This is a genomic window from Streptomyces globisporus C-1027, assembly GCF_000261345.2.
GTDB classification, from domain to species: Bacteria; Actinomycetota; Actinomycetes; order Streptomycetales; family Streptomycetaceae; genus Streptomyces; species Streptomyces pakalii.
Map to the genome: position 1 here is coordinate 575,514 of NZ_CP013738.1, position 113,568 is coordinate 689,081.

Genomic DNA, 113,568 nt, shown 5'->3' on the forward strand with positions numbered 1-113,568 from the left:
AACCACCGCCCGTACAGCCGCTCCAGGGGCGAGCCGTAGGTCAGCAGGGCGACCCGCGGGCGGGTGGCGTCGGGCAGTTGCCAGACGGCGGAGGCCGCGAGCACGCTGCCCTGGGAGTGGCCCGAGATGACGAGCCGGCCCCGGGGCGTGGTCGACGTCCAGGCGGACATCCGCGAGGCGAGGTCGGGGACGGCGCGCTCGGCGTAGCACGGGGGCGCGAAGGGGTGGGCGGCGCGGGGCCAGAAGGTGCCCACGTCCCAGAGGATGCCGATGGTCCGGCGGGCCGAGGCGTCCTTGTAGGCGCGGCGGCCGCCGGCGACGAAGAGTATGAAGCCGAAGCCGATCAGCCAGGAGCCGGTGGACTGGGCGGCGTCGGCGAACGATTCGAGGAGCGGACCACTTCCGTCGGCTGCCCGGCCCGGCACCTGGTCGCTGTACCAGGATCCGGCGACCGCGCCCGCCCCGAGCAGCAGGGTGGCGGTGGAGACCACGCCGACGATCCACGGCGCGGAGTCGGTGAGGGCGGCTGCGGCGCGGATCCGGGCGATCCGGCGGGTGCGGCCCTCGTCGGACGGTTCGGGGGCGTACTCGGCCTCGATGACCGGGCCCAGCCGGCGGGCGGTGCGCGCGGTCCGGACGACCAGGACCAGGACGGGGGCGAGCAGGAGAATCAGGAGCACCGGGATGACGGAGGCCTGCCAGCTCAGGAGGACCGGCGGTCCGGCGATGTCGGAGCTGCGGCCCATGCCCGGGGTGCCGGGGCCGTCCAGCCAGTCGGCGACGCGCTGGGCCACCCCGCCGGTCATCACACCGCCGAGGGCGCAGGCGAGCATCGCGACCGCGGGGCCGCCGAGTCCGTACAGGACGGTGCGGGGTTCGGGGATGCGCCGGTAGAGGCGCAGGGCGACCACGGCGAGGGCGACGACAAGGACACCCTGGCCGAGGGTGAGGAACCGGAAGGCGGTCTCGACGGGCAGGGCGCCCGAGGACTGCCAGTCGGGGCGCGACCAGGACGCGTACAGCACGGCGAGGCCGAGCAGGACCAGAGCGGAGCCGGGCAGATAGCTGATCAGCGCGCCGTCCAGGCGGGTGTCGCGGGTCCGTTCGCTGCGACCCCGGCGGCAGACGACCCACACGACGACGAGCGCGCACAGAACGATGCCGCCTTCGACCGCCGCGCCGATGAACCGGGGCACCGGTCCTTCGGTGCCCCGGTCGTAGCGTGCGGCGGCGCCGGCGACAGCCGCGGCGACGGTCAGGAACCCGGCCGCCGTGTGGGCGGCGCGGAGCCGGGCGACGAGCCGCCGGCCGTACCAGAAGCCGGGCCTGCCGAGCGCGGGGCGGACCGGAACGGGCGGGCGCGGGTCGTCGTCGGCGTCCGGGCCGTGGTCCACCGCCGCCCCGAAGGACTCGTCCTCTGCGAAGTCCTCGCCGTCCAGCGGGCGTTGGGACTCGTACGCGCTCCAGGTCCGGTTGGACAGGTACCACAGGAGTCCCACCAGGGCCGCGGGCACGACGGCGGCGAGGGCGAGGCGGCGGCCGGGCTGGGACCACCAGCCGCCCTGACGCTCCGACAGGAAGCCGAGCCAGGAGCGGCGTTCGGCGCAGGCATCGGCGCCGGCGCACTGCCAGGCCAGCAGGTCGAGGGCGACTTCGCAGGCGGCCGCCGTGAGCAGCACGGTGAGGCTGAGCGCGACGAGCCGCACCAGGACCCCGTACAGCCGGACCGCGCGGGTGCGGCCGGTGGCGGTGGGACGCATCCAGTGGGCGAGGTTGACCACCATGAACGGCAGGAGCAGCAGCCACAGCGCACGGGAGCCGTTGCCGGAGGTGAGGCCGGACCAGCAGTACGCCTCGGCGACGGGCTCGTCCCGGTAGCGCTCGGGGTGCTTCTCGCCGTGGGCGTCCTCGGTGCGCCGGTACACGGCGGCGGTCGTGTCCCCGGTGACCCGGACGGTACGCGGGTCGTCCAGCATCTCCTGCGGGGTGGCGCCGCCGACGCCGTGGACGAGCAGTTCCAGCGCTGTCCCGGTGTGCTGCGGGGGCTCGGTGGCGGGCGGGGAAGGGGGCGGGGGCGGGGTGGCAGGAGCCAAGGGGGGACTCTTTCTCGGGCGAGCGGCACAGCGGGAAGCGGCACAGCGGTCACGGGTGCGGGCAGGGCGGCGGGCGGGCCGGGAGGCGGGGAGCGGCGGGCCGCCCGGAGCCACGATCCCCGGCCCGGGGCGGCCGCGTGAGCGGTCTCACGGAATCTCCCCAGGTGGTACGCCGGACATGCCTGCGTGGCAGGATGAGCGTGGCCCGCAGACCGCTGCGGACGGTACGGCAGAGGGAAGGACCGGACCCGGCGTTGAGCGAGAATCAGAACCTGCTCGCGGAGCAGCGCCGTGCGCTGATCCTCGACGAGGTGCGCAGGCGTGGTGGGGTCCGGGTCAACGAACTGACCCGCAAGCTGAACGTCTCCGACATGACGATCCGCCGGGACCTGGACGCGCTGGCCCGCCAGGGTGTCATCGAGAAGGTCCACGGCGGTGCGGTCCCGGTCGTCGAGGCGAGCACGCACGAGCCCGGGTTCGAGGCGAAGTCGGCGCTGGAGCTGAGCGCCAAGGAGGACATCGCCCGGGCGGCGGCGGCGCTGGCGGTGCCCGGCAGCGCCATCGCGCTCTCGGGCGGGACGACGACCTTCGCGCTGGCCAGGCATCTGCTGGACGTGCCGGATCTGACGGTGGTGACCAACTCGGTGCGGGTGGCCGACGTGTTCCACGACGCGCAGCGTCCGGCCGGGGGGCGCGGCGCGCGGCCCGGGGCGGCGACGGTGGTGCTGACGGGCGGGGTGCGCACCCCCTCGGACTCCCTGGTCGGGCCGGTCGCGGACCGGGCCATCGACTCCCTCCACTTCGATGTGCTGTTCCTCGGTGTGCACGGGATCTCGGCCGAGGCGGGACTCTCGACGCCCAATCTCGCGGAGGCGGAGACCAACCGCCGTTTCGTGCGGGCGGCGCGCCGGATCGTGGTGGTGGCCGACCACACCAAGTGGGGCACGGTGGGCCTGAGTTCGTTCGCCGCGCTGGAGGAGGTCGACACGCTGGTCACGGACGCGGGCCTGGCTCCTGAGCTGCGCGCGGAGATCGAGGAGCATCTTCCGGGTCTGCTGGTGGCGGGCGACGCTCCCGCCGAGACCGCCGAAGCCTCGCCCGCCACCGAGGGCTGACGCGGGTTCCGCTCGGCGCGCGGTGTGCGGGACAGCCCTCTGGGGCCTGTCGTCGGACCGCCGTCCGGCGGCAGGCCCTAGGATCGGGCTGTGGCCGTCTTCCGGATCGAGCGCTTCTCCCCTCTCCCCGCAGCCGAGGCCTGGCGCCGGGTGACCGACTGGGAACGGCACGCCGCGCAGGTGCCGTTGACCGCGATCTCGGTTCCGACCGGGCTTCCCTCACGGCTCGGCACGGTCTTCGTGGCGCGTACGGGGCTGGGCCCGCTGGCGTTCGACGATCCGATGGAAGTGGTGCGGTGGACGCCGCCCGCCGGGGGCCGGGCCGGAGTGTGCCAACTGGAGAAGCGGGGCGCCGTGGTGCTGGGCCGGGCCTCGATCGACGTGCTGCCCACGGATTCCGGTTCCCATGTGGTGTGGGTCGAGGAGCTGCGGGTGCGGCTGGTGCCCCGGTGGGGTGACCCGCTGCTCGCCTCCGCCGGACGACGGATGTTCGGCAAGGTCCTGGACGCCCTGCTCGCCTCCCCCGGAGACGCGCACGGGTGAGGCCCGCGGGCGGGCCTGCACACGGGGGCCCGCACGGGCGGGGGCACACGCGCCGCGCAGGGGTGATGTGACCGTCACACGATTGACTCGTTTGCCGGTATGACACCCGCCACGGCCCCGGAAGGCACCGATTCCATGCCGATCCATCAACCGCAGCAGCGGACCGACGTACAGAGCGACCGTACCGGCGTGCGGCAGGCCGAAGCCGCCCTCGTGGAGCACTACCCGCGTCTGGTGCGGCTCGCCTATGTCGTCCTGCCGCCGGGACTCGGCCGGCACCGCCGGGTCCTGACCGCCCACGCCGTCGTCCAGCGGGCCCTGCCCGCGGCCGGGAGCAAGGCGTCGAGCCCGCGCGTACCGGCCCAGTCCCGCCGGACCGGCGCTCCGGCGAGCACGGAGGGCGCCTCGGCGGACCGGGTCCCCTCGCATCCGGCCTACGGGTGGGTGCGGCTGCGGGTGCTGCGGGCGGCGCTGGCCCACGAGCGGCGGCCCCGCTGGTGGCCCGGGCGGCTCCCGGGCCCGGCCGCGCTGCGTCCAGCCCTGCCGGTGGTGTGGGGGCTGCGGCTCTTCCCCCGGGCGGGCGGTGTCGACGAACTGGCCCTGGACCGGGCGCTGTCGGCGGTGGACGGGCCCGTCCGGGCGGCGTTCGCGCTGCAGCTGCTGGAAGGGCTCGACGAGTCCGGGGTCCGGGAGCTGCTGGCCGGGGCCGCGGTGGCGGATCCCGCGGACGCGGTGCGCCGGGCGGCCCGGCTGGGGCGGCCGGACCGGGCCGGGGCACAGGCGATGCTCAGGTCGGGGGAGTTCGACCCGTGCACGGTCCAGACCCGCCCGAGCGACCTGCTGCGGCGCAGGCACCGGGTGCGGGCGGTGGCGGTGGCCGCGGCGCTGTGCGTGGTGGCGGGGAGCCTCGCGGTCGCCGTCGAGCAGGGGGCGAACGGTCCCGGCGAGGACCGATCCCCCGCAGGCGTGCTCGCGCCGGTGCTCGATCCGGCAGAGCTGATGCGGACGGCGGCGGAGCGGTGGGCGGACACCTCGCGCGTCGACTTCACCGCCTGGCCGGCCAGGGGCGGGCGCGCGGACGACGACGCACTGCTGGGCCGGGCGCTGCGAGCCTGGGCGGAGCCGCCGGAGTCGGTCCGGGTCTCCACCACCCCGGGCACGGCCGCGGTGCCGCCCGCCGAGCCGCCCCAGCTGCTGTTCGCCGATGAGGTGGACGGGGCGGCCGTGGTGCTGTTCCACGACAGCGCCGACCGGGTGGTCCGCTACGCGGAGCCGCTGTCCGGAGCCGGCGGGGCGGCGCTCGACTTCGCCCGCACCGACGACGCGGACGTGACCACGGGTGCGGCGGTCGTCGTCAGCCGTACGGCCGAGGGCGCGCGGTTCCTGCTCGCCCCCTGGATCGCGGAGTCCACCACCCGGGACCTGCTCGCTCCCGACACGCCCGGACGGCCGCTGGAGGTGGGCCCGGACGGCGTCACCGCCGAGGTGCCCCGGCCCGCCGCGGGCGGCGCGTGCGACGCCTGGCCGGTGATCCAGTTGCGCTCCTCCGAGCGGATCGTGGAGAAGCACGCGTTCCTGCTGACGGACCTGGGCGAGCTGGCCCCCACGCATCTGACGTACATGCCGAAGCCCGGCCGGGGTACGCCGGCCCGCCAGCCGCGTGAGGCGACGGGCCCCGACGCGCTGCTGGCCTGGGCTCGCACGGCGTGCTCCCTGCGGACTCTGGCGGGCTCCGGCGTGCGGTCGGTCAACAACTGGGCCTTCGCCGAGCAGAAGCTTCCCGAGGGCGGCACGTCGGCCGACTGGGTGTGCACCCGGGCCGACACCTGGCGGGGGCCCGGCCGGGTCCTGGTGCAGTTCCTCGCACCCGCCGCCTCTCCCGCAGAGCCGGCCACGCTGGTCGCCGACCGTGATGACACGGCTCTGTGCAGCAAGTTCGGGCAGCACGTCCTGGCCGGCACGCACTGGAGGGCCGCCTCCGGCCGGTGGTACGTACTGGGTGCGGGCAGCCGCGCGGTGACAGGCATCCGGGCGACCGGGGACGCCAGGGGCGCGGCGGGCGGGCCGACGCTCGCGGTGCGGGCGCCCCGTGACGCCGACGTGGAGCTGACGGCGTCGCTGCGCGAGGGCGGGACGCTCACGGCGGTGCACTGAGCCGACGCGGGTACCGGGGCCGTCACCGTACCGATGGCCTCGATGCCGCCGTACGGAGTCCTCGACCGGTCCCGGGAGCCGTCAGGTGTCACACTCGGACAGGTGACAGATCTTGAGGACGGCCCCGGCGACAGCACAGGACAACCCGACGACTCCGCTCCGCGCTGCCTGGTGACCGGGGCCACCGGTTACATCGGCGGCCGGCTGGTGCCCGCACTGCTCGATGCCGGGTACCGGGTGCGCGCACTGGCGAGAACGCCGCAGAAACTGCGCGACTACCCGTGGGCGGACCGGGTCGAGGTGGTGCGCGGCGATGTCACCGACGCCGACTCCCTGGCGGAGGCGATGCGGGGCGTCGATGTGGCGTACTACCTGGTGCACGCGCTCGGCACCGGCTCGACCTTCGAGGAGACGGACCGCAGGGCGGCCCGGACCTTCGGCGAGCAGGCGCGGGCGGCCGGGGTGCGCCGGATCGTGTATCTGGGCGGGCTGACTCCGGCGGGGGTGCCGGAGAAGGACCTGTCGCCGCACCTGCGTTCACGGGCCGAGGTGGGTCACATCCTGCTGTCCTCCAAGGTGCCGACGGCGGTGCTGCGTGCGGCGATCGTCATCGGCTCGGGTTCCGCCTCGTTCGAGATGCTGCGGTATCTCACGGAGCGGCTGCCGCTGATGGTCACCCCGAGCTGGGTACGGACCCGGATCCAGCCGGTGGCCGTACGGGACGTGGTCCGCTATCTGGTGGGGTGCGCGACGCTGCCGGCCGGGGTGAACCGGGCCTTCGACATCGGCGGCCCGGACGTCATGACGTACCGGGACATGATGCAGCGCTACGCGGCGGTGGCGGGGCTGCGGCCGCGCGTGATCCTGCCGGTGCCGGTGCTGACCCCGACGCTCTCCAGCCGCTGGGTCGGTCTGGTCACTCCGGTGCCCAGCTCCATCGCCCGGCCGCTCACGGAGTCGCTGCGCCACGAGGTGGTCTGCCGGGAGCACGACATCAAGGAGTACGTCCCCGATCCGCCGGACGGGACCATCGGCTTCGACCGGGCGCTGCGGCTGGCGCTGAAGCGGATCCAGGAGGCGCGGGTCGACACCCGCTGGTCGAACGCCGCGGTGCCGGGCGCGCCGAGCGACCCGTTGCCCACGGACCCGGACTGGGCGGGCGGCAGCCTCTACCGCGACGAGCGCGAGATGGCCGTTCCGGTCGGTCCCGAGGCGCTGTGGCGGGTGATCGAGGGCATCGGCGGCGAGAACGGCTGGTACTCCTTCCCACTGGCCTGGGCGGTACGGGGCTGGCTCGACCGGCTCGTCGGCGGCGTGGGGCTGCGGCGCGGCCGGCGGGACGCCCAGCATCTGCGGGTGGGCGACTCGCTGGACTTCTGGCGGGTGGAGGAGATCGTGCAGGGCGAGCTGCTGCGGCTGCGGGCCGAGATGCGGGTGCCGGGCCTGGCCTGGCTGGAGCTGTCGGTGCGCCGCGACGAGCGGGGCCGGACGGTGTACGGCCAGCGCGCGCTGTTCCATCCGCGCGGGCTGTTCGGCCATGCGTACTGGTGGAGCGTGTGGCCCTTCCACTCGGTGGTGTTCGGCGGGATGGCGCGCAATATCGCCAAGGCGGCGGCCACGGAGGAGAAGCGGGGCGAACCGGTGCCCGGCGGCGGCCGCGAACCGGTGCCCGACAGTGGTACAGACAACTGACGGTCCGGGCGCTAGGGTGTGCGCTCCACAGACGCGACACCGCGACCGCAGACCGCCGGGAGGTGCACGGGATGGCACGCCGACTCCGTACCGTGGGAAGGGATTTCACCGACTCGGCGCCGATGCGGCTGGTGTTCGCCGCCGAGGTGTCCGCGCCGCCGGACGTGGTGTACCGCGCCCTCGCCGATGACGTCGCGTCCTGGCCGTCCTGGTTCACGGCCGTCACCCGGGCCACGCCCACCGACGGGGGCGCGGGCCGGGAGGTGCGGCTGCGGGGCGGGGTCCGTTTCCGCGAGACGATCGTCGCCACCGAGCCGGGCAGCTGTTACGCCTACCGGGTCGACGAGACCAACGCACCCGGTCTGCGGGCCCTGCTGGAGGAGTGGCGGCTGACTCCTGAGGGGGCGGGGACCCGGGTGCAGTGGACCTTCGCGGCAGACGGGACGGGGCTGTTCCGCCTGGTGCTGAGCCTGGGCCGGGCCGGGGTGGGCCGGTCCTTCCGGGACGCCGTGCGCCGCCTGGACACGCGGCTGGCGGCGACGACGCCCTGAGCGGACCGGGTGCGGGCGCTCAGCAGGGCCAGGTGCCGGTGGCGAGGAAGTCGTCGATGGCGGCGGCGTACGGAGAGATGTCCAGGCCCTGTTCCTCCAGCCAGGAGTCGGAGTAGTACTTGTCCAGGTAGCGGTCGCCCGGGTCGCACAGCAGCGTGACGACGCTGCCCTGCTCGCCGCGCGCCACCATCTCGGCGATCAGCTTGAACGCGCTCCACAGTCCGGTGCCCGTGGAGCCGCCCGCCTTGCGGCCGATGGCGCGCTCCAGGGCGCGGACGGCGGCGACGCTGGCCGCGTCGGGCACCTTCATCATCCGGTCGATGGCGCCGGGCACGAAGCTGGGTTCCATGCGCGGGCGGCCGATGCCCTCGATGCGCGAGCCGCGGTCGCTGGTGGCGTGCGGGTCGTGGTGGGTCCAGCCGTCGAAGAAGCAGGAGTTCTCCGGGTCGGGCACGCAGATGCGGGTGTCGTGCTGGAGGTAGTGGACGTAGCGGGCGATGGTCGCCGAGGTGCCTCCGGTCCCGGCGGTGGCGACGATCCAGGCGGGTTCCGGGTAGCGCTCCAGGCGCAGCTGCTGGTAGATCGACTCCGCGATGTTGTTGTTGCCGCGCCAGTCGGTGGCGCGCTCCGCGTAGGTGAACTGGTCCATGTAGTGCCCGCCGGTCTCGGCGGCGAGCGCCGCGGACTGTTCGTACATGGTGCGCGAGTCGTCCACGAAGTGGCACTGCCCGCCGTGGAATTCGATGAGGCGGCACTTCTCGGGGCTGGTGGTGCGCGGCATCACGGCGATGAACGGGACGCCGATCAGCTTGGCGAAGTACGCCTCCGACACCGCGGTCGAACCGCTGGACGCCTCGATGACCGGCTTGCCCGGCCGGATCCAGCCGTTGCAGAGGCCGTACAGGAAGAGCGAGCGGGCCAGGCGGTGCTTGAGGCTGCCGGTCGGGTGCGTGGACTCGTCCTTGAGGTACAGGTCGATGCCCCACGCCTCGGGCAGCGGGAAGCGCAGCAGATGGGTGTCGGCGGAGCGGTTCGCGTCGGCCTGGACCTTGCGGACGGCCTCCTTCAGCCAGGACCGGTACTCCGGGTCGCTACGGTCGACGTCCACGGTCGCCCTGGCCCCAACCCCGGCCGTGTGTTCACTGGTCTCCATGGGCCTGCTCCTGTTGGTCGTCGATCCGGTGCTCGCACCTCCCACGATAGGCACCCCACCTGCACAAACGGTCACTTTGATGGCCCATAGCCCTGCCTTTGAGCGCCGCCTGCGGGGCGGCTGTGACGGGCGGTGCGGGCGGCCGGGCGGCGGGCTTCCGGGCCCTCTGGCGGTCCGGCCCGCGTCCGGGCACACTGCAACAGCAGGAGTAGTGACGAAGGGGGGCGAATCCGCGATGGCGGACGTCGAGTTCAGTGCGTCGGGGGTCAGGATCGAACGGTTCACCAGGTCGCTGACCAGGGCCGGTCAGGTGGTGGTGAAGGACGGCCGGCTGTCGCTCCTCACGAGCAACGGGCGGGAGATCGACAGCGCCCCGGTGGGCACGGTCAGCGCCCGCAAGTGGTGGTTCATCGCGGCGGATTCCGTCATCGCCCGGGTGAACGGGGTGCGCTACCGGTTGACGATGGGGCAGCGCAACCGCAGACGCGACGGGGCGGCTCCGCTGCGGCGTTTCCTGGAGACGCTGCGCAGCGCGCGCGGTCGCCGGGACTGAGCCGGCTGTACGTTCACGGCGGGCCGGCTGCCGGGCCCGCCGGTGCGCGCACGGCGACCGGGTCCGGGGCCGTCGGGCTCCGCCGCGAGTTGCGGAGCCACAGCCCCTGGGCCACGCTGGATCCACGTCACTGAAGGTGCAGTCTCGGTGACAGAGCGATCCGCTCCACGGACCGGGTCGCGCGACACGAGCAGACACGACAAGAGCAGAGCGGATTCGGCAGTCAGTCGTCCGCCGGGCCCGTTCGTGTCTCTTCTCTTCTTCCGGACCTATTTCGGGGAGTCGCAGCCGTGATCAGCGAGCCAAGCAGGCACTGCACGGTGGAGCTCCAGGCCCTGCCGTCGCGGATCGGTCAAGTCCGCAGAATCATCTCGGCGCAACTGCGCTACTGGCATCTCGATCCTCTGATCGACCAGGCGGCCCTGGGCGTCACCGAGCTTCTCACCAACGTTCACCGGCACGCACAGCCGGACAAGTCATGCACCGTCGACATCGAGCTGCTGCTCGACCGTCTGACGGTCTCCGTCCACGACCACGATCCCCGCCTGCCCACGGTCAACGAGGCGGATTCGTTCGCCACGTCGGGCCGGGGCCTGGCGCTGATCGCCGCCGTCAGCGAGAGCTGGGGCGTGCGGCCGATCGGCTCGGCCGGGAAGGCCGTCTGGTTCACCCTGCCGGCGGTCACCGGCGCCTCGACCCTGCCGCCGCTCGCGGTCTACGGGTCGATGACCGACGGGCCCTTCGGGGCCGTGACCATCACCCCCGACGACATCGCGGCTCTCCCCGCCCGGTCGGCCGTCGTCGGCTGACCGAGCGGTTCCGCCCGGCGGGCCCTCGTAGGCCCAGCGGGCGGAACCGGGGTGGCGGGTTCACGCCGGGCCGCCGCCCGCGGTCCGGCCGAACTGCTCGTCCAGCACGGACAGTCGGCGCCAGTACTCGTCCTCGTCGATCTCCCCCGCGGCGAACCGACGGCCGAGCAGCGCGATCGGCGAGGACGGTCCGGGGGCGCCCTGCGGCGTGCGGGCAGCCGCCCACGGGCCCTTGCTTCCGCGCCATACGGTGCGGCGCAGCAGGGTGACGATCCCGATGACGACCGCCGCCCAGAAGAGCGGGAAGAGCAGGATCCAGGGGCCGGGTCCGCCGGTGTGCGCCAGGGTGTTCATCTCGGTCAGCTCCCTCGTTCGCGGATGGCGTGATGCCTTGCGGTCGCTTTCGAGCCTGCCGCGATGAGGTGCTCCGGGGCGTCGTACGCGAGGCGGCCGTGTGCGTACTGCGGCGGGAGCACGCCTCCCCGCGCGATGACCGCCCGGCGGCCGCTCAGGCCAGCGCGGCGAGCGGGTCGTCGAGCACCGGCTGCCAGGCCAGTTCGGCGGCGCCCACCAGGCTGTTGTGGGCCAGGGTGCACGGCAGGATCGGCACGCTGCCGCTGCGCCCCCACAGGCTCCGGTCGGCGACGACGGCGCGCAGCCGCTCCGGGTCCGCCTCCAGCAGGTCGCGGTGGAGTCCGCCGAGGATGATGCGGTCGGGGTTGAGGATGTTGACCAGTCCGGCGAGCCCCAGGCCCAGGCGGTCGATCAGCGCCTCGGCGGCCTGCCGCACCGCCGGGTCGTCGTACTCCGTGCGGAGCAGGTTCCCGGCCTGCTTGAGGAGGGACTCCTCGGGGCCGGGTTCGCGGCGGGCGGTGGTGAGAAAGGCCAGCGGGTCGGTCTCCACGTCGAGGCAGCCGCGCCCGCCGCAGTGACAGGGCCGCCCCTCGGGGTTCACCGTGAGATGCCCCACCTCCAGGGCGAGGCCCGAACTCCCGCTGTGCAGGCGGCCGTCGAGCACGAGGGCCCCGCCGACGCCCCGGTGTCCGGTGGCCACGCACAGGAGGTGCTGGGCGCCCCGGCCCGCGCCGTGCCGGTGCTCGGCCAGCGCGGTGAGGTTGACGTCGTTGCCGGTGAACGCGGGGCCGGTGATGCCCGCCCGGCGTACGCGGGCGGCGAAGATGTCGCGGACCGGGGAGCCCGCGGGCCAGGCGATGTGCAGCGGGTTGAGGGCGGTGCCCTCCGGTTCGGCGACCGCCGACGGCACGGCGAGTCCGGCGCCCACGCAGCGCAGCCCGCTCGCGCGGAGCAGTTCGGCTCCCGCCTCCATGACCTCGCCGAGCACCTGCGCGGGGTCGGCCATCACCGCGACACAGCCCGGCGAGGTGGCTACGATCCGGCCGCCGAGCCCGACGAGCGCGGCCCGGAAGCCGTCGGCGTGCACCTGGGCGGCGAGGACGACGGGGCCGGTCTCCAGGACGGACAGCCGGTGCGAGGGGCGACCCTGGGACCCGGCCGCCGACCCGGGGCTGGAGTCGACCCGGATCAGCCCGAGCGCCTCCAGTTCCGCGGCGACCGCCCCGGCGGTGGCGCGGGTGACGCCGAGTTCGGAGGTGAGGACGGCCCGGGTGGGGGCGCGTCCGGTGTGGACCAGTTCCAGTGCGGGCCCGAGCGCGCTGCGGCCCCTCTCCAACTTGGTCCGGGTGGTGGTCGCCTTGCCGTTCATGGGGGCGAGTCTCCCATGATCCGGAGGCTTCCCGGACGCCCAGGGCCGGTCCGGGGATCCCGTTCCGGCCACGGCCGTGCCCGCCGGAACGCGCGGTGCGCAGCGGTGTTGCGTCCGCCGCCGGAGCGCCCCTATGCTCAGTTTGTGCCGCAACTAAACAAACTGCGGACGGCCCTGCCCGGGGGACCCGGCGGAGACACCGCCCCACCCGCGTCGGCCCGCCTCCGTACCGCGCTGACCGTGTTCTTCGCCCTCGACGGGTTCCTCTTCGCCGGCTGGGTGGTCCGTATCCCGGCCATCAAGCAGCAGACCGGAGCCTCCGCCTCCACCCTCGGCCTCGCCCTGCTCGGCGTCTCCGCCGGTGCCGTGATCACCATGATGCTCACCGGCCGGCTCTGCCGCCGCTACGGCAGCCATGCCGTCACCGTCGCCTGCGGCGTCCTGCTCCCCCTGAGCATCGCCCTGCCCGCCCAGACCCACTCGGCGCTCTCCCTCGGCCTCGTGCTGCTGGTGTTCGGCGCCGCGTACGGCGGGATGAACGTGGCGATGAACAGCGCCGCCGTCGATCTGGTCGCCGCACTGCGTCGGCCGGTGATGCCGAGCTTCCACGCGGCGTTCAGCCTGGGCGGGATGGTCGGCGCCGGGCTCGGCGGCCTGGTCGCGGGCGGTCTCTCCGCCTCCACCCATCTGTTCCTGCTGGCCGGGATCGGCCTGCTGGTCACCGCGTTCGCCGGACCCTCCCTGCTCCGCCACCGCCCGGCCCCGACTGCCGTGGAGGCCGCCGACCCGCGCGAGCCGAAGCAGCGGCTGTCGCCCCGGGCCCACCGGATCGTCGCGCTCTTCGGCGTGATCGCCCTGTGCACGGCGTACGGGGAAGGCGCCCTCGCCGACTGGGGCGCGCTCCACCTGGAACAGGATCTGGGCGCACACCCCGGGCTCGCCGCCGCCGGATACGCGCTGTTCGCCCTGACGATGACAGCGGGCCGGCTGACGGGAACCCTGCTCCTGGAACGGCTCGGCCAGACCCGCACCCTGGTCCTCGGCGGGGCAACGGCCGCGGCCGGGATGCTGCTGGGTTCGCTGGCCCCGACCGCCTGGCTGGCGTTGGCCGGCTTCGCGGTCACCGGGCTCGGGCTCGCCAACATCTTCCCCGTCGCCGTGGGGCGCGCGGGCGAACTGGCAGGGCCCAGCGGGGTCGCCGCCGCCTCGACGCTCGGCTACGGCGGGATGCTGCTCGGCCCGCCCGCGATCGGTTTCCTCGCCGACTGGTTCTCGCTGCCGGTGGCCCTGACCACGGTCGCCCTGCTGGCCGCCGCGGCTGCCGCCCTGGGTTACGCGGCCCGCAACGCCACGACGAGCGCGCCCGTCTGACCGCCCGCCCTGCCGGGGGAGCCGCCGGCCCCGGTCGGGCCCCGCGCGGCACTGGCACAATCGCCGCCATGCAGATCACCGAGCACATCGCGTCGTTGTCGGAGGAGGGGCGGCTGCTCGCGGCGGCCGCCGAGCAGGCGGGCCCCGGGGCGTCCGTCCCGACCTGCCCCGGCTGGCAGATACGCCATCTGCTGCGCCACACCGGCATGGTCCACCGGTGGGCGGCGGCGTTCGTCGCCGAGGGGCACACCGCGTACCAACCCGACGGCGGCGAGCCCGATCTCGACGGCGCCGAACTCCTGGCCTGGTTCCGCGAGGGCCACCGCCATCTGGTCCGGTCGCTGGAGGAGGCGCCCGCCGACCTGGAGTGCTGGACCTTCCTTCCGGCCCCCTCGCCCCTGGCTTTTTGGTCCCGCCGTCAGCTCAACGAGACGACGGTGCACCGGGTGGACGCGGAATCGGCGCTGGGCGGTCCGCTGACCCCGGTCTCCGCCGACCGGGCCGTCGACGGCATCGACGAACTGCTCACCGGCTTCCACGCCCGCCCCAGGAGCCGGGTCCGCTCCGACAAGCCGCGCACGCTGCGGGTACGGGCCGTGGACACGGCGGCGACCTGGACGGTACGGATCTCCGAGGACCAGCCGCAGACCGTACGCACAGCGGGCGACGATGGCACGGAGGACGCCGACTGCGAGCTGAGCGGTACGGCCGAGGGGCTCTACCTCACCCTCTGGAACCGGCTGCCGCTCACCGCCGTCACCCTGCGCGGCGACCGCGCGGTGGCCAGGCTGTGGACGGACAATTCCGCGGTCACCTGGTGAGGACGGACCGGCTCAGCCGAGCCAGCCGGGCCGCACCAGCCCCGATTCGTAGGCGAGGACGACGAGCTGGGCCCGGTCCCGGGCGCCGAGCTTGACCATCGTGCGGCTGACGTGGGTCTTCGCGGTGAGCGGGCTGACGACCAGTCTGCGGGCGATCTCCTCGTTCGACAGGCCGATGCCGACCAGCACCATCACCTCCCGCTCCCGCTCGGTGAGCAGGGCGAGCGAGGCGGCGGCGGTCGGCTCCTTGGAACGGGCTGCGAACTCCGCGATCAGCCGGCGCGTCACGCCCGGGGAGAGCAGCGCGTCCCCGCCGACCACCGCCCGTACCGCGCGCAGCAGTTCCTCCGGCTCGGTGTCCTTGACCAGGAAGCCCGAGGCCCCGTTGCGGAGGGCCTCGAAGACGTACTCGTCGAGTTCGAAGGTGGTGAGCATGACCACCTTCACCGCGTTCAGCTCCGGGTCGCCGGTGATCCGCCGGGTGGCGGCCAGCCCGTCGAGGCGGGGCATGCGGATGTCCATCAGCACGATGTCGGGGCGCAGTTCGCGGACGAGGCGGACGGCCTCCTCGCCGTCGGCGGCCTCCCCGGCGACCTCGATGTCGGGCTGCGCGTCCAGCAGGGCGCGGAAGCCCGCCCGTACGAGGAGCTGGTCGTCGGCGAGCGCTACGCGGATCACGTCGTCTCCTCGGGAGGCTCGGGCGGGCGGCGGTGGCGGTCCGGGCCGGTGAACGGCAGTTCCGCCAGGACCCGGAAGCCGCCGTCCGGGCGTGGGCCCGCCTCGATCGTGCCACCGAGGGCGGCGGCCCGCTCCCGCATCCCGACGAGTCCGTTGCCGCTGCCGCCCGCGTCGCCGCCGGTGGCCGGTCCCGCGTCGTCGATACGGAGACGGAGGCGCCCGGAGCCGTAGCCGACGCACACCTCGGCGGTACGGGAGCCGGAGTGGCGGACGACGTTGGTCAGGGCTTCCTGGACGATGCGGAAGGCGGCGAGTCCGGCGCCGGGCGGGACGGCGGCCGGGTCGCCCTCGCTCTCGACGGTGACGGTGAGTCCGGCGGCCGCGGCCTGTTCGACGAGTTCCGGCAGCCGGTCGAGGCCGGGGGCGGGGGAGGTCGGGGCATCGCCGGGCGTACGGAGGTTGGCGAGCACCTGGCGTACCTCGTCGAGCGCCTCCTTGCTGGCCCCCTTGATGGTGGTGAGGGCGGTGCGGGCCTGTTCCGGGTCGGAGTCGAGCAGCGCGAGCCCGACCCCGGCCTGCACGTTGATGACGGAGATGGAGTGGGCCAGCACGTCGTGGAGTTCGCGGGCCATGCGCAGCCGTTCCTCGTCGGCCCGGCGGCGCTCCGCCGCCTCGCGCTCCGCCCGGTCGGCCGCCCACTGCTCGCGGCGCACGCGCAGCAGTTCGGCGGCGGCCACGACGGCGACGACCCAGGCGGTGATGAAGCCTTGCTGCGTCCAGGGCGCGGCCCGGTCGCCGTCCGGCGGCAGCCAGCGGTAGAGCCAGTGGGAGACCAGGACGTGCCCGGCCCACAGCCCGCCCAGCGACCACCAGGCGGCCTTGCGGTGTCCGGTCACGATCGCGCTGAAGCAGCCGACGGCGACGGCGACGAACACCGGACCGTACGGATAGCCCGCCGCGAGGTAGACCAGGGTCGCCGCGCAGGTCGTGGCCACGGCGACCACGGGCCTGCGGCGGCGCAGGAGCAGCACGCCGACCGCGACGAACAGCAGCAGCCGGGCCGCCAGGTCCAGGGGCCGGCGGCCCTGGCCTTCCTCGGCGAAGCCCGTACCGACCATGACGAACACCAGGAGCACCGCCGTCGAGACCCAGGGCAGCCCGGCAGCGGTTCGCGAGCGCGTGCCGGACAGCCACGGCGGCCCGCCCCGGTGCGGCGGTTGCAGTTCGTCCATGGCGGCCACGCTAGACGGCGGGCGGGGGCGGGGGCGTCCGCCGTGCGTGGTGATCAGCCGTACTCCGTGGGGAGTATGCACCGGGAAAGCCGGCACCCGGCCCGGTCGGGCAGCGCTCGGTCCGTCAGGCCGTACCGGCGTCGCGCAGGCCCACCGAGCGGGCCAGCTCACCGGCGGTCTGCCGGAACAGCGCCTCACGTTCCTCGACGACCCGGTTGAACTGGCCGAACAGCTCGAAGGAGATCAGGCCGAACAGCTGCGCCCAGGCGGCGACGAGAGCCGCCACGGACTCGGGCGGGACGCCCTCGGCGAAGTCGGCGGCCATCCGCTCGGCGTCGGCGCGCAGCCCGTCCGCGAGCGGCGGCAGAGTGAGGTCGCCGGCCCGGTACGCGCCGCGCACGATGTCGATGAGGACCAGGCCCACGCGCGCCGCGGGCCCCACCGTGTCCATCGGGGCGATGTAGCCGGGGACGGGCGAGCCGTAGATCAGGGCGTACTCATGGGGGTGGGCGAGCGCCCACTCCCGTACGGCACAGGAGACGGCGACCCAGCGCTCGGCGGGCGGCACCTCCCCCGCCGCCTGTTCCGCCACCGCTCGCTCCGCGGCCGCGCCGATCGCGTCGAACGCGTCGACGATCAGCGCGGTCAGCAGATCGTCGCGGCTGGGGAAGTAGCGGTAGAGCGCGGAGGAGACCATGCCCAGCTCGCGGGCGACGGCCCGCAGCGAGAGCTTCGGCGCGCCCTCCTCGGCGAGCTGCTTCCTGGCCTCTTCCTTGATCGCCGCGGTCACTTCGATACGGGCGCGTTCCCTGGCCCCTCGGATGGTGCTCATACGGTCAGTCTGCCATGCGAACGGAGCACTGACCATGAACGAGAGCGGTGCTCTTGCTTTGGATTGCCGTCCCGTGCACACTGATCTCAAGCGAGAGCACCGCTCTCCTCGTAGCCTGGGAGTCATCATGTCGCAGCAGCCCTACTACCTCCGGGCGAGCGCCACCGCCAACCGCTTCAACAAGGTCGTCGGCCGGCTGGCCCGGCACGGCTTCAGCCTGATGGGCTCCGCCGAGCTGTCGGTGCGCGGGCGCAAGAGCGGCCAGATGCAGCGCATCCCGGTCAACACCCACACGTTCGAGGGCGAGCGGTACCTGGTCTCGGCGCGCGGCCACTCGCAGTGGGTGCGCAACATGCGCGTGGCGGGCGGCGGGGAGCTGCGGCTGGGACGCAAGGTCAGCCGCTTCACCGCTGTGGAGATCCCCGACGACGCGAAGAAGGCCCGGATCATCCGGGCCTATCTGGAGCGGTGGGGCTGGGAGGTCAACCAGTACTTCCAGGGGATCACGGCGAAGTCCACGGACGCCGAACTGCTGGCCGCCTCCCCGGACCACCCGGTCTTCCGTATCACCGTCGAGGCGTGACGACGCCCCCGTCGCCGTACGGGCGACGGGGGCGTGGTCGCGACGGGTGGGCCGCTAGCGGTCCATCGCGTGGAGCGCCCGCTGCGCCAGCGGATGCGTACGGACGAGCTCGGCCAGCGACGTCGTGCCCCGGGTGATTCCGGCGAACGACTTCCAGGCCGGGCGGAAACCGGTCAGCACCGCGTGCAGCAGGCCGGGCCGACGCTCGAACAGCTTGAGCATGCGGCGGCCGACGCCCATCTCCACGCCGAGGCCGGCCTTGATGGCGAAGGCGTAGTTGAGGGCCTGGCGCCGGGCGTCCACCGCGTCGTGGGCCTCGGCGATCCTGACCGCCCACTCCCCCGCGAGCCGGCCCGAGCGCAGCGCGAAGGAGATGCCCTCGCGGGTCCACGGCTCCAGCAGTCCGGCCGCGTCGCCGCAGACCACGACCCGGCCGCGGGAGAGCGGCGAGTCGTCGCTGCGGCAGCGGGTGAGATGGCCCGAGGAGATGGACGGCTCGAACCCGGCGAGGCCGAGGCGGGCGATGAAGTCCTCCAGATACCGCTTGGTGCCCGCGCCGTCGCCGCGCGCCGAGATGACGCCCACGGTGAGGGTGTCGCCCTTGGGGAAGACCCAGCCGTAGCTTCCCGGCAGGGGGCCCCAGTCGATGAGGACCCGGCCCGCCCAGTCCTCCGCGACGGTGGCCGGAACGGGGATCTCCGCCTCCAGGCCGAGGTCGACCTGATCGAGCTTCACCCCGACGTGGGCTCCTATCCGGCCCGCGCTGCCGTCCGCGCCGACGACCGCGCGCGCGAGCACGGTCTCGCCACCGGCCAGCACCACGGCGACCGTTCGCCGGTCGGGCACGGCGGGGCCGTGCTGCTCGACCCGCACCACCGAGGCACCGGTGCGCAGTTCGGCCCCGGCCTTCTGCGCCTCCTCGACCAGACCGGCGTCGAACTCGGGACGGTTGATGAGCCCGAAGAGCATGCGCCGGGAGCGGCGGGTGCGGGCCAGCTTGCCGTTGAGCGAGAAGGTGACCGCGTGGATGCGGTCCTTCAGGGGCAGTTCGAACCCGGGCGGCAGGGCGTCCCGGGAGAAGCCGATGATGCCCCCGCCGCAGGTCTTGTAGCGCGGCAGTTCCGCCTTCTCCAGCAGCAGGACTCTCCGGCCCGCCACGGCTGCCGCGTACGCCGCCGATGCCCCGGCCGGTCCGGCGCCGACCACGACGACATCCCACACCAACGACTCTTCCGGCTCACGTCCGGCGTCTGCGTTCTCGCTGCTCACGATGTGCTTCTGCTCCTGATCCGACCAGTGGCCCCAAGCTGCTCACGGCATCCTACGGCGCGCTTCGGGCCGGCCCTCCTGTGGGAGGATCGGCCATGATTTCGTCGTACATGCGTCGTCACAAGCACGGCGTCGCACACGGTCGCGTACACACCGCGCCCTACCCATAACGTCGCACCCACGAGGAGCGTGCCCATGACCGCCCGTCCGATTCCCGAGACCGTCGCCTCGCTGATGCCCCGTGCCCGGGAGGAGCTGGCCGAGCTGGTGGCGTTCCAGTCGGTGGCGGACCCGGCGGTGTTTCCCAGGAGCGAGTGCGAAGGCGCCGCCAACTGGGTCGCCGACGCGCTGCGTGCCGAGGGGTTCACGGACGTCGCTCTCCTGGACACCCCCGACGGGACGCAGTCCGTCTACGGGTACCTGCCCGGGCCGGCCGGGGCGCCGACCGTGCTGCTCTACGCCCACTACGACGTGCAGCCGCCGCTGGACGAGTCGGCGTGGATCTCCCCGCCGTTCGAGCTGACCGAGCGCGACGGGCGCTGGTACGGGCGGGGCGCGGCCGACTGCAAGGGCGGGTTCATCATGCACCTGCTCGCGCTGCGCGCCCTCAAGGCGGACGGCGGCGTCCCGGTCTCGGTGAAGGTGATCGCCGAGGGCTCCGAGGAGCAGGGCACCGGCGGTCTGGAACGGTACGCGGAGGCGCACCCGGAGCTGCTCCGCGCGGACACGATCGTCATCGGCGACACCGGCAACTTCCGGGTCGGGCTGCCGACGGTCACGGCGACGCTGCGCGGGATGACCATGCTGCGCGTGCAGCTGGACACCCTCGAAGGGAACCTGCACTCGGGGCAGTTCGGCGGCGCGGCCCCGGACGCGCTGGCCGCGATGATCCAGCTGCTGGCCTCGCTGCGCGCCGAGGACGGGACGACCACGGTCGACGGTCTGACGGGTGACGCCGACTGGGACGGCATCCAGTACCCGGAGGCGGAGTTCCGGCAGGACGCCAAGGTGCTGGACGGCGTCGGGCTGATCGGCACGGGTACGGTCGCGGACCGCATCTGGGCCCGTCCCGCCGTCACCGTCATCGGCATCGACTGCCCGGCGGTGGTCGGCGCGACCCCGTCCGTGCAGGCGAGCGCACGGGCGCAGGTCAGCCTGCGGGTGCCGCCGGGCCACGACGCGGCCGAGGCGACGAAGCTGCTCACCGCCCACCTGGAGTCGCGGGCCCCCTGGGGTGCGCGGGTGAAGGTGGAACAGGTGGGCCAGGGCCAGCCGTTCCGGGCCGACATGAGCAGCCCGGCGTACACGGCGATGGCCGAGGCGATGCGGGACGCCTACCCGGGCCAGGAGATGCAGTCCTCCGGCATGGGCGGCTCCATCCCGCTGTGCAACACCCTGGCTGGCCTCTACCCGGAGGCGGAGATCCTGCTGATCGGGCTGAGCGAGCCCGAGGCGCAGATCCACGCGGTGAACGAGAGCGTGTCGCCCGAGGAACTGGAGCGGATGTCGGTCGCCGAGGCGCTGTTCCTGCGCAACTACGCGGCGTCGAAGAAGGCCTGATTTCCTGGGAGGCGCTCCTCGGGAAGGCTTCAGCCGCACGGACCTACGCCCTCGGCGAAGTCGCCCGAGGCGTAGATCCGTGCGGCGTCCGTCCGCCGCTGCGTACGTTCGCCGCGTGGATCTCGTCCAGGTACTCCCCCAGGTGCACATGTTCCGCCTCCGGATCGGTCAGGCGTATCTCTGGCGCGACGGGGTGGACCTGACGCTGATCGACGCGGGCGACATCGCGTCGGCCGCCGCGATCGAGGACACGGTCCGGGCCCCCGGCCACGACCCGGCCCGGATCCGCCGCATCGTCATCACCCACGGGCACCGCGACCACTACGGGGCCGCGCAGGAGCTGGCGGACCGGTACGGCGCCGAGATCCTCGCCCACGCGCTGGACGCCCCGGTGATCCGGGGCGAGCGGCCCGTGCCGGAGCCGGACCTGCTGGATTGGGAACGGCCGTTGTACGCGCAGGGGTTGACGTGCCCCGAGGCCCCGCCCACCCGGGTCGACCGCGAGCTGACCGGCGGCGAGGTGCTGCCGTTCGGGGACGGTGCGCGGGTGGTCCACGCCCCCGGACACACCCCGGGCTCCATCGCGCTCCATCTGCCGCGCCACGGCGTGCTGTTCACCGGGGACGCCGTCGCTTCCGCGGAGCGGGTGATGCTCGGCGTGTTCAACGTGGACCGCGCGGGGGCGGCGGCCACGTTCCGGCGACTGGCCGCGCTCGCGCCCCGTACCGTCTGCTTCGGCCACGGCGACCCGCTCACCGAGGAAGCCGCCGCGGTGATGGAGGCGGCGGCGAACGGCGGACGAGGCCGGCCGGGTGTCCGGCGCGCACAGGGCTTCCGCGGCGACGCACGGCGGCCCGGCCGCACCCCGGCCCCCGTACGGGTGCCGCTCAGCCCACCGGCACCCCCGCCTCCAGGTTGAGCACCGTCTTCCGCTCGCGCGCCCGCAGCGCCCAGCGCAGCCGCTCGTACCGGGTGGGCGGCAGCATGCCGGCCGCCTCCTCCTCGGTGACGAAGCGCCAGCCGCGCAGCTCGGAGCCCGGCAGCAGCAGCCGGCCGGCGTCCTCGGAGCGGAGCAGGCCGCCGTCGAAGAGGAAGCGCAGCCCGCCGTAGCCGGGCGGGCGCGGCGACTCCCAGTCGACGAGCAGCAGGGTGGGCACCCGGTCGAGGCTGAGGCCGATCTCCTCGGCGACCTCACGGATCCCGGCCTGCGCGGGGGCCTCGCCCGCCTCCACGACCCCGCCGGGGAACTCCCACCCCGGCTTGTACGTGGGGTCGACGAGCAGCACCCGGTCCTGCTCGTCGAAGAGCAGCACCCCGGCGGCCACCGTCTCGCCGGTCGGCTCGGGAGTCTGCACGATGGGGCACGGTGACGCGCTCCCGGTGCGCACGGCGTCCGCGATCCGCTCGGCGGTCTCCCGGGGGGTGAGGGCGCTGTTGTCGACCATGTGCGCGTCCTGGGCGATCCAGCCGAGGGCGTCGCGGTAAGGGCCGATGTGCTCGTACGCCCACCGGCGCACCCGGTCGCTCTGTTCGTCGTCGCCGGGAAACTCCTCGCGGCCCGCGATCCGGCTGCGCAGGATCGTTTCCTCAGGTGAGAGCGCCACATGCCGGACCGGGATGCGCCGGGAGGCGAGCCCGCCGAAGATCTCGTCGCGGTACTCCTGGCGCAGCAGGGTCATCGGCACCACCAGGACCCCGGACACCTCGGCGAGCAGCGCCGCCGCCGTGTCCACCACGAGCCGCCGCCAGATCGGCAGGTCCTGGAAGTCGGTGACCTCGGCGAGCCGCTTCTGCGGCAGCAGGGCGCGCAGCCCCGCGCCGGTCACCTCCGGGTCGTACAGCGTGCTGTTCGGAATCAGATCGATCAGTTCGCCGGCGGCGCTGGTCTTGCCCGCGCCGAACGCACCGTTGATCCAGACGATCACGGTTCCCCCTCTTCCGTAGCCCCCTGTGGCTTGCCCGCAACACCCTGCCGCGGAAACCCCGCGGGAGCGACGGCGTTGGTCGGATGCGGCGTCCGGGACGAGCAAGGGCTCTCCACGATAGGGAAGCGGTTTACGGGGCAGGCGTAACCATGCCGGTCCACAGCGCCTGCGGGCCGGATTCGTTGGAGCGTCGGCATCCGGACACCCGGGGGCCGGAAGACCAGGGGGTGCGCCGTGCGGCGGACTGTTCTTGAGCACTTTCCCGCGGGAGACCCGCGCGGCAGCAGGACCGCGGAGGAGTTCGCGGCCCGGCGGCGTGGTGAGGGCCTGGCCGCGGAGGTCGTGATGGACCTGGACCAGGACGCTTTCCTGGTGATCGTGGAGCAGCAGGCGGGCAGCACGGCCCCGGCCCCCTAGGACGTGTCGGCGGAGCGCCGCTCACCGAGAGCCGTGTATACGGGCCGGGACGTGCGGCGCGGGATGCGGCCCGGCCGACGCCCGGCCTGACGAACCGGGCGTCCGCTGGAAACCCTTGCGGTCTCCGGACCGCCCGGCCGCCACCGAGTGAACGCGGTACACGGCCAAGTAACCCAGGAGGCGCCCGGCCTGACGAACCGGGCGCCTCCTGGAAGCCGTAGCGGCCCCGGCAGCTAGCGCAGGGCGATGGCCGCCGCCGCGGCCCCGACCAGGCCCGCGTCGTTGCCCATCACGGCGGGCGCCACCGTCAGCCGGCGGAGGTAGGAGAGCGTGGCGTACTCGCGCAGGCTGCGGCGCAGCGGTCCGAAGAGGACGGCGCCGGCCCCGGCCACTCCCCCGCCGACCACCGCGATGTCGAGGTCCGCCAAGGTCGCGGTGGCGGCGATGCCGGCGGCGAGCGCTTGGGCGGCACGCTCGTAGGAGGCGATGGCGACGGGGTCCCCGGCGCGGGCGGCGACGGCCACCGCGGCGGCCGTCGCGTCGCCGTCCGGGCCGGGCCGCCAGCCGTTCTCCAGGGCGCGGCGGGCGATGTTGGGGCCGCTGGCGATGCCTTCGACGCAGCCGCGCGCGCCGCAGGGGCACGGGTCGCCGTCCAGGTCGACGCTGATGTGGCCGATGTGCCCGGCGTTGCCCGAGGGGCCGGGGCGCAGGGTGCCGCCGAGGACGAGGCCGCCGCCGACGCCCGTCGACACGACGAGGCAGAGCGCGTTGTCGTAGCCCCGGGCGGCGCCGAGCCAGTGCTCGGCGGCCGTCATCGCGACCCCGTCGCCCACCAGCGCGACCGACAGCCCACCCGCCGTCTTGTGCACCCGCTCCACCAGCGGGAAGTCCCGCCAGCCGGGGACGTTGACCGGGCTGACCGTGCCGGCGGCGGCGTCCACCGGACCGGCGCTGCCGATACCGACGGAACCGGCCCTGCCCCACAGCGGCGAGGCCATCAGCTCGCCCAGCACCTCGTCCACCGCGCCCATGACCGCCTCGGCGCCCTCCCGGGCGGGCGTCGGCCGCTGCGCCCGTACGAGGAGGGATCCGTCGCCGTCCACCAGCGCTCCGGCGATCTTGGTGCCGCCGATGTCGAGCGCGGCGACGAGGTCGGTATGCATCGGTGTGGGCTCTCCGGATCGGTGAAGGGCGGGACCTGCGGGTTCCGTCCACAGTCTGCACAGTCTTCATCCTCTTGACAACGTTGTCCAGGGCCTATGCTCGACGCCACAGCCTCCGATCACCTGCGCGGCGCCTCTTCTCGGTCCCGCTCGGCCCCGGCCGGAGCACCGCACGCCCCGCACGTATCCGACGACAGGACAGCGCACGTGGACCGGACCGCCCGCCATTCCGAGACCCGCTACGGCAACCGGCCGACCATGAAGGACGTGGCGGCCCGGGCCGGAGTCGGCCTGAAGACGGTCTCCCGGGTGGTGAACAGCGAGCCCGGCGTCACGCCCGACACGGAGCGCCGTGTGCAGGAGGCGATCGACGCGCTGGGCTTCCGCCGCAACGACAGCGCGCGGGTGCTGCGCAAGGGGCGTACGGCGTCCATCGGACTGGTCCTGGAGGATCTGGCGGACCCGTTCTACGGTCCGCTGAGCCGGGCGGTGGAGGAGGTCGCCCGCGCGCACGGCGCGCTGCTGATCAACGGCTCCAGCGCCGAGGACCCGGAGCGGGAGCAGGAGTTGGTGCTGGCGCTGTGCGCCCGCCGCGTCGACGGTCTGATCGTGATCCCGGCGGGCGACGACCACCGCTACCTGGAGCCGGAGATCAAGGCGGGCATCGCCACGGTCTTCGTGGACCGCCCGGCGGGCCATGTGGACGTCGACATGGTGCTCTCCGACAGCTTCGGCGGGGCCAGGGAGGGCGTGGCGCACCTCATCGCGCACGGTCACCGCAGGATCGGGTTCATCGGTGACCAGCCGCGGATCCACACGGCCACCGAGCGTCTGCGCGGCTATCACGCCGCCATGCGGGACGCGGGCATCACCGTCGGGGACGGCTGGGTCTCCCTCGGCTCCACCGAGCCGGAGCGGGTGCGGGCCGCGGCCGAGGAGATGCTGAGCGGCCCTGAACCGGTCACCGCCCTGTTCGCGGGCAACAACCGGGTGACGGTGACGGCGGTGCGGGTGATCGCGGAGCGGGAACGGCCGGTGGCGCTGGTCGGGTTCGACGACATCGAGCTGGCCGACCTGCTCGGCATCACCGTGATCTCGCAGGACGCGGCGGCGGTCGGCAGGACCGCCGCCGAGCATCTCTTCCGCCGCCTCGACGGGGCGGAGCACGCCCCGGCGCGGGTGGAGCTGCCGACGACCCTGATCCCGCGCGGCTCGGGCGAACTGCCGCCCTCCTGAGCCGGGTCGGGCCCTGCGCGGGACTCCTGGGTCAGCAGGGCCAGGAGCCGCGCGGGCCCGGGGGCGGGGCGAAGTGCCCGCCCCCCGAACAGCCCCTCGCCCCCGGGGCACCCGCCGTCAGGCCGCGGCGGCCATCGGCCGGAACTCCCGGGTGAGCAGCGCCAGGAGCCGCGCGGGCGCGTCCTCGGGCGTCGCGTGGCCCGCCCCCTCCAGCCAGTGCAGCTCGGAGTGCGGGATCAGCGCGTGCAGCTGCTCGGCGAAGGGCGGCGGCAGGAAGCCGTCCTCGCGCCCCCAGATGATCCGGGTCGGCACCGGTACGGACCCCAGCAGATGCTGGAACTCGTCGGTGGCCGCCTGCTCCAGCTGTCCGTACTGGCGGTAGTACGCGGCCCTGCCCTCCTCACCGCGCCACGGGTCGAGATGGGCCGCCAGCACGTCCGGCCGGTAGCCGGCGTGGCTCGCGAAGCGCAGGTGACTCTCGGCCAGCGCCTCGTGCGCGTAGACGGGCAACTGCTCGAAGAGGTGCGCGTTCTCCCGTACGAGCCTGAACAGCCCGGTCCCCCAGTCGCCGCAGCCCACCGCGTCGACCAGGGTGAGATCGGTGTACCGGGCTCCTTCCAGCAGCAGCGCCCGCAGGGCCACGGCCCCGCCGATGTCATGGGCGATCACCCTCGGGCTCTCCAGACCCCAGTGCTCCAGGAGTCCGGTGAACACCCGCGTGTGCGCGGCCAGCCCGAGATCCTGCCCCGCGCGCTGCTCCGACTGCCCGAAGCCGAGCAGGTCGAAGACGTAGACCTGGTGGTCCTGGGCGAGCGCCGGTGCGATCTCGCGCCAGATGCGCGACGAGAACGGGGTGCCGTGGATCAGGACGACCGGGTCGCCCTCCCCCAGCACGTCCCAGCGGACCGTCCCGTCCGGGGTCTGATACGTCCTGGTCAGTTTGCCGTTCATGACACTCCTCCTGATGTCGGGTGCAGAACCCTGTCCGACTTTCGACGTTACCAGAGCATGCCGATTGCCGGTAACTTTGATAAAGTGGGGATCATGCGACGGAACCCGGCACCCGCGGAACTCGAACCGGTCGAGGCGTTCTGCAACACGGCGACCCTGCTCCACGGAGAGGACGAGTTCGCCCGGCCGGGGACGGCGGGCGGATGGCTGCGGGCGCACGGGTATCCGGAAGCGGTCGCGCCGGCCGACCTGGCGGCGCTCACGGAGGCCCGGGAGACCGTGCGGGCCTTCCTCGTGGAGCGGACCTCGCCCGGGGCCCTCGACGCCCTCAACCACCTGATCCGCTCCGTGGCGGGCGCCCCGGCCGTACGCCCGGACGGCTCCCTCGCCCTGCGCCCGGCCGGCGACGGGCAGGCGGCGGGGATCGTACGGACGGTGCTCGAAGCCCTGCTGCGGGACGGCCTGACCGGGCGTCACGCGACGCGGCTCAAGGCCTGCGCGGCACCGGAATGCCGCTGGGTCTTCTACGACCGGGCGCCGTCGTCGAACGGCCTGTGGTGCGACATGGACGTGTGCGGCGCCCGGCACAAGATGCGGGCCTACCGCGCCCGCGGCGGCGCGGCCTCACGCCGGGACGGCTGAGCGGGCCTCGGGGCTGTTGGGGTGGCGGGTCGGACCGTCGGGGCGTGGTGCCGACGGATCGGCGGGGGCGGCTCCCTATCGTCGGCGGCCGACGCCCCGCCCCCGTACATCCAGAACAGGTACGCACCCATGAGCCGTCCCGCCACGACCCGGTCGATCCCATCGGTCCCGTCGGCCCCATCGACCCCTTCAGCCCCGGAGCAGGGGCGCAGACAGCCCCGTTGGCGGCTCGCCGCGATGGCCGCGGCGCTGCTGCTGTGCGCGGCGCCGGTCGCCTCCGCCGTCCCCGGGACCACCCCCGGCACGGCGGACGGGCACCCCCCGGCGCACGGCGCGGCACCTCTGTACGTCTCCGACTACAGCGACAACACCGTGCTGCGACTGCCGCCCGGCGGCGGGGCCCCGGTCATGGTCGCGGTGACCGGTCTGATCCGCCCGACCGGGATGGTGCTCGCCCCCTCGGGCGACCTGTACATCTCCGACACCGGCAACAACCGGGTCGTACGGGTGCCGGGCGACGGCGGCCCCCAGAGTGTCGTCCCGACCACCGACCTCTCCCGCCCCATCGGGCTGGCGCTGAACGCGGACGGCGACCTCTACATCGCCGACAGCTTCAACGACCGGGTGGTGAAGGTGCCCGCCGACGGCAGCGGCCAGGTCACCGTCCCCACCACCGGGCTGCTCCACCCCAACGGGCTCGCCCTGGACAAGGCGGGGAGCCTCTTCGTGGCGGACTTCGTCAACGACCGCGTGGTCAAGGTCCCCGCCGACGGCGGCCCGCAGACGACCGTGCCCACGACCGGCCTCTCCCAGCCGACCGGCCTCGTCTTCGGCCGGGGAGGGGACCTGTTCGTCTCCGACAGCGGCAACGACCGGGTGGTGCGGCTGCCGGCGGGCGGCGGACCGCAGCGGACCGTCCCGGCGGTCGGGCTCAACTCTCCGTACGGGCTGGCCTTCGACCCGGCGGGCGCGCTGTACATCGCGGACTTCGACAACGACCGGGTGGTGAAGCTGCCGGTGCGCGGCGGCCAGCGGACGGTACCGGTCGCGGGCCTGCGCACCCCGGCGGGACTGGCCATCCCCTCGGAGCCCGCAGGCTACTGAGTCCGTCTTCGGCTTACGGAGCGGTGACCGTCAGGTCGCCCCGGCGCGGGGAGGCGAAGGCGTCCAGGTCCGCGCGGGTCAGGCCGGTCAGCCGGGCGACCTCGGCGGTGTCCAGCGCGCCGCAGTCGATGCCGCGCAGCAGGTAGCCGCTGAGGGCCTTGGCGGTGGCGGGTTCGTCCATGACGTCACCGCCGGCCTTCGCCACGTAGGCGGCGAGACGGGCGGCGGCGGGCTCCAGGCCCTCGCGGTAGAAGGCGTAGACGGCCGCGTAGCGCGTCGGCAGGTGGCCGGGGTGCATGTCCCAGCCCTGGTAGTAGGCGCGGGCCAGAGCACGGCGGGTGAGGCCGTAGTGGAGCCTCCAGGCCTCGTGGACCTGGTCGGTCGGGCCGACGGGCAGGACGTTGGTGGAACCGTCGGAGACGCGTACGCCGGTGCCGGCGGCGGCGACCTGCATGACGGCCTTGGCGTGGTCGGCGGCGGGGTGGTCGCTGGCCTGGTAGGCGGCGCTGACGCCGACACAGGCGCTGTAGTCGAAGGTGCCGTAGTGCAGCCCGGTCGCGCGACCCTGCGCCGCGTCGATCATGCGGGCGACGGCGGCGGTCCCGTCGGCGGCGAGGATGGACTGGCTGGTCTCGATCTGGATTTCGAAGCCGATACGCCCGGCGTCGAGGCCGTGGGCCTTCTCGAAGGCTTCGAGGAGCTGGACGAAGGCGGTGACCTGCTCGGGGTACGTGACCTTCGGGAGGGTCAGCACGAGTCCTTCGGGGAGCCCGCCCGCCGCCATCAGGCCGGTCAGGAAGACGTCGGTGGTGCGGATGCCCCGGTCGCGGACACCGGCCTCCATGCACTTCATCCGGATGCCCATGTACGGGGCGGCGGTGCTGTTCGCGTACGCCTCGGAGACCAGGCGCGCGGCGCGGGCGGCGGCCTCGTCCTCCTCGGCGTCGGGGCGCGGGCCGTAGCCGTCCTCGAAGTCGATGCGCAGGTCCTCGACGGGCTCGCGCTCCAGCTTGGCGCGTACGCGGTCGTGGACGGGGCCCGCGAGCTCCTCGGGGATACCCAGGACGGCGGCGAAGGAGGCGGCGTCGGGGGCGTGTTCGTCGAGGGCGGCCAGCGCCTGGTCGCCCCAGGAGCGCAGGGTGCCGGGCTCGAAGACGTCACCGGGTACGTAGACGGTGTGCACGGGCTGGCGGGTGCCGGGGTCTCCTGGGTAGCGGCGGGCGAGCTCCGCGTCGACCGCCGTGAGGGAGGCGCTGATCTCCTCGCTGACCGCACCGGCGAGGCTCGTTGCCACCTTCTCCTGCTGACCCATGACCGTACCCTCCACGCTCTCGTTGTTTCCGCTTCCCGGAATCAACAATCCGTATAGTGAAGTTATAAGGCCGCTCGACCTGCGTCAATGGTCGCCCGGAACGGCACCGGGCCGCGCGGTGGGGTTCACCGTGCGGCCCGGGCGGGGTGATGCGGGGTGGTGCTGGGGGATCAGCCCTTGCGGGTGTTGATCTCCTCGGTGAGCTGGGGAACGACCGTGAAGAGGTCACCGACGACGCCGTAGTCGACGAGTTCGAAGATCGGGGCCTCGGCGTCCTTGTTGATCGCGACGATCGTCTTCGAGGTCTGCATCCCCGCCCGGTGCTGGATGGCACCGGAGATACCCGAGGCGATGTACAGCTGCGGCGAGACCGACTTACCCGTCTGCCCGACCTGCGAGGTGTGCGGGTACCAGCCCGCGTCCACCGCCGCACGCGACGCACCCACCGCAGCACCCAGCGAGTCCGCGAGGGCCTCGATCAGCGGGAAGTTCTCCGCACCGTTGACCCCACGGCCACCCGAGACGACGATCGCGGCCTCGGTCAGCTCCGGGCGCCCGGTCGACTCACGCGGCGTCCGCGAGGTCACCTTCGTGCCCGTCGCGCTCTCACCGAACGACACCGTCAGGGCTTCGACCGCACCGGCGGCGGCCGCCGCCTCGACCGGGGCCGAGTTCGGCTTGACCGTGATCACCGGAACACCCCTGGAAACCCGGGACTTGGTGGTGAACGAAGCGGCGAACACCGCCTGCGTCGCCACCGGACCCTCATCCCCGGCCTCCAGGTCGGTGGCATCGGTGATGATGCCGGAGCCGATCCGCAGCGCCAGCCTGGCGGCGATCTCCTTGCCCTCGGCCGAGGACACCACCAGCACCGCCACCGGGGACACCGCCTCGAACGCGGCCTGCAGCGCGTCCACCTTCGGTACCACCAGGTAGTCCGCGAACTCCGCGGCGTCGGAGGTCAGCACCTTCACCGCACCGTGCTCACCCAGCACACCCGCAGTCGCCTCGGCACCCGCACCCAGCGCCACGGCGACCGGGTCACCGATCCGACGCGCCAGCGTCAGCAGCTCCAGCGTGGGCTTACGGACCGCACCATCCACATGATCGACCAGAACCAGAACTTCAGCCATGACAACGCACTCCAGACGAGAAGAAGAGAAAGAGAGGCAGGAAGGGGGGCTCGCTCCGGGCCCCCCGGGCGGTGGGGCCTAGATGAACTTCCGGCCCACGAGGAACTCGGCGAGCTGCTTGCCGCCCTCACCCTCGTCCTTCACGATCGTGCCCGCCGTACGCGCCGGACGCTCGGTCGCCGAATCGACCGCCGTCCACGCACCCGCCAGACCCACCTCGTCCGCGTCCAGCTCCAGATCCTCCAGATCCAGCGACTCCACCGGCTTCTTCTTCGCCGCCATGATCCCCTTGAACGAGGGGTAACGCGCCTCACCGGACTGGTCGGTCACCGACACCACCGCCGGCAGCGACGCCTCAAGCTGCTCGGTCGCCGTGTCACCGTCACGCCGCCCGGTCACCACACCGTCGTTCACCGACACCTCGGACAGCAGCGTCACCTGCGGCACACCCAACCGCTCCGCCAGCAGCGCCGGCAGCACACCCATCACACCGTCCGTCGACGCCATCCCGCAGATCACCAGGTCATAACCGGTCTTCTCGACCGCCTTCGCCAGCACCAGCGACGTCCCCATCACATCCGTGCCGTGCAGATCGTCGTCCTCGACGTGAACCGCCTTGTCCGCACCCATCGACAACGCCTTGCGCAACGCGTCCTTGGCATCCTCCGGACCCACCGTCACCACGGTGATCTCCGCATCGTCCGCCTCGTCCGCGATCTGCAACGCCTGCTCGACCGCGTACTCGTCCAGCTCCGACAGCAGACCGTCGACATCCTCACGGTCCAGCGTCAGGTCATCGGCGAAACGCCGGTCACCGGTCGCGTCGGGCACGTACTTCACACAGACAACGATCCTCAAGCTCACGCCGGCTCTCCTACTGCATCGTCATTTCCGGGCTGCCTTGTTGCACGCAGCATAGGCGCCTTGTCGGGCCGGATCCGGTCGGGACGACCGAGGCTCCGAGGCCGATATTACTCGCCAGTACACCCAGACTGTTACCCCTGAGCAAGCGCACCGCACTGTGACCTTGCCAACGCGGCAGACCCGTGCGTGCGTGACCTCAGTCTCGCAGAGCCGTGAACCGTCCCTGGTGATATACCAGCGGGCGGCCGGCCCCTGAGGGCGAGCCTGCCACGGCCTCGGCGATGACGATGCGGTGGTCCCCCGCCGGTACGCGGGACACGACCCGGCAGACCAGCCAGGCGGAGACGTCCGCCAGCAGCGGAACACCTTCGGGGCCGCTGCTCCAGTCGGTCGACGGGCCGAAGCGGTCGGCTCCGCTGCGGGCGAAGGTCGCGGCCAGTTCCTGCTGGTGCTCGCCGAGTATGTGGACGCCGACGTACGCGGCCCCGGACAGCACGGGCCAGCTGGAGGACGACGTACCGATACCGAAGGAGATCAGCGGGGGTTCGGCGGCTACGGAGGTGAGCGAGGTGGCGGTGAAGCCGACGGGGCGCTCCCCTGCGGCCGTGATCACGGCGACGCCCGCGGCGTGGCGTCGGAAGACCGAGCGGAAGAGTTCGGGCGTGGCGGCCGTCGGGGCGTGGGCGAGATCGGGCGTTGCCGTCATGGACGTGTCCTTCTGCGGAAGTGGCGTACGGGTCCGTGGGTGCTCAGACACCCGGACAGCGCGCACTCGCGTAGCGTGCGAGGTCCACATGGACCCGGCCGTGAAGAAGGAGTTCTGGCGGCATAACGTCAGACTGACGATGCGTGGTGCGTGCAGTCAAGCGGGTTCCGGAATGTGGGAGATGCGTCACGGTCCGTCATATGGCGTGCCCCAGCGCCGCGACGACGTCGACCGTGCGGGGCTGGCCGGATGCCCGGCGGACCACCTCGCCCTCGGCGTCGAGCACCAGGACGGTCGGCGTTTTCGTGATGTCCAGCTCCCGCACCAGCGTGAGATGAGCCTCGGCGTCGATCTCGATATGGGCGACTCCGTCGACCATCCCGGCCACCTCGGTGAGCGTGCGGCGGGTGGCCCGGCACGGCTGGCAGAAGGCGCTGGAGAACTGGACGAGCGTCGCGCGTTCCCCCAACTCCGCGCCGAGCAGGTCCGCGTCGAGTCGCTGTCCGTGGGTCCTGCGGTCCACCTGGTGCCTCCTGATCAGAGCTCTTCGTAAGGGCTCAGCACCGGCCGCCGCCCCGGCATTCCCGCAGCCTGCGGGTAACGCGCACGTGACGAGAATCTCGCGGTCCGCGTCCTCCGGGACTGGCCAGCGGCTCGCGCATGGGGCACCATCGCCACAATGCCGAATACCTACGGCTGCGTAACTTCCGCCGGGAGAACCCTCCCCAGGCACTGAAGAAGGGTCTTCCCCAGATGGCAGAACTCGTCTATCGACCGGTCATCGGCGCCGCTCGCACCATGTTCAAGGCGCTCGACCTGAAGATCGACACTCAGGGTTCGGAGCACATCCCGAAGACCGGTGGCGCGGTGCTGGTCAGCAATCACATCAGCTACCTCGACTTCATCTTCACCGGCCTCGGGGCTCTTCCGCAGAAGCGGCTCGTCCGGTTCATGGCGAAGGAGTCGGTCTTCCGGCACAAGATCTCCGGTCCGCTGATGCGGGGAATGAAGCACATCCCGGTCGACCGCAAGCAGGGCGAGGACGCGTACGCGCACGCGCTGCAGTCGTTGCGTTCCGGTGAGATCGTCGGCGTCTTCCCCGAAGCCACCATCTCGCAGTCCTTCACGCTGAAGAGCTTCAAGTCGGGTGCCGCGCGCCTGGCCCAGGAGGCAGGCGTTCCGCTGATCCCGATGGCGCTCTGGGGGACGCAGCGGATCTGGACGAAGGGCAGGCCGCGCAACTTCTCCCGCAGCCACATCCCGATCACGATCCGGGTCGGCGAGCCCGTGGAGGCGCCCACCGACCAGTACGCGGGCGCCATCACCCGGCGGCTGCGGGAGCGGGTCCAGGAGCTGCTGGAGGCGGCGCAGCGGGCCTACCCGGTGCGACCGAAGGACGCGAGCGACACCTGGTGGGTGCCGGCCCATCTCGGCGGTACGGCCCCGACCCCCGCCGAGGTGCGCGAGCTCGGCTGACCGGCCCCCTGCGCCCCTTCTCCTCCCGAGCCCCCGGCAGCACGTACGCCGGGGGCTCAGAGGTGCGTGGGGAGGGTCCGCCAGAGCTCCGTGCGGTCCCGGGCATTCCTCAGTGCGTGGAGGATTTCCGGGGGCGGCGCGGCGTACACGGTCGGGTAGTCCACTTCCCCGAGGTGCTCGCGTACCGTCCACGCCAGCCGCTCCTCCTCCAGCGAGAACCGCGCGTCGATGCCCGTTTTGTCGCCCCGGGGGTCCACCCGTGCCCAGCGGTCGCATCCGGGCAGGCGGAGCGCGACCAGGCCGTGGACCACGGGGTTCGTCCCGTCGTCGTCGGCGAGGCGCTGGTAGCAGAGGCCGGCCGGGATGCCGTGGGCCCGGAGCAGTGCGGTCAGGGCGATGGACTTGGCGTAGCAGATGCCGTTGCGGGTGGCGAGGACGTCGGAGGCGCGCCAGGTGACGCGGGGATCGCCGGAGTCCGCGGAGTGCGGGACGGTGTCGCGTACGTACGCGAAGGCGGTGCGGGCGTATGTGTATGCGTCGCCGGTCTCGCGCGCCAGGTCGGCCGCCACCTCCCGCACCCGGGGGTGTTCATGGTCGATGGCGTCGTCGGCACCCAGATAGGCGGCGATGTCCGGGGACTGCTGGTTCAGCTGCATGGTCCCGGAGCGTACGAAGCGGCCGACCGGAGATCAATCGATTTCCGGTCGGCCGCATAGTCATGCAATACGCGAGAGTAGTATGCTACCGCGCCATCTCTTCCTTGAGCGCCTGGAGGAAGGCGTCGACGTCGTCCTCGCCGGTGTCGAAGGAGCACATCCAGCGGACGTCTCCGGCCGCCTCGTCCCAGAAGTAGAAGCGGAAGCGCTCCTGGAGCCGCTCGGTGACCGCGTGGGGCAGCCGGGCGAACACGGCGTTGGCCTGGACCGGGTGGAGGATCTCCACCCCGTCGATCGCCCGGACGCCCTCGGCGAGGCGCTGGGCCATGGCGTTGGCGTGCCGGGCGTTGCGCAGCCACAGGTCCTTGGCGAGCAGCGCCTCCAGCTGGACGGAGACGAAGCGCATCTTGGAGGCGAGCTGCATGGAGAGCTTGCGCAGGTGCTTCATCGCCCGGACCGCGTCCGGGTTCAGCACGACGACGGCCTCGCCGAACAGCGCGCCGTTCTTCGTGCCGCCGAAGGACAGCACGTCGACGCCGACCGTGTTGGTGAACGTCCGCATCGGCACGTCGAGGGAGGCGGCCGCGTTGGCTATCCGGGCCCCGTCGAGGTGCACCTTCATGCCGCGCTCGTGGGCGTGGTCGCAGATGGCGCGGATCTCGTCGGGGGTGTAGACGGTGCCCAGCTCGGTGTTCTGGGTGATCGAGACGACCTGCGGCATGGCCCGGTGCTCGTCGTCCCAGCCGTACGCCTGCCGGTCGATGAGCTCGGGGGTGAGCTTGCCGTCCGGGGTGGGCACGGTGAGGAGCTTCAGCCCGCCCATCCGCTCGGGCGCGGCGCCCTCGTCCACGTTGATGTGCGCGGACTCGGCGCAGATGACCGCTCCCCAGCGGTCGGTGAGCGCCTGGAGGGCGACCACGTTGGCTCCGGTGCCGTTGAAGACCGGGAAGGCCTCGGCGGTAGGGCCGAAGTGGCTGTGCATGACGCGCTGGAGATGGCCCGTGTAGTCGTCCTCGCCGTAGGCGACCTGATGGCCGCCGTTGGCCAGCGCGATGGCCGCGAGGACCTCCGGGTGCGCTCCGGCGTAGTTGTCACTGGCGAAGCCGCGTACCTGCGGATCGTGGTGACGTCGTGCGTCGGTCCTCACGGTTGCGGGGTCAGCCACAGGCGCTTTCCGTTCACTTCGGGGGCGGGCTGGTCCCAGACGCCGGCGATGGCCTCGGCCAGCTCCGTGACGTCGGTGAAGCCCGCGAACTTCGCATTCGGGCGCTCGGCGCGCATCGCGTCGTTCACCAGTGCCTTGACCACCAGGATCGCAGCAGCGGTGCGCGGCCCGTCGTCGCCCCCCGCCTTGCGGAAGGCGTCGCCCAGCGCGAGGGTCCATGCCTCGGCCGCGGCCTTGGCGGCGGAGTAGGCGGCGTTGCCCGCGGTGGGGTTGCTGGCTCCGGCGGCGCTGATCAGGAGGTAGCGGCCCTTGTCGCTGCGCTCCAGGGCCTCCTGGAAGGCCAGCGTGGTCGACTGGACGGTGCGGATGAGCAGCTTCTCCAGGGCGTCCCAGTCGGACAGGACGGTCTCCTGGAACGACTTGCTGCCGCGCCAGCCGCCGACGAGGTGGACCAGGCCGTCGATGCGGCCGAACTCCGCCTCGGTGCGCTTGGCCCAGTCGCGGGTGGCGTCGAGGTCGAGCAGATCGACGGTCTCACCGGTGACGGTCGCGCCCCCGTGGGCGTACCGGGCGGCGTCCACCGCCTCGGCGAGCCGCTCCGGGTTGGCGTCGCAGCCGACCACCGTGGCGCCCGCCTCGGCGAGGCGCAGCAGGGTCGCGCGGCCCGCGGGTCCCGCCGCTCCGGCGACCGCGACCACGGCTCCTTCGAGCGCACCCGTCCCCTCGCCCGTGCCGTTTCCGTTCATGGCCACCGCCTCCTCGGGAGAATGGTTCACGCGGCTGCCCGCTCGTCGTTCGCCGCGGTGATTCCCTTGGTGGAGGCAATCACGTGCTTCAGCTTCTTGGCGAGCGCCTCATAGAACATGCTCAGGGGAAACTCGTCCGGAAGCACGTCGTCGACGAGCTTGCGAGGAGGAAGTGTGAGGTCGAGGGCGTCGGGGCCCTTGGCCCAGCGCGATCCCGGGTGCGGGGCGAGGTAGGTGGAGACGAGGTCGTACGCGGCGAACCAGTGGACCAGCTTGGGGCGGTCGATGCCGTCGCGGTAGAGCTGCTCGATCTCGCCGCAGAGCTGGTTGGTGACCTGCGGGGCACGGTCCCAGTCGATCTTCAGGGTGTTGTCGGTCCAGCGGACGACGTCGTGCTTGTGGAGGTAGGCGAAGAGGAGCTGACCGCCCAGGCCGTCGTAGTTGCGGACGCGCTCACCGGAGACGGGGAAGCGGAACATCCGGTCGAAGAGGACGGCGTACTGCACGTCGCGGCCGTGGGCGTTGCCCTCGGACTCCAGCTTCACGGCCTCCTTGAAGGCGGTGAGGTCGCAGCGCAGCTCCTCCAGGCCGTACATCCAGAACGGCTGCCGCTGCTTGATCATGAACGGGTCGAACGGCAGGTCGCCGTGGCTGTGGGTGCGGTCGTGGACCATGTCCCACAGGACGAACGCCTGCTCGCAGCGCTGCTGGTCGCCGATCATCTCGCGGATGTCCTCGGGCAGCTCCAGGCCCAGCAGCTCGACGGAGGCCTCGGTGACGCGCCGGAAGCGGGCGGCCTCGCGGTCGCAGAAGATGCCGCCCCAGCTGAACCGCTCGGGGGCCTCGCGCACGGCGATGGTTTCCGGGAAGAGCACCGCGGAGTTGGTGTCGTAGCCGGAGGTGAAGTCCTCGAAGGTGATGCCGCAGAAGAGCGGGTTGTCGTAGCGGTTCGCCTCCAGGTCGGCGAGCCACTCGGGCCATACCATCTTGAGGACGACCGCTTCGAGGTTGCGGTCGGGGTTGCCGTTCTGCGTGTACATCGCGAAGACGACGAGGTGCTGGAGGCCGTCGGCCCGCATCTTCGCGGGCTGGAAGGCGAGCAGCGAGTCCAGGAAGTCGGGGACGCGGAAGCCGTCGGCGGCCCAGCGGCGCAGGTCGGCGACGAGCGCGCGGTGGTAGGCGGCGTCGTGCGGGAGGAGCGGGGACAGCTCCTCGACCGCACCGATCACCCGGTCGAGGACGCGCTCGACGTCGGCCGGGGACGGGGCGCCGTCGGCCTCGAAGTCGATGGATCCGTCCTTGGACTGCCAGGGGCGGATCTCCTCGACGGCATCCCTGAGCACGGGCCAGGCCGGGTGCTCGACGACCCGCTGGGCCGTAGCTATCGCGCCGTCGGTGGCGTCGTGCACAAGAATTTCCGTCATAACACTTCCTCCACGGGAGAACCTCGCGTGACATCACCGTAGCCGGGCAGGGATCCTTCCGACAAGTGCAGACCTGAAAATTATCCTGCGTACCCCCTATGGTCACCGCTGTTTTTCCTGCGAGATGCCGGGTAGGGGCGCAGTTCCCGCAGCACCGCTCGGATCCGGGCGACCGGGCCCGTACGGCGTGGGACATCCCGCGCCCGGGCCGTTACCCTCCCCAGTGCCGTATTGCCGTACCTCAGCGCGGGCAGGAGCAGTCGACGGGAAGCCGTCGACGGAAACGAGGTCGCCTTGTCATTTCTCACCCTGGGTCATCGCGGAGTGATGGGCGTCGAGCCCGAGAACACCCTGCGCTCCTTCGTCCGCGCCGAGGCGTCCGGCATGGACGCCATCGAGCTGGATCTCCACCTCAGCAAGGACGGCGCGCTCGCCGTGATGCACGACGCGGACGTGGACCGCACGACGGACGGCACCGGGCCGATCGCGGCCAAGACCCTGGCGGAGCTGCGTGAGCTCGACGCCGGCCGGGGCGAGCGGATCCCCGTCTTCGAAGAGGTGCTGGAGGCCGTCTCCTCCCCGCTCCAGGCGGAGATCAAGGATGTGGCGGCGGCCCGCGCGCTGGCGGACGTGATGCTGGAGCGCGATCTCGCCGGGCGGGTGGAGGTGTCCTCGTTCCACGACGAGGCCGTCACCGAGATCGCCCGGCTGGTGCCCGGCGTCCGGACGGTCCTCATCGCCAGCCGCTGGGGCGCGGACGTGGTGGACCGGGCGAAGGCGGCGGGCGCGGCGACGCTCGCGCTGAACATCCGCCGCCTCACCCTGGAGGTGGTGGAGCAGGCGCACGCCGAGAGCCTGAAGGTGATCGGCTGGGTGGTGAACACCCAGGACCACCTGCGCCTGGCCCGGGCCCTGAACCTGGACGGCGCGACGACCGACTTCCCCGAGATCCGCCGCACCGGTCGCTTCACCGCGTAAGGACGCGGCAGCCGTCAGATCTTCTTGACGAGCAGTTCGAAGGCCAGGTCGTCGCGGAGCGGGATGCCGAAGCGCTCGTCGCCGTACGGGAACGGGGTGAGCGCCCCCGTACGGCGGTAGCCGCGGCGCTCGTACCAGGCGATCAGGTCGTCGCGCACCGAGATGACCGTCATGTGCATCTCGCCGACGCCCCAGCTCTCCTTCGCCGCGCGCTCCGCCTCGGCGATGATCAGCTTGCCGAGTCCGCCGCCCTGGAGTCCGGGCCGTACCGCGAACATGCCGAAGTAGGCCGCTTCGCCCCGGTGTTCGAGCTGGCAGCAGGCGACGAGTTCGCCGCCGCGCTCCACCGCGAGGAGCCTGCTCGCCGGAGCGTCGATGACGTCGCGCACGCCCTGTTCGTCGGTCCGCTGCCCCTGGAGGATGTCGGCCTCGGTGGTCCAGCCGGAACGGCTGGAGTCACCGCGGTAGGCGGACTCGATCAGGGCCACCAGCGCCGGGACGTCGGCCTCGGTCGCGTCACGGAAGGTCAGCCGGGCCGAGTCGGGCGTGGCGGTGTCCATGGGTGGGGCTCTCCGTTTCTCTGCTGCCGTACGGGCTTCTCCGCTGCCGTACGTGTCTGCGTACTGCCGTGCGTACGGTCGCTGCTGCGCGTCCGGTCGAGAGTAACGCGACCCGGAGCGCCCCCGGCGGGCCCCGGCGCGCTCCCTTCACTCCCCTGCGCGCCGGGTTCGGCGGCGTCGGCGTGGGCAGCGATGGGGCGACCCGCAACAGTGCCGTACGTCCGACCTGGGGGAGGCGCGCCGTGCACGGAGGGGCTTCGACCGGCTGGCTGCTGATGGCGTTGTGCGCGGTGAGCGGCGCCTACTGCCTTCTGCGCACCCGCACCGGGACACCTCGGGAACGCCGCACGGCGCGCTCGGAGGCGCTCATGGGTTTCGGGATGGCGGCGATGGCCGTTCCGGCGGCGGTGCTGTCGCCGCCGGACTGGGCCTGGGCGGTGTACGCCGTGCTGTTCGGCACGGCCGCGCTGCGGGCGCTGCGGCCCGCTCTGCGCGGCGGCCACCATCTGCACCACCTCGTCGGCTCGCTGGCCATGGTCTACATGGCCGTGGCGATGGCCCCGGCGGTATCGGGGAGCAGCGGAGGCGGTCACGCCGGGCACGGGGTGGCGTCGGCGGGAGCCGGGGGCATACCCGTGCTGACCGGGGTACTGCTCGTCTACTACGCGTTCTATGTGCTGGGCTCGGCCGGCCGGCTACTGCCAGCAGCTGCCGTGACTCCGGCCGGCGGGGCGGGCACCGTCGGCCGGGGGCCGGGCGGTTTCGGCGGCGGGACGGACGGGCGGCCCGAGCTCACGACGGCCTGCCGACTGACGATGGGCATCGGCATGTTCGCCATGCTTCTCACCCTGTGAGACGGGAAGTGGGACAGAACCCCCGTCAAACAGTGGCCTGCGTCACTTGGCCGTCGCGGCCGTACCCCCGGCCGACCCGCCCCTCATAAGCTGAAGCCATGCTGGTCTCCCTCGCGCTGCTGCTGCTCGGTGCACTGACCGCCCTGGTGACCCCGCGTGTGATGGCGCGGGCCCGGTGGCCGGAGCGCGAGCCGGTCGTGGCCCTGTGGGTCTGGCAGTGCGTGGTGGCCGCTGTCCTCCTGTCGTTCGCCCTGTCCATGACGCTGAGCGCGGCCGCCGCCTGGCAGGCGGTGCGCGGCCATGTCTTCGCCCCCGCTCCGCACGCCGTCGTCGAGGCGTACGCCCTGGCGGCGTACGGACCGTGGTCGGCGGTCATCGCGGTGCTGCTGGCACTCGGCGGGCTGTGGTCCGGCACGATGCTCCTGCGCGAGATCCGGCGGGCGCGGCGTCGCCGCAAGCAGCGCCGGGCGGAACTGCTGGTGCGCGCCCCGCTGATGCCGGGCGAGGAGCCCGGGGGCGACCGTCTCGTGGTGCTGGAAGGCGAACGCCCGGACGCCTGGTGGCTGCCCGGCACCGCACCCCAACTCGTCATCACCACGGCCGCATTGGGCCGACTGAAGGGCCGTCAGCTCGATGCGGTGCTCGCCCATGAGCAGGGGCACGCCCAGGCCCGGCACGACTGGTTGCTGCACTGTTCGTCGGCGCTGGCGATCGGCTTCCCGCAGATCCCGGTGTTCGCCGCGTTCCGCGACGAGATGCACCGGCTGGTCGAGTTGGCCGCCGACGACGTGGCGTCGCGCCGTTTCGGCAGGCTGACGACCGCGCTCGCCCTGGTCGGACTCAACGAGGACCGCGGGGTGTTCGGCCCCTGCCCCACTCCGCAGGCCGAAGTGCCCCTCCGGGTCAACCGGTTGCTGGCCCCGGTCGAACGGCTCACGGCGGGCCGCAGGCTCCGGCTGACGGCCGCCGCCGCGCTGGTGCCGGTCGTCCCGGTGGTCGTGGCCTTCGTCCCGGGGCTCCGCGCCCTCGGATAGCCCCGGGGCGGCCGGGGATCCGGACCTGGATCGACCCGGTTCCGTACCCGGGTTGGCCTTCGGCCGGGGTCCTCCGCGAGGATCACCCCCATGTCCTCCCCCTCCCCCCACTTCCGCTACCGTTCACCGGAACGTTCCCCCCGCGCCGCGCCCGCCCTGTGGACCGGAGCCGTCGTCGGCGCGGCCGCTCTGGTGCTGCTCGTGCTGGTGGCGGTGCGCTGGTCGCCGCTGATGTCCCTGGACCGGTCGGTCGCCGATGCCCTGCACCGGCACGCGGTCGCCGACCCCGGTCTGGTCCACGTGAACCGGGTGCTGACGGACTGGGTGTGGGATCCCTGGACCATGCGCGCCCTGATCGCGGTGGCGGTGGTCGCCCTGTGGTGGCGCGGTGCGCGCCTGCCCGCCCTGTGGACGGCCGCGACGAGTCTGCTCGCCACGCTCCTCCAGCAGGGGCTGAAGGCCGCGGTGGACCGGGAGCGCCCGCAGTGGACCGATCCGGTGGATTCCGCGAACTTCGCCGCCTTTCCCTCCGGGCACGCGATGACGGCCGTCGTGACCTGCGGGCTGCTCCTGTGGCTGCTGCGGCTGTATGGCGCCGGCCCCGGGCTGTGGGGTACGGCACTGGCCGTGGCGGTGGTCTCGGCGGTCGGCGTCGCGGCGACCCGGGTATATCTGGGGGTGCACTGGCTGACCGATGTCGTGGGCGGTGCGCTGCTGGGGGTGGCCGTGGTGGCGTTGAGCGCCGCCGGTTACGCCCGGTACACGGCGCCCCGGGAGGGATCGAACCGATGGTGATCAAAGGCGTGCTGTTCGACTTCTCCGGAACGCTGTTCCGGATCGAACCGGTCCGGGACTGGCTCGCCGCCGTGCTGCGCGAGGAGGGCGTCGACGTACCACCGGAGGATTTCGAGCCGTACGTGACCGGGCTCACGGAGGCCGGCGCTCTCCCGGGCGGTCCGCCTCCCCTCCGGGTCCCGGAGCGGCTGGCCGACGCGATGGGACGCCGGGACCTGACCCCCGCGCTGCACCGCGAGGCGTACACCGGGCTGGCCCGGACCGTCGCGCTGCCCGATCCGGGGCTCTACGACGCGCTGTACGCCCGCCATATGCGGCCGGACGCCTGGCAGGCCAATCCGGACGCGGTGGAGGTTCTGGAAGGGCTGCGAAGGGCGGGGATCGCGGTCGGTGTGGTCAGCAACATCGGCTGGGACCTGCGTCCGGTCTTCCGGGCGCACGGGCTCGACGACCTGGTCGACGCCTATGTGCTGTCCTTCGAGCACGGGCTCCAGAAACCCGCAGCGGAGCTGTTCCGCATCGCCTGCACGATGGTCGGCCGGGATCCGGCCGATGTGGTCATGGTCGGTGACAATCGGATCGCGGACGGGGGTGCGGCCGCCCTGGGCTGCGAGGTCAGGTTCGTGGACCACCTGCCCGTGCCGGAGCGGCCCGACGGCCTGCGTTCCCTGGGGCTGGTCCCGGGCTGAGGCCCACTGCGGGCAGGGGCGGGGCCCACCGGAGGGACCCGAGGAGATCACGAGAGATCGGGCCGAGGTGTGAGGCATATCCCGCCGCGGAAGGGGTAATGGAAGCCGCCCGTGGTCGTAGCCTGGTGGGCATGTCCCCTATGCCGTCGTCCGTGTCCACCCGTTCCGCAGCCGAGGTCAACGCGGAGATCCGCGACCTGTGGCAGCGTTCGGGCGGGTCCCTGACGCCGCAGGACGAGGCCGCATACCAGCGGCTGCTGGTGGAGTGGGCCGCCGCCGCCGGCGGGAGCGTTCGCACCGCCGTCTGACCGCCACGGCCGCCGTCGGCCCGTGACCAGGAGCTTGTGGAAGATCGCGCCCGATCCGGCGATCCCCCGCGTCGCCGGATCCGGGCACACCCCCGGCGTGCCCCGTGGGACACGGCCGTGGACCGCGCCGGAGACCGGAGTTGCGGGGTCCGCCGGCGCAGGGATCCAGCATGTCCCCACCCCGCTCATCGGTCAATGAATTTCCGCTCCGTACGCACCGGGGCCGGTGTCTCGCGGACGGGTGACCGCCCGGGAGGCACCGGCCCCGGAATCTGACGAACCTGCTGCGCGACGCGCTGACGGATCAGCGGTCGAAGTAGTCCGGCTGCGTCTGCACGTTGAGCTCGTCCATCGTGACCCGCTTCGCCGGGTCGGTACGCCGGTCGTCCAGCTTCAGCACGTCGAAGCCCTTGGCGATGTCGCTGGAGTAGATGTGACCGTTGTAGTAGTACGCCGACCAGGGGCCGGCCGTGGTGACCTGGTCGAGGGTGACCGGGCCGCGCTCGAAGAAGGCGATCTCCTTGGGCTTGGCCGAGTTGGTGAAGTCCCAGACGGAGATGCCCCCCTGGTACCAGGCCTGGACCATCAGGTCGCGGCCCTTCACCGGGATGATCGAGCCGTTGTGGGCGACGCAGACCTCGGCGTCGGCCTGGTGACGGTCGATCTTGAAGTAGCTGCGGAAGACCAGCTTGCGCTTGTCGCCCTTGCCGACGATGTCGTAGATGCCGTCGGCGCCGCGCTTCGGACCGATCTGCTCGTTGCAGGTGGCCGCGCCGCCGCCGCCGAGCTCGTCGGTGAAGACGACCTTGTTCGCACCCTGGTTGAAGGTCGCCGAGTGCCAGAACGCGAAGTTCACGTTGTCCTGGACGCGGTCGATGATCTTCGGGTGCTCCGGGTCCTCGATGGAGAACAGCAGACCGTCACCCATGCAGGCCCCGGCCGCCAGGTCCTTCGACGGCAGCACCGTGATGTCGTGGCAGCCGGTCGTCTTGGAGACGCCGGGGTTCTCGGGCGCTCCCGGGTTACCGCCGTCCGGGAAGAGCACCGGGAAGTCGATGACCCGGGCCTTCTGGGGCGCCTTGAGCGGCACCTTGATGATGGAGATCCCGTCGTGCGGCGGCTTGCAGTCCGGGAACGTCTCGTTGGGCGAGTACGAGGAGACGTACACGTACACGTTCTTCTTGCCGTCCGGCACCAGCGTGTGCGTGTGGGAACCGCAGGCGGTCTCCACGGCGGCGATGTACTTGGGCTGCCGCTTGTTGCTGATGTCGAAGATCTTCATGCCCTCCCAGGAGGACTTCTCCGTGGCGGGCTGGGAGGTGCTGGAGCAGGAGTCGTCGCTGCGGGAGGAGTCCGTCGACAGGAAGAGCAGGTTCCCGGAGACCGAGATGTCGTTCTGGGAGCCGGGGCAGAGGACCTGGGCGACCGTCTTGGGCTTCTTCGGCTTGCTGATGTCGTAGATGACGAAGCCGTCGTAGTTCCCGACGTACGCGTACTTCCCCTGGAACGCGAGGTCCGTGTTGGTGCCCTGGAGGGCGCCCTTCGGCACGTTCGTCAGGTGCTTGATGTTGGAGCTGTGGACGATCTCGTCCACGCCGGGTATGTCACCCCCGGATATCGCGGCCCTGGCCTCGGCCTGGTCGCTCTTGGAGACGGAACCGCGCTCGGCCGGAGCATCGCCCGGGTCGGGGGTCGCGGCCGCTGTGGTGGCCGTCAGCAGCGTGGCGAGGAGTCCGGCCGCGGCTGCCACCGCGCCCAGACGTCTGCGCCGCACGCGGGTGGTGTGCAACGAGGTCACTGCGTCCTCCCTAGGATCCGTTCGGGGTCGAACGGTTATGGAACCCCCGGCAGTATCGTCCCTCACATGTACACATCAACAGATGGCAACGCAGACGTAATAGAAGTTTTTGATCTTCCGCCGGTGGAAGCGTGTTAGGACGGTCTGCAACAAACCCTGTGGCACAGGAGGTCACCGTGTTGATCCATCGCCGGACCGCAGCTCTGCGCTCAACCGCTCTCGCGGCGGCGGCGATTGCCGCCGCGCTCGTCCTGGGAGCCTGTGACGCGGACAGCGGTGACGGAACGTCGGACAAGGCCAAGGACACGGGTCCCGGCGTGGTCGCGCCCGGCAGACCGGGCGAGCCCGCCCGGACGCTCTCCGCCGAGGAGGCCGCCGAGGAGACCGGCCAGGACACCGCCAACTCCGCGGACTTCCGCTATGCGCAGATGATGATCGAACATCACGCACAGGCGCTCGTGATGACCGAACTCGCCCCGAAAAGGGCCTCCCAGAGCACCGTCAAGCGGCTCGCGGAACGCATAGCGGCGGGCCAGAAGCCGGAGATCGGCGCGATGGAGGGGTGGCTCAAGAGGAACGGCGGCGACAAGCGCAAGCAGCACCACGACCACTCCGGCATGCCCGGCATGGCGACCGAGGCCCAGCTGGAGAAGTTGCGCGGCACCGAGGGCAAGGCGTTCGACAAGCTCTTCCTGGAGCTGATGATCACCCACCACCAGGGGGCGATCACCATGGCCACGGAGGCGCTCACCGAGGGGAACGACATCTTCGTCGAGGAGATGGCGAGCGATGTGGTCGCCCAGCAGACCGTGGAGATCAACCGGATGCGCGGAATGATGGACTGAGACCCGGGGCCGAGCCGCGCGGCCGGTCCGCCCGCAAGCGAGGGCCACTCGACTGCACTGCTCCCTGCGCCCGGCGGTGCGGATCGGCCCGGCGGTGCCATCCTGGAGGGAACCTCCGGGAAAGAGGTGCGCCGTGCTCTCCGTCGCCGTCGTCGGTTCCGGTCCCAGCGGGGTCTACACCGCCCAGGCCCTCCTCCAGCAGTCCCTGGTGCCCGATGTGCGCGTGCATGTCCTGGACCGGCTGCCCACCCCCTACGGACTCGTGCGGTACGGGGTGGCCCCCGACCACGAGAAGATCAAGTCGCTGCAGAACAGCCTGCGGGCGGTGCTGGAGGACGAACGGGTCACCTTCGTGGGCAACGTCGGCGTCGGCGGGGCGGACGGGGTCTCCCCCGCCCGGCTCGCGGAGCTGTACCACGCCGTCGTCTACTGCGTCGGGGCGTCGGCGGACCGGGCGCTGGCGGTTCCGGGCGAGGGCCTGCCCGGCAGCTATTCGGCCACCCGCTTCGTCTCCTGGTACAGCGCCCACCCGGACATCGGCACCGACCCGTTCGCCCGGGACGCCCTGGCCGCCCGCTCGGCCGTCGTGATCGGCGTGGGCAACGTGGCGGTCGACGTGGCCCGGATCCTGGCGCGCGGTGCCGGCGAACTGCGCCGCACCGACGTGCCCCGCGCCGCGCTGCGCGCGCTGGAGAAGAGCCGGGTGCGCGAGGTGCACATCGTGGGCCGCCGGGGCCCCTCCCAGGCCCGGTTCACCACCAAGGAGCTGCGGGAGCTGGGGGCGCTGCCCGGGGCGCGGGTCGTCGTCGACCCGACCGAGCTGGCGCTCGACCCGGCGTTCGCCGCTCCGGACGGCCTGCCTGGAGCCCTGCCGCTGCCCGCCGTGGTGCGGCGGAACCTGGAGGTGCTGCGCGGCTGGTCGGTCGGCGGCGGGGTGGAGGCCGCCGGGGACATGCAGGGCGGGGCGCCGGGCTCGGCCGATGCCGTACGCCGCATCCGGCTGCGGTTCTTCCTGCGGCCGGTGGAGCTGCTGGAGCGCGGCGGGCGGGTGGCCGGGGTCCGGTTCGCCCGGACGGCCCCGGACGGGGCGGGGGGCGTCCGGGACACCGGTCGTTACGAGGACGTCGAGGCGCAGCTCGTCCTGCGGGCGGTCGGCTATCGCGGGGTGGAGCTGCCGGGGCTGCCGTTCGACCCGGTACGCGGAACCGTGCCGCACGCGGCGGGGCGGGTGCTGCGGGGCGGGGTGCCGTCGCCGGGTGAGTACGTGGCGGGGTGGATCAAGCGGGGGCCGACCGGGGTGATCGGCTCGAACCGCTCCTGCGCCAAGGAGACGGTGGCCTCGCTGCTGGCGGACGCGGCCGCGCTGACGCGGCGTACGGCGGCGGAGGACCCGCTGGCCGAGCTGCGGGATTGGGGACTGCGGCCGGTGGAGTGGGCTGGCTGGCTGTCGATCGAGCGCGCGGAGGCGGAGCTGGGCCGGTCGCTGGGGCGCGGCCCGGTGAAGATCCCCGACTGGGCGGGGCTGCTGGCGGCGGCCCGGGACGAGAACGGCTGACCGGCCCCCGCGCGGTCACTCCCGGGTCGCCACCACCAGCCGGGCGCGGGGGCTGCCGTCGGGGCGGCGGCCCAGTTCGGTGAGCGGCGTGAGCCGCACGGCGAATCCGGCCCGCGTCAGGTCCTCCAGCACATCGCCGAGCCGGAACGTGCGGTAGTACATGATGAACTGCGGGCGCCACAGGGCGTTGCGCACGCGCATCGCCGCGTCGAAGCCGAGCAGCGTCCAGTAGGCGCGGGATCCCACCGGGGGCGGTGCGCCGATCGGGAAGACGAACTGTCCGCCCGGGCGGAGCGATCCGTGCACCTCGGCGAAGAGGCCGAAGCGTTCGGAGGGCAGGAAATGGCCGAACGCCCCGAAGCTCAGGGCGAGATCGAAGGCGGGCGCGAAGGGCAGGGAGCGGGCGTCGGCCCGTACCCAGTCCAGTGCGGGGCCCTCTGCTGCCTGGCCTTCTGCTGCCGGTCGTTCCCCTGCCGGTGCCTCTGCTGCCGGATGCTGCCCCGCCGGTGCCCCGCCCTCGGGCGGGAAGGCCGCCCGGGCCTCGGCGAGCATCCCCGCGCTGAAGTCGACCCCGACCACCCGCTCGCGGCACAGCCGCCGGAGTACGCCGACCCCCGCGCCGGTGCCGCAGCAGACGTCGAGTCCGGTGTCGAAGGGGCCGAGTCGGCGCACCTCGTCGGTGACGGCGTCGAGCACGCGGTCCGGGGTGCGGTAGGGCGTGTGGTCGAACTTCGGGGCGAGGAGGTCGTAGCCGCGCTCGATCGAGGAGAGCGCCTGAACGGCCAGTTCACGCACGGTGGGGCCCTGTTCGGTAAACATCAAGGGCCACCCTACCGACGCGGCCGGCGCCCCGCGGCCACGCGCTGCCGTGCCGCCCGGCGCGGGAGTGCCAGGCCGTCAACGGCCTTCGGGAAGTCGCCGCTTGAGGGTGATGGCGGTATCGGCGGCGTAGGCCTGCGTCCAGCTGCGGCCGGCCCCGGACTTCCAGGTGACGTGGACCGTGGAGCCGTCGGTCCGGGCGCTCTCCACGGTCATGGCCCGGTCGCCGTCGCGCACGTCGCCGCGCCGGAGTTCGCCCGCCCCGACCGTGACGGGGCGCCGCGCGGGCGCGTTCTCGGCCTCCTCGGCCGCCCGGAGGAGTGCGGCGGCCAGCTCGCGGGCCGCCTCGGGGGTGCAGGACCAGACGAGTGCGCCCGCCGGGGGCGTGAGGCGGATGCCGATACGGGGAGCGGGGGCCGGATCGCCGTCAGGGGCGGTCGGGGCGGAGCCGTCGTCGGGGGCGGGGCCGCCCGCGGTGGCCGTGGCCGGCACGTGCCCGTCCACCGTGACCGTGATGGGCACCGGGCGGCCGTCGGCGTCCGTGATCCCGGTCCCGCTGCTCATCGTCGTCTCCTCGGTGCGCCTGGCCGCTGTCCGGCCCTGACTGTTCCTGACCGCCACCGGGCCGTCCCGGAGGCTTGTCCGGGCCGCCGTCCGGCCGCCACCAGGATGTCAGCACCCGGCCGCCGGGCGTACGGGCGGGCCCGGTGGCGGCCGGGGCGGCTCGACGGGGCGGTCAGGGCTCGGCCGGCTCCCGGCGGCCGGCCGGGCTCAGGTGCGGTAGACGTCCAGGCGGCCGCACATGCCGAACCTGCCGTACGCCGAGGGGCGTTCGGCGTGGACGCGGGCGCCGGCGAGGTGGCCGGCCTCGCCCCGGTCCAGGGCGTCGAGCTGGTCGGCGGTCGCGGCGGCGGCCGTGGCGGCCCCCTTCTCCCAGCGGGTGCGCCACTCCCCCGTACGGGGGCGGACGAGGACGGCGGCGGCCCGGTGGAACGCGGCCAGCGGCTCCGGATCGCCGTCCTCCACGGCTTCCCGCAGGGCGAGGAACCCCTCGACGGCCAGGTCACGCCGGGCCCGCGCCGCCTTCTCCTGCACGGCCACCTCGGCGTCCACCGGGAGCGCCACCGCCGCGCGGTAGTCGTCCGGGTCCGTCAGCCTGCGGGGCGGCAGCGTGAGCACGGCGTCGCCCGCCTCCGGCAGCCCGCTGTTCTGCATGAGCACGATGAGACGCAGCCCGTCCTCGTTGACCAGGCGGTGGATGGTGCCCGGGGTGAACCAGACCAGCGCTCCGGGCGTCAGCGGTGTCTCCCGGTATCCGGCGGTCGTGAGGGTCTGCACGGAGCCGCTGCCGCCGACCACGACGTACCCCTCCGAGCAGGTCAGATGGAGATGCGGGGTGCCCCCGCGCAGTCCGTCGGCGGCGGGCCAGTCGTAGACGGTCAGGTGCGAGACGGCGACGGCGCCGGGCAGTCCTTCGAAGGTCACCACGGGGGCTCCTGGGTCTCGGCGGCACGGCCTCCCGACCGGACCGCAAGCGCTTTCTACGGCTCTCGGACGCTAGGGCCGCCGCCGGACCCCGGTCAAGGGAACCGCGCGGGCGGACAGCGCCACGGGCGGCGCACCCCGGGCAGGACCACGGGCGGCTGGCGTGTGCGCGAGCCACCGTCAGTGGCCGGGTGCAGACTGGCACTGTTCCGGCACAACGGCGTATCGGGAGGTCCACAACCATGACCGATGTATTGCTCACCGCAGGCACCCGCAAGGGCCTCTTCATCGGCCGAAGGCGCGGAGGGACCTGGGAGCTCACGGGCCCGCACTTCAACGCGCAGGCGATCTACTCGGTGGCCGTGGACACCAGGGGGGACACCCCGAGAATCCTGGTCGGCGGGGACAGCGCGCACTGGGGGCCGTCCGTCTTCCACTCGGACGACCTGGGCGAGACCTGGGTCGAGCCGCGACAGCCCGCGGTGAAGTTCCCCCAGTCCACCGGGGCTTCGCTGGAGCGCGTCTGGCAGCTGCATCCTGCGGGCCCCGAGGCGCCGGACGTGGTCTACGCGGGCACGGAGCCGGCCGCGCTGTTCCGTTCCGAGGACCGGGGCGACTCGTTCGAGCTGGTCCGTCCGCTCTGGGACCACCCGACCCGCTCGCGGTGGGTGCCGGGCGGCGGCGGTGAGGGGCTGCACACCGTCCTGACCGACTCCCGGGACGCCAAGGCCGTGACGGTCGCCGTGTCGACGGCGGGGGTGTTCCGGACGAAGGACGGCGGAGCGAGCTGGGAGCCGTCGAACAAGGGCGTCTCCGCGGTCTTCCTCCCTGACCCGGACCCGGAGTTCGGGCAGTGCGTCCACAAGATCACCCGGGACGCGGCCGACCCGGACCGGCTCTATCTGCAGAACCACTGGGGCGTGTTCCGCAGCGACGACGCCGGTGACCACTGGAGCGACATCGGCGCGGGGCTGCCCTCCGACTTCGGGTTCGCCGCCGTCGCGCATCCGCACCGTGGTGACACGGCGTACGTCTTCCCGATCAACGCGGACGCCGACCGGGTCCCGGCGGAGCACCGCTGCCGGGTGTTCCGCACGACCGATGCGGGGCGCACGTGGGAGCCGCTCTCCGAGGGGCTGCCGGCCGGGGCGCACTACGGCACGGTGCTGCGGGACGCGCTCTGCACCGACGACGTGGATCCCGCCGGTGTCTACTTCGGCAACCGCAACGGCGAGTTGTACGCCAGCGCGGACGACGGGGACAGCTGGCAGCAACTCGCCTCCCATCTGCCGGACGTCCTGTGCGTACGGGCGGTGGCGCTCGGCTGACGGGTGGTCGGCCGGAGCACCGACGGCAGTTGATCGGAGTGGTCGTATCAGCAGTAGAGTGCGGGCCGTGGCAGCACGACCGTTGAAAGAGATCATCGAGCCGGGGTGGGCCGACGCCCTCGAACCCGTCGCCGAACGCATCGCCGCTATGGGCGACTTCCTCCGCGCGGAGATCGCCGCGGGACGCACGTACCTGCCCTCCGGGGCTCATGTACTGCGGGCGTTCCAGCAGCCGTTCGAGGAGGTGAGAGTGCTGGTCGTCGGCCAGGATCCGTATCCCACCCCGGGACACGCGATCGGGCTGAGCTTCGCGGTGGCCCCCGACGTCCGGCCGCTGCCGGGCAGCCTGGAGAACATCTTCCGGGAGCTGCACGGGGACCTGGGGCTGCCCAGGCCGTCCAACGGTGATCTCACTCCGTGGACCAGGCAGGGGGTGCTGCTGCTCAACAGGGCGCTCACCACCGCGCCGCGGCGGCCCGCCGCCCACCGGGGCAAGGGCTGGGAGGAGGTGACCGAGCAGGCGATCAAGGCGCTGGTGGCCCGGGGCACCCCGCTGGTGTCGGTCCTGTGGGGGCGTGACGCCCGCAATCTGCGTCCACTGCTGGGCGACTTCCCGGCGATCGAGTCCGCGCACCCCTCCCCCATGTCCGCGGACCGGGGTTTCTTCGGCTCGCGGCCGTTCAGCCGGGTCAACGAACTGCTGGAGCGCCAGGGGGCGGCACCGGTGGACTGGCGGCTTCCGTGACGCACGCCGTGCCGTCCGGCGGTCCGGCCGGTCCCGGGGCGTATGTCCTCGGTGTCGACTCCGGGGGCTCCGGGCTGCGGGTGGCGCTGGGCCGGGTGGGCGAGCCGGGGCCGCTCGCGACGACGGTCTGCGCCGAGCCGGTACGGACGGGTCCGGGCGGCATCGACGCCGGGCATCTGCTGGATCAGCTGCTCCCCGCCGCCCGGGAGTTGCTGGAGCGGGCCTCGGCCGCCGCGTCGGCCGAAGCGCGGAGCGACGCCCGGCCCAGCGGCTCCCGGGCCGACCAGGCATCGGCTCACGAGGTCGCGGCGGTGGCGATCGGGGCCGCTGGGATGGCCACGCTGGGCGAGCGGCTGCGGGCGGAGCTCCCCGGCGCGCTCGCGGACGCGCTGGGGGTACACCGGGTGGCGCTGGCCGCCGACGCGGTGACGGCCTACGCGGGCGCGGTGGGGCAGCGCCCCGGCGCGGTCGTCGCGGGCGGCACGGGCATGATCGCCCTCGGTACGGACCTCAAGGAGTGGCACAGGGCCGACGGGTGGGGTCATCTTCTGGGTGACAGTGGTGGCGGTGCGTGGATCGGCCGGGCCGGGCTGGACGCGGCGATGCGGGCCCATGACGGGCGGCGGGGCGGTTCCGCGGCGCTGCTGGACCGGCTGCGGGCCGTGTTCGGGGCGGCGGAGACGCTGCCGGGACTGCTCTACCCGCGCTCCGACCGGCCCGCCGTGCTGGCCTCGTTCGCCCCGGAGGTGGCGGCGTGCGCCGGAGCGGATCCGGTCGCCGCGGGCATTCTGCGGCAGGCCGCGAGCCATGTCGCCGAGGCGGCGGCGGCCGTGTGCCCGGTGCCGACCGAGCCGGACGGCGAGGGCGGCGCGAGCGGCGAAGTGGCCCTGACCGGCGGCCTGTTCCGGATGGGCGAGCCGCTGATCGCACCCCTGCGCGAGGAGCTGGCGCGGCTGCTGCCCGGGGCCCGGGTGACCACCGCGACGGGCGATCCGCTGACGGGCGCACTCCGGATCGCGCACGCCCTGGCGGCCGGGGACCTGCGTCTGCCGCGTCATCTGACGATGCTGTTCGTGCCCCGGGAGCAGGAGACCGGGCAGCGCGAGGAGACGGTGGTGCACAGCGAGCCCCGGTCGGAGTGACAGGGAGAAGGACAGGCGGGCGAATCGGCCGAATAACGAGCCGACAGACAGGGACACTCCGGTGGTACATCACTCATCGGACATAAGCGGATAGTTAACGCTCGACCTGCCCCTCCCCGAACAGAGGGGCAGGTAAAACCAGTAGCATGCGGCGCCATGAGCACCCCCACTGGGCCCGCTTCCGGCCTGCCTGTACGAATGCCGCGACCTCGCCAGTCCGGACGGCACCGCCGCCCGGAGCCCGTGGTCGCACCTGAGGGCGCCGCCGCGCTCGTTCTCGCCGTTCCCGGCACCCCTTCCCCGGCCACGCGCAGCCTGGCCGAGGAGGTGATCAGCATCGCCCGTTCCGAGCTGCCCGGCCTCAATGCCCGGATCGGCTACCTCGACGGCGACGATGCCGAGTATCCGACCCTTTCCACCGTTCTCGCCCACAACGCCGCCGAGCGCGTCGCCCGCTTCGAGCAGGCCGTCGCGGCCGGCCGTGAGGTCGCCGAGCCCACCGGTCCGTCCGCCGTCGTGGTCCCGCTGCTCGCGGGTCCGGACAGCGCGCTGATCCGGCGGATACGGCAGGCCGTGATGGACAGCGGTACGCAGGCCGAGCTGACCGATGTGCTCGGCCCGCACCCGCTGCTCGCCGAGGCCCTGCACGTGCGGCTGTCGGAGGCCGGTCTCGCGCGCGCCGACCGCGCCCGGCTGTTCACCGTCGCCACCGCCGCGGACGGCATCGTGCTGGCGACCGTGGGCGGCGAGGAGGCCGTGCAGGCCGCCGGGATCACCGGCATGCTGCTGGCCGCCCGGCTCGCCGTGCCGGTGATGGCCGCCGCGCTGGACGTGGAGGGCTCGGTCGCCTCGATCGCGGAGCAGCTGCAGGGCTCCGGCTCCGCGCAGCTGGCGCTGGCGCCGTACCTGGTGGGCCCGGAGGTCGACCCCGGCCTGCTGGACGCCGCCGCGAAGGAGGCGGGCTGCGCGACGGCCGAGCCGCTGGGCGCCTACCCGGCGATCGGCAAGCTCGTGCTGTCCCTGTACGCCACGACGCTGGGCATCACGCCCGCGACGCCGCAGGGCACCCAGGGAGCTCAGGCTCACTGACCGGAGGCCGTCGCCGTCGGGCGGCGGCTCAGGAAGCCGGACAGCGCGGCGGGCCCGGACCGGGGATTCTCCTCCGGTCCGGGCCCGCCGCGCTGTTCCCGGGCTCTCGTGGCCGGGCGAGGGCGGCGCCGAGGGTCAGGCGAAGACGACGCAGGAGGCCGCGGGGACCTCGACGGAGCCCGCGTGGCGCGGAATGCCCGTCTCGGCGTCCACGGCGAACCAGCTGACGTTCCCGGAGTGCTCATTGGCCGCGTACAGCCACTGCCCGCTCGGGTCGAGGGTGAGGTCGCGAGGCCAGCGGCCGCCACAGCCGACGGTGCCCACCAGGGCCGCCTTCTCGCCGCTCTCGTCGAGGGTGAGCACGGAGATGCTGTCGTGCCCCCGGTTGGCGGTCCACAGGAAGCGCCCGTCGCGGGCGACGACCACCTCGGACGGGTAGGTGCGCACCGCCTCGTCGGCCGTCTCGTGCTCGGGCAGCACCGGGGTCTCCCCGAGCACGTCGAGGCGGCCCGTCGCCGCGTCCCAGCGGCACACGGTGAGGACCGGCTCCAGCTCACCCAGGACGTAGGCGAGGGTGCCCGAGGGGTGGAAGGCGAGATGGCGCGGGCCGGTGCCCGCGCGCAGCGCCGTCTCGCCGTGCAGCCGCAGGGCACCCGTGGCGGGGTCCAGGGCGCAGACGCGTACGGAGTCGGTGCCGAGGTCCACGCTGACCAGCCAGTTCCCGGAGGGGTCGGCGAGGACCTGGTGGGCGTGCGGGGCCTCCTGGCGGCCGGTGTCGGGGCCGCTGCCCTCGTGCCGGAGCACCGAGGCCGCCGCCCCGAGCGATCCGTCGGCGAGGACCGGCAGGGCGGTGACGCTGCCGGAGGTGTAGTTGGCGGTGACCAGGTGGTTAGCGGCGAGCGCGAGGTGGGTGGGCGCGTCCCCGTCGACAGCCTGTGCGGGCCCCAGGAGTGTCGGTACGTCCTCGTCGACGGCGAAGGCGGCGGCGACGCCCGGGGCGCTCTCCCCGACGGCGTACAGCACCGTGCCGTCGTCCCTGGGGCCGACCGCGAGGAAGGAGGGGTCGGCCACGGCGTCCGTGGACCCGAGCACGGTCAGCGCTCCGGTCTCCCGGTCCACGGAGGCGGCGGTGATGCCGAGCCCGCCCGCCGAGGTGAACGACCCCAAGAATGCCCGCCCGGCGCTGTTGCCGATCATCGCGCTACCCCTCTTCACCGTCGCCGCGATCTTCACGGGCGACGGTAGCAGGCAGGCCTCTGCGGTCCAGACCAATCCAGGACGTCGTCATGCCGGGGCGGACGCTCACTCGCGGGGTGGGCGACCGGCCCCTTTCAGCCGGCCCGGGAGGGGGTCAGTGGTCGTCCCAGTGGCCCTCGTGGGCCGCATGACGGTGGCCGTCGTGCGCATAGTCCACGTGGTCACCGTGCGGGACCGCCACATGCCCGCAGCTCTCACCGTGGACGTGGTCGTGGCCGGCGTGCTCGTGATGCCCGGCGGCCTCGCACTCGTCCGTGTGGCCGTCGTGCTCACGGTGCAGATGACCGTCGTGCGCGTAGTCGACGTGATCATCGTGAGGGACCGCCACGTGCCCACAGCCTTCGCCGTGCGCGTGGTCGTGTCCGGGATGAGGCTGGTGCTGCAGGGATGTTGCCACGCTGTCCATCTCCACGTGCTCGGGCCACCGTCCGGTCAAGGACGGCGGCAACGAACTCTCGCCATGCTCCTCCCCTTACAGGGAAGGCTGCCATGACGGACAGAAGCGAGCAAAAGGACCATGTCGAACGGACAGGGACGTGCACACCTCCGAACGTCAGGCGTTCGTCGCCGCCGCTCGGGGAGCGTGGCTCAGCGGGCTGACGAGTCCGGCGAGCGCCCGCTCCAGACCGTGCAGGTGGGCCAGGGCCGGGTCCACGGCGACGCCGGGCAGCTCGGACAGGTGGAAGCCCCGGACACCTTCGGGCGCGGTCAGTGCCTCGACGGCCGCCTCCACCCGGGAGCACGCGGCCGACAGCCGCGCGTCGTGCGAGGCGTCCGGGTCGGCGGCGATGGAGGCCAGCCCCCGCACCTCCCGTACGCAGTCGTCCAGCAGCGCGATCACCTGGCGGGCGCGCGCCTTACGGGCCGGCAACGGGCTCAGGGGGTGCACCAGCGGAGCGAGGGAGAGCCGGACCCGGCCGAGCAGCACCTCCAGCTCGGCGACGCGGGGAGCGGGGTCGGCGAGCGTCGACCCGGCGAGCCGGTCGGCCGCCTCGGCCGTGCAGGCGTGGACGCACCGCAGCGCCTTCTGGATCCAGGCGTCGGTGATGGCGTGGGTGGTGACGGGGAGGACCAGCAGCACGGCGAGCACCGCGCCGAGCGCGCCGACGGCGGTCTCCGCGACGCGCAGCCAGAGCAGGGCGGCGTCCAGGACGCCCAGCGCACCGTAGAGCATGCCGGCCATCAGCGTCACGAAGAACATCATCCAGCTGTACGAGACCGCCGCCGTGTAGAAGATGCCGAAGACGCCGATCGCGACGACGAGGGCGGTCGGGACGGCAGCGCCGTCGAGCGGGATGGCCACGGCGAAGCCCGAGACGATGCCGATGACGGTCCCCAGGACGCGGCGGAATCCGCGGACGAGCGTTTCGCCGCGCGAGGTGGTGTTGACGAAGACCCACCAGGTGGCGCCGACCGCCCAGTACCACCGCTCGTCGGACAGGACCTGCCCGATGCCGAGCGCGAAGGCCCCGCCCAGGGCGGCCTGGACGGCCTGCCGGGTGGTGATGCGCAGCCGGCCCCGGACCTCCGGCGGAGCGGGCTGGGCGGGGAGGGGCAGCCGTCGCTCGTAGCACCACAGGCCGAAGCGCACGGTGGACGAGGCGCACAGGGACAGCATCACGGCGGCGTACAGCTCGGGCAGCTGGCCGGGCACGGTGTGCAGGAACTGGGCGGCGAAGAACATCATGAACGCGAAGACGCCCAGCGCGTGCCCGCGCGGCCCCCACCGCCGGGCGTACACGCCCGCACCCATCACGCCGAGGAAGATCAGGTCCCGGGCGAGGGGCTGGTCGTGCAGGACCGCCGCGACGGCGAGGACGGGCAGACCGGCGACGGGGAGCAGGGCGGTGGTGACCGCCTGCCCGCGCACGGTCGGGTCGGTCACGGTGAAGAGGGCGAGCAGAGCAGCCAGGCCGCCGGTGATGGCCGCCACGAGCGAATGCCCGACGAGCCCGCACAGCGCGACCGCGAGGCCGATGCCGATGACGGCACGGGAGGCGAAGCGCAGCCGGACCCGCCCCGGGTCCGGCGCCACGAACACCCTCTTCAGCACGCTTCCGCCCCTTCCGCGTCACCGCAGAACTCGCATGAAAAAGGCGCCGCGGAAGTCCGCAGCGCCATCGACGCCTCCATTGCAGCATCCAGCGGGCGCATGGATCAAACCGGGAGGAATATGCTGTACCAATGGACCAGTGAAAGAGGTGGCGAGTCGGCCACGAGCATGCCAACGGACCATCCGGGAGTGAGTCCGCGTACTCATCCCCGGAGAGCCTCCCCGGCGGCGACAGGGCAGAGGGGCCGGGCGACCGCCGGGCCGGCCCCCTCGCCCTGGGTACAGTCGGGGCCGGACAGGACGGCTGGGAAGGAGATCTGCGGATCATGGCGGTGGACGCTCTCGACACCCGGATCCTGCGCCTGCTGATCGAGCAGCCGCGCACCAGCGTCCGGGAGTACGCGCGCATCCTCGGCGTGGCTCGCGGCACCCTGCAGGCCCGGCTCGACCGGCTGGAGCGCGACGGCGTGATCACCGGCACCGGGCCGGTCCTCTCCCCCGCCGCGCTCGGCCACCCCGTGCTCGCCTTCGTCCACCTGGAGGTCACCCAGGGGCATCTGGTCGAGGTGGGGGACGCGCTGGCGGCCGTGCCCGAGATCATCGAGGCGTTCTCGACGACGGGCGGCGGCGATCTGCTGACCCGTGTCGTCGCCCGGGACAACGGGCACCTGGAGGACGTGATCCAGCGGCTGATCCAGCTGCCGGGGGTCGTCAGGACCCGGACCGATGTGGCGCTGCGCGAGCGGGTGGCGCACCGGGTGCTGCCGTTGGTGGAGTCCGTGGGACGCGCGGCGGGCGACCGGGACCGGCCGGGATCCGGGACCGTTCAGGGCTGACCGGAGAGGCGTTCCGGTGGACGGCTCGACGATTGGCGTACGCCCCGTCCCGAGCGGCGGCCGTGTCGCGGCGGGACCGGTAGGTGTGGCGGGTCGTCAGCCGAGCCTGGTGAAGGGGCCGTCGGGGCAATCGGGCTCCGCCGGACCGATATCCTGATCATGTCGTTCACCACACCGCCCAGGACTCCGCCGGAGACCGGGTGCTCCGGGGTGCCGACAGCCGGAGCGGGCCACCATTCGAGATAGGTGCACAGGTGCTGGTAGCTGGTCGGTACCGATTGGTATCCCCCATCGGTCGTGGTGGCATGGGCGAGGTGTGGCGTGCCACGGACGAGGTCCTGGGACGGGCCGTGGCCGTGAAGCTCCTGCTGGGGGACCAGGCGGACGCCTCGTCGACCGCCCGCTTCCGGCTGGAGGCCCAGACCGCCGCCCGGTTGAGCCACCCGCACCTGGTGGCGGTGTTCGACTTCGGGGCCTGGGAGGACCGGTTCTTCCTGGTGATGGAGCTGGTGGAGGGGCAGAGCCTCGGAGATCTGCTGGCCGCCCAGGAGCGCGTCCATCCCGAAATGGTCGCCCGGATCGCCGGTCAGGCGGCCGCCGGTCTTGCCGCCGCGCACCGTCAGGGCATCGTCCACCGCGACATCAAGCCGGGCAACCTGATGCTGGACGCGGACGGTTCGGTGAAGATCGGCGACTTCGGGATCGCCCAGTTCGTCGACGACCCCTCGACCGCGCTGACGACGGCCGGGCACATCGTCGGCACGAGCCTCTACCTGGCCCCCGAGCGCGCGCTGGGACGTACCGCCGACTCCGCCTCCGACATGTACTCGCTGGGCTGCGTCGTCTACCAACTGCTGCTCGGGCAGCCCCCGTTCCGCTCCGACACGGCGACCGCGACGCTGTACCAGCATGTCGACACCCCGCCGGTCCCGCTGCGGCAGCGCGGTGTGGACATCTCCGCCGCTTTCGACTCGTATCTGCTCGGGCTGCTGGCCAAACAGCCCGAGGAGCGGCCGACCGCGCAGCAGGTCTCCGACTGGTTCCGCACCGACGCCTGGCGCGGCCGGCCGGAGCCCCTCCCGATGCAGGCGCCCCTGTCGCACCGGGCCACCGCCCCCGTAACCCCGAAGGCCTCCCCCGCGGCCCCGCCCGCACCGGCCGGCCCGACGACGTACCGGCTCCCGGGGCCCACAGGGCGCAGACGGCAGGCGCCGGCCCGTTCGGCTCCGGCCCGCCGTCGCAGTACCCGCGAGGCGATCCGGCGGCGCCCCAGGGTGGCCAGCGCCATCGCGGGCACGGCGACGTTCCTGGCCGCCGTGTATCTGGGGATGATCCTGTTCTCCCCGGACTCCAGCTCCGCCGGTACGCCGGACCAGAGCCCGTCGTCGGCCCCGGTGGCCCCCGCGGCCCCCTCGCAGGACGGCGGCGGCGCTCAGCCGCAGGGCGATCAGCAGCCGGACGGTGAACAGCACGGCGACCGGCAGCAGGACGATCAGCGGCAGGGCGGGAACAGGGGCGAGGGCGGGGACAGGAGCAGGGACGGGGAGGACGAGCAGGACGACTGAGTCCCGCTCCCCGCTCCCTCGCCCGTCACTCCCCGCCCGTCGCCGTCACCAGCGGTCGTGGACCTCTGCGCGGATCGACCGGTCGTACAGCTCGCGCACGGCGTCGAGCGTGCTCTGCGGCAGCGGCGGCAGTGCGGCGGCCGCCGCGTTGGCGCGGGTCTGTTCCACCGAGCGCGCCCCGGGGATCACACTGGTGACGCCCGGCTGCTGGATGATCCAGCGCAGCGCGGTCTGCGCGGGGGTGGCGCCTTCCGGGGCCAGCTCGGCGAACTCGGCGGCCGCGGCGACGCCGGTGGCGTAGTCGATGCCGGAGAACGTCTCACCCTGGTCGAACGCCTCGCCGTGGCGGTTGTACGTCCGGTGGTCCTCGGGGCCGAAGACGGTGTCCTTGGTGTACTTGCCGGAGAGCAGACCGGAGGCGAGCGGGACCCGGGCGATGATGCCGACGCCTGCGGCGGCGGCCGCCGGGAGGACCTCGTCGAGCGGCTTGAGGCGGAACGGGTTGAGGATGATCTGCACACTCGCCACTCCGGGGCGGGCGATGGCGGTCAGCGCCTCGGCGCAGGTCTCGACGCTCACCGCGTAGGCGGCGATCCGCTGCTCGGCGACCAGGGTGTCCAGGGCGTCGTAGACGGCGTCGGAGGAGTAGACGCTGCTGGGCGGGCAGTGCAGCTGTACGAGGTCGAGCGTGTCGGTGCCGAGGTTGGCCCGGGAACGGTCGTTCCAGGCACGGAAGTTGTCCAGGACGTAGTTCTCCGGCACCTGGTCGGCGCGGCGGCCCATCTTGGTGGCGACGAAGACGTCCGCGTCGGGACGGTTCTTGAGGTAGCGGCCGATGAGCTGTTCGCTGCGGCCGTCCCCGTACACGTCCGCGGTGTCGAAGAAGGTGACGCCGGATGCGACGGCCGCGTCGAGGACGTCGAACGCGTCGCCCTCCGCGACCTCTCCCCAGTCACCGCCGAGCTGCCAGGTGCCCTGTCCGACGACCGAGACGTCACGGCCGGTCCTGCCGAGTGTGCGCTGTTCCATGGGGATCATGCTATTCCGCTTCTCGTGTCGGACGGGGCGGGGGAACGGGGTGGACGGCGGCAGGAGCACCTCTGCCGCCGTCCACGCTTCGGAGCTCCCGGTCTCAGCCGCCGGTCGTCACGAGGTCGTCACCCGGACGTAGTCGATGACCATCTGCTGCGGGAACTGGGTGGAGCCGTCGGGGTCGCCGGGCCAGTAGCCGCCGACCGCGAGGTTCAGGATGAGGAAGAAGGGCTTGTTGAACACCCACTGGTTGCCGCCCAGATCGGCGGGGGTGCGCCGCTGGAAGACGTTGCCGTCGACGGACCAGGTGATGGAGTCGGGCGCCCAGTCCACGGAGAAGGTGTGGAAGTCGTCCGCGAACGCCTGCCCGTCGGGGAGGGTGTACGCGGCGCCGATGCCGCCCGAGCCGGAGTAGCCGGGGCCGTGCAGGGTGCCGTGGACCGTGCCGGGCTCGAAGCCGACGTTCTCCATGATGTCGATCTCGCCGCTGTCGGGCCAGCCGACGTTGCCGAAGTCGTCGCCGAGCATCCAGAACGCGGGCCAGATGCCCTGGCCGCGCGGGATCTTGATCCGGGCCTCGACATGGCCGTACGCGGCGGCGAACTTGCCGGAGGTGTTGAGCCGGGACGAGGTGTACTCGCACGCCCCGTACCAGCACTGGTAGTTGCCCGGGTTCTCCTTCCGGGCGGTGATCACGAGGTTGCCCTGGCCGTCGAGCGCGGCGTTGTCGTTGCCCGGGGTGTAGTACTGCCGCTCGTGGTTGTTGACGTTGTCGCCGGTCTCGGTCTGCCACTTGCCGCCGTCGACGGCGGCACCGGCCGGCCCGTCGAACTGGTCCTCGAAGGCGACGGCCATGGTTCCCGCTCCGGGAGCCGGGGAGTCGGCGGCGGGTGCGGCGGACGCTCCGCCGGGGAGTGCGGTGAGGATGGCGGAGCAGCAGAGCAGCGAGGCCGCGTAGAGGGCGACGCGGCGGCGCCGGGAGACGCTGCGCGCCGTGGAGTGCGTGGGGTGCACGGTCATCACATCACTTCGCGTGGGGGGACACACACATGGTGGGCATGCGCATGACAGGTCAACGCCGAGAGGTGAACGGTTGGGGCGATCACCTCGGGCGCATATTTCAATTCTTGATTTAAGGGAGTGCCACAGGAGCCGTCAATAACTTGGTCCGGACCGGAGAAGGAACGGCATGCTTCATCGGCATATGCACCTGAAGGCAGCGGCCCCGTCGTGCGGTTCCTCCCGGGCGGCGGCAGAGTGGAGATACGGACCGGGCGGCGAAGGGAGCACGACGTGGAGAACGACGACACACCGCGGCCCCACTTCGTCGTGCAGATCCATGACGCCCGACGGCTGCACTTCGACTTCCGGCTGGAGGTCGACGGCGTACTCAAGTCCTGGGCGGTCCCCCGCGGGCCGTCGGAGAACCCCAGCGACCGCAGGCTCGCCGTGCCGACGGAGGATCACGCTCTGGAGTACCGCGAGTTCGAGGGGGTCATCCCCCGGGGCGAGTCCGGCAGCGGCACGGTCATCGTCTGGGACCAGGGCACCTACCGGCCGCTCGGACACGACGGGCAGGGCGACTCCGTCCCCTTCGCCGAATCCCTGGAGCTGGGTCACGCGACGTTCTGGCTGTACGGGTCGAAGCTGCACGGCGAGTTCGCGCTCACCCGCATCCAGCAGGGCGACGAGCCGGACAGCGGCGGCCATGAGGCCTGGCTCCTGATCAAGGCCAACGACCGCCTCGCCGTGCGCGGCAGGCCCGGTTCACCGGACCCGTACCACGCCCGGTCCGCCCGTACGGGACGGACGCTGCACCAGGTCGCCGCGGCGGCGGCCCGGGGCGGCGAGGGCTGACGCGCGGACCGGGAAGCCTTGCCCGTTCACGCCCGTCCGTCCGTGATCCGTCCGTTCGTGGCCTGCTCGTCCGTGATCTGCGTGAGCACCTCCGTGTAGAGCGACCGCCGGTCGGGGCGGGCGTGCGCCTCGGCCCGGCGCAGGGCCGGAACCGCCGCACCGCCGAAGCCGACGACCGCGTCCCGGGCGGCTCTTCGGACCGCCGGCTTCGCATGGTCGAGGAGCCGGACCAGGTCGGGCAGCACGGGCGCCCAGGCGGCGCGGCCTAACGTCCGGACCGCCATACGCACCACGTCCGGCAGCGGGTCGGCCAGCAGGAGCGCGGTGAGCCGGGCGTGGGTGTCCCGGTCGAACAGGGCGCGCGAGACCCGGTGCGCGTGCAGCCGCACCCCGGCACGCGGGTGGCGCAGCAACTCCTCGATCAGTGCGCGCAGTTCCGGGTCCGGACGGGCCCCGGGCGCGTACTCCTCGACGAGGCGGGTCAGGACCTCCCGGGTCCGCCCGGGCGGGCCGGTACGGGCGAGGTCGAGCAGCCCCGGCAGCGACGGTGGGTCCGCCGGGGGCACCGGGGCCCGCGACGGGGTGCGCAGGGAGACGAGCGCGGCAGCGTCCTCGGGTGCGGTCCCGGGGGCGCGCAGAGGGCCGTCGAGGAGGACGAGCGCGTCGGCCAGGGCCTCGCGGCCTTCGGTACGCAGAAGGCGCTCGGACCGGGTCAGCAGGGGGGTCCGCAGCAGGCGCAGGCCGGTCAGCAGGTCGAGCAGCCCGCGTTCGCCCGCCTCGATCCGGGGCGCCAGGAGGTGGGCGAGGGCATCGGCGGGAACACGGCGCAGCGCGGTGCGGGCCGCCTCGTGCACCGCGGGCGGACCGTGCTCCCACCATGCGACGAGCAGCGGGACGAGCGGGGGCAGATCGTCCTCGGGCAGCCGGTCCACCCAGCGCAGCGCACGCTCGGGCAGCACCCCGTGGGTGGTCAGCTCCCTGTCCAGCACCGGATGCGGGGAGGCGGTACCTGGGAGAACGTCGATCCGGCCGCGCAGATACGCCCGCAGGAGGGCGCGCGACACGTCGGGCTCGGGCCAGTCGCGCAGGGCCGACGCGGCGGCGGTCCGGCGCTCCTGGCTCTCGGCGTCCAGCATGGCCAGCAGCCGGGACCGCTGGGCGGCCGACCGGGGCTGGTCGAGATCGTCCGCTTGCGGCGGACGTGCCGGGGCACCGGCGGCCGCGTTCGCAGCCCTGGTCTCGGCGATGGTCCACTCAGGCGCGTCGAGCGGCTGAAGCTCGGTCATCCAGTCGACGAGGTGCGCCCGTGCCTCGGACGCGGCCCCCGGGTACGCCTCGACGAGCGCGCGGAGCAGGCGCCGGGAGCGGGGCACGGCGGGCGGGTGGGCGGGCCTTTCGGCGGTGGGGCCGGTCGCGTTCGCCGCGCGGGGGCTCCTCTCCACCACACGGCCGACCCCTTCCGCACCGGGAGGGTGCGGGGCACCGACCGCGGCGGTCGCGTTACGCCCCCGGAACTCCGCCAGCGCTTCGGGGGTCCGTGCCGCTGCTGCCAACTCGTCCTGCCACGCTGCCGGTTCCTCGGTGGTCACGCCCTCACCCGGTACGCCGAACGCCTCACCGAGCACGGCGGGCGCGGCTCGCCAGGGGTCGGCGCCCAGGTGGGCAGCGGTCAGCGCCCGGTCGAGATCGGCGCGGACGAGCACCGCACCGAGCCGCCGGAGCAGAGGAAGCGGGCAAGCGGCCGCCTCGGGACGGGGTGAGCCGCCCGGGCCTGCGGGCGGCAGGGCGCGGAGCGCCTCGACGACCGGCAGGCGCCGGCCGGCGGGCAGGTGGGGTGCGACGGCGTGCAGGACGTCGATCAGCTCTCCCGCCTCTCCGTCGAACCCGGCCGCCTCTCCCCCGCCCGCGGCGGTGCCGAACGCTTCGGTGACCGTACCGGCGTGCCGGGCGAGCACGGCCACCTCGTCGGCGGACCACGGCCCCGGGCACAGACGCAGGGCGCACCGCAGCAGGCGGCTGCGGAGTCCGGCCTCGTCGGTCCGGGCGGCCAGGCCGAGCCAGTGGTCCAACAAGGCCCGCGCCGCCGGTATTTCGTGGGCGTCCGCCGTGTCCGGGGGTGCGGGCCGACGGGCGATGCGCAGGGCCGTGTCCGGATCCCAGCCGGTCCGCAGCAGAGTCGCCACATCCGGGTCGGCCCCGGTCGCGGCCCTGCCCGGGGCGTCCTGCGGCATCGGCACACCGTGGCGCGCCAGCGGTTCCGCCAGGTCCGCCACGGAGCCGGAGCCGTCGGCAAGGCGTACACCGCCGTCCGCGACGAGCGCCAGCAGGGCGGGGACGACCGGCGAGGCGCCCGCGTCGAGGGCGAGCACGGCGCGGGCGGTCACCTCGCCGTCGAGAGCGCTCAGCAGAAGGCGGCGCGTGCGCTCGTCCCCGGCCGCTTCGGCGGCGGCGAGGAGGGTCGCGGTGCGGGCGTCGCCCACGACCGCCCCCAGTGCCCGGGTCAGGGCGGTCCGCAGCCCCGGGTTGTCGTCGCGGCCGAGCGCGCGCAGGAGATGCGGGACGGAGGCGGGCGCTCCCGCGTGGAGCAGGGTGGCCGCCGCCGTCTTCCTGATGTTCATGTTCGGGTGGTCGAGGCAGGCGGCGACCGCCTCGCCCGCCCAGTCGGCCCGTGCCGTGCCCAGGGCCAGCAGGGCCGCCCGTACGGTCCGGATGTCGGGGTCCGAGGTCAGCGGAACGAGCGTCGCGGACAGGGCCCGGGCGTCCGCGCCCGAGCCGTCGTGGGCGAGCAAAGCGATGACGTGCTTGCGCACGTGCGGATCGCGGCTGCGGAGCAGGCGGTGCACCCGTGCCCGGGTGGCCGCGGTCGCGGGGACCTGGAGCAACGCCTTGAGCAGCACCGCCTGTTCGCCGCCGGTGAGCCCGGGGCGCTCCAGCAGGCCGAGCACCGTCGCGGTGAGGAACGCGTGGCCCGCGCCGGTGTCGTCCGGGGCGTCGAGCAGACAGACGGGCCTGATCCGCCGCCTCCGCCACAGCCGGCTCCCGAGTGCGCGCACGGCCTCCAACGCCTCGGCGGGCAGCTCCGGTTCGCCGTCGGGCCGGGGCCGCCCGGCGGATACGAGGTCGGGATACGGCGTGCGCGGCCGCGGCCGGGGCGGCCCCGCGTCAGGATCGCGGGGCGCGGCGAGATCGCGCACGATGCGCAGGAGCAGGTCGGACACCAGGGGCAGGGCCCCCGTACCGGCGTACTCGGCGATCCGGCGGAGTGCCGCCACGGGGGCGTCCGCGTCCACGCGGGCCCGCAGAACGGCCAGTTCCCGCTCGTCGGGGGCGCCGAGGTCGGCCTCGACGGCGTGCGGGAGGTGCCGGGGGTCGAGCCGGCCGAGCAGGTCCCGCCGCTGTTCGGGTACGCGGGTGAGGTGCCACAGGAGCGCCAGCGCCCGGTCGCGTACGGGGCGCAGCTCGGGCGCGATCGGGGGGCGGGGTGAGCGGTCCGGTGCCGGGGGCGGGGCGCCGAGTCCCGAGGGCCGGCCGCCCGACGCCGGGGACGGGCCGCCCGATGCCTGGGGTGGGCTGTCCGGCGCTTCGGGTGGGCCGTCCGGCGCCGAGCCCGGGGCGTCCGTCGGAGCGTCGATGCCGAACGCTCGGGCCAGTGCCGATCGCGTACGGTCTCCGCCGATGGCCTCCAGGGCGTCGAGTGCGGCCGACGGGGCCGAGGGCAGCAGGGCGAGTACCGCGTCCTCGGCGTTCGGAGGGCGCAGGGCGCGGATCGCGGCGAGGAACGGGCGCGGGTTCCGGGCGGCCGGGAGCAGCCGGGCGATGGTCTCGCCGATGGGGACGTCGGTGACCCCCTGCCGCTCCAGGGCGACCAGCAGCTCCAGCCGGCGCGGCCAGTCCGGGGCAGCGGGCGGGGCGTCGACGAGGGCGTCGAACAGCGGGCGACGGCACGTGTAGAGGACCGTGGCGACGTCCTCGGCCGGGACCGTGTGGTCGGTCAGGGCCAGACCGAGGACGGGCCCGGCGTCCCGGTCCGCCGGGAAGTGGCCGCGCCGGTGCAGTCCGCGCAGACAGGTCAGCACCGGCCCGGCGAGCAGGAGGGGGTCCGTGGCGGCCAGGGCCACCAGGCGTCCGACGTCGGTGCGCTCCGCCCGCTCACCCAGGAGCTCCACGGCCTGCCGGCGCAGGGCAGGAGCGCCGGCCGGGTCCTCGGCCGTGTTCCACAGCACCGCGTGGTGCCCGTGCCGGGCCGCGGCGACGAGAACGGCCGCCGCGAGCGCCCCACCCCCACCACCCCGCGCACCCGCCGACCGGGTCAGCAACGACGGGGACAGCGGAGTCACCGCTGCCCAGGGCTCGGCGAGTTCGCGCAGCGCACCGGTCACGATGTCGTGGTCCGGCGCGTCGAGGAGGCGGACCAGCCGGTCGTGTACGAACGCCGGTGCCAGCAGTCCGGCGTGCAGTCCTTCGCGGGCCAGTCGCAGCGCCTCGGCCTGGAGGACCGGGTCCCCGGTGCCGATGAGTTCGGCCACCAGACGGTCGGGGCGGTGCGCGTCGGCGGCGGCGCTCTCGCGGACGGCCCGGTAGAGGGGTTCGCCCGCCGGCTCCGTGTGCAGGACCGCCGGGTCGCCGACGAGTTCGGTCCGCAGCCAGGCGATCCGTACCCGGGCGGGCAGCACGGCCGCCCGCCAGTCGGGCAGCCGGGGGCGCGGCTTCCGCGGACCGAGCCGGGCGTGGAGTCCGGCGAGCAGGAGGGACTCCTCGGGCGACGACCCCACCGTGTCCGGCAACAGGTGTGCCACCAGCGCGAGCTGACCGTCGTCGGCGTCCGGGGCGTTCGGGGTGTCCGTGCGCTCGGCGAGGAGCGTCAGGCCCAGGTGCCGGAGGCGGGGGACGGGGTGCCGGACCAGTCGGCCGAGCAGGTCCGGTGGGCAGGTGCGGGCGTCGAGGCGCCGGGCCAGGAGACCGGCGTCGGCGCGGTCGAGGGCATCGCTGATCGGGTCGTCCGGCGGGGTGGTCACCGACGGAGCGTAGACGGCCGGTTCACTTCCCCGCCCCCGGTTATCCGGACGCCGGGTATCGCCCCGGCCCGTCGTGATCGATGATGTCGGGCGGGGCCGCCGCCCCGGGTCAGAGCAACAGCCGTGGGAGGAAAGGGTGGTCATGCGGGAACAGCCGACGGACCCGGCGACGACGGACACGGACGCGCGGCAGGCGTCCCGTACGGATACGGACGCCCAGGTGATCGTGGTGGGGGCGGGCCCGGCCGGCTCCTCGGCCGCGTACCACCTGGCGCGGGCCGGGGTGGACGTGATCCTGCTGGAGAAGGCCCGCTTCCCCCGGGAGAAGGTGTGCGGCGACGGTCTCACGCCGCGGGCGGTGCACCAGCTCATCCGGATGGGCGTCGACATCACCGCACCGGGCTGGACGCGTTCGCGTGGGATGCGCTGGGTGGCCGGGAAGCACCGGGTGCACATCGAGTGGCCGGCGCTGGGCCGCTACCCGGACTTCGGCCTCTCCCGCAGCCGGCACGACTTCGACGACATCCTGGCCCGGCACGCAGTGGCGGCGGGGGCCCGGCTGTTCAGCGGCTGGAAGGCTGAGCGGCCATTGACGGACCGGGCGGGCCGGGTCACCGGGGTCGCCGCGTCCTCGGACTCGCCGGACGTGCCGGAGCCGGTCGACTTCCGCGCGCCGGTCGTCATCGCCGCCGACGGGGCGTCCGCCCGCCTCGCCCTGGCGCTGGGTCTGGAGCGGGACCCGCGACGGCAGATCGCGACCGCCGCCCGGCGCTACTACCGCAGTCCCGAACGATCCCGGGAGGAGTACCTGGAGCTGTGGGCCGACCTCCGCTTCCCCGACGGGGGCCCGTACCTCCCCGGCTACGGCTGGATCTTCCCGATGGGAGACGGCCGGGTCAACGTCGGACTCGGGGCGCTCCCCCACCGGCGGCACGGCAAGGCGGACCTGCGCGCCACCCTCGACCAGTGGCTGGCCCGCACCCCGCAGGAGTGGGGGCTGCGCGAGGAGAACGCGGAGGGCCCGGTACGCAGCGCCGCCCTGCCCCTCGGTTTCAACCGCCATCCGCTGTACACCCGGGGGCTGTTGCTGGTCGGCGACTCCGGCGGGATGGTCAGTCCCTGGAACGGCGAGGGCATCGCCCAGGCGATGGAGGCGGGCGAGGTGGCCGCCGAGACCGCGGCCCTCGCCCTGGCGCACGCCCAAGGGCCCCGCCGTGAACAGGTGCTGCGCGGCTACCCGGTGGAGATGAACCGCCGCTGGGGCCGCTACTACCGGCTGGGCAATACCGCGGCCGACCTGGTCTTCAGCCGCTCGGGCTTCCAGCCGGTGCTCAACCGGTACGTCATGGGCTCGCCGTTCCTCCTCGACCTGCTGGCCCGGCTGCTCACCGACCTCACGGACAAGCCCTCGCGCGATGTGGCCGACCATGTCCTCAACACCGCGTTCCGCCTCGTCCCGGCTCCGGGTCCGAGCCGCCGGCGGGGTGCGGGGCGGGGCGGGCCGCTGGGCCGGAAACGCTGACGGCCCACCGCGGGAATGGACCGGAGAAGGACGGCATGACCATCACCGCTCGCGAACTCAACCGCTCCACGCTCGCCCGGCAGTTGCTGCTGCGGCGCGAGCCGCTGGACGCCGCCGAGGGGGTGCGGCGCGTGGTGGCGCTCCAGGCGCAGCAGCCCGCCTCGCCCTATCTCGCCCTCTGGAACCGGCTCGCGGACTTCGATCCGGCCGGTCTCGACGCCGCGTTCACGGACCACACGGTCGTCAAGGCGACGCTGATGCGGCTCACGCTCCACGCCGTGCACGCCGAGGACCACGCGGTGTTCCGGGAGGCCATGCATCCGGTGATCCGCGCGTCCCGGCTGGGATCCCGCTTCACCGCGTCCGGGCTGACCGCCGAGGACGCCGAGAAACTCGTCCCCGGGCTGCTGGAGTTCGCGGAGCGGCCCCGGACCACCGCCGAGTGCGAGGCGTGGCTGGGCGAGCGGCTGGGCGCCCCGCCGGAGCCGGGGACCTGGTGGGGGCTGCGGCAGTTCACGCCGCTGCTCCACGCGCCCACCGCGCCGCCGTGGTCGTTCGGCCACCGGCCCTCGTACATCGCGCCGCGGACCGGCCCTCCGCGCACGGACGCGGAGGCGTCGGCCGCTTCGCTGCGGACCCTCGTCGTGCGCTACCTCTCGGGGTTCGGGCCCGCGTCGGCCGCGGACGTCGCGCAGTTCGCGATGGTCACGCGGTCCAGGGCGCGGGCGGCGCTCGCGGAACTGGCCGGGGAGCTGGACCGGCTGGAGGGCCCGGAGGGCGAGGAGCTGTTCGATCTGCCGGGTGCTCCGCGACCGGACGCGACGGCACCCGCACCACCCCGGCTGATGGCGATGTGGGACAGCGTTCTGCTGGCGTACGCGGATCGCGGCCGGATCCTGCCGCCCGCGTACCGCAGGGTCGTGATCCGTGCGAACGGGGACGTGCTGCCGACGCTGCTGGTCGACGGGTACGTGGCGGGGGTGTGGCGGCCGGTCGACGGGGGCATCGAGGCGGCCGCGTTCCATCCGCTGCCCGAGGAGGTCTGGGAGGGGCTCGCCGTCGAGGCCCGGTCGCTGGTGGGGTTCCTGGCCGGCCGCGAACCGGAGGTCTACCGGCGCTACGGCCACTGGTGGAGCCGTCTCCCGGACGCCACCGTGCGGCTGTTGCCCGGTGGCTGAGGTCAGTGGCCCGATCCTCGATTCCACGAACGCATGCTCTACAGGCCTGTAGATTACCTCCGTCGTAGACCACTCCGGAGAAAGCAGCAGCCATGTTGGGGATCGGCGAACTCACCCTCGTTCTTCTCGTGATCGTGGTGGTCCTGAGCATCAAGCGGCTGCCGGATCTGGTGCGCTCCGCCGGCAAGGCCGCGCGCATCCTCCAGAGCGAAAAGCGGGCGCTCAAGGACCAGGAGCCCGACGCGGACGGCGGCCCGCACCGGCCGTCCCCCCGGGTCATCCGCGGGGAGACGGCCGAGCGGGACACCCCCTAGGGCCGTCGCCTAGGACACGGCCTCGGGCGGCGCCTGCGGGTGCAGGAGCCTGGCGAGCAGGTCGTCCAGGCTGACCAGTCCGGTGAGCCGGCCCTCGCCGTCCCGTACGACGGCGATGGTGGCCCGCCGCTCGCGCAGTTGCTCCACGGCGTGGGCGGCGGTCTCCTCCGGGGCCAGCTCCGGGACCGGGCGGGCCAGATCCCGGGCGAGGGCCGCCCGCGACCGGGCGCGGGCGACGAGGGCGTCGCGCGCGTGCACCGATCCGAGCACCTGCTCCCCGTCCCGTACCAGCAGGCGGGTGCGGTCGGCCTCGGCGGCGGTGGCCAGGACCTCGTCGAGTCCCGCGTCGGCCGGGACGGTCACGATCCGTTCGGCGGGGATCTGGACGGCGGAGACCGGGGCCTGCGGTTCGGTCAGGGACCGGGTCATCAGGCCGGAGTCGCCCTTGCTGATCAGCCCGAGCCGCTCGGACTCCTCGATGAGGTGGGTGAGCTGGTCCCGGTTGTGCACCGAGGTCAGCTCGTCGCGCGGGGTGACCCGGCAGAGCCGCACCAGCCCGTTGCTGATCCAGTTCATCAGCCGGATCAGCGGCCGTACGGCGTTGACCACGGCCCGGAAGGCCGGGCTCAGGAGCATCGCCGAGCGCTCCGGGTGGGCGATGGCCCAGGACTTCGGGGCCATTTCACCGACCACCATGTGCAGGAAGACGACGACGATCATCGCCAGCGCGAAGGCGATGCCGTAACTGAGGGCGGCGGGCAGCCCGAGCTTCTCCAGCAGCGGGTCCAGCTCGTGGGAGATGGCGGGCTTGGACACGGAGCCGAGGCCCAGGGTGCAGATGGTGATGCCGAGCTGAGCGCCCGCGAGCATCAGCGACAGCTCGCGCATCCCGGCGAGCGCCGCCTTGGCACCGCGCTGCCCGCGGGCCACGGCCTGCTCCATGCGGTGGCGCTTGGCGGCGACCAGGGCGAATTCGGCGGCGACGAAGAACCCGCTGCCGATGAGCAGCAGGACGGTCACGAAGAGGGCCAGGGGGAAGCTCATGCCTGCGGCTCCTGTCCGGTGCGGTCACCGTCGGCAGTCGGATCGGCGTCGGCGGTGCGGTCCTCACGCTCGATGCGGACGTACTCGGCGACGTGCCGGTCGAGCGAGCGGACGGCGATCCGGACGCCGGAGACGGTCAGCCGGTCCCCCACCGTCGGGAAGCGGCCGAGCCGGTCGATGATCAGTCCGGCCAGGGTGTCGTAGTCGTCGCTCTCCTGCGGCAGTTCGACCCCGGTGGCCTCCTCGATCTCGTCGAGGCGGCGGCCCGCGTCCACGATCCAGCCGGAGCCGTCGGGGACCGCGAGTTCGACGACGGTGTCGGACTCGTCGGCGATGTCCCCGACGAGTTCCTCCGCGATGTCCTCGTACGTGACGATCCCGGCGAGAGAGCCGTGCTCGTCCAGGACCACGGCGAACTCGTCGTCGCGCTCCCGCATCTGCGTCACGGCGGCGGGCAGCTTCAGCAGCTCGGGCAGCAGGAGCGGATCGCGGGCCAGCGATCCGACCGTGGTGCGGCCGACCTCCGCGGCGGGCAGCCGCATCAGCTCCCGTACGCCCAGGACCCCTGCGGGGTCGTCGGGGTGGTCGCCGAGCACGGGGTAGTTGGAGTGCCCGTGGCGGGCGATCAGCTGCACGGCCTCGGCGGCCATGGCATCCCGGCGGACGAAGGCGACGTCGGCGCGCGGGATCATCACCTCGGCCAGGGTTCGTTCGGAGAACTCCAGGGCGTGGTCCATCAGTTCGGCGGTCGCGGCGGGCAGCTCGCCCTGCTCGTGGGATTCGCCGATGAGGTGGCCCAGCTCCTCCAGGGTGGCGCCGTGGTGCAGTTCCTCGACGGGTTCGATGCCGATCCGGCGCAGCAGCCGGTTGGCCGCGCTGTCGAAGATGTGGATCACCGGGCCGACGACCCGGAGATAGATCAGAGTGGAGGCGCCCAGGGACTTCGCCATCCGCTCCGGGATGGCGAGGGCCAGGTTCTTGGGGGCGAGTTCGCCCAGGACCATCTGGATGACGGTCGCCACCACGAAGGACAGCACGACGGAGATGCCGGAGACCACGCCGTCGGGCACGCCGGTGCCGCTGAGGGCGGGGCGCAGCAGCGCGGAGACGGACGGTTCGGCGAGGAAGCCGACGACGAGCCCGGTGACGGTGATGCCGAGCTGGGCGCCGGAGAGCATGAACGAGAGGCGCTCCAGCACCTTCACGGCGCGGGCGGCCCGCTTGTCCCCGGCCGCGGCCTCCCGGGCGAGGGTCAGCCGGTCGGCGGAGACGTACGCGAACTCCTGGGCCACGAAGTAGCCGGTCCCGGCGGTCAGGACGAAGACGGCCAGGAGGCCGAGCAGCGCGGCGATCATCGGGCCCTCGCCCCGTAGGAGCGGCGCCCGGCCCGGCCCGTGGCCGCGTCGGCGGATCGGATGCGGTGGAAGTCAGGCCCCGGAGGGCGAAGATCGGGCCCCGAAGGGCCCGTACTGGCAGACAACGCGTGGCTCCTGTCCGGCTGGGGGTTTCCAGCCACTGTCTGGAGGGGTTCGGCCCCCTCCGCCGCACCGGTGCGTTTCCGGTTCTGCCCATGGTCGGGCCTGCGGTCCATGAACTCTACAGCGGAGTAGATGGACGGTTCGGGGGTGGCTTCCGTGACGAGAACCGTACGCCAATGGGTCCATCCAGTGACAGAACGGATACTTCTCGCGGTCACACCGGGTCGAGCGCCGCGCGGGGACAGCCCCTACAGCGGGGTCGCCGCCTCCAGTACGAGGAACAGGGCGACGGCCGCGTTCAGCGCGGACAGCGCGGAGACGGTCGTCCCGGCCGCGGCGACGAGCGCGGCGGCCCCGGCCGGGGTGAGGGCCGGGGGCCAGCTCCGGTCCGGCGGCACCGGACCCAGGAGCGCCGCCACCCGGCGCGGCACCGGGCCCGCGGTGGCGAACGCGGCGAAGGCCGCGCCGCCGGGCACCGGGCGGGCGACGAGCGCCGCCTTGCCGACGGCACGGGCGGTCAGCCGGCGGTCGCCGGTGACCCGGGCCGCCTCCTCGTCCGCCCAGCGCTCCGTGCTGTAGACGAGGGCACCGAGCAGCGGCCACAGGAGGGGGTTGACGCAACCGGCCAGCCGGGTCGCGAGCAGCAGCCGGTGATGGCGTCCCGTCAGATGGGCCCGCTCGTGGGCGAACAGCGCCCGGCGCTCGGCCGGTTCGAGGGAGGCGAGCATGGCCGTGGAGACCATCACCCGCCCCGGGGAGCCGGGGAGCGCGTAGGCGTACGGGACGGCGTCGGGCAGCACGGCCACGCCGTCGTCCCCTCCCAGCCCCCGGAGCGCCCGGTGGGCCCGGACCCGGAAGCGGAAGTGGCGGTGGACGGTGAATCCGCAGGCCGCGGTCACGACGACGAGCGCCAGGATGGACGCCTTGCCCGCGAACGCGTCGTGCGGCACGGCCTCGCGGACCTCGTCGTCGGACCAGCCGTCGGGCAGCGGGTTGCCGGGCAGCTGGGCGGTGCCCACGACCACCAGCAGCCCGAGGCACAGCAGGCTGCAGGAGGCGAGGATGACGGCGACGGTGGTCAGCAGACGGGCGGCCCTGCGGGGGTGCAGATGCTGTTCGGCCAGGCGGGCGATCGGCAGCGCGCTCAGGGGCAGCACGAGGGGCAGGTAGACGAAGACCCCCATCGTCAGCGCTCCGGCCGGTCCGAGGGCGCGCCGGTGTCGTCGGGGCCGCTCTCGGCGAGCAGGGACCGCAGCAGGTCCTCGTCGTGGGAGGAGAGGACGGAGACAAAGCTGGAGAGGACCGCGTCGCGGTCGCTCTGCTTGTCGAGGAGCCGGCGCATCCGCAGGGCGGCGAGTCCCGCCTCGTTCGCCACGGGCTCCCACAGGACGGGACGTCCCCGTCCGGTGCGCGTGACGGCCTGCTTGGCGTGCAGCCGGGTCAGGATGGTGATGACGGTGCTGTACGAGAGGCCCGCACCGAGCCGCTCCTGCACCCAGGCCGCGGTCACCGGTTCGCTCGCCTCACCCAGCACCGACAGCACCTGGGCCTCCAGCTCGCCCTGGCCACGCCTGCGGGCGGGCGCCTCCCGTTCGCCACCGGCTCTTTCGGCGTCCACGGCCCGGCCCCTTTCTCCGTCCGGCCGCCCGGCACTCTCCGTTCGGCCGCCCGGCCGTGGCACTGGACCCGCCGGGCATCGGGGAATCGTATCCAGCCGGCGGAGCGACCGGCCACCGACAGGCGCGGGACCGCCCACGCCCGGCCGGCGCGGACCGCTCGCACCCCGGCTCGCCCGTCTCCCGACCCGCCCGTCTCCCGACCCGCCCGTCTCCTGACCCGCCCGTCTCCTGACCCGCCCGTCTCCTGGCCGCAAAAATCTACAGTGCTGTAGATTTTCCTCACCGCTGCCGACAAGGGAGAAGATCATGGGTGTGAGCCTCGCCAAGGGTGGAAACGTCTCGCTGAGCAAGGAGGCTCCGGGGCTGACCGCGGTCCTCGTCGGTCTCGGCTGGGACGTCCGCACCACCACGGGCTCCGACTACGACCTGGACGCGAGCGCGCTGCTCTGCGACGAGGCGGGCAAGGTGCTCTCGAACGAGCACTTCGTCTTCTACAACAACCTGAAGAGCCCGGACGGTTCGGTCGAGCACACCGGCGACAACCTCACCGGTGAGGGCGAGGGCGACGACGAGATCGTCAAGGTCGACCTCGCCTCGGTGCCCGCGACCGTCGCGAAGATCGTGTTCCCGGTCTCGATCCATGACGCCGAGAGCCGGGGCCAGAGCTTCGGCCAGGTCCGCAACGCGTACATCCGGGTGGTGAACCAGGCGGGCGGCGCGGAGATCGCCCGCTACGACCTGAGCGAGGACGCCTCCACCGAGACGGCGATGGTCTTCGGCGAGCTGTACCGGCACGGCGCCGAGTGGAAGTTCCGTGCGGTCGGGCAGGGTTACGCATCCGGGCTGAGCGGCATCGTCGCCGACTTCGGCGTCAGTCTCTGAACCGCTCGGACGCGATCACGGAAGGCGGAACGATGACGATCAACCTCACCAAGGGGCAGCAGGTCAGCCTCACCAAGTCCGGCGGCGGCGAGCTCGATGTCGTACGGATGGGTCTCGGCTGGAAGTCCGCTCCCCGCAAGGGATTTCTGGCGCGGCTGACCGCCCGCGAGATCGACCTGGACGCCTCGGCGGTGCTCTTCGCGGGCCAGGCCCCGCAGGACGTGGTCTTCTTCCAGCATCTGACCAGCGACGACGGCTCGGTCCGGCACACCGGGGACAACCGGGTCGGCGGTGCGGGCCAGGGCGGTGACGACGAGTCGATCGTCGTCGACCTGCGCCGCGTACCGGCCCATGTGGACCAGATCGTCTTCACGGTGAACTCGTTCACCGGCCAGACCTTCGAGGAGGTCGAGGCGGCGTTCTGCCGGCTGGTCGACGAGAGCAACGGGCAGGAGCTGGCCCGGTACACGCTGACCGGCGGCGGTCGGCACACCGCCCAGATCATGGCCAAGGTCCAGCGGACCGGCTCGGGCTGGCAGATGACCGCGATCGGCGCGGCGGCGGACGGGCGGACCTTCCAGGACCTCATGCCCGCGGTCACGCAGCACCTCTGACCCCGTCCGGCAGCTTCGCGGGGGTGCGCACGCGGCACGTGCGCACCCCCGTACCGCACTGCACATCGACATACGTATCGACCGAGGGACAGCATGGGCAGACCTTCCCGGCTCGGGGACGAGGACAGATCCGACTACGCGAGCGCGCTCGACGAGGTGATCGCCTCCCCGGAGATCCGACGCCTGCTGGAGCGCTCGGGCGTCCCCGGCGCCCGGCTGCGGGTCCGGGGCCTGGCGGCCGTGGCGCGCACGGCGGCCGCCGCCGACGCGGAGTACCGGAGGTACGCGGCCCTGCGGCTCCACGCCCAGGGCGGGCGGCGGGACGCCCGGACGGCGCCGCTCTCCGGTCCCGGCGACCAGGAGCGGCCGGGGCCCGGGGTGCTGGCGGTCCTCGGGGTGCTGACACCGGTGCTCGCCGCCGTGGCCGCGGCGACGTTCCTGCTGCTCGGGTACGGTCTGCGGCTCGCCGACACCCTGCCCGCCCTGGCGGACACGCTCGTCGGCGTCGGCTGGTTCAGTCTGGTCGTCGCGGCGCTCGCGGCCCTGGTCAGCGTGGTGGCCCTCTACCGGACGGCGGCGCGGCAGTCGGCGGTGGACGCGGTGACCGTGTCCGGCCACTCCGCCGACGGTTCTCCCGCGCTCGCCCAGGCCCGTGAGGCGTGGCTCGTGGCGTTGCGCGACCGGGGGATCCGGCCGTTCCTCCTCCAGGAGCTGGCCGAGGCGGGGGCCTCCGCGCCGGTTGCGGGCGAGGGGCGCGGCTCCCGGTTCAGCTCACCGGCGTTCGCGGGGCCCGACTACTCCGGTCCGGGGTTCGAGGGGTCGCAGCGGCCCGCTCCCCGGCAGCCCGGACCAGGGCGGCCATGACCCGGGTGTCCTGGCCCATCTCCGGGTGCCACTGCACCCCGAGCACCAGGCTTGCAGGGTCCGGCAGTTCGAGGGCCTCCACCGTCCCGTCCGGGGCGTGGGCGGAGGCCACCAGGCCGGCGCCGAGGCGGTCGACCGCCTGGTGGTGGTACGCGGGCACCATGGCGGTCTCGGGGACGGCGTCCGCGTACGCGGTGCCGGTCACGGGGGTCACCGGGTGGCTGCCGAAGACGCCGAGGCCGCCGGTGTGGTCCTCCAGGTGCTGGATCAGCGTGCCGCCGAGGGCGACGTTGAGCAGTTGCATGCCCCGGCAGATGCCGAGCAGGGGGACCTGCTGGTCGATCGCGGCCCGGATCAACGCCAGCTCCCAGGCGTCGCGTTCGCGGGCCGGGGGGCCGGTACGGGGGTCGGCGACCGCGCCGTAGCGGGCGGGCTCGACGTCCGCTCCCCCGGCGATCACCAGCCCGTCCAGCGCGGCGACGGTGTCCCGGGCCGCGTCCTCGGCGTCATCGGGCGGCAGCAGCACCGCGAGCCCGCCCGCCGCCCGGACGAGGTGCGGATAGGCGGCGGGCAGCAGGACCGCCGGCATCTCCCACACCCCCCACCGGGCCGGGTCCTGGTAGGTGCTGATGCCGATGACGGGCCGGGGCATGGAACGTACTCCTTCGGTCGGGGGATCGCGTCGGCGGCCGGGGACTCCGGCGTGCTCAGTCGCGGGCGAGTTCGGCCTCGGCCGCCGCCAGTGCGGCGAACTCCTCCTCCGGGGCTCCCGCGACCAGCCGGTGACGGCTGTAGAAGGCGAAGTAGGCCAGCGCCACCGCGTACACGGCGAGCGCGATGAACGCCGCGTCGCGGTCCACCAGGAAGGTCGCCACCAGGGCCGAGCATGCCAGAACGAAGGCGACGGACGAGGTGAGCGCGCCGCCGGGGGTGCGGTAGGGGCGCGGCAGCTCCGGTTCGCGGCGGCGCAGCACCAGGTGGGAGAGGGCCATGAGCGCGTAACTGATGGTGGCGCCGAAGACGGCGACGTTCAGCATCCGGCCGCCGTTGCCGCTCCAGGCGGCGAGCGTGAAGCCGATGACGCCGGGGATCAGCAGGCCGAGGTAGGGGGACTTGCGGCGGTTGGTGAGGGAGAGGAAGCGGGGCAGGTAGCCCGCCCGGGAGAGGGCGAAGAGCTGGCGGGATCCGGCGAAGATCAGGGAGAAGAAGGAGGCGACGAGTCCGGCGAGGCCCGCGTAGTTCACGAAGCGGCTCAGGGCGGTCGGCTCGCCGTCGCCCTGGAGGGCCACCACGAGCGGGTTCCCGGCCTCCTTGATGGCGTTCGCGCCCTGGGCGCCGGTGGCGGAGACGAAGGTGATGAGGGCCAGGAAGACCAGCACGGCCAGCGAGATCGCCAGGGCCTTGGGCATCGAGCGGACCGGGTCCTTGGCCTCCTCGGCGGCGAGCGGCACGCCCTCCACCCCGAGGAAGAACCACATGCCGAAGGGGAAGGCGGCCCAGATCCCGAGGAGTCCGTACGGCAGCCAGGAGGAGGAGCCGAAGGCGGAGGCGTCGGCCGGGATGTCGTTGAGGCGCCCCGCGTCGAACTCGGTGAACGCGCCGACGGCGAAGACCAGCAGCGCGGCCACCGCGATGGCGGTCACGACCAGGCTGAAGCGGAGCGCCTCGCCGACGCCCCAGAGGTGGATGCCGATGAAGATCGCGAAGCAGGCGAGGTAGACGGGCCAGCCGGAGGTGAGGCCGAAGAGGCCGAGCGATTCGACGTAGTCGCCGATGAAGAGGGAGATGGCGGCGGGGGCGAGGATGTACTCGATGAGGATGGCCGTCCCCGTCAGGAAGCCGCCCCAGGTGCCCAGCGCCCGCCGGGCGAAGCCGTAACCGCCGCCCGCCGTGGGGAGGATGGCGGAGAGTTCGGCCAGCGCGAAGACCAGACACGCGTACATGACGCCCATCAGGACCATGGCCACGGCGAGTCCGCCGAAGCCGCCCTTGGACAGGCCGATGTTCCAGCCGGAGAAGTCCCCGGAGACCACGTAGGCGACGCCGAGTCCGGTCAGCAGGAGCCAGCCGGCGCTGCCGCGCCGCAGGGTCCTGCGGTGCAGATACGCGTCCGAGCCGGACTTCGCCGGGCCCGCGTCACCGGGTGGTCCGGCGGGTGTTTCGGTTCCCTGAGCCATGAGGCGCTCCAGATGTGGGTCGACGTCATCGTTGGAACTGCTTCGATCAAAGGTTCGTCGGCACACCTTTGTGGAACGGGGCGGCGCCTGGCAAGGGGCGTGCGTTAAAGAGTGGTTACGGATTCGCCTCGCCGGGTGCCGTCGGCCCGGGCGTCATCGCCCCGGACTCAGGCGAGGAAGCCGCGCAGCAGGGCCGCCGTGCCGCCGCAGTGTTCGCGCATCATCTCGCGCGCCGCGTCCGGGTCCCGGTCGAGGACCGCATCGACGACGGCCGCGTGCTGCTGCTGGGAGTGCTCCAGGTTGCGCACCAGCAGCGGGATGCCGTCGAGCAGTTCGTTGAGGGTGGCCCGGACGGCGGCGTACTGGGCGGCGAGTGTGCGGGAGCCGGAGAGTTCGGCGAGGGTGAGGTGGAGCAGGGTGTCCTGGCGGCGGTAGTCCTCCAGCCGGGCGCCCTGGGTGGCGTCGAGCGCTCCGCGCAGCCGGTCCTCGCCGTCGGCCGTGAGCCCCTCGGCGCACAGGCCCGCAGCTCCGGCCTCCAGTACCTCGCGGAAGCGCAGGGTGTCCTCGACGTCGACGGCGGCGATACGGCGGCGCAGTTCGCCGCTGCCGTCGGGGGCGGCGGTGCGCGGCAGGACGAACGTTCCTCCGTAGCGGCCGCGGCGGCTCTCGACCATGTTCTGGTCCTGGAGGACCTTGAGGACCTCGCGCAGTGTCACCCTGCTGATCCGCAGGTGCTGGGACAACTCGCGCTCGGAGGGCAGGCGTTCGCCCGGTGGTACGAGGCCGAGGCGCAGGAGCTGGAGGACCTGTTCCAGGGCCTCCTCGAAGCCGTTGCCCGCGCGGACCGGGCGCAGCACGGAGTCCAGCGGGCCGGGCGTGGGATCGCCCGTGCCGCCCGCCATCCCGTCCGCCTCTCCCGGTACCCCCGGACGGGTGTCGTCCGCTCTTCCGCTCGTGGCCACTGACGGATCCCCTTCCCAAGCAATGGTTCTCTGTCATACCTTATGCCTCCCGGTTCACCCAAGGAGGCATCCCGTGGCAGACCGCACACCCCCGCTCGGCGTCGACGAGCTCCGCTCACGCGTCGCGGACGGGTCGATAGACACCGTGGTGCTGGCCTTCCCGGACATGCAGGGCCGCCTTCAGGGCAAGCGGTTCGCGGCCGGGTTCTTCCTCGACGAGGTGCTGGAGCACGGCACCGAGGGCTGCAACTACCTCCTGGCCGTGGACACCGAGATGCAGACGGTCGACGGCTACGCGATGTCCTCGTGGGAGCACGGCTACGGCGACTTCGGCATGGTTCCCGACCCCGCCACCCTGCGGCCCGTCCCGTGGCACGAGGGGACCGCCCTGCTGATCGCCGATCTCGCCTGGCACGACGGCAGTCCGGTGGTGGCCGCCCCCCGGCAGATCCTGCGCCGCCAGCTCGACCGGCTGGCGGAGCGCGGCTGGACGGCCCAGGTCGGCACGGAGCTGGAGTTCATCGTCTTCCGGGACAGTTACGAGGAGGCCTGGGACCGCGACTACCGCGGGCTGACCCCGGCCAACCAGTACAACATCGACTACTCGATCCTCGGCACCGGCCGCATCGAGCCGCTGCTGCGCCGGATCCGCAACGAGATGCAGCGGGCGGGGCTGACCGTCGAGTCCGCCAAGGGCGAGTGCAATCCCGGCCAGCACGAGATCGTCTTCCGCTACGACGAGGCGCTCACCACCTGCGACCAGCACGCCGTCTACAAGACGGGCGCCAAGGAGATCGCGGCCCAGGAGGGCGTCTCGCTGACCTTCATGGCCAAGTACGACGAGCGCGAGGGCAACTCCTGCCACATCCACCTCTCGCTGACCGACGCGGACGGCGAGAACGTGATGGCGGGCGAAGGACCGGACGGCATGTCCGAGGTGATGCGCCACTTCCTGGCCGGGCAGCTCGCCGCCCTGCGGGACTTCTCCCTCCTCTACGCCCCCAACATCAACTCCTACAAACGCTTCCAGCCCGGCTCCTTCGCCCCCACCGCGGTCGCCTGGGGCGTCGACAACCGCACCTGCGCCCTGCGGGTCGTCGGCCACGGGCGCTCGATGCGCTTCGAGAACCGGCTCCCCGGCGGCGACGTCAACCCGCATCTGGCCGTCGCCGGACTGGTCGCCGCCGGACTGTACGGGGTCGAGCACCGGCTGGAGCTGCCCGAGGCCTGTACGGGCAACGCCTACACCGCCGACTACGACCAGGTGCCGACGACCCTGCGCGAGGCCGCCGAACTGTGGGAGACCAGCCCGATCGCCAAGGAGGCGTTCGGCGAGGAGGTCGTCGCGCACTACCTGAACATGGCCCGGGTCGAACTGGCCGCGTACGACTCCGCGGTGACCGACTGGGAGCTGCGCCGCTCCTTCGAACGCCTCTGATCCCTCGAACGCAACTGACCACCACCCGCTTCCCTGATCGGGGTCCGTACGTGTCACAACCCACCCTGGATGTCCTCAATCCGGCGACCGCCGAGGTCATCGCCACCGTCCCCGCCGCCTCCGCCGCCGATGTGGACGCCGCCGTGGTCCGCGCGGCGGCCGCCCAGCGCTCCTGGGCCGCCGCCGCGCCCGCCGACCGGGCCCGGCTGCTGCGCCGCTTCGCCTTGGTCGTCGACGAACACATCGAGGAACTGGCCCAGTTGGAGGTCAGGGAGGCCGGTCACACCATCGGGAACGCCCGGTGGGAGGCGGGCAACGTCCGCGATCTGCTCGACTACAGCGCGGGCGGGGCCGAACGGCTGCTGGGCCGGCAGATCCCGGTGGCCGGCGGCATCGACTTCACGATCCTGGAGCCACTGGGCGTCGTCGGGGTCATCGCCCCGTGGAACTTCCCGATGCCGATCGCCGCCTGGGGCCTCGCCCCGGCCCTCGCGGCGGGCAACGCCGTCCTCCTCAAGCCCGCCGAGACGACCCCGCTGACCGCTCTGCGGCTGGCCGAACTCGCCCTGGCGGCAGGCCTTCCCGAGGGTCTCTTCCAGGTGCTGCCCGGCGAGGGCCCGGTGGCAGGGAGCGCGCTGGTCGAGCACCCGGGCGTCGCGAAGATCGTGTTCACCGGCTCCACCCGGACCGGTAAGCACATCATGACCCGCTGCGCCGAGCGCGTGAAGCGGCTCACCCTGGAGCTGGGCGGCAAGAGCCCCAACATCGTCTTCGCCGACGCCGATGTGGAGGCCGCGGCGGCCTCCGCCCCGATGTCCTTCCTGGACAACGCCGGCCAGGACTGCTGCGCCCGGACCCGGATCCTGGTCGAGCGGTCCGTGTACGACCGCTTCCTCGACGCCCTCGTCCCGGCCGTGTCCGCCGTGGTGGTGGGCGACCCGGCCGACGAGAAGACGCAGATGGGGCCGCTGATCTCGGCCGTCCAGCGGGACCGGGTCCGGGGGCTCGTCGACGGCGGCCGGGAGGCCGACGGCGTACGGGCGATGCTCGGCAAGGCTCCCGAGGGGCCCGGGTTCTGGTATCCGCCGACCGTCCTCGCCGGGGTCGCGCCCGACGCTCCCGTGGCCGTCGAGGAGGTCTTCGGGCCGGTGGCCGTGGTGCTGCCGTTCGAGGACGAGGCGGACGCGGTGCGGCTGGCCGACGCCACCGACTACGGGCTCGCCGGCTCCGTCTGGACCCGGGACGTGGGCCGTGCGCTGCGCGTCAGCCAGGGGCTGCGGGTGGGCAACCTCTCCGTCAACTCGCACTCCAGCGTGCGCTATTCGACTCCCTTCGGCGGCTACAAGCAGTCGGGGCTGGGCCGCGAGCTCGGCCCGGACGCGCTGGCCGCCTTCACCGAAACCAAGAACGTCTTCATCAGCACGGAGGCCTGAGCACCATGACCGACACTTCTTCCGTCTGCCGCCGCCTGGTCGGCCGCACCGCCGTCGTCACCGGAGCCGGCAGTGGCATCGGTCTGGCCACCGTGCGGCGGCTGGCCGCCGAGGGCGCCCATGTCGTCTGCGCCGATGTGGACGAGGAGCGCGGCAAGGCCGCCGCCGAGGAGGCCGCCGGGCTCTTCGTCCGTACCGACGTCACCGACGCCGAGGAGGTGGACGCCCTCTTCAAGGCCGCCCACGACACCTACGGGTCGGTCGACATCGCGTTCAACAACGCGGGGATCTCGCCGCCCGACGACGACTCCATCCTGGACACCGGCCTGGAGGCGTGGAAGCGGGTGCAGGAGGTCAACCTCACCTCGGTCTATCTCTGCTGCAAGGCGGCCATCCCCTACATGCGGGCGCAGGGCAAGGGCTCCATCATCAACACGGCCTCGTTCGTGGCCCGGATGGGCGCGGCCACCTCACAGATCTCGTACACCGCGTCCAAGGGCGGGGTGCTGGCGATGTCGCGCGAGCTGGGGGTGCAGTTCGCGCGCGACGGCATCCGCGTCAACGCGCTCTGCCCGGGGCCGGTCAACACCCCGCTGCTCCAGGAGCTGTTCGCCAAGGACCCGGAGCGGGCCGCCCGGCGGCTGATCCACATCCCGGTCGGGCGGTTCGCCGAGCCGACGGAGATCGCCGCCGCCGTGGCGTTTCTCGCGAGCGATGACTCCTCGTTCGTGAACGCCACGGACTTCCTGGTCGACGGCGGGATCGCCGGGGCGTACGTCACCCCGGTCTAGACGGCCGAAAGCCGGCGCGGCCCGCACGTCCGAGGACGTGCGGGCCGCGCCGGCTTTCGGCCTCAGCCCTGGGCCGGGGCCAGGTCGCCCCGCAGCCGCTGGGCGCGGAGCACGAGCAGCATCTCGAAACGCTGGTCCGGTTCGTCGATGGCGTCGCCCCACAGCTCACGGATCTGCCGCAGCCGGTAGCGGGCCGTCTGGGGGTGGACACCGAGGCGGGCGGCCACCTCGGGGGCGCCGCCGGGGGTCTCGATCCAGGCGAGCAGCGTCTCGGCCAGCCGCCGCGACTGGGTCGGGCTCAGGCCGTCCAGCGGGGCGAGGCAGCGGCGGGCCGAGGCGTCGATCAGCTCCTGGGCCGGCAGCAGGACCAGTTGCTCCACGCGCTCGGTGCAGTGCAGCACCTCGCCCTGCGGGAGCAGGTCCTTCTTGATCAGCTGGACCGCGGTCTCCGCCCAGCGCAGCGAGGTCGCGGCGGCGGCCAGCGGGACCGCCGGTCCGATCGCCCCGGACCAGCCCGCCGTGGCCCGCCGCAGGGTCTCCGCGCGGCCCGCCGTGTCCGGGTCCGGGATGACGATGCGCGGCTGCTCGCTCTCCATCTCCAGCAGGATGCCCTGGCCGACGGCCGGGGCCACCGCCTCCCGGGCGGGACGGATGAGCACGCCCACCGCGATCGTCTCGGGAAGCTCCCAGCCGATGCGGGCGGCCCGCTCGGCCAGGGTCCGGGTCGATTCGACGCGGTGCTCCATGAGCAGCATCTCGATCAGCTGGCGCTGGAGGCGGAGGCGTTCGCTGGCGCGCCGGGCCGCCGCCTCGGCGTAGCCCCGTACCGACTGTTCCACGAGCCCGTCCAGATACTCGAATCCCGATTCGGCCAGCTCGTACATGGCGGGCGCCGGGATGTCGACCTGCTGGCCGATCTCGGCGAGCCTGCGCCAGGTGAGCCGGACGCCGAAGCGGTAGATGGCCTGGAGCGAGTCGAGGCTGCGGCCCTCCAGGCCCTCACCCCGTCCGAACTCCTGGAACATCTCCGGCGGCACCCGGGGGTGCGCGCCGGAGGTGAGGTTGTCGACGAACCCCTCGATGGCACGGCGGATGCCGACCAGGGCCAGCGGCTCCCCGGACTCGTCCTCGACGAGGTGGAGGTAGGGGTAGTCCCGGCGGATCGCGTGCAGGATCGTCTGGGCGAGCTCCGGGGCCTCGGACAGGGCGATGGCGGCGAACCGGTCCAGCTGGGACCGGGGCACCTCCTGCCAGGCTGTGCGGGTCATGGAGCCGCCGGTGCGGTGTCGTAGCTGATCAGCGGCGTATTGGGCTGGTCGGGGGTGGCGTCGAGCAGTGCCACGACACCGAACGCCGCACCTACGGCGAGCGCCGCGGCCACCACGGCGGTGGAAAGAGCGGCGATGAGTCTGCGCATAGTCGGGTCAGCTCCTTGCTGGAGGCGATCCCCACCCCGTCGAGCCGGGCCCCTCCGGCTCGCACACAGTGTCGACAGGTCATTGACATCTCGTCAAGGCCTTGCTTACTGTTCACGCCAATCAAGGGCTGACCGGCCCGGGGCCCGTGCACCTCCGCGAAGAGATTTCGACCCAGGAGTGCCCGGATGCGCCGCAATGCTTCACCCCTCTCGCTCGTTCTGCTGGGGGCGGGGGTCTTTCTGCTCGTCCTCGCACCACTGCTCGTCTGGTATGTCCAGCCGCATGCCAAGCGCACCCCCATAGACACCGACACGACGACCGTGTTCACCGGTACCGGCAGCTATTTCGACACCGGCAAGGTGGAGACGGTCGACGACGAGACGATCACGATCACCCGGCAGGTGCGCGGGGACGTGGCCGACAGCGAGAAGAGCGGCAACGCCGTCTGGGACGTGTCCACATCCGTCGACCACGACAAGACGCTGCCCGCCTCCGATCCCCGTGACGCCCTCCAGTGGACGCTGGAGCGCTGGGTGACCGACCGCACCACCAACGAGCCGGTGCACTGCTGCGAGGAGTCCCCGACGTTCGACGGGGAGGCCTACCTCAAGTTCCCCTTCGACGTCGAGAAGCGCGCCTACCGCTGGTGGGACAGCACGCTCGGCGGTGTGGTGCGGCTCTCCTTCGAGGGCGAGAAGGAGATCCAGGGCTACGCCGGCTACCTGTTCAAGGGCGAGGTCGAGCCGACGAGGACCGGGGTGCGCCAGGTGCCCGGGGTCCTCGTGGACCGGAAGAAGACGCCCCAGGTGCTGGCCGAGGAGTGGTATTCCAACAGCGGCATCGAGCTGGTCGTGGACAAGCGCACCGGCCGCATCATCAACGCGGCGATCGGCCCGAAGAAGACCCTGCGCGCGCCCGGCTCGAAGAAGGACGCCGTGGTGCTGCTGGAGAGCAAGCGGGTGGAGTTCACCGAGGCGACCCAGAAGAAGCAGGTCGAGCTGGCGTCGGCGGACAGCGACCGGCTGGCGATGCTCGGTGAGACCGCACCGATGGGAGCGGCCGGGATCGGCCTCGTACTCACCGTGGTGGGGGTCGTCCTCGTCGTCCGGGGGCGCCGGGAGGCTCCGGAAGCCTCGAACACTCACATGATGACGAGTACGCACACCTGAGTTACCCCCAAGTTGTTGCGCCGGTGAGTAGCCGGGCGGTAACCCGTGCCGAAAACTGTCTATCCCCACCAGAGCACGGCCCCCCGGTCTTTCCTTTTCCGTCACATCATGTGCGATCCCTGCCCCGCCCCGTACGCCCCTGCCTTCCCGTCCCCTCCCCTACCCTCTCGTCCCCTTCCGTCCTCTCGCCCGTCGCGGACAACCCTCTCCCCCCTCTTTCCGCTCATCCGCGAGTTCCCGCAACCCGAGCCGAGTTGGAGCGCCCAATGCCCCAGCACGTACCTCCCCCACTGCTCGATGCAGTCACGCGCCAGGGTCAGGGCCCGGCGTCCTCCAGGGTCCCCGCGGCCCCGCGACGCATCGTCTTCCTCGCCCACCGCGACCTGGGCAACCCGGCCGCCGGCGGCTCCGAGCTGCTGATCGACCGGCTCGCCTCGGGCCTCACCGAGCAGGGCCACGACGTCACCCTCCTGTGCGGCGGCCAGGCCGCCCGCAGGCCCTACCGAGTCGTCTCGGCGGGCGGCAACCTGGGTCACTACCTCGGTGCGCGGTCCGCCTTCGCCCGGCAGGTCGGCGACTGCGACCTGCTGGTCGAGGTCTGCAACGGCATGCCGTACCTCGCGCCCCTGTGGCACCGCGGGCCCACCGTGTGCCTCGTCAACCATGTGCACACCGACCTGTGGGACATGCGGTTCCCGATGCCGGTGGCGCGGGCCGGACGGCGGCTGGAGCACTGGGCCCTGTCCCGGGCCTACCGCGACCATCTGATGATCGCGGTGTCCCCGTCCACGGCGGGTGCGCTGCGTGAACTGGGCGTGCCCGACCACCGGATCAGGTTGGTGCACAACGGCGTCGAGGAGCCGAGCCCGCAGGGCGACCGGTCCGAGACCCCGCTGTTCACGGCGCTCGGCCGGCTCGTCGACTACAAGCGCATCGATCTGCTGCTCCAGCTGTGGGAGCGGGTCAGGCCGGTCACCGGTGGCCGGCTCGTCATCGTCGGCGACGGCCCCGAGCGGGCCCGTCTGGAGCGGCTCGCCGGACCCGGTGTGGAGTTCGCCGGCCATGTCACCGAGGCGGAGAAGCACCGGCTGCTCTGCGCGTCGTGGATGCTGCTGCATCCGGCGGCCGTGGAGGGGTGGGGGCTGGTCGTCACGGAGGCCGGCGCACGCTCCACCCCGACCCTGGGCTTCGACGTGCCGGGGCTGCGCGACTCCGTCGACGACGGCGTCACGGGCATCCTGGCCCAGGGCGCGTCCTCCTTCGCCGCGGCCTGGTGTGCGCTCGCCCTGGACGACGAGCGGCGCGAGGCGATGGGCAAGGCGGCCCGGGAGCGGGCCGCCGCGTTCCGGTGGACCAGCAGTGTCCGGCAGTTCATGGCGGTCGCCGCCGAGGCGACCAGCGGCGTGAGCGCCCCGGCGATCGGTGCGAGCGCGTGAAAGACCCTTCCTTCCGGCGCTCGGTCGCCCTGTTCCGCGCCTTCATGCGGGAACAGGGCGACCCGGCGACGGCGTACACCCTGCTGGCCCGCGACGCCGCGGACCAGGTGGAGCGGCACGGTCCGGTCCGGGGCAAGGTCGTCGTCGACATCGGCGGCGGCGACGGCTACTTCACCCGGGAGTTCCGCCGGCGCGGTGCGCACGGCTACCTCTTCGAACCGGACACGGCCGAGCTCAGCCCCGGCGAGCGCGCGGACACCGTCGTCGCCGACGGTTATCTGCTGCCGCTGGCCGACGGTGCGGCGGACGTCTGCTTCTCCTCCAACGTGCTGGAGCACGTCGCCGATCCGCACACCTTTCTCAGCGAGATGGCCCGGGTGACCCGCCCGGGCGGTCTGATCTACGTCTCCTTCACCAACTGGCACTCGCCCTGGGGCGGCCACGAGTGGGCGCCGTGGCACTATCTGGGCGCCGAGCGCGCCCGGAGCCGCTACGAGCGCCGCACCGGCCGCCCGGCCAAGCACCGCCTCGGTGACAACCTCTTCCGGATCGGCGTCGGCGAGACGCTGCGCCATGTCCGGAGCCGTAGTGACGTGACCGTCGTGTCCGCACGCTCGCGTTACTGGCCCGTCCTTCCCCAGCTCGTGCCGCGCATCCCCGTCCTGCGGGAATTCGCCACCTGGAACCTCCTCCTCATTCTCCGGCGGTGTTCATGACCAGCGCTGTCCACCCACCCCGGCCCGCGGCCCCGGACGGCCCGGGTCCCGAGCCCACCGTCCCCGCCGACGGCCCGCCGCAGGCGCGCTCCCGGCGCTGGCTCCTGGGGTTCTGGGCCGCCGTGTTCGCGGCGTTCCTGGCGGTGTCGCCGGGTCGGATGACCTTCGACACCAAGCTGGGTGTCGTCACGGCTCCCGGCCGGTTCCTCGGCGACCTGGGCGAGCTCTGGCACAGCCGTTCCGGGTTCGGCGGGATCGCCGACCAGTACATCGGCTATCTCGTGCCGATGCTGCCGTACTACGGCACCGCCGAGCTGCTGCGGGTGCCCACCTGGCTCGCGGAGCGGCTGTGGCTCTCGATCATCGTGGCGACCGCCTTCTGGGGTGCGCTGCGGCTGGCGGAGCGGCTGCGGGTGGGCTCACCGGCCACCCGGCTGCTCGGTGCGGTCGTCTACGCGCTGTGGCCGACCTACACCATCGTGGTGGGCTCGACGTCCGCCGCCGCGCTGCCGGGCGCCCTGCTGCCGTGGGTGCTGCTGCCGCTGACGAACCCGCGCCTCACCCCGCGTATCGCGGCGGTCCGGTCCGCGCTGCTGATCCCGCTGATGGGCGGGGTCAACGCGGCGTCCACGCTGGCCTCGCTGCTGCCGGTCGGGCTGTATCTGCTGTCCCGTCCTGGCGGTCCGCGCAAGCGCGGGCTGCTGCTGTGGTGGATACCGGGCGTGATCATGGCGACCGCCTGGTGGATCGTTCCGCTGCTGCTGCTGGGGACCTTCGGCGAGAACTTCATGCCGTACGTGGAGTCCTCGTACACCACCACGACCACCATGTCGGCGACCGAGGTGCTGCGTGGCGCCGGCAACTGGGTGGGCTATCTGAACTTCGGCGAGGCCTGGCTGCCGGCCGGGTGGACCGTCGCGACCGCCACCGTCACGATCCTGGGTTCGGCGCTGGCCGCCGCCCTGGGTCTGGCGGGTCTGGCGCGGCGTGATCTGCCCGAGCGCCGCTGGCTGGTGCTGACCGTGCTGTCCGTCGCGCTCGTCACCCTCGCCGGGTACGGCGGGGCGCTGGGCGGTCTGTTCCACGGCACCGTGCAGGACTGGCTGGACACCTGGCTGGTGCCGTTCCGGAACATCTACAAGTTCCAGACGGGTCTGGCGCTGGCGCTGGCCCTGGGGCTGGCGCACGTCACCGGCGTCGCCGCGGTGGCCGCTTCCCGACGGGGCGGCAACCCGGCCCGGATGCGCCGGCTCGCGCCGGTCGTCGCCGCCGCGGTCGTGCTGCCCGGACTGGCCTGGCCGTACCTCAACGGGTCGATCCTTCAATCGGGTTCGTTCCAGAAGGTCCCCGACTACTGGGAGAGCACCGGGAGTTGGCTCAAGAACAATTCTCCGGACGACCGCGCCCTGGTCGTCCCGGCGACCGCGCACGGCATCTACACCTGGGGCTCCCCGATCGACCAGCCGCTGGACGTGCTGGCCGAATCGCCTTACGCACAGCGTGATTACGTCCCCTTCGGCACGCCCGGCAACCGGCGCGCGATGGACGCCGTCGAGCAGGCCCTTACCTCCGGCGGCGAGGTCCCCGGACTCAGCGAGTACCTGAACCGGGCCGGGCTGCACTATGTGGTGGTCCGCAACGACCTGGACCCGGACCAGCTGGGCTATGTCCCGTCCACCACGGTGAAGCGCACCCTGGAGGCGTCCGGCTACAGCCGCGTCAAGGGGTACGGGCCGGTGATGACCGCCGGCCGGATCGCGGCGGACACCCCCGTACAGGTCGAGGGCCTGTACCCGCGCCAGCGGGCGGTGGAGATCTACGAACCGCCGAAGGGGACCGAGCGCCCCGGGCGGGCGGAGGCCACCCCGGTCGCCTCGACGGCCGTGGTGAGCGGTGGCCCGGAGTCGCTGCTGCCGCTGTCGGCGAACGGCGCCATCGCGGGCCGGCCGACCGTGCTCGCCGGTGACGCGCACCCGGGCCTGGGACGGCCGTCGCTGTACGCGGCGGGCGACGGACTGCGGCGCGCCGACACCCGGTTCGGCCTGGTCAACTCCAACACCTCGTACACGTACACCGCCGACGAGCGCAACGCCGAGGAGTCCGCGCAGGACCCGGGGCGTGAGCCGCGGCAGATCCTGCCGACGTCCGGGTCGAAGCACCAGACGACGGCCGTGATCCGCGGGGCGAAGTCGGTCAGCGCGTCCTCGGTGGGCAACTGGCTGTTCCATCTGCCGCAGTACGACCCGGTCAACGCGTTCGACGGCAACCCGGCGACCGGCTGGGCGGAGGGCTCCCCCGGCGCGCCGAAGGACGAGTGGGTGCGGGTCGACTTCTCCACGCCGACGGACGTCCCCGGCTCGATCCAGGTGACGCCGCTGCCCAGCGGCAATGTGCGGGCCGCCGCCACCGTGATCCGGGTGGAGACCGACAAGGGCTCCAAGGACAGCCCGCTGCGGACCGACGGTTCGGCGCAGCAGGTGGCCGCGCCCGCCGGGCAGGCCGCCTGGCTGAAGGTGACGATCCTGGAGTCCCAGCAGGGGCGCCCGGGGCTGACCGGCGCCGGGTTCACCGACATCGCCATCCCCGGCGTGCAGGTGACCCGGATGCTGGAACTGCCGAACGACGCGCCGCGCGAGGGCGCCGACGCGACGATGTTCTCGCTGAAGCGGGGCAGCGACCCGGGCGGTCTGTCGTCCGTGGCCGCCGAGGTCGGTCTCGGCCGGCAGTTCACCGCACCCGAGGCGGGCGACTACACCGTCTCGGCGACCGCGCTGCCGGTGCCCGGCGAGGCGCTCGACAAGCTGCTGTTCGAGCTGACGGGCGAGCGGGACAAGATCGAGGTGACCGCCGACTCCACGGCGCGCCTGGGCACCAACCTCAGCCCCCGCAACCTGACCGACGGTGACCTCACCACGGCGTGGATCGCGGGCGAGCGTCCCGTACTGCGGCTGAACTGGCCGGAGAAGCGCCCGGTCGGCGAGATCGTGTTCGCCGCGGCCGGGGGTCTGTCGGCCCGCGCCGAGCAGGTCCAGATCAGTTCGCCGGACGGTACGGCGGTGGCCTCGGTGGACGAGAACGGCATGGCCCGCTTCTCGCCCGTCAACACCGACCGGATGGACATCACCATCTCCAAGACGGCGCCGCTGACCGTGCACAACCCGGTGGCCGACGGCCAGTTGCAGCTGCCGGTCGGGCTGAGCGAGGTCTACATCCCGGCGCTGGAGGAGTTCCGTTCGCCGCAGCCGAAGCCGGACCAGAAGTTCAGCCTGCCCTGCGGCAAGGGCCCGGTCCTCTCCGTCGGCGGTACGTACCTGGAGACCAAGGCCGAGGGGCGGGTGCGGGATCTGACCCAGCGCAGGCCCATCGAGGTCTCGCTGTGCACCGACGACAGCAAGGTCGAGCTGGCCGCCTCGTCCACCACCGTGCAGGCGGGGGACGAGGGGCCGCTGGCCATCACGGACGTCTCGCTGAGCAACGGCACCACCGAGGCCACAGCGGCGACGCCGCGCTCGGTGGACGTCAAGCAGGGCGAGGGCGACCGGCGGACCGTCGAGGTCGGGGCCGGTGAGGCGTCCTACCTCCAGATCCACGAGAACCACAACAAGGGGTGGAAGGCCACCCTGGACGGCAAGGAACTGACGCCGCTGCGGATCGACGGGTGGCAGCAGGCCTGGCTGGTACCCGAGGGCGAGGGCGGCACGGTCACCCTGGAGTACGAACCGGCCTCGATCTACCGCTGGGGTCTGATCGGTGCGGGCGTGCTGTTCCTGGCGCTCGTGGTGCTGGCCCTCGTGGGCCGGAAGGGCTCCGGCCGGGAAGAGACCGAGGAGCTGCCGGCGCCGCCGGGTCCGGGTCTGATCCTGGGCACGGTCGCCCTCACCCTGGTGGGGGTGGTGATCGCGGGTCCGGTCGCCGTGGCCGTTCCGCTGCTCGCCGTCCTGGCGCACTTCCGGCCGAGGCTGCTCGTTACGGTCGCGTTCGCGTCGATGGCCGCCGCGGGGGTTGTCGCCGCGGTGGGCACCGGGGAGAGTACGGCGACGGGCGAGGGCGCTTTCGGTGCCACGGCTCAACTCCTCGCCCTGATCGGGTTGTTCGCCGCGCTGGTCACGGTGGGCCGGGAACCGCTCGGCAGGCGTGCGGTCCGTACCGGCCAGGGCGCGGCCGAGCCCGCCCCGGCGGGCGGTGACCGTCCGACGGTCCAGCTCCCGGCGCAGCCCGCACCGCCCTCGGGCCGGACGCTGTCCGCCGACGGCAGGCACCCGGCGAAGGGAGAGGACGCCTGATGGCGACCACGCAGCACCAGCGGGCCCCGGGCGGCGGCCAGCCGCCCGGGGAGCCCGTCCGGGTGCCGTTCCCGGTCGTCGACGAGGTGGCCCGGCACTGCGCGCAGGACGCCGAGCCGAGCACCGTGCACATCGAGATCCATCTGCCGGGCCGGGTCGACGAGGAACGGCTGCGCTCCGCGTTCGCCGCCTCGCTGGCCCGGCACCCCCGGGCGCTCATGCGGGAGCGGCCCCGGGGGCCGCTGGCCCGGCGGTACGAGTGGGAGCTGACCGAGGCGCCGGACACGGACCCGGTCTCCTTCCCGCCGTGCGCGCCCGGCGCCCTGGAGCGGGCGCGGGCCGGGGCGCTGGACCGCGCCCCGTCGCTGACCGCCTCGCCGCCGCTGCGGCTCGACGTGGTCCGGGAACCGGACCGGGAGGGCTGTGTGCTGCTGTTCACCGTGCACCACACCGCCCTCGACGGTCCGGCGTGCCTGCGGCTGGCGGCGACGGCCGCGGAGATCTACAGCGACTCTCCCGCGCCGCCGCCGTCGCCCGCCCCGGCCCGCCCGGACGCGGCCCCGCTGCCCCGGCAGGCGCGGACCCCGGCGCTGGCCCGGCCCGCCCAGGTGGCGCCGGGTTCGCCGGGGCCCTCGCCGGTGCCGGGCAACGCGATGCTGCTGGCCGAACTCCCGGTCCCGCGCCGGGAGTCCGGCGCGCCGTACACGGTGAACGACCAGCTGATGGTGGCCACCGCCCTGACGGTGGCCGACTGGAACCGGGCGCAGGGCGCACCGGGGGCGGACCGCCGGCCGCTGCGGATCACCATGCCGGTCGACGACCGCACCCGGGGTCCGGAGATGCCGATCGGCAACGGGACCCGGCTGGTGGAGGTCGGCTTCACCGCGGCCGAGCCGGCGCCGGGGACGGACGTGGCGGCGCTGCTGCGGACGACCGCCGAGCGGACCCGGGCACTCAAGGCCCAGCCGCGCCCTCAACTGGGTCACGGCGCTCGGCTGTTGACCGTACCGCTGCTGCCGGTGGCGGCCCGTGCCGCCCTCACCCGGGGGCTGCGGGTGGCGGCCGGTCCGTGGACCTCGACGACGCTGCTGAGCAACATCGGGCGGATTCCGTACCCGTTGGACTTCGGCGACGCGGGCCGGGCGACGGCCGTGTGGTTCTCCGCGCCCGCCCGGATGCCCCGGGGTCTGACCTTCACCACGGCGTCCACGGGCGGCCGGCTGCATCTGGCGCTGCGCTGGTCGCGCACCCTGCTGGGCGAGCGCGACGGTGCGAGGCTGCTGGACCTGTTCACCCGCCACCTGGCCGCGACGTCCTCGGAGGCCATATGACCAGCACCACGTCCCCCTCCCCCGGGCTGCGGGACTTCTACGAGAACCCGGCCGTCCCCGTCGCCTCGGGCGACGGGCGCACTCTGCGGCAGGCCCGGCTGCTGGCCGACGCGCTGGACGCGCCGGGGCAGGTGATCCTGGACATCGGGTGCGGTGACGGTTCGGCGGCGGCCACGGCGGCCCCGTTCCTCGCCGGGCACCGGATGATCGGGGTCGACTGGTCGCAGGACGCGCTGCGCAGGGCCCGGCCCCGGATGGGGCATGTGGTGCGCGGCGAGCTGGAGCACGGCGGGCTGCCGCTGGCCGACGGGTGCGCGGACGCGGTGCTGTTCAGCGAGATCCTGGAGCATCTGGTCGACCCGGACCAGGCGTTGGACGAGCTGCGGCGGGTGCTGCGGCCCGGTGGCCATCTGATGCTGTCCACCCCGAATCTGGCGGCCTGGTACAACCGGGCGCTGCTGCTCGCCGGGGTGCAGCCGGTGTTCTCGGAGGTCAGTCTGCGCGGGATCCACGGCCGTCCGGGTTCGGAGGTGGTGGGGCATCTGCGGCTGTACACGGCCCGTGCGCTGCGCTCGTTCCTGACGGCGTCCGGTTTCACCGACGTGACGATCAAGGGCGCCCCCTTCCACGGGGTACCGCGTCCGCTGCGCCTGCTGGACCGGGCGGCGTGCGCGGTGCCCGGGGCGTCCTCCATCCTGCTGGCCCACGCGCGGCGGAGGTAGCCGCATGTGGTGGGGTGTCGGCGCGGCGCTCGTCGCCAACGCGCTGTACAGCGTGGGGTTCGTGGTGGAGAAGCGGGCCCTCGGTTCGCTGCCAGCGCTGTCGGCGGGCCGCCCGCTCCAGGTGATCCGGGTGCTGGCGACCAGTCCGCTGTGGATCGTCGGCGCGCTGGCGCTGGCGGCCGGGTTCGGGGCGCAGCTGGTCGTCTACCGCGCGCTGCCGATCGCGGCGGCGCAGGGCATCTTCGTCTCCGGCCTGGTGCTGCTCCTGCTGCTGTCGTCCGCGGTGCTGGGCGAGGAGTCGACGGGGCGCGAACGCTATGCGCTGGGCGGGGTCCTGCTCGCCCTGCTGATGGTGGTGGCCTCGGTCCGCGAGGGCGAGGACGTCGTGAGCGGCGGGGCCCCGTGGACGCTGGTGCTGCTGGTCTGTGTGCCGGCGCTGGCAGCGGGCGTCTGGCTGTACGTACGCGTCGAGAGCCTGGCGGCCAAACGGCACCGGGTCCCGACGAGCGGCATCGGGTACGGCGTGGCGGTGGGGCTGCTCTACGGCGTCAGCTCGCTGGCGATCAAGGGCACGTCCAGCCGCCTGACCACCACCGACCTGGGCGACGCCGCGCTGTCGCTGCTCGGGTCCCCGTATCCGTATCTGCTGCTGTTCACCGCGGGGGCCGGTCTCGTGATGTCGCAGGCGGCGCTGCAGCGCTGCCGGGCGTCCCTCATCGTGCCGGTGTGCACCACGGTGACCTGCCTGTTCACCGCTGTCCTCGGGACGCTCGCGTTCGGCGAGAGCCTGCCCGAGGATCCGCTGCTGCTGGCCCTCCGGGTGGGTGGCACAGCGCTCGCCCTGTCCGTCCTGCTGGCCATGCCGCGGCACGATCCGCAGCCCGCCGCGGCGTCCTGACCCTCCGACGTACCTTCCGCTGTTGTGCCGACGACTCCCGAGGAGCCCCTGATGCGTACCGACGATCCGCTGCTGACGATCCTGGCCTGCCCGCTCGACAAGGGGCCGCTGTCCCTGCTGCCGGAGGAGGACGCGCTCTACAACCCGCGGCTGCACCTGAGTTACCCGATCGTGGACGGGATACCGCAGCTTCTGCCCTCCTCGGGCAGAAAGGTCGACGCCGTCGACCACGAGCGGTTCCTCTCCTCGCTGAAGGCGTCGGCCACGTGACCACGCTCGCCGCGGCGGTCGCGGCCAGACTGCCCGGACGACTGGTCGGCTCCGCCGCCGTCGCCCTGTATCCGCGCTTCGAGCCCGAACTGCGACGCCTCGCCGACTTCTGCCCGCCGAGCGGCGTCGCCCTCGACATCGGGGGCTGGTACGGCCCCTGGTCGCGGCGGCTCGCCGCGCGCTGCGAGCGGGTGGTGACCGTCGAGCCCGTGCCGCATCTGGCCGAGCATCTGCGGCGGACGCTGCCGTCGAACGTCCGGGTGGTCCAGGGCGCGGCGACCGACCGGGAGGGCACGGCACAGCTCTGGTTTCCGGAGGGCGACCAGGGTGACCGGGGGGTGTCCTCACTGGCCCGGCGCGATATCCACGCCCACAGCGTGGAGGTTTCCTCGATCACCGTCGACGGCCTGGGTCTGACCGGGGTCGGCTTCGTGAAGATGGACGTGGACGGCGGGGAGGCGGCCGCGCTGCTCGGCGCGGCGGAGCTGCTGCGCCGGGACCGCCCGGCGCTGCTGATCGAGCTGGAGAGCCGGCTCGGCCCGATCGAGCCGGTGATCACCACGCTGACCGGTCAGGGGTACGCGGGCTGGGTCCTGCCGGACCGCGACTGGGTGCCGCTGACCGGGTTCGACCTGGTGGCCCACCAGAAGCGGACCGAGCACCTGGTCCACCGGGGGCTGCTGCACCGGGCGTTCGCGCCGCGCCGGGAGCGGTATGTGAACTCGGTGCTGTTCCTGCCCGAGGGGCGCACGCCGGGTACGGCCTGAGCGCCCCGCGTATCCTCGGCCGGAAGCCGGAAGGCGGGCCGAGCGGAGGATGGCGTACGTGGCGGGCAGCAGCGCGGGGCGGAACGGAGCGGGGCCGGGCGATCCGGGCGGGAGGACCACGGCTCCGGGCCGCCCGGCGTCCGATGCGGACGCCCGGCCGGAGCGTACGTCGCTCAGCTCCCGGGCGCGGGACGCGGTCCGGCAGCGGATCGTCGACCGCAGCTATCCGCAGGGCGCCCGGCTCGTGGAGCGCGAGGTCGCCGAGGAGCTGCGGATGTCCCGCGTCCCGGTCCGCGAGGCGCTGCGCGCCCTGGTGGGCGAAGGGCTGCTGGAGCTGCTGCCGCACAGCGGGGTCCGGGTGCGGCGGCTGGAGCGGGCCGATGTGGAGCACCTGTACGAGGTGTGGGAGCCGCTCGCGGTCCAGGCATCCCGGCTCGCGGCACGGCGGGTGGCGGGGGCGGCCCCGGTGGAACCGCCGGGCGTCACCGCGCTGCGGGCCTCCCTCGACCGGGCGGAGGAGGCGGCGTCGGACGACGAGGGCACGCGTGAGGTCGCGGCCCACACCGCCTTCCACGAGGACATCGTGGCCCTGAGCGGCAACCCGATGCTGGCCCGCACCATGGAGCAGCTGAGCGGACAGCTCCAGCTGCTGTTCGGGATGCGGGAGGAACCGCAGCACATGCGGGCCCAGCACGCGGTCATGTTCCGGTACATCGCGGCGGGCGACGAGGAGTCGGCCGCGGCGAGCACGCTGCTGCACGTGCGGGACAGCCGGGCCGTGGCCCTGCGGTCCCTGTTCGACGACGCCTGACCATTTGTATACCAGCCACTCCCGCTCCTTAGGGATCCCGGGAGAGCAGAGCGACTCTCCTGCACGTTTCCCGTACTCACCGGGAGCGGAATCACTCCTTCCCGGAATCATGACAGTTCTGGTATACAAAATGCTCCCGCTCGCTTCCGCGATCCAAGGAGCCCTCCCATGTGCGTCGAGAACACCCCGCCCCCTTCCGGCCGGCTGACCAGGCGGGGTGTGCTCGCCGGTGCCGCGGCACTCGCCGGAACCTCGGCCCTGCTGGCAGGAACGGCCCCGGCCGCCGCCGCGTCGTCCGGCGCCCGGCACGGGTCGCCGGGCCGGGGCGGCGATCTCGTCGTCGAGGGCGGCAGGCTGCTCGATCCGGCGACGGGCGAGGTCACGGAGGACGCGGTCGTCGTGATCGCCGGGGGCGTCGTCCGGGCGGCCGGGTCCCGGGGACGGGTCGGCCGGGTCCCCACCGGCGTACCGGTGCTGCGGGCCCACGGGCAGTGGATCCTGCCCGGCCTGGTGGACGCCCACATCCACCTCAACACGGCGGCGGAGGCCCGCGACGCGGTCCTCAAGGGCGCGACGAGCGCGCGCAGCGGTTCGACCAACTTCTACCAGGACATCGCCGTACGGGAGTTGGCGCGGCAGGCGCCGGAGCAGGCGCCCCGCCTCCGGGCCGCGGGCGTCTTCGTCACCCCGGATCTCGGCGACACGATCCTCGCCGACCCGGACCTCGCGCCGCTGGCCCGGCTGCGGGACGGGGTGCGCTCGGCGGAGGCGCTGCGCCGGGTGGTCGAGGTCAACCTCGCGCGCGGGGCCGACACGATCAAGACCCGGGTGAACGAGCGGGCCGGGCTGCCCGAGCAGGACCCGCTGGTCCAGGTGTACGACTACGAGCAGCTGTCCACGATCGTGGCGGCGGCCCGGCGCCGGGGCAAGGGGGTGCTCTGCCACAGCTACAGCGAGAAGGGCTGCCACGACGCGGTCACGGCCGGCATCCGCTCCCTGGAGCACGGGGCGTTCGTCGGCGAGCGCACGCTGCACGAAATGCGCCGCAGGGGTACGCACTTCACGCCGACGCTCACCGCGATCGCCGGGCTCGCGGAGTCCTCGGACCCGGTCCTGGCCGAGCGGGGCCGCACCTATCTCCCGGTCCTGAAGCGGGCGGTCCTGGCCGCGCACGAGCTGGGTGTCCCCCTCGCGGCGGGCACGGACTCCTCGGGCGGAACGGTCGACCCGATCGGCCGGGAGGTGGAGCTGATGCACGCGGCCGGGCTCTCCGCCCTGGACGCGATCCGCACGGCGACCACGGGCGCGGCGAAGCTCCTCGGGTTCGACTCCACGGCCGGCCGGCTGGCGCGGGGCTTCGCGGGTGACGTCCTCGTCGTGGACGGCGACCCGCTGGCGGACCTCGGCGTGCTGAGCCGCCCGGCGCGCGTGGTGCGGGCAGGGTTCGCGGTACCGGCGGCGGCCTGATCCGGCCTCCTTCTCTCCCCGCCCTCCCCGCTTCTCCCCTCCTCTTCCCCCTTCCCTCTCCTCGAAGGAGCTCCTGATGCACGCCGAGTCCACCGCCTCCGCCGGTCTCTCCCGACGCTCGATGCTGGCCGGGGCCGCCGCCGTCGCGGGCACCGCGGCGACGCTCAGCGCCTCGGCGGCCTCGGGGGCCCAGGCCGCCGAGGCCCGGCCCGCCGGGACGGCCGCCGCACCCGCCGCCGCCGACCGGATCACCGAGCAGCCCGACCGCACGGGCGGCCACGCCCGCGCCACGGTGTTCAAGAACGTCCGGCCCTACGGCGCCCAGCGCCCCGTCGACCTCACCGTCGTCGACGGGGTCATCACCGCGGAACCCGCCCCGCGCGGCGCGAAGGTCGTCGACTGCAAGGGCCGGATCGCGCTGCCGACCCTGGTCGACGCGCACATCCACCCCGACAAGACGGCCTGGGGCGAGCCGTGGGTGACCCGGAACCCGGCGAGCTCCATCGCCGAGTACACCGAGGAGGACGTGAAGCTGTACCACGCGCTGCGTACGCCGCTGAAGAAGCGCGCGGAGCGTCTGATGGGCCATGCCGTCACCCAGGGCACCCGGGCGATGCGGGCCCACGTCGACGTCGCTCCCGCCTACGACCTGGTGGGCGTCGAGGGCGTCGGTTCCGCCCGCAGGGCGCTGCGGCACGCGCTCGACGTGGAGATCGTCGCGTTCCCCCAGCACGGGGTGGTCCGGACGCCGGGGACGAAGGACTTGCTGGAGGAGGCCGCGCGCACCGGGGCGATCGACCGGGTCGGCGGCATCGACCCGATCGGGTTCGACGAGGCGCTCGAGGAGCAGCTCGACATCGTCTTCGGTATCGCGGACCGGCACGGCGTGGGCGTCGACATCCACCTGCACGAGCGGGCCGCGACGGGGATGGAGTCCCTGCGCGCGATCATCGACCGCACCAACGCACTGTCCCTACAAGGCAAGGTGACGGTCAGTCATGTCTTCTGTGTGCCCGGCCTGCCCGAGCGGGAGCTCGACCGTCTTGCGGCGGACCTGGCCGATGCCCGGATCTCGCTGACGACGGTCGCGCCCTCCTCGGACCTGGTGCTGCCGATCGACCGGCTGCGGGAGCACGGGGTCGAGGTGGGCCTCGGCTCCGACGGCGTGCGGGACTCCTGGAGCCCCTTCGGCAACGCGGACATGCTGCACCGCTCGCACCTGCTGGCCTGGGTGCGGGACGCCCGCCTCGACGAGGAGCTGGAGGCGGCCTTCCGGGCTGGGGCCGACGGCGGGGCCCGGCTGCTGGGGCTGCCCGAGGCAGACCTGAAGCCCGGTTCGCCGGCCGACTTCCTGCTGGTGCGCGGGGAGTGCCTGCCGCAGGTCGTGGTGGACCTGCCGCGGCGCGAGATGGTGGTGCGCGGCGGGCGGATCGTGGCCCGGGACGGGGAGCTGGTCGGCCACTGACCCGACTGCCGGTGGGCCTCCGGCCCGCCCGACCGCCGCCACCCGGCGCGGTTAGGGTGACGGCGTGAGAGTGCTGCTGGTCGAGGACGACGCCAACCTCCGCTTCGGCGTGGCCGCGGCCCTGCGCGCCGCCGGGCTCGCCGTCGACGAGGCGGTCGATCTGCCGCAGGCCGACGAGGCGCTGTTCGTCACCGCGTACGACTGCGTCGTGTTCGACCGGATGCTGCCCGCCGGGGACGCCGTGGAGTACGTGGAGGAGCTGCGGCGCTCCGGGCGGGCGGTGCCGGTGCTGTTCCTGACCGCCCGGGACACCGTCGCCGACCGGGTGGAGGGCTTCGCCCGGGGCGGCGACGACTATCTGGTCAAACCGTTCGCCGTCCCGGAGCTGGTCGCCCGGGTCCGCAGCCTGTGCCGCCGCGCCCCGGCGCTCACCCCGCCGGTGCTGCGGGTCGGCGGTCTGGAGATCGACACGGCGCGGCGGCGGGTGCGGCGGGGCGGGGTGCTGCTGACCCTGACCAGCCGGGAGTTCGCGGTGCTGGAGGTGCTGGCCGACCGGGCCGACCAGGCGGTCAGCCGGGCGGAGCTGGTCGAGCGCTGCTGGGACGAGATGGCCGAGCACCGGTCCAACGTGCTGGAGGTCCTGGTCTCGCAGCTGCGCCGCAAACTCGGCGCTCCCCCGCTGCTCCACACCGTGCGCGGCACCGGCTACCGTCTGGCCGTGGCGGAGGACCCGGCCCCGTGACCGGAGCCGTACGCCTGCGGTCGCGGCGCTCCCGCCCCCTGACGCCGACGGCCCGGGTGCGTCGGCTCCGCCGCCGGATCACCCTGCTGTTCGCCCTGACCAGCGCGGTGGGGCTGATCGCCATGGCCGCCTGGGCGGTGCGTGGCGACGATGTGCGCTGGCGCGACCAGCTGGACCGGACGATGAGCGCGGACACCAACTGGGCGCTCGGCCTGCTGGAGACCGACGAGGACGGGCGGCTGGACGCCGGGGTGCTGCTCGACACGGCGGGGACCGCCTGCCCGCCCCTCCACCTGCTGTCCGTCCCGCCGGACGCCGCGCGGGTCGCGCGCCGGATCGCCCCGGCGGACCTGGTCGTGGAGCACGCGCCGCGCCGGCCGTGCCTCACCGTCGACGGCCCTGCCGTACGACGGGCAGCCGCGGCGGCCGTGAACGCCGACGAGGAACGGCCCCTCGACGGGCGTACGGCCTCGGGGGAACCGGTACGCCTGTTCGCCCTGCCGTTCTACCCGCCCGAGGCCGAGGAGGACTCCCGCCCGCAGGGGGCCCTGGTCACCGTGGCGGACACCGCCGCGCAGCAGGCCGACCACCGGCGGCTCGCCTGGCGGGTGACCGGTGGCTGCGCCCTGCTGGTCGGCCTCTCGGCCCTGGTCGGGCATCTGCTGTCGGGCCGGGCGGTCCGACCCGCCCTGGAGGCCCTGGACCGGCAGGAGTCGTTCCTGGCGGACGCCGCGCACGACCTGCGGACTCCGGCGGCCTCACTGCGGACCCTCGCCGAGACCGCGCTGCGCGGGGACACCGACAGCACCGACGTGCACCGGCGCACGCTGCGGCTGGCCGAGGGAATGGGTTCGCTGGTGGACGGGCTGCTCACCCGGGCCCGGCTGATGTCGGGGACGGCCGTGCTCGCGGTGGAGCCGCTGCGTCTTGACCAGCTGGTGGAGGACGTGGTGGAGGACGCGCCCACGGACGGCCACCGGGTGACGGTCGAGGCCCGGGAGGCCGTGGTGGTCGCCGACCCCGACCTCGTACGGCGTGCTGTGGCCAATCTCGTCGGCAACGCGCTCGTCCACGGCCATGCGCCCGGGGCCCCGGCGGAGGTGGAGGTCGCGGTGGCCGTCGCCGGGGCGTCGACGACCGTGACGGTGGAGGACACCGGGCCGGGGCTGCCGCCCGAGGTGGCGGGGGCGCTGTTCGACCGGTTCCGGAGCGGATCGCGGTCGACGGGGCTCGGTCTCTCCATCGCCTCATGGGTCGCGCACGCCCACGGCGGCAGCCTCACGGCCGGACCCGGGCAGCGCGGCGGAGCCCGGTTCGTGCTGCGCCTGCCGAGCGGCGACCAGCCGTCCGCGGAGGGCTGAGACCGACGCCGGGCCGCCGTCGGCGGAGGGCCGAGCCCGACAACGGGCCGCCGTCTGGCCGACTCATCAAACCTTAAGCATCGACCAGGAATGCTGCCGGGGAACCGCACGGTCCGACCCCTGGGAGCAGTCCGTTGAACCACCCCGCCCGCCGCCGCCCCGCCCTCGTCACCGCCCTGGCTCTGGCCTGTTCGGTCGCGCTCACCTCCTGCACGGCCGGTCCCGCCACCGGACCGGGGCGGGCAGCGGCCTCCCCCGCCTCGGCCGACCCCGCGACCCGGCCCGACCTCAAGGCCTTCTACGGCCAGCGGCTGCGGTGGACGGACTGCGACACGGAGGGGTACGTGTGCGCGCGACTGACCGTTCCCCGGGATTACGACGACCCGGGGAACGGCAGGACCTTCGTTCTGCCGGTGGCGCGTGCGGAGGCCGGGAAGCCGGACCGGCGCATCGGCTCGCTCGTCTACAACCCGGGCGGGCCGGGGGCGGCCGGGGTCCAGTCCCTCCAGGAGGGCATGGACGAGGCGTTCGGCCGGGCGGCCCGCGACCGCTTCGACATCGTCACCTTCGACCCGCGCGGGGTCGGGGCGAGCATCCCCGCCCTGACCTGCACGGCGAGCGAGGACGAGGCCGAGGAGGAGGCGCCGGAGCCGCCCGTGTCGGAAGGCGTCGCGCCGCTCCACCCCCGTACGGAGGAGGAGCGCACCGCCGCCGCCGAGGGGGCACGGGCCGCCACGGAGGACTGCGAGCGGCACAGCGGCGGCCTCCTTCGGCACGTCGGCACCCAGGACGCGGCCCGCGACCTGGATGTGCTCCGCGCCGCGCTGGGCGAGCGCGAACTGACGTACCTGGGCTGGTCGTACGGAACGAGCCTGGGCACCGCGTACGCCGAACTGTTCCCCCGCCGGGTCCGCGCAATGGTGCTGGACGGGGCGATCGACCCGTCGTTGGACTGGTCGCAGCGGGTACTCAGCCAGTCGGCCGGGTTCCGGCGGAGCGTGGACGACTACGCCGACCACTGCGCGGAGATCGCGGGTGACAGCTGCCCGGCCGACAGCCCCGACGCGATACGCGCGCTGATCGAAGGGCTGTACACGCGCGCCGAAAGCGAGCCGCTACCGGTCTCCGAGGACAGCTCGTACGCGGAGTACGGCGGGATGGACGCGACGGCCGTACTCGACGCGGTGTCGATGGCGATGTACACCCCGGAGGACCAATGGGAGCCGCTGTCCCGGGCGTTGGCGGCGGCGGACGCGGGGGACGCGACCGAACTGGGCGCGCTGGACGAGGAGGAGCCGGCCCCGGCCGAGGAGGACCCCGCACCGGAGGACACCGGCGAAGTCACCGAGGAGGACAGCGGTGACGAGGGCAGCGGTGCCGCCGAGGACCTCACCCCCGACGACAACGAGGGCGCCGCGCTGACCGCGGTCAACTGCCTGGACGTTCCGCACCCGCGCGACCTGGCCGCCTACTGGGCCGCCCTGCCACGCGCGGAGAAGGCGGCGGGGGTCTACGGCACGGCCGGCGTGACCGCCGAACTCACCTGCCGTGGCTGGCCGTCCGGCGGCCGCACGCCGCACCGGGTCGACGCCGACGGGGTGGTGCCGGTGCTGGTCGTCGGCACCACCGGTGACCCGTCCACCCCGTACGAGGAGGCGGTGAGCCTCGCGGACCAGTTCCCGGGCGGGATGCTGCTCACGTACGAGGGGATGGGGCACACCGCGTACGGGCGCGGCGGCGCTTGTGTCACGGAGAAGGTCGACGCCTATCTGGTCGGCTTGAAGCCCGTCCGCCCCGGCGCGACCTGCTGACCAGGGCGGGCTGACTGCCCGTCAGTCCATCTGCGCTTCCTCGGCGTTGCGCCAGACCGTCAGATTGATGGTGAGGTAGCGGCTCGGATCGTCGGCGCCCGACTTGCCGCGGTAGGTCACCACGGCGATGTGCCCGGCCTTGCTGAGCACACAGATCTGCGAACCGGACGTGAGCTGTTCGGAGCTCGATCTTCTCGGTGAAGCGGGTCTCCTGACGGCAGACCTCCAGCGAGCCCTTCTGCGAGTTCTTCAGCACCACCAGTTTCCCGTTGGCGCTGCCCACCCTCTCGTCGCCGAAGAGCTCGTCCCGGTAGAAGTAGAAGTCGCCCTTGCCGTAACTGACGCCGCTGCCCTCGTCCTCCACCGGCCGGGGCGGGTGGTCGGCGAGCTTGAGTGCGTAGTTCGCCGTCACGTCGATGCCCTGGTACGAGACCGGCCTGGGATCGGCCGGCTTTCCCCGGGCCTTGTCGGCGGAACCGCCGTCCGCCGAACTGCCGCTGGAGGACGACGCCCCGGCCCGGCCCTCCTTGCCGGACTTCTCTTCGTCCGGCAGCAGGGCCCCGATCACGCCGAGCACGACCAGCGCGCCGACGACGGACGCGGCCACGACCAGGCCCGGCCGCTTGGAGCGCGGCGCCTGGGGCTGGAAGCCGGACTGCTGGAAACCGGGCTGCTGGAAACCGGACTGGTGAAAGCCGGGTTGCTGGAACCCCGACTGCTGGAAGCCCGGCTGCTGGAAGCCGGAGGGCTGCGGCGGCGGGGTGGGGTGCCCCTGCTGGTACGCGTGTCGCTGCCACGGGCCGGGCGGCACGCTCCCGGGTGCGCCCGGCACGCCCGGCGTACCGGGCGCACCCGGTCCGGTCTGCGTCGGCGCGGAGGCGACCGCGTAACCGGTCGGGGTGTAGTGGGGGCCTCCCGGCGGCGGGGTCGGCGCGTTCCCCGGGGCGAACTCGGTGGGCGTCGGCGCGGCGCTCGGCTGCGGGGGCGGCGTGGGCGCGGGGGCGGGCATCCGCAGCCGCAGCCGCAGCCGCTCGGTGATCGACCCCGCGACCTCCTGCGGGAGCCAGTCCTCGCCCTGGCGCAGGGGCTCGGGCGAGATCTCGTGGCACATCGCGATGATGTCGGCCAGGGCGGGGCGGTCGGCGGGGTCGCGGCTGAGGCAGCGGCTGACCAGGGGGCGCAGTTCGTCGGGCAGCCGGCTGAGGTCGGGATCCTCGTGGACGATCCGGTAGAGCACCGCGTGCGAGGGCCCCTCACCGAACGCGGGCGCGCCGATCGCGGCGTAGGCGGCGATCTGGCCCAGGGCGAAGACGTCGGTGGCCGGGGTGACGGTGCCGGCCGCGGCCTGCTCCGGCGCCATGAACGCCGGGCTACCGACACTGACACCCGTACCGGTCAGGGCGGTCGTGTCGGCCGCTCTGGCGATACCGAAGTCGATGACACGCGGGCCGTCGGCGGCGAGCAGGACGTTCGCGGGCTTCAGATCACGGTGCACGATGCCCGCACCGTGGATGACCCCGAGCGCCTCGGCCACCCCGACCGTCAGCAGCAGCACGCGGGGGCAGTCCGCCGTGCCGGGCCACCGCGTGCGCGAGCGAGGGACCCGGCACATAGGCCGTGGCCAGCCAGGGCTGCGCGCCCTCGGTGTCCGAGTCGATGACCGGCGCGGTGTACAGCCCCTGCACCCGCTGCGCGGACCGCACCTCCTGCTGGAAACGCCGCCGGAACTCCGGGTCCTCGCCGAACTCGGCCCGGATCACCTTGATGGCGAGGGGCCGCCCGCCGGGCGTTACGACAGATACACCTTGCCCATGCCGCCCGCGCCCAGCACGGCGGCCAGCCGGTAACCCCCCAGCACCGCGGGGTCGTCGGCCTTGAGCGGCTGGAACGGATCGGTCGAAGACGCGCTGCTCATCGGAAACCATCCCCCTGGTCACGGCAGTCCGGAGCCCGCACGTGCCCCGAAGATCAGACGAGAGCGTACCGAAGGCCGGGCGGGTCGTCCGCCGTGCCCGCGCCCGGCCGGAGGACCGGCCTTGCCGCTCCCCGGCGCCGGGTCCATCCTGGTGCCATGGGTGACCAGGCCGGCCCCGACCCGACGGTGTCCGTCCGGCAGGACCTCCGGTTGCTGGAGGCCGTCGGCGCACACCCGGACGGCGCCTCCGTGGAGCAGCTGGCCCGGGCGGCCGGGCTGCCGGAGTTCACCGCCCGGCGGTTCCTCCACGAGCTCGCCCGGGACGGCTATCTGGACGAGCTGGACGACGGTGTGTTCGCCCTCCACGAGCGGGGCCCCCGGCTGCTGACCGCCGACGACGGCCTGGCGTCGCAGGAGCGCGTCCGCCCCCTGCTGTCCTCGCTGCGCGACAGACTGTCCGCCGCCGTCTACCTGACGCTCTACGACGAGGGCGAGATCCGGGTCCTGGAGATCGTCGACAGCCCGCGGGCCCCCCGCGTGAACGTCTGGGTGAGCTTCCAGGAGGCCGGGCACGCGACCGCGCTCGGCAAGAGCGTGCTGCGCGAGCTGGCCCCGGAGGCGCGCGCCAACTACCTCTCCCGGCACGCCCTGGCCGACCTCACCCCCCGCACGATCACGCGCCGGGAGGAGCTGCTGCGGGAGCTCGACGCCGCCCCCTCGGGCCCTATGTCGCTGGACCGCGGGGAGTACTCACGGGGTACCACGTGCGCGGCGGTGCCGGTCTACAACGGTGACCAGGTCGGTTCGATCGGCATCTCGTTCCGGTCGGACCGGATGTACCGGACCACCGAGGTCAGGGCGCGGCTGCTGGAGTCGGCGCTGCGCGTGACCCGGCGGCTGACGCTCCCCGAGTGCTGATCCGTCCGCCTCGGCCCGTCAGCTCGTCGAAAGCTCCGCCGAATGCCCCGTCGAAGGCTCCTCAGCCGGTGACGATGCCGGCGACCAGGTTGATCGTGGTGGCGAGGATGCTGGCGCCGAAGATGTACGACAGCAGGCAGTGACGAAGGGCGACGGCGCGGATCCTGGAGGTGGAGACGTTGTTGTCGGAGACCTGGTACGTCATGCCCAGGTTGTAGCTGAAGTAGAGGAAGTCGATGTAGCGCGGCGGCTCCTTCGTGTTGAAGTCGATCCCGCCGCCGGGCGTCTGGTGGTAGATGTACGCGTAACGGGCCGCGTACATCAGGTGGAGCGCCGCCCAGGACATGAATACGCCCCCGAGCGCCAGGGCGGCCGCCGTGTGGCTCAGGTCCGAGTCGCCGATCAGCAGCAACAGCACGATGCCGACCAGGCCGGACAGGGCGGCCGTGACGACGACGAGTTCCTCGGCGACGGGCCGGAACTCCTCGCGCCGGGCGTTGTCGTGGGTCGCGGCGGCGTCCATCGGCCACAGGACGAGCCATCCCGTGACGACGAAGACGGTCTGGGCGAGGGCTATCCCGACGAGGAAGCCCAGCGGCACGTTGGTGAGGAGGACGCCGACCAGGACGCCGGCGGCGGCTCCGACCAGAGCGGAGCCCGCGAGCCGGGGAACGGCGGGGAGCAGGAACCGACGGTAGCTGTTCATGTGGTTCATGGGGGGCCTCACGTGGCTGCCCGAGGAGCCTGAGCCCGTGCCGCGAGGCGTTCCCCGCAGCCGGGGCCGGACCATGTCAGCGTATGCGCGGCTGATCCGGCCCGCAGTTCCGGAACGGTGTCGCGGCTGATCGGAAGCGGTCCCGGACTCGGCCGGGAACGGCCCCCGGACTCGGCCGGGAACGGCCCCGGAGCCGACCGGCGACAGCCCCGGAGCCGACTGGCAGCCGGGAAACCCCGGGCATAGCCTGCCGGAAGGACCCGTTACGCCCCACCACGTCCATCGGCCCGCCGTCATCGCAGGTGAAAGGGGGGAAGTGCCGTGAGCATCGACGAGGACGCCAGCACCGGCGAGGAAGCGCAGGAGTCCCTGGAGCCCCGGGTCGGCCCCGTCCCCGAGGGCGATCCGCGGTTCCGGCCCTACCGCCATCCCGCCGCGGGGTGGGGGGCGGCGAAGAGCGTGACCCGCTTCCTGGTGGAGGAACGCGCGCTGGTGGACGGCCCCCGCGCGATCATGCGGATGAACCACGAGAACGGCGGCTTCGACTGTCCCGGGTGCGCGTGGCCGGACGACACCAAGGGCCTGCATCTGGACATCTGCGAGAACGGCATCAAGCACGTCACCTGGGAGATGACGCCCAAGCGCGTCGGGCGCGAGTTCTTCGCCGCGCACTCGGTGACCGAGCTGTACGGGTGGAGCGACTACGACCTGGAGAACCAGGGCCGGCTGACCGAGCCGATGGTGTACGACCCCGCATCCGACCACTACGTCCCGATCAGCTGGAAGGACGCGTTCGAGCTGGTCGGAGCCACCCTGCGCGGCCTCGACAGCCCGAACCGGGCGGCGTACTACACCTCAGGCCGGCTCGGCAACGAAGCCACCTTCCTCTACCAGCTGATGGCCCGCGAGCTGGGCACGAACAATCTGCCGGACTGTTCCAACATGTGCCACGAGGCCAGCGGGCGGGCCCTCCAGGCGTCCCTGGGCACCGGAAAGGGCACGGTCGACCTCAAGGACTGGGAGTCCGCGGACGCCCTGTTCATCCTGGGCGTCAACGCCGCGTCGAACGCGCCCCGGATGCTGACCGCCCTCGCCGAGGCCGACCGTCGCGGCGCGCAGATCGTGCACGTCAACCCGCTGGTGGAGGCGGCGGCCACCCGCACCATCGTGCCGCACGACTTCACGGACATGGCGCTGTTCAAGACCACGAGGACCAGCACGCTCAACCTCCAGCCGCGCATCGGCGGTGACATGGCGCTGCTGCGTGGCATGGCCAAGGCAATCCTGGAGAAGTCGGCGAGCGACCCCAAGGCCCTGGACCGTACCTTCATCGACCGTCACACCACCGGCTTCGAGGAGTACCGGGAGCTGTGCGAGGCCACGCCCTGGGAGGAGCTGGAGCACCGGTCCGGGCTGAGCCGCGCCGAGATCCTCAAGGCGGCGCATGTGTACGAGGAGGCCGACCGCTCCATCGTCAGCTGGTGCCTGGGCCTCACCCAGCACGAGCACGGGGTCGACACCGTCCGCGAGATCGTCAACCTCCTTCTGCTGCGCGGCAATCTCGGCCGGGAGGGCGCGGGCCCCTCCCCCGTGCGCGGGCACAGCAACGTCCAGGGCAACCGCACCTGCGGCATCGACCACCGCCCCACCGAGGAGTTCCTGGACCGGCTCGCCGGGACCTGCAGGATCGACCCGCCGCGCGAACACGGCCTGGACACCGTGGGAACGATCCAGGCGATGCAGGAGGGCGCGGTGAAGGTGTTCGTCGGGATGGGCGGCAACTTCGCGCTCGCCGCGCCCGACACCCCGGCCACGTACGCGGCGCTGCGCTCCTGCGACCTCACCGTCCAGGTGAGCACCAAGCTGAACCGCAGCCATGTCGTCCACGGCCGCGCGGCCCTGATCCTGCCGTGCCTCGGCCGCACCGAGAAGGACCACCAGCGGGGCGGCGTCCAGAGCACCTCGGTCGAGGACTCGATGAGCATGGTCCACCTGTCCCTCGGGATGAAGCGCCCCGCCTCCCCGCACCTGCTGTCCGAGCCGGCGATCGTCGCCGGGATGGCGCGCGCAGCCCTGCCGGACAGCGAGACCCCCTGGGACTGGTACATCGAGGACTACGACCGGATCCGGGACACGATGGCCGAGGCCCTGGACGGCTTCGAGGACTTCAACCGCCGGGTCCGGCTGCCCCTCGGCTTCCGGATCAAGCAGCCCGCCCGCGAGCTGGTCTTCCTGACCCCGTCGGGGCGCGCCGAGTTCTCCGCGGCCCCGCTCCCCGACGTGGTGCCCGAGCCCGGCACGCTGGCGCTCGGCACGATGCGGTCGCACGACCAGTGGAACACCACCATCTACTCCGACAACGACCGCTACCGGGGCATCAAGAACCTGCGCACGCTGATCTTCATGAACCGGGCTGACATGCGCGAGCGCGGGATCGCCGACATGGGTCCGGTCGACATCACGAGCACGGCGAAGGACGGCAGCCGGCGGTTCCTGAACGGCTACACGGCGATCCCGTACGACATCCCGCGCGGCTGTGCGGCCGGGTACATGCCGGAGATGAACGTGCTGTGCGCGCTGGGCGACTACAGCACCCAGAGCGACCAGCCGATCATGAAACACGTCAAGGTCACGGTGGTGCCGGGCGCCTGAAGCCGGACGCCCGAAACGGGAACGGCCCGGCCGGGATCTCGCGGGGCCGGGCCGTTCCCACGGCGCTAGTCGGTCTTCCTCTTCCGGTTCTTGCCGTCGGGGGCGAGGCCCATTTCCTCGCGGTCCTCCTCCAGGCGCTCGTCGAGTCGCTTCTCGTCCGGGCGGCGGGGCATCCCGCGGCTGTGGCCGGTGTCCGGGTCGCCCTCGACCTCTTCGTTCGACTTGTGGTGGTGATGGGACATCGCTCACTCCTCGCCGTCGGAGGTGCCGGCGGCAGGGGTGTCCCCGGCGCCGTCGTCCTTGCGGATGGTGCAGTGCAGGGAGTCGTCGACCACGTCGGCGACGATCGTGTCCCCGGGGTCGGCTTCGCCGCCGAGCAGCAGGGAGGCGAGGCGGTTGTCCAGTTCCGTCTGGATCGTGCGGCGCAGCGGGCGGGCGCCGAACTCCGGCTGGTAGCCGTGGGCGACCAGGAGTTTCTTCGCCGCCTCGGTGACCTCCAGGGTCATGCCCTGGGCGTGGACGCGGTGCTTGCTGCGGTCCAGGATGTGGTCGACGATCTCGGACAGGTCGTCCTCGGTGAGGCTGTGGAAGACGATGATGTCGTCGATGCGGTTGAGGAACTCGGGGAGGAACCGGCCGCGCAGCTCCTCCATCAGCTCGTCCTTGAGCTCGGCGGCGTCGCCCTCGTGGGCGAGGATGCGGTGGGCGCCGATGTTGGACGTCATGATGACGACGCAGTGGCGGAAGTCGACGGTGCGGCCCTGCCCGTCGGTGAGGCGGCCGTCGTCGAGGATCTGGAGCAGCGTGTTGAAGACGTCGGGGTGCGCCTTCTCGACCTCGTCGAACAGGACGACGCTGTAGGGGTTGCGCCGCACCTTCTCGGTGAGCTGGCCGGCCTCGTCGTAACCGACGTATCCGGGAGGGGCTCCGACGAGCCGGGCGACCGTGTGCTTCTCCTGGAACTCGCTCATGTCGAAGCGGATCATGCGGTCGTCCTGGCCGAACAGCAGCTCGGCGAGCGTCTTGGCCAGCTCTGTCTTGCCGACGCCGGTGGGGCCGAGGAAGAGGAACGAGCCGACGGGCCGGTTCGGGTCGCCCATGCCGGCGCGGTTGCGGCGTACGGCTTCGGAGACCGCGGTGACGGCCTCGTCCTGGCCGACGATCCGGGCGTGCATCTCCTCCTCCAGCTTGAGCAGTTTCTCCTTCTCGCCGGCGGTGAGCTGGGAGACGGGGATGCCGGTGCGGCGGGAGACGATGTCGGCGATGTCGGAGGCGGTGACCGAGACGACGCCCTCGCGGCGCTCCTCGATCCCGGCGAGTTCGCCCTCCACCTCGGCGATCTGCTGCTTCAGCCCGGACGCCTTCTCGAACTCCTCGCCGGCGACGGCCTCGTCCTTCTCGCGCCGCAGCTTGGCGAGGCGGTCCTCGCGGCTGACGACCTCGGTGGAGCGGTTGGCGCTGCGCAGCCGTACCCGGGCCCCGGCCTGGTCCATCAGGTCGATGGCCTTGTCGGGCAGGAAGCGGTCGCTGATGTAGCGGTCGGAGAGTTCGGCCGCCGCCGTGAGGGCTCCGTCGGCGAACCGGACCTGGTGGTGGGCCTCGTAGGCGTCCCGCAGCCCTTCGAGGATCTGTACGGTCTCCTCGACGGTGGGCTCCGGGACCAGGACGGGCTGGAAGCGGCGTTCCAGGGCGGCGTCCTTCTCGATGTGCTTGCGGTACTCGTCGATCGTCGTCGCGCCGACGACGTGCAGTTCGCCGCGGGCGAGAGCGGGCTTGAGCATGTTGCCCGCGTCCATGGAGCCCTCGCCCGTGGCACCGGCGCCGACGACCGTGTGGAGTTCGTCGATGAAGAGGATGATCTCCCCCTCGGCCTTCTGCACGTCCTCGATGACCTTCTTCAGGCGCTCCTCGAACTGGCCCCGGTACTGGGCTCCGGCGACCATGCCGGACAGGTCCAGGGAGACGACCCGCTTGTCCTTGAGGGTGTCGGGGACCTCGCCCGCGACGATGCTCTGGGCCAGGCCCTCGACGATGGCGGTCTTGCCGACACCGGGCTCGCCGATGAGGACGGGGTTGTTCTTGGAGCGCCGCGAGAGGATCTCGATGGTCTGCTCGATCTCCTCGGCCCGCCCGACCACGGGGTCGAGCTTCCCCGCCTTCGCCTCCTCCGTGAGGTCCCGGCCGAACTCGTCCAGGGTCGTGGCGGGCTGCTTGGCCCCGCCGGGAGCCCCGTCCGGGCCCGCCGCCCGGTCGGCCGCGCCGCGCAGCTTCCCCACGTCGAGGTCGTCCGACCCCAGGAACCGCCCGGCCCCGGAGTCCGCGTCGTCGATGAGCGCGCCGAGGATGTGCTCGGGCCCGATGTAGGACACCCCGGCCGCCTGCGAGCGGGCGTAGGCGGCGGTGAGGGTCCGCTTCGCCGCCGGGGTGAGCCCGGGTTCGGCGGACGGCTCGGCGGACTCCCGGGGCAGCACCTCGCCGAGCTGCGCGGCGAGCGCGTCGGGGTCGACCCCCGCGCGGGACAGCAGCCCGCGCGAGGGCTCGACCTGGGTCGCCGCCCAGAGCAGATGCTCGGTGTCGAGGTCCGCGGTGCCGTCCTCGGCCGCCTTGCTCGTCGCCCGGCCCAGCAGCTCGTGGGAGGACTCCGTCAGCAGCCGCCCGATCGGGACGCGCTGCATCGCGGGGGGCGAGGAGGCGGGTGACATACCGAAGAACCGGTTCAGCAGATCGCTGAACGGATCGGAAGGACCGAGAGGGGAACCGAACGCCATCGACATGTCTGCTCCAGGGAAGGCGAGGGGGCCCTCCCACTCAAACGCGATGTCCACCACCCCGCAAACGGAGCGGCCCCCCGGTGCCGCCCCGGCCGCAGGCGGTCTACTGCCCCATCTCGTAAGCCCCCGAAAGCGCCTCCACGCGCTCCCAGATCCGCGCCGAACGCTCCGCGTCGACGACGGGCCGGCGGACCGCGCCCAGCGCCCAGTTCTGCTGGTCCTCGGTGGCGGAGTCCTTGCCGTGCAGTTCGACGGCGTGGGCGGAGAAGTCGCGGACGAGCACGGCGAACAGTTCGTCCAGCAGTTCCTCGTCCAGGCCGGTC

At 73.1% G+C, this 113,568-nt stretch carries 102 protein-coding genes and 2 pseudogenes (2 of these 104 running past the window's edge); 58 read left to right on the forward strand and 46 right to left on the reverse strand.

The features are described from left to right. On the reverse strand, window positions 1-2,093 hold the 5' portion of the coding sequence (locus WQO_RS02320) for an integral membrane protein (RefSeq protein ID WP_010061804.1). 337 nt of this gene lie to the left of the window's left edge; only the first 2,093 of its 2,430 coding nucleotides appear in the window; the start codon lies at window positions 2,091-2,093; its stop codon lies beyond the left edge, outside the window. Window positions 2,094-2,347: 254 nt separating this feature from the next. Here WQO_RS02320 and WQO_RS02325 point away from each other — a divergent pair, with 254 nt between their 5' ends. The 5 genes from WQO_RS02325 (at window position 2,348) to WQO_RS02345 (ending at window position 8,148) form a co-directional block, all read left to right on the forward strand. Beyond that, entirely contained in the window at window positions 2,348-3,208 is an 861-nt protein-coding gene (locus WQO_RS02325) for a DeoR/GlpR family DNA-binding transcription regulator (RefSeq protein WP_010061806.1), read from the forward strand. A 90-nt stretch (window positions 3,209-3,298) separates the two neighbouring features. Continuing rightward, window positions 3,299-3,751, forward strand: coding sequence for an SRPBCC family protein (locus WQO_RS02330; protein ID WP_010061807.1), 453 nt, complete (start codon window positions 3,299-3,301; stop codon window positions 3,749-3,751). Window positions 3,752-3,886: 135 nt separating this feature from the next. After that, window positions 3,887-5,905: a hypothetical protein gene (locus WQO_RS02335; protein ID WP_010061808.1), complete on the forward strand. Its 2,019-nt coding sequence runs from the start codon at window positions 3,887-3,889 to the stop codon at window positions 5,903-5,905. A gap of 102 nt (window positions 5,906-6,007) precedes the next feature. After that, the gene (locus tag WQO_RS02340; RefSeq protein WP_029182401.1) at window positions 6,008-7,597 is read left to right on the forward strand and encodes an SDR family oxidoreductase; all 1,590 of its coding nucleotides are present in this window, start codon (window positions 6,008-6,010) and stop codon (window positions 7,595-7,597) included. A 71-nt stretch (window positions 7,598-7,668) separates the two neighbouring features. Then, on the forward strand, window positions 7,669-8,148 hold the full coding sequence (locus tag WQO_RS02345; RefSeq protein ID WP_029182402.1) for an SRPBCC family protein: 480 nt from the start codon (window positions 7,669-7,671) through the stop codon (window positions 8,146-8,148). Between the two features lie 19 nt (window positions 8,149-8,167). Here the strand turns inward: WQO_RS02345 and cds1 are convergent, their stop codons facing one another. Further along, entirely contained in the window at window positions 8,168-9,301 is a 1,134-nt protein-coding gene (gene cds1 / locus WQO_RS02350) for an L-cysteine desulfhydrase Cds1 (RefSeq protein ID WP_010061811.1), read from the reverse strand. Window positions 9,302-9,536: 235 nt separating this feature from the next. Between cds1 and WQO_RS02355 the strand changes: the two genes are divergently transcribed. Next, window positions 9,537-9,854, forward strand: a complete 318-nt coding sequence (locus tag WQO_RS02355) for a hypothetical protein (protein WP_006122602.1) — start codon at window positions 9,537-9,539, stop codon at window positions 9,852-9,854. Window positions 9,855-10,144: 290 nt separating this feature from the next. Beyond that, window positions 10,145-10,663, forward strand: coding sequence for an ATP-binding protein (locus WQO_RS02360; protein WP_006122603.1), 519 nt, complete (start codon window positions 10,145-10,147; stop codon window positions 10,661-10,663). A gap of 60 nt (window positions 10,664-10,723) precedes the next feature. Here WQO_RS02360 and WQO_RS02365 read toward each other — a convergent pair whose 3' ends face one another. Continuing rightward, entirely contained in the window at window positions 10,724-11,017 is a 294-nt protein-coding gene (locus WQO_RS02365; RefSeq protein WP_010061816.1) for an SHOCT domain-containing protein, read from the reverse strand. A 154-nt stretch (window positions 11,018-11,171) separates the two neighbouring features. Next, on the reverse strand, window positions 11,172-12,386 hold the full coding sequence (locus tag WQO_RS02370) for an ROK family protein (protein ID WP_010061817.1): 1,215 nt from the start codon (window positions 12,384-12,386) through the stop codon (window positions 11,172-11,174). A gap of 240 nt (window positions 12,387-12,626) precedes the next feature. Between WQO_RS02370 and WQO_RS02375 the strand changes: the two genes are divergently transcribed. Both WQO_RS02375 and WQO_RS02380 read left to right on the forward strand, forming a co-directional pair. Then, a complete protein-coding gene (locus WQO_RS02375) occupies window positions 12,627-13,757 on the forward strand; it encodes an MFS transporter (RefSeq protein WP_058953849.1) in 1,131 nt (376 codons plus the stop codon). Between the two features lie 68 nt (window positions 13,758-13,825). Next, window positions 13,826-14,578, forward strand: coding sequence for a maleylpyruvate isomerase family mycothiol-dependent enzyme (locus tag WQO_RS02380; protein WP_010061819.1), 753 nt, complete (start codon window positions 13,826-13,828; stop codon window positions 14,576-14,578). A 12-nt stretch (window positions 14,579-14,590) separates the two neighbouring features. Here the strand turns inward: WQO_RS02380 and WQO_RS02385 are convergent, their stop codons facing one another. The 3 genes from WQO_RS02385 to WQO_RS02395 all read right to left on the reverse strand — a co-directional run bounded on the left by WQO_RS02385 (window position 14,591) and on the right by WQO_RS02395 (window position 17,320). Continuing rightward, the gene (locus WQO_RS02385; RefSeq protein ID WP_010061820.1) at window positions 14,591-15,256 is read right to left on the reverse strand and encodes a response regulator; all 666 of its coding nucleotides are present in this window, start codon (window positions 15,254-15,256) and stop codon (window positions 14,591-14,593) included. Beyond that, window positions 15,253-16,488, reverse strand: a complete 1,236-nt coding sequence (locus WQO_RS02390) for a sensor histidine kinase (RefSeq protein ID WP_058954196.1) — start codon at window positions 16,486-16,488, stop codon at window positions 15,253-15,255. Before WQO_RS02390 ends, WQO_RS02385 begins: the two co-directional genes overlap by 4 nt. 124 nt (window positions 16,489-16,612) lie before the next feature. After that, a complete protein-coding gene (locus WQO_RS02395; RefSeq protein ID WP_029182403.1) occupies window positions 16,613-17,320 on the reverse strand; it encodes a TetR/AcrR family transcriptional regulator in 708 nt (235 codons plus the stop codon). 127 nt (window positions 17,321-17,447) lie between these two features. On the opposite strand from WQO_RS02395, the gene WQO_RS02400 reads away from it, so the two are divergent. Further along, complete coding sequence (locus tag WQO_RS02400) at window positions 17,448-17,903, forward strand: nitroreductase family deazaflavin-dependent oxidoreductase (protein WP_010061824.1); 456 nt, start codon at window positions 17,448-17,450, stop codon at window positions 17,901-17,903. Between the two features lie 54 nt (window positions 17,904-17,957). Here WQO_RS02400 and WQO_RS02405 read toward each other — a convergent pair whose 3' ends face one another. Further along, complete coding sequence (locus WQO_RS02405) at window positions 17,958-19,172, reverse strand: geranylgeranyl reductase family protein (protein ID WP_029182404.1); 1,215 nt, start codon at window positions 19,170-19,172, stop codon at window positions 17,958-17,960. A gap of 195 nt (window positions 19,173-19,367) precedes the next feature. Here WQO_RS02405 and WQO_RS02410 point away from each other — a divergent pair, with 195 nt between their 5' ends. Together WQO_RS02410 and WQO_RS02415 are read left to right on the forward strand one after the other, a co-directional pair. Then, window positions 19,368-20,732, forward strand: a complete 1,365-nt coding sequence (locus WQO_RS02410; protein ID WP_010061826.1) for a dipeptidase — start codon at window positions 19,368-19,370, stop codon at window positions 20,730-20,732. Between the two features lie 79 nt (window positions 20,733-20,811). Further along, window positions 20,812-21,528, forward strand: a pseudogene (locus tag WQO_RS02415) (MBL fold metallo-hydrolase); the annotation flags it as partial. A 91-nt stretch (window positions 21,529-21,619) separates the two neighbouring features. On the opposite strand, the gene WQO_RS02420 reads toward WQO_RS02415, so the two are convergent. Beyond that, window positions 21,620-22,657 carry an NUDIX hydrolase gene (locus WQO_RS02420; RefSeq protein WP_010061828.1) on the reverse strand — a complete coding sequence of 346 codons (1,038 nt, stop codon included), beginning with the start codon at window positions 22,655-22,657 and terminating at the stop codon, window positions 21,620-21,622. 234 nt (window positions 22,658-22,891) lie between these two features. Between WQO_RS02420 and WQO_RS02425 the strand changes: the two genes are divergently transcribed. Beyond that, the gene (locus tag WQO_RS02425) at window positions 22,892-23,074 is read left to right on the forward strand and encodes a hypothetical protein (RefSeq protein WP_010061829.1); all 183 of its coding nucleotides are present in this window, start codon (window positions 22,892-22,894) and stop codon (window positions 23,072-23,074) included. Between the two features lie 233 nt (window positions 23,075-23,307). Here WQO_RS02425 and WQO_RS02430 read toward each other — a convergent pair whose 3' ends face one another. Further along, the gene (locus WQO_RS02430) at window positions 23,308-24,237 is read right to left on the reverse strand and encodes an ROK family protein (protein WP_010061830.1); all 930 of its coding nucleotides are present in this window, start codon (window positions 24,235-24,237) and stop codon (window positions 23,308-23,310) included. A 207-nt stretch (window positions 24,238-24,444) separates the two neighbouring features. Here WQO_RS02430 and WQO_RS02435 point away from each other — a divergent pair, with 207 nt between their 5' ends. Beyond that, window positions 24,445-25,473, forward strand: a complete 1,029-nt coding sequence (locus WQO_RS02435) for a LacI family DNA-binding transcriptional regulator (RefSeq protein WP_010061831.1) — start codon at window positions 24,445-24,447, stop codon at window positions 25,471-25,473. A 117-nt stretch (window positions 25,474-25,590) separates the two neighbouring features. On the opposite strand, the gene WQO_RS02440 is transcribed toward WQO_RS02435, so the two are convergent. Next, window positions 25,591-26,424 (reverse strand): alpha/beta fold hydrolase, encoded by an 834-nt coding sequence (locus WQO_RS02440; protein ID WP_010061833.1) that lies wholly within the window; start codon window positions 26,422-26,424, stop codon window positions 25,591-25,593. Window positions 26,425-26,517: 93 nt separating this feature from the next. Between WQO_RS02440 and WQO_RS02445 the strand changes: the two genes are divergently transcribed. Next, window positions 26,518-27,066, forward strand: coding sequence for a CGNR zinc finger domain-containing protein (locus WQO_RS02445; protein ID WP_010061834.1), 549 nt, complete (start codon window positions 26,518-26,520; stop codon window positions 27,064-27,066). Between the two features lie 237 nt (window positions 27,067-27,303). Then, window positions 27,304-28,170 carry an SMP-30/gluconolactonase/LRE family protein gene (locus tag WQO_RS02450; RefSeq protein ID WP_010061835.1) on the forward strand — a complete coding sequence of 289 codons (867 nt, stop codon included), beginning with the start codon at window positions 27,304-27,306 and terminating at the stop codon, window positions 28,168-28,170. A 13-nt stretch (window positions 28,171-28,183) separates the two neighbouring features. Here WQO_RS02450 and WQO_RS02455 read toward each other — a convergent pair whose 3' ends face one another. The 6 genes from WQO_RS02455 to WQO_RS02475 all read right to left on the reverse strand — a co-directional run bounded on the left by WQO_RS02455 (window position 28,184) and on the right by WQO_RS02475 (window position 32,708). Further along, window positions 28,184-29,482 (reverse strand): DUF6986 family protein, encoded by a 1,299-nt coding sequence (locus WQO_RS02455; protein WP_029182405.1) that lies wholly within the window; start codon window positions 29,480-29,482, stop codon window positions 28,184-28,186. A 170-nt stretch (window positions 29,483-29,652) separates the two neighbouring features. Next, window positions 29,653-30,615, reverse strand: coding sequence for an electron transfer flavoprotein subunit alpha/FixB family protein (locus tag WQO_RS02460; RefSeq protein ID WP_058953850.1), 963 nt, complete (start codon window positions 30,613-30,615; stop codon window positions 29,653-29,655). A gap of 78 nt (window positions 30,616-30,693) precedes the next feature. Continuing rightward, window positions 30,694-31,479: an electron transfer flavoprotein subunit beta/FixA family protein gene (locus WQO_RS02465; RefSeq protein ID WP_058953851.1), complete on the reverse strand. Its 786-nt coding sequence runs from the start codon at window positions 31,477-31,479 to the stop codon at window positions 30,694-30,696. 196 nt (window positions 31,480-31,675) lie between these two features. Further along, entirely contained in the window at window positions 31,676-32,185 is a 510-nt protein-coding gene (locus WQO_RS02470) for a flavin reductase family protein (RefSeq protein ID WP_010062750.1), read from the reverse strand. A gap of 43 nt (window positions 32,186-32,228) precedes the next feature. Continuing rightward, a complete protein-coding gene (locus WQO_RS37350; RefSeq protein WP_351449023.1) occupies window positions 32,229-32,309 on the reverse strand; it encodes a putative leader peptide in 81 nt (26 codons plus the stop codon). 72 nt (window positions 32,310-32,381) lie between these two features. Beyond that, a complete protein-coding gene (locus tag WQO_RS02475; protein WP_010062749.1) occupies window positions 32,382-32,708 on the reverse strand; it encodes a TlpA family protein disulfide reductase in 327 nt (108 codons plus the stop codon). A gap of 230 nt (window positions 32,709-32,938) precedes the next feature. Here WQO_RS02475 and WQO_RS02480 point away from each other — a divergent pair, with 230 nt between their 5' ends. Next, the gene (locus WQO_RS02480; protein WP_010062748.1) at window positions 32,939-33,661 is read left to right on the forward strand and encodes a lysophospholipid acyltransferase family protein; all 723 of its coding nucleotides are present in this window, start codon (window positions 32,939-32,941) and stop codon (window positions 33,659-33,661) included. A 56-nt stretch (window positions 33,662-33,717) separates the two neighbouring features. Here WQO_RS02480 and WQO_RS02485 read toward each other — a convergent pair whose 3' ends face one another. From WQO_RS02485 to WQO_RS02500, 4 genes are all read right to left on the reverse strand, one after another. After that, window positions 33,718-34,317, reverse strand: a complete 600-nt coding sequence (locus WQO_RS02485) for a transglutaminase-like domain-containing protein (RefSeq protein ID WP_010062746.1) — start codon at window positions 34,315-34,317, stop codon at window positions 33,718-33,720. A gap of 85 nt (window positions 34,318-34,402) precedes the next feature. Further along, complete coding sequence (locus tag WQO_RS02490) at window positions 34,403-35,464, reverse strand: threonine aldolase family protein (RefSeq protein ID WP_193407155.1); 1,062 nt, start codon at window positions 35,462-35,464, stop codon at window positions 34,403-34,405. Continuing rightward, window positions 35,461-36,228: an SDR family NAD(P)-dependent oxidoreductase gene (locus WQO_RS02495; protein ID WP_010062743.1), complete on the reverse strand. Its 768-nt coding sequence runs from the start codon at window positions 36,226-36,228 to the stop codon at window positions 35,461-35,463. Before WQO_RS02495 ends, WQO_RS02490 begins: the two co-directional genes overlap by 4 nt. 26 nt (window positions 36,229-36,254) lie before the next feature. After that, window positions 36,255-37,652 carry a DUF6421 family protein gene (locus WQO_RS02500; protein ID WP_029182510.1) on the reverse strand — a complete coding sequence of 466 codons (1,398 nt, stop codon included), beginning with the start codon at window positions 37,650-37,652 and terminating at the stop codon, window positions 36,255-36,257. A gap of 294 nt (window positions 37,653-37,946) precedes the next feature. Here WQO_RS02500 and WQO_RS02505 point away from each other — a divergent pair, with 294 nt between their 5' ends. Then, complete coding sequence (locus tag WQO_RS02505) at window positions 37,947-38,630, forward strand: glycerophosphodiester phosphodiesterase (RefSeq protein WP_010062741.1); 684 nt, start codon at window positions 37,947-37,949, stop codon at window positions 38,628-38,630. A gap of 14 nt (window positions 38,631-38,644) precedes the next feature. Here WQO_RS02505 and WQO_RS02510 read toward each other — a convergent pair whose 3' ends face one another. Continuing rightward, window positions 38,645-39,190: a GNAT family N-acetyltransferase gene (locus WQO_RS02510; protein ID WP_058953852.1), complete on the reverse strand. Its 546-nt coding sequence runs from the start codon at window positions 39,188-39,190 to the stop codon at window positions 38,645-38,647. 242 nt (window positions 39,191-39,432) lie between these two features. Between WQO_RS02510 and WQO_RS02515 the strand changes: the two genes are divergently transcribed. The 5 genes from WQO_RS02515 (at window position 39,433) to WQO_RS36220 (ending at window position 42,870) form a co-directional block, all read left to right on the forward strand. After that, window positions 39,433-40,044: a DUF5134 domain-containing protein gene (locus tag WQO_RS02515; RefSeq protein WP_010062739.1), complete on the forward strand. Its 612-nt coding sequence runs from the start codon at window positions 39,433-39,435 to the stop codon at window positions 40,042-40,044. A 98-nt stretch (window positions 40,045-40,142) separates the two neighbouring features. After that, window positions 40,143-41,078, forward strand: coding sequence for a M56 family metallopeptidase (locus WQO_RS02520; RefSeq protein WP_010062738.1), 936 nt, complete (start codon window positions 40,143-40,145; stop codon window positions 41,076-41,078). A gap of 90 nt (window positions 41,079-41,168) precedes the next feature. Next, window positions 41,169-41,873: a phosphatase PAP2 family protein gene (locus WQO_RS02525; RefSeq protein ID WP_010062736.1), complete on the forward strand. Its 705-nt coding sequence runs from the start codon at window positions 41,169-41,171 to the stop codon at window positions 41,871-41,873. Next, window positions 41,867-42,562 (forward strand): HAD family hydrolase, encoded by a 696-nt coding sequence (locus WQO_RS02530; RefSeq protein ID WP_010062734.1) that lies wholly within the window; start codon window positions 41,867-41,869, stop codon window positions 42,560-42,562. Before WQO_RS02525 ends, WQO_RS02530 begins: the two co-directional genes overlap by 7 nt. Before the next feature lie 152 nt (window positions 42,563-42,714). Continuing rightward, on the forward strand, window positions 42,715-42,870 hold the full coding sequence (locus WQO_RS36220; RefSeq protein WP_162493204.1) for a hypothetical protein: 156 nt from the start codon (window positions 42,715-42,717) through the stop codon (window positions 42,868-42,870). A 304-nt stretch (window positions 42,871-43,174) separates the two neighbouring features. Here the strand turns inward: WQO_RS36220 and WQO_RS02535 are convergent, their stop codons facing one another. Then, a complete protein-coding gene (locus WQO_RS02535; RefSeq protein WP_010062731.1) occupies window positions 43,175-44,668 on the reverse strand; it encodes an LVIVD repeat-containing protein in 1,494 nt (497 codons plus the stop codon). A gap of 158 nt (window positions 44,669-44,826) precedes the next feature. On the opposite strand from WQO_RS02535, the gene WQO_RS02540 reads away from it, so the two are divergent. Beyond that, window positions 44,827-45,513, forward strand: a complete 687-nt coding sequence (locus WQO_RS02540; RefSeq protein ID WP_010062730.1) for a DUF305 domain-containing protein — start codon at window positions 44,827-44,829, stop codon at window positions 45,511-45,513. 133 nt (window positions 45,514-45,646) lie between these two features. Then, window positions 45,647-47,068 carry an FAD-dependent oxidoreductase gene (locus WQO_RS02545; RefSeq protein WP_010062729.1) on the forward strand — a complete coding sequence of 474 codons (1,422 nt, stop codon included), beginning with the start codon at window positions 45,647-45,649 and terminating at the stop codon, window positions 47,066-47,068. Between the two features lie 15 nt (window positions 47,069-47,083). On the opposite strand, the gene WQO_RS02550 is transcribed toward WQO_RS02545, so the two are convergent. The 3 genes from WQO_RS02550 to WQO_RS02560 form a co-directional block, all read right to left on the reverse strand. Then, window positions 47,084-47,887, reverse strand: coding sequence for a class I SAM-dependent methyltransferase (locus tag WQO_RS02550; RefSeq protein ID WP_010062728.1), 804 nt, complete (start codon window positions 47,885-47,887; stop codon window positions 47,084-47,086). A gap of 78 nt (window positions 47,888-47,965) precedes the next feature. Further along, window positions 47,966-48,451, reverse strand: a complete 486-nt coding sequence (locus WQO_RS02555; RefSeq protein WP_010062726.1) for a hypothetical protein — start codon at window positions 48,449-48,451, stop codon at window positions 47,966-47,968. Window positions 48,452-48,658: 207 nt separating this feature from the next. Further along, a complete protein-coding gene (locus tag WQO_RS02560) occupies window positions 48,659-49,375 on the reverse strand; it encodes a cupin domain-containing protein (RefSeq protein WP_010062725.1) in 717 nt (238 codons plus the stop codon). A gap of 239 nt (window positions 49,376-49,614) precedes the next feature. On the opposite strand from WQO_RS02560, the gene WQO_RS02565 reads away from it, so the two are divergent. The 4 genes from WQO_RS02565 to WQO_RS02580 all read left to right on the forward strand — a co-directional run bounded on the left by WQO_RS02565 (window position 49,615) and on the right by WQO_RS02580 (window position 53,676). After that, window positions 49,615-50,700 (forward strand): WD40/YVTN/BNR-like repeat-containing protein, encoded by a 1,086-nt coding sequence (locus WQO_RS02565; RefSeq protein WP_010062724.1) that lies wholly within the window; start codon window positions 49,615-49,617, stop codon window positions 50,698-50,700. 67 nt (window positions 50,701-50,767) lie between these two features. Continuing rightward, window positions 50,768-51,445, forward strand: coding sequence for a uracil-DNA glycosylase (locus tag WQO_RS02570; protein ID WP_010062723.1), 678 nt, complete (start codon window positions 50,768-50,770; stop codon window positions 51,443-51,445). Then, on the forward strand, window positions 51,442-52,587 hold the full coding sequence (locus WQO_RS02575; protein ID WP_237274091.1) for an N-acetylglucosamine kinase: 1,146 nt from the start codon (window positions 51,442-51,444) through the stop codon (window positions 52,585-52,587). Before WQO_RS02570 ends, WQO_RS02575 begins: the two co-directional genes overlap by 4 nt. 156 nt (window positions 52,588-52,743) lie before the next feature. Continuing rightward, complete coding sequence (locus tag WQO_RS02580) at window positions 52,744-53,676, forward strand: sirohydrochlorin chelatase (protein WP_029182509.1); 933 nt, start codon at window positions 52,744-52,746, stop codon at window positions 53,674-53,676. 135 nt (window positions 53,677-53,811) lie between these two features. Here the strand turns inward: WQO_RS02580 and WQO_RS02585 are convergent, their stop codons facing one another. The 3 genes from WQO_RS02585 to WQO_RS02595 form a co-directional block, all read right to left on the reverse strand. Continuing rightward, window positions 53,812-54,873: a lactonase family protein gene (locus WQO_RS02585; RefSeq protein WP_010062718.1), complete on the reverse strand. Its 1,062-nt coding sequence runs from the start codon at window positions 54,871-54,873 to the stop codon at window positions 53,812-53,814. Window positions 54,874-55,027: 154 nt separating this feature from the next. After that, entirely contained in the window at window positions 55,028-55,339 is a 312-nt protein-coding gene (locus WQO_RS34655) for a hypothetical protein (RefSeq protein ID WP_073825818.1), read from the reverse strand. Between the two features lie 147 nt (window positions 55,340-55,486). Further along, on the reverse strand, window positions 55,487-56,986 hold the full coding sequence (locus tag WQO_RS02595; protein WP_010062717.1) for an FUSC family protein: 1,500 nt from the start codon (window positions 56,984-56,986) through the stop codon (window positions 55,487-55,489). A gap of 326 nt (window positions 56,987-57,312) precedes the next feature. Here WQO_RS02595 and WQO_RS02600 point away from each other — a divergent pair, with 326 nt between their 5' ends. Continuing rightward, complete coding sequence (locus tag WQO_RS02600) at window positions 57,313-57,822, forward strand: Lrp/AsnC family transcriptional regulator (protein WP_010062716.1); 510 nt, start codon at window positions 57,313-57,315, stop codon at window positions 57,820-57,822. A gap of 305 nt (window positions 57,823-58,127) precedes the next feature. Continuing rightward, window positions 58,128-59,387, forward strand: coding sequence for a serine/threonine protein kinase (locus tag WQO_RS02605; RefSeq protein WP_010062715.1), 1,260 nt, complete (start codon window positions 58,128-58,130; stop codon window positions 59,385-59,387). A gap of 45 nt (window positions 59,388-59,432) precedes the next feature. Here the strand turns inward: WQO_RS02605 and WQO_RS02610 are convergent, their stop codons facing one another. Then, window positions 59,433-60,425, reverse strand: a complete 993-nt coding sequence (locus tag WQO_RS02610) for an aldo/keto reductase (RefSeq protein WP_079055510.1) — start codon at window positions 60,423-60,425, stop codon at window positions 59,433-59,435. A 108-nt stretch (window positions 60,426-60,533) separates the two neighbouring features. Next, entirely contained in the window at window positions 60,534-61,439 is a 906-nt protein-coding gene (locus WQO_RS02615) for a glycoside hydrolase family 16 protein (RefSeq protein ID WP_010062713.1), read from the reverse strand. 273 nt (window positions 61,440-61,712) lie between these two features. Between WQO_RS02615 and WQO_RS02620 the strand changes: the two genes are divergently transcribed. After that, the gene (locus tag WQO_RS02620) at window positions 61,713-62,276 is read left to right on the forward strand and encodes a DNA polymerase ligase N-terminal domain-containing protein (protein ID WP_010062711.1); all 564 of its coding nucleotides are present in this window, start codon (window positions 61,713-61,715) and stop codon (window positions 62,274-62,276) included. Window positions 62,277-62,302: 26 nt separating this feature from the next. Here the strand turns inward: WQO_RS02620 and WQO_RS02625 are convergent, their stop codons facing one another. Continuing rightward, window positions 62,303-67,291, reverse strand: a complete 4,989-nt coding sequence (locus tag WQO_RS02625; RefSeq protein ID WP_010062710.1) for a HEAT repeat domain-containing protein — start codon at window positions 67,289-67,291, stop codon at window positions 62,303-62,305. A gap of 142 nt (window positions 67,292-67,433) precedes the next feature. Here WQO_RS02625 and WQO_RS02630 point away from each other — a divergent pair, with 142 nt between their 5' ends. The 3 genes from WQO_RS02630 to WQO_RS02640 all read left to right on the forward strand — a co-directional run bounded on the left by WQO_RS02630 (window position 67,434) and on the right by WQO_RS02640 (window position 70,305). Next, on the forward strand, window positions 67,434-68,813 hold the full coding sequence (locus WQO_RS02630; protein WP_010062709.1) for a geranylgeranyl reductase family protein: 1,380 nt from the start codon (window positions 67,434-67,436) through the stop codon (window positions 68,811-68,813). A 35-nt stretch (window positions 68,814-68,848) separates the two neighbouring features. After that, window positions 68,849-69,991, forward strand: coding sequence for a winged helix DNA-binding domain-containing protein (locus WQO_RS02635; protein ID WP_010062708.1), 1,143 nt, complete (start codon window positions 68,849-68,851; stop codon window positions 69,989-69,991). A 92-nt stretch (window positions 69,992-70,083) separates the two neighbouring features. Beyond that, complete coding sequence (locus WQO_RS02640; protein WP_010062707.1) at window positions 70,084-70,305, forward strand: twin-arginine translocase TatA/TatE family subunit; 222 nt, start codon at window positions 70,084-70,086, stop codon at window positions 70,303-70,305. A 9-nt stretch (window positions 70,306-70,314) separates the two neighbouring features. Here the strand turns inward: WQO_RS02640 and WQO_RS02645 are convergent, their stop codons facing one another. From WQO_RS02645 to WQO_RS02660, 4 genes are all read right to left on the reverse strand, one after another. After that, entirely contained in the window at window positions 70,315-71,349 is a 1,035-nt protein-coding gene (locus WQO_RS02645; RefSeq protein ID WP_010062706.1) for a hemolysin family protein, read from the reverse strand. After that, window positions 71,346-72,704 carry a hemolysin family protein gene (locus tag WQO_RS02650; protein ID WP_010062705.1) on the reverse strand — a complete coding sequence of 453 codons (1,359 nt, stop codon included), beginning with the start codon at window positions 72,702-72,704 and terminating at the stop codon, window positions 71,346-71,348. The genes WQO_RS02645 and WQO_RS02650 overlap by 4 nt, the downstream gene beginning before the upstream one ends. 371 nt (window positions 72,705-73,075) lie before the next feature. Then, a complete protein-coding gene (locus WQO_RS02655) occupies window positions 73,076-74,011 on the reverse strand; it encodes a M56 family metallopeptidase (RefSeq protein WP_010062704.1) in 936 nt (311 codons plus the stop codon). A 2-nt stretch (window positions 74,012-74,013) separates the two neighbouring features. Beyond that, window positions 74,014-74,445: a BlaI/MecI/CopY family transcriptional regulator gene (locus WQO_RS02660; RefSeq protein ID WP_010062702.1), complete on the reverse strand. Its 432-nt coding sequence runs from the start codon at window positions 74,443-74,445 to the stop codon at window positions 74,014-74,016. 307 nt (window positions 74,446-74,752) lie between these two features. Here WQO_RS02660 and WQO_RS02665 point away from each other — a divergent pair, with 307 nt between their 5' ends. The 3 genes from WQO_RS02665 to WQO_RS02675 all read left to right on the forward strand — a co-directional run bounded on the left by WQO_RS02665 (window position 74,753) and on the right by WQO_RS02675 (window position 76,806). Then, window positions 74,753-75,328, forward strand: coding sequence for a TerD family protein (locus WQO_RS02665; protein ID WP_010062701.1), 576 nt, complete (start codon window positions 74,753-74,755; stop codon window positions 75,326-75,328). A 32-nt stretch (window positions 75,329-75,360) separates the two neighbouring features. Further along, the gene (locus WQO_RS02670; protein WP_010062700.1) at window positions 75,361-75,942 is read left to right on the forward strand and encodes a TerD family protein; all 582 of its coding nucleotides are present in this window, start codon (window positions 75,361-75,363) and stop codon (window positions 75,940-75,942) included. Window positions 75,943-76,035: 93 nt separating this feature from the next. Then, window positions 76,036-76,806, forward strand: coding sequence for a hypothetical protein (locus WQO_RS02675; protein ID WP_010062699.1), 771 nt, complete (start codon window positions 76,036-76,038; stop codon window positions 76,804-76,806). On the opposite strand, the gene WQO_RS02680 is transcribed toward WQO_RS02675, so the two are convergent. The 3 genes from WQO_RS02680 to WQO_RS02690 form a co-directional block, all read right to left on the reverse strand. Continuing rightward, window positions 76,709-77,458, reverse strand: coding sequence for a gamma-glutamyl-gamma-aminobutyrate hydrolase family protein (locus WQO_RS02680; RefSeq protein WP_010062698.1), 750 nt, complete (start codon window positions 77,456-77,458; stop codon window positions 76,709-76,711). The two genes, WQO_RS02675 and WQO_RS02680, sit on opposite strands and share 98 nt — an antisense overlap. A 55-nt stretch (window positions 77,459-77,513) precedes the next feature. Continuing rightward, window positions 77,514-78,983 (reverse strand): ethanolamine permease, encoded by a 1,470-nt coding sequence (gene eat, locus WQO_RS02685; protein ID WP_010062697.1) that lies wholly within the window; start codon window positions 78,981-78,983, stop codon window positions 77,514-77,516. A 167-nt stretch (window positions 78,984-79,150) separates the two neighbouring features. Continuing rightward, a complete protein-coding gene (locus WQO_RS02690) occupies window positions 79,151-79,885 on the reverse strand; it encodes a FadR/GntR family transcriptional regulator (RefSeq protein WP_010062696.1) in 735 nt (244 codons plus the stop codon). A gap of 133 nt (window positions 79,886-80,018) precedes the next feature. On the opposite strand from WQO_RS02690, the gene WQO_RS02695 reads away from it, so the two are divergent. The 3 genes from WQO_RS02695 to WQO_RS02705 are packed head-to-tail and all read left to right on the forward strand — an operon-like array spanning window position 80,019 to window position 83,607. Continuing rightward, window positions 80,019-81,383: a glutamine synthetase family protein gene (locus WQO_RS02695; RefSeq protein ID WP_010062694.1), complete on the forward strand. Its 1,365-nt coding sequence runs from the start codon at window positions 80,019-80,021 to the stop codon at window positions 81,381-81,383. Window positions 81,384-81,433: 50 nt separating this feature from the next. After that, entirely contained in the window at window positions 81,434-82,816 is a 1,383-nt protein-coding gene (locus tag WQO_RS02700) for an aldehyde dehydrogenase family protein (protein ID WP_010062693.1), read from the forward strand. A gap of 5 nt (window positions 82,817-82,821) precedes the next feature. Beyond that, window positions 82,822-83,607: a 3-oxoacyl-ACP reductase gene (locus WQO_RS02705; protein ID WP_030714253.1), complete on the forward strand. Its 786-nt coding sequence runs from the start codon at window positions 82,822-82,824 to the stop codon at window positions 83,605-83,607. 62 nt (window positions 83,608-83,669) lie between these two features. Here WQO_RS02705 and WQO_RS02710 read toward each other — a convergent pair whose 3' ends face one another. Next, window positions 83,670-84,875, reverse strand: a complete 1,206-nt coding sequence (locus WQO_RS02710) for a PucR-like N-terminal domain-containing protein (RefSeq protein WP_010062691.1) — start codon at window positions 84,873-84,875, stop codon at window positions 83,670-83,672. Then, window positions 84,872-85,024, reverse strand: a complete 153-nt coding sequence (locus tag WQO_RS36315) for a hypothetical protein (protein WP_164873474.1) — start codon at window positions 85,022-85,024, stop codon at window positions 84,872-84,874. The genes WQO_RS02710 and WQO_RS36315 overlap by 4 nt, the downstream gene beginning before the upstream one ends. Window positions 85,025-85,210: 186 nt before the next feature. Between WQO_RS36315 and pgfA the strand changes: the two genes are divergently transcribed. The 15 genes from pgfA to WQO_RS02785 all read left to right on the forward strand — a co-directional run bounded on the left by pgfA (window position 85,211) and on the right by WQO_RS02785 (window position 104,274). After that, entirely contained in the window at window positions 85,211-86,194 is a 984-nt protein-coding gene (gene pgfA / locus WQO_RS02715) for a cell envelope lipid trafficking protein PgfA (protein ID WP_010062690.1), read from the forward strand. 266 nt (window positions 86,195-86,460) lie between these two features. Then, entirely contained in the window at window positions 86,461-87,630 is a 1,170-nt protein-coding gene (locus WQO_RS02720; protein ID WP_010062689.1) for a glycosyltransferase family 4 protein, read from the forward strand. After that, window positions 87,627-88,346, forward strand: coding sequence for a class I SAM-dependent methyltransferase (locus tag WQO_RS02725; RefSeq protein ID WP_010062688.1), 720 nt, complete (start codon window positions 87,627-87,629; stop codon window positions 88,344-88,346). The genes WQO_RS02720 and WQO_RS02725 overlap by 4 nt, the downstream gene beginning before the upstream one ends. Beyond that, window positions 88,343-92,629, forward strand: coding sequence for an alpha-(1->3)-arabinofuranosyltransferase domain-containing protein (locus tag WQO_RS02730; protein ID WP_193407157.1), 4,287 nt, complete (start codon window positions 88,343-88,345; stop codon window positions 92,627-92,629). The genes WQO_RS02725 and WQO_RS02730 overlap by 4 nt, the downstream gene beginning before the upstream one ends. Continuing rightward, complete coding sequence (locus WQO_RS02735) at window positions 92,629-93,960, forward strand: condensation protein (RefSeq protein WP_058953853.1); 1,332 nt, start codon at window positions 92,629-92,631, stop codon at window positions 93,958-93,960. The genes WQO_RS02730 and WQO_RS02735 overlap by 1 nt, the downstream gene beginning before the upstream one ends. Next, on the forward strand, window positions 93,957-94,682 hold the full coding sequence (locus tag WQO_RS02740) for a class I SAM-dependent methyltransferase (protein ID WP_010062683.1): 726 nt from the start codon (window positions 93,957-93,959) through the stop codon (window positions 94,680-94,682). The genes WQO_RS02735 and WQO_RS02740 overlap by 4 nt, the downstream gene beginning before the upstream one ends. Window positions 94,683-94,686: 4 nt before the next feature. Beyond that, a complete protein-coding gene (locus WQO_RS02745) occupies window positions 94,687-95,580 on the forward strand; it encodes a hypothetical protein (protein ID WP_010062682.1) in 894 nt (297 codons plus the stop codon). Between the two features lie 51 nt (window positions 95,581-95,631). Beyond that, window positions 95,632-95,850 (forward strand): Trm112 family protein, encoded by a 219-nt coding sequence (locus tag WQO_RS02750; protein ID WP_010062681.1) that lies wholly within the window; start codon window positions 95,632-95,634, stop codon window positions 95,848-95,850. Continuing rightward, on the forward strand, window positions 95,847-96,617 hold the full coding sequence (locus tag WQO_RS02755) for an FkbM family methyltransferase (RefSeq protein WP_010062680.1): 771 nt from the start codon (window positions 95,847-95,849) through the stop codon (window positions 96,615-96,617). Before WQO_RS02750 ends, WQO_RS02755 begins: the two co-directional genes overlap by 4 nt. 49 nt (window positions 96,618-96,666) lie before the next feature. Continuing rightward, on the forward strand, window positions 96,667-97,428 hold the full coding sequence (locus tag WQO_RS02760) for a GntR family transcriptional regulator (RefSeq protein ID WP_010062679.1): 762 nt from the start codon (window positions 96,667-96,669) through the stop codon (window positions 97,426-97,428). Between the two features lie 168 nt (window positions 97,429-97,596). Beyond that, window positions 97,597-98,895 (forward strand): amidohydrolase family protein, encoded by a 1,299-nt coding sequence (locus tag WQO_RS02765; RefSeq protein ID WP_010062678.1) that lies wholly within the window; start codon window positions 97,597-97,599, stop codon window positions 98,893-98,895. A 76-nt stretch (window positions 98,896-98,971) separates the two neighbouring features. Continuing rightward, the gene (locus tag WQO_RS02770; RefSeq protein WP_010062676.1) at window positions 98,972-100,360 is read left to right on the forward strand and encodes an amidohydrolase family protein; all 1,389 of its coding nucleotides are present in this window, start codon (window positions 98,972-98,974) and stop codon (window positions 100,358-100,360) included. A gap of 70 nt (window positions 100,361-100,430) precedes the next feature. Then, window positions 100,431-101,102: a response regulator transcription factor gene (locus tag WQO_RS02775; protein WP_010062675.1), complete on the forward strand. Its 672-nt coding sequence runs from the start codon at window positions 100,431-100,433 to the stop codon at window positions 101,100-101,102. Then, window positions 101,099-102,463, forward strand: coding sequence for a sensor histidine kinase (locus tag WQO_RS02780; RefSeq protein ID WP_010062674.1), 1,365 nt, complete (start codon window positions 101,099-101,101; stop codon window positions 102,461-102,463). The genes WQO_RS02775 and WQO_RS02780 overlap by 4 nt, the downstream gene beginning before the upstream one ends. A gap of 134 nt (window positions 102,464-102,597) precedes the next feature. After that, the gene (locus WQO_RS02785) at window positions 102,598-104,274 is read left to right on the forward strand and encodes an alpha/beta hydrolase (RefSeq protein WP_010062673.1); all 1,677 of its coding nucleotides are present in this window, start codon (window positions 102,598-102,600) and stop codon (window positions 104,272-104,274) included. 21 nt (window positions 104,275-104,295) lie between these two features. On the opposite strand, the pseudogene WQO_RS02790 reads toward WQO_RS02785, so the two are convergent. After that, window positions 104,296-106,189: pseudogene (locus WQO_RS02790) on the reverse strand (serine/threonine-protein kinase). Between the two features lie 156 nt (window positions 106,190-106,345). Between WQO_RS02790 and WQO_RS02795 the strand changes: the two are divergent. Beyond that, complete coding sequence (locus tag WQO_RS02795; RefSeq protein ID WP_010062671.1) at window positions 106,346-107,107, forward strand: IclR family transcriptional regulator; 762 nt, start codon at window positions 106,346-106,348, stop codon at window positions 107,105-107,107. A gap of 61 nt (window positions 107,108-107,168) precedes the next feature. Here WQO_RS02795 and WQO_RS02800 read toward each other — a convergent pair whose 3' ends face one another. Further along, window positions 107,169-107,813, reverse strand: coding sequence for a DUF1345 domain-containing protein (locus tag WQO_RS02800; RefSeq protein WP_029182505.1), 645 nt, complete (start codon window positions 107,811-107,813; stop codon window positions 107,169-107,171). 330 nt (window positions 107,814-108,143) lie between these two features. Between WQO_RS02800 and WQO_RS02805 the strand changes: the two genes are divergently transcribed. Then, window positions 108,144-110,474, forward strand: coding sequence for an FdhF/YdeP family oxidoreductase (locus WQO_RS02805; RefSeq protein WP_010062669.1), 2,331 nt, complete (start codon window positions 108,144-108,146; stop codon window positions 110,472-110,474). Window positions 110,475-110,539: 65 nt separating this feature from the next. Here the strand turns inward: WQO_RS02805 and WQO_RS36320 are convergent, their stop codons facing one another. The 3 genes from WQO_RS36320 to WQO_RS02815 form a co-directional block, all read right to left on the reverse strand. Next, window positions 110,540-110,716 carry a hypothetical protein gene (locus tag WQO_RS36320; protein ID WP_010062667.1) on the reverse strand — a complete coding sequence of 59 codons (177 nt, stop codon included), beginning with the start codon at window positions 110,714-110,716 and terminating at the stop codon, window positions 110,540-110,542. A gap of 3 nt (window positions 110,717-110,719) precedes the next feature. Continuing rightward, complete coding sequence (locus tag WQO_RS02810; protein ID WP_010062665.1) at window positions 110,720-113,248, reverse strand: ATP-dependent Clp protease ATP-binding subunit; 2,529 nt, start codon at window positions 113,246-113,248, stop codon at window positions 110,720-110,722. A gap of 100 nt (window positions 113,249-113,348) precedes the next feature. Then, window positions 113,349-113,568, reverse strand: partial view of an acyl-CoA dehydrogenase family protein gene (locus tag WQO_RS02815; RefSeq protein WP_010062664.1) — the 3' portion only. It continues 1,505 nt past the right edge of the window; 220 of the gene's 1,725 nt are visible here — the last part of the coding sequence; the start codon falls outside the window, past its right edge; it ends in the stop codon at window positions 113,349-113,351.

Excerpts from the sequence above, each read along its gene's own strand:
- WQO_RS02335 (WP_010061808.1), top strand. The coding sequence starts at position 3,887 with ATGCCGATCCATCAACCGCAGCAGCGGACCGACGTACAGAGCGACCGT.
- WQO_RS02345 (WP_029182402.1), top strand. The coding sequence starts at position 7,669 with ATGGCACGCCGACTCCGTACCGTGGGAAGGGATTTCACCGACTCGGCG.
- cds1 (WP_010061811.1), bottom strand. The coding sequence starts at position 9,301 with ATGGAGACCAGTGAACACACGGCCGGGGTTGGGGCCAGGGCGACCGTG.
- WQO_RS02355 (WP_006122602.1), top strand. The coding sequence starts at position 9,537 with ATGGCGGACGTCGAGTTCAGTGCGTCGGGGGTCAGGATCGAACGGTTC.
- WQO_RS02365 (WP_010061816.1), bottom strand. The coding sequence starts at position 11,017 with ATGAACACCCTGGCGCACACCGGCGGACCCGGCCCCTGGATCCTGCTC.
- WQO_RS02370 (WP_010061817.1), bottom strand. The coding sequence starts at position 12,386 with ATGAACGGCAAGGCGACCACCACCCGGACCAAGTTGGAGAGGGGCCGC.
- WQO_RS02380 (WP_010061819.1), top strand. The coding sequence starts at position 13,826 with ATGCAGATCACCGAGCACATCGCGTCGTTGTCGGAGGAGGGGCGGCTG.
- WQO_RS02390 (WP_058954196.1), bottom strand. The coding sequence starts at position 16,488 with ATGGACGAACTGCAACCGCCGCACCGGGGCGGGCCGCCGTGGCTGTCC.
- WQO_RS02395 (WP_029182403.1), bottom strand. The coding sequence starts at position 17,320 with ATGAGCACCATCCGAGGGGCCAGGGAACGCGCCCGTATCGAAGTGACC.
- WQO_RS02400 (WP_010061824.1), top strand. The coding sequence starts at position 17,448 with ATGTCGCAGCAGCCCTACTACCTCCGGGCGAGCGCCACCGCCAACCGC.
- WQO_RS02410 (WP_010061826.1), top strand. The coding sequence starts at position 19,368 with ATGACCGCCCGTCCGATTCCCGAGACCGTCGCCTCGCTGATGCCCCGT.
- WQO_RS02430 (WP_010061830.1), bottom strand. The coding sequence starts at position 24,237 with ATGCATACCGACCTCGTCGCCGCGCTCGACATCGGCGGCACCAAGATC.
- WQO_RS02440 (WP_010061833.1), bottom strand. The coding sequence starts at position 26,424 with ATGAACGGCAAACTGACCAGGACGTATCAGACCCCGGACGGGACGGTC.
- WQO_RS02445 (WP_010061834.1), top strand. The coding sequence starts at position 26,518 with ATGCGACGGAACCCGGCACCCGCGGAACTCGAACCGGTCGAGGCGTTC.
- WQO_RS02450 (WP_010061835.1), top strand. The coding sequence starts at position 27,304 with ATGGCCGCGGCGCTGCTGCTGTGCGCGGCGCCGGTCGCCTCCGCCGTC.
- WQO_RS02455 (WP_029182405.1), bottom strand. The coding sequence starts at position 29,482 with ATGGGTCAGCAGGAGAAGGTGGCAACGAGCCTCGCCGGTGCGGTCAGC.
- WQO_RS02460 (WP_058953850.1), bottom strand. The coding sequence starts at position 30,615 with ATGGCTGAAGTTCTGGTTCTGGTCGATCATGTGGATGGTGCGGTCCGT.
- WQO_RS02470 (WP_010062750.1), bottom strand. The coding sequence starts at position 32,185 with ATGACGGCAACGCCCGATCTCGCCCACGCCCCGACGGCCGCCACGCCC.
- WQO_RS37350 (WP_351449023.1), bottom strand. The coding sequence starts at position 32,309 with ATGCCGCCAGAACTCCTTCTTCACGGCCGGGTCCATGTGGACCTCGCA.
- WQO_RS02480 (WP_010062748.1), top strand. The coding sequence starts at position 32,939 with ATGGCAGAACTCGTCTATCGACCGGTCATCGGCGCCGCTCGCACCATG.
- WQO_RS02485 (WP_010062746.1), bottom strand. The coding sequence starts at position 34,317 with ATGCAGCTGAACCAGCAGTCCCCGGACATCGCCGCCTATCTGGGTGCC.
- WQO_RS02495 (WP_010062743.1), bottom strand. The coding sequence starts at position 36,228 with ATGAACGGAAACGGCACGGGCGAGGGGACGGGTGCGCTCGAAGGAGCC.
- WQO_RS02500 (WP_029182510.1), bottom strand. The coding sequence starts at position 37,652 with ATGACGGAAATTCTTGTGCACGACGCCACCGACGGCGCGATAGCTACG.
- WQO_RS02510 (WP_058953852.1), bottom strand. The coding sequence starts at position 39,190 with ATGGACACCGCCACGCCCGACTCGGCCCGGCTGACCTTCCGTGACGCG.
- WQO_RS02520 (WP_010062738.1), top strand. The coding sequence starts at position 40,143 with ATGCTGGTCTCCCTCGCGCTGCTGCTGCTCGGTGCACTGACCGCCCTG.
- WQO_RS02525 (WP_010062736.1), top strand. The coding sequence starts at position 41,169 with ATGTCCTCCCCCTCCCCCCACTTCCGCTACCGTTCACCGGAACGTTCC.
- WQO_RS02530 (WP_010062734.1), top strand. The coding sequence starts at position 41,867 with ATGGTGATCAAAGGCGTGCTGTTCGACTTCTCCGGAACGCTGTTCCGG.
- WQO_RS02550 (WP_010062728.1), bottom strand. The coding sequence starts at position 47,887 with ATGTTTACCGAACAGGGCCCCACCGTGCGTGAACTGGCCGTTCAGGCG.
- WQO_RS02555 (WP_010062726.1), bottom strand. The coding sequence starts at position 48,451 with ATGAGCAGCGGGACCGGGATCACGGACGCCGACGGCCGCCCGGTGCCC.
- WQO_RS02565 (WP_010062724.1), top strand. The coding sequence starts at position 49,615 with ATGACCGATGTATTGCTCACCGCAGGCACCCGCAAGGGCCTCTTCATC.
- WQO_RS02580 (WP_029182509.1), top strand. The coding sequence starts at position 52,744 with ATGAGCACCCCCACTGGGCCCGCTTCCGGCCTGCCTGTACGAATGCCG.
- WQO_RS02585 (WP_010062718.1), bottom strand. The coding sequence starts at position 54,873 with ATGATCGGCAACAGCGCCGGGCGGGCATTCTTGGGGTCGTTCACCTCG.
- WQO_RS34655 (WP_073825818.1), bottom strand. The coding sequence starts at position 55,339 with ATGGACAGCGTGGCAACATCCCTGCAGCACCAGCCTCATCCCGGACAC.
- WQO_RS02600 (WP_010062716.1), top strand. The coding sequence starts at position 57,313 with ATGGCGGTGGACGCTCTCGACACCCGGATCCTGCGCCTGCTGATCGAG.
- WQO_RS02605 (WP_010062715.1), top strand. The coding sequence starts at position 58,128 with ATGGGCGAGGTGTGGCGTGCCACGGACGAGGTCCTGGGACGGGCCGTG.
- WQO_RS02610 (WP_079055510.1), bottom strand. The coding sequence starts at position 60,425 with ATGATCCCCATGGAACAGCGCACACTCGGCAGGACCGGCCGTGACGTC.
- WQO_RS02615 (WP_010062713.1), bottom strand. The coding sequence starts at position 61,439 with ATGACCGTGCACCCCACGCACTCCACGGCGCGCAGCGTCTCCCGGCGC.
- WQO_RS02630 (WP_010062709.1), top strand. The coding sequence starts at position 67,434 with ATGCGGGAACAGCCGACGGACCCGGCGACGACGGACACGGACGCGCGG.
- WQO_RS02635 (WP_010062708.1), top strand. The coding sequence starts at position 68,849 with ATGACCATCACCGCTCGCGAACTCAACCGCTCCACGCTCGCCCGGCAG.
- WQO_RS02640 (WP_010062707.1), top strand. The coding sequence starts at position 70,084 with ATGTTGGGGATCGGCGAACTCACCCTCGTTCTTCTCGTGATCGTGGTG.
- WQO_RS02645 (WP_010062706.1), bottom strand. The coding sequence starts at position 71,349 with ATGAGCTTCCCCCTGGCCCTCTTCGTGACCGTCCTGCTGCTCATCGGC.
- WQO_RS02650 (WP_010062705.1), bottom strand. The coding sequence starts at position 72,704 with ATGATCGCCGCGCTGCTCGGCCTCCTGGCCGTCTTCGTCCTGACCGCC.
- WQO_RS02655 (WP_010062704.1), bottom strand. The coding sequence starts at position 74,011 with ATGGGGGTCTTCGTCTACCTGCCCCTCGTGCTGCCCCTGAGCGCGCTG.
- WQO_RS02665 (WP_010062701.1), top strand. The coding sequence starts at position 74,753 with ATGGGTGTGAGCCTCGCCAAGGGTGGAAACGTCTCGCTGAGCAAGGAG.
- WQO_RS02670 (WP_010062700.1), top strand. The coding sequence starts at position 75,361 with ATGACGATCAACCTCACCAAGGGGCAGCAGGTCAGCCTCACCAAGTCC.
- WQO_RS02675 (WP_010062699.1), top strand. The coding sequence starts at position 76,036 with ATGGGCAGACCTTCCCGGCTCGGGGACGAGGACAGATCCGACTACGCG.
- WQO_RS02680 (WP_010062698.1), bottom strand. The coding sequence starts at position 77,458 with ATGCCCCGGCCCGTCATCGGCATCAGCACCTACCAGGACCCGGCCCGG.
- eat (WP_010062697.1), bottom strand. The coding sequence starts at position 78,983 with ATGGCTCAGGGAACCGAAACACCCGCCGGACCACCCGGTGACGCGGGC.
- WQO_RS02690 (WP_010062696.1), bottom strand. The coding sequence starts at position 79,885 with ATGGCGGGCGGCACGGGCGATCCCACGCCCGGCCCGCTGGACTCCGTG.
- WQO_RS02705 (WP_030714253.1), top strand. The coding sequence starts at position 82,822 with ATGACCGACACTTCTTCCGTCTGCCGCCGCCTGGTCGGCCGCACCGCC.
- WQO_RS02710 (WP_010062691.1), bottom strand. The coding sequence starts at position 84,875 with ATGACCCGCACAGCCTGGCAGGAGGTGCCCCGGTCCCAGCTGGACCGG.
- WQO_RS36315 (WP_164873474.1), bottom strand. The coding sequence starts at position 85,024 with ATGCGCAGACTCATCGCCGCTCTTTCCACCGCCGTGGTGGCCGCGGCG.
- pgfA (WP_010062690.1), top strand. The coding sequence starts at position 85,211 with ATGCGCCGCAATGCTTCACCCCTCTCGCTCGTTCTGCTGGGGGCGGGG.
- WQO_RS02720 (WP_010062689.1), top strand. The coding sequence starts at position 86,461 with ATGCCCCAGCACGTACCTCCCCCACTGCTCGATGCAGTCACGCGCCAG.
- WQO_RS02730 (WP_193407157.1), top strand. The coding sequence starts at position 88,343 with ATGACCAGCGCTGTCCACCCACCCCGGCCCGCGGCCCCGGACGGCCCG.
- WQO_RS02735 (WP_058953853.1), top strand. The coding sequence starts at position 92,629 with ATGGCGACCACGCAGCACCAGCGGGCCCCGGGCGGCGGCCAGCCGCCC.
- WQO_RS02740 (WP_010062683.1), top strand. The coding sequence starts at position 93,957 with ATGACCAGCACCACGTCCCCCTCCCCCGGGCTGCGGGACTTCTACGAG.
- WQO_RS02745 (WP_010062682.1), top strand. The coding sequence starts at position 94,687 with ATGTGGTGGGGTGTCGGCGCGGCGCTCGTCGCCAACGCGCTGTACAGC.
- WQO_RS02750 (WP_010062681.1), top strand. The coding sequence starts at position 95,632 with ATGCGTACCGACGATCCGCTGCTGACGATCCTGGCCTGCCCGCTCGAC.
- WQO_RS02760 (WP_010062679.1), top strand. The coding sequence starts at position 96,667 with ATGGCGTACGTGGCGGGCAGCAGCGCGGGGCGGAACGGAGCGGGGCCG.
- WQO_RS02765 (WP_010062678.1), top strand. The coding sequence starts at position 97,597 with ATGTGCGTCGAGAACACCCCGCCCCCTTCCGGCCGGCTGACCAGGCGG.
- WQO_RS02770 (WP_010062676.1), top strand. The coding sequence starts at position 98,972 with ATGCACGCCGAGTCCACCGCCTCCGCCGGTCTCTCCCGACGCTCGATG.
- WQO_RS02795 (WP_010062671.1), top strand. The coding sequence starts at position 106,346 with ATGGGTGACCAGGCCGGCCCCGACCCGACGGTGTCCGTCCGGCAGGAC.
- WQO_RS02800 (WP_029182505.1), bottom strand. The coding sequence starts at position 107,813 with ATGAACAGCTACCGTCGGTTCCTGCTCCCCGCCGTTCCCCGGCTCGCG.
- WQO_RS36320 (WP_010062667.1), bottom strand. The coding sequence starts at position 110,716 with ATGTCCCATCACCACCACAAGTCGAACGAAGAGGTCGAGGGCGACCCG.
- WQO_RS02810 (WP_010062665.1), bottom strand. The coding sequence starts at position 113,248 with ATGTCGATGGCGTTCGGTTCCCCTCTCGGTCCTTCCGATCCGTTCAGC.